Genomic DNA, 92,185 nt, shown 5'->3' on the forward strand with positions numbered 1-92,185 from the left:
CGATCCATCGTGCCCGCTCCGCAGGACTCATTCCCCAAGCTTTTTTTGAGCCAATCCACCTGCATCTTCAGCTTGCCGATCTCGCTGTACAGCTTGTCCTCGGGGCTGCTTTCGTCCACCGGCTTCGGCCCGCGCTTGACGTCGAACAGCGCGTCGGCGTTCTCCAGGATCTCCTTCTTCCACTGGCCAACCAGCACCGGATGCACGCCGTATTCCTGTGCGATCTCCGTCACCGTCTTCACCCCGCGCACCGCTTCCAGCCCGACCTTGGCCTTGAATTCGGCGCTGTGCACCCTGCGTTTTTTACCTTCACTCATTCGCTGTCATCCTTTCGCGGACCACAGCTTAAACCACCGTCTCAAACTTGGGGTCCACTATAGTCGCGCTTCATCTGCCTTATCCACGCCTCGGCCCATTCGTAGTTCAGCATGTTGGTCGAGACCGTGGCAACGCTGGGTAGCAGCGTGTCGAGCAGCTTCTGGTCGGACAGTGGTACCGAGTTGTGACGGCGGTACTCGGCCACGCAGCGATGTACCGTCCAGATCTCGCCCTTCGAGCTTTTCTTCTCCAGCAACGATGCAGGGACAACCCCTTGGGCCAGCAAGCTCTCTAGCTGCCGTCCGTACTGCTCGGCAGCCTCGTAGTCATCGAAGGTTATCCAGAGCCGCTTTGGAAGGAGCTTATGGGTAACACACAATTGATACCCGTAGGGGCGCTTGATGATGTTCGCCATGATGCCTAGATCATAGGACCCTTAGGCGAAAAGTAAACGGCCACACGACGGCCATTTGGCCGTTATCAGGTGCGGTGCACCGCTCAAAACGAACGGTGTTGAACCCAATGCAAACGAGCCCCAACGGGGCCCGTACTATGAGGTTCTGGAGGCGAGGACGGGAGTCGAACCCGTCTAGACGGCTTTGCAGGCCGCTGCATAACCGCTTTGCTACCTCGCCAGAGGTGATCTTGCTAGCTGAAGCGGCGGGTTACGCGCCGCTTCAACCGAGAAGGCTGGCTTCCCTGAATTTGGAGCGGGAGAAGAGTCTCGAACTCTCGACCTCAACCTTGGCAAGGTTGCGCTCTACCAACTGAGCTACTCCCGCTGAGGAGTACAACGTGTCGTAAAACCTTGGAGCGGGAGAAGAGTCTCGAACTCTCGACCTCAACCTTGGCAAGGTTGCGCTCTACCAACTGAGCTACTCCCGCTGAGGAGTACAACGTGTCGTAAAACCTTGGAGCGGGAGAAGAGTCTCGAACTCTCGACCTCAACCTTGGCAAGGTTGCGCTCTACCAACTGAGCTACTCCCGCATGGAGTCTTACTAACTATAGCGCGCCAGCTCGTCCTGGACAAACTGGAGCGGGAGAAGAGTCTCGAACTCTCGACCTCAACCTTGGCAAGGTTGCGCTCTACCAACTGAGCTACTCCCGCTTTGTCTTTCATCTGCTGCGTTGTTGTCGCAACAGGCAGGCATTATAGAGATTCTATTCCGTACGTCAAGGATGGTTCGGAACATTTCTTACGAGCTCCCCGCCTTCTCCTTGATGAGCGGCCAGGCGCGGCGCAAGTAGTAGAACATCGACCACACCGTCAGCAGGCCGGCCACCCACAGGAAGTACTCGCCCCAGTAGTGCGTGTCGACCCCGTACAGCACATCGTGGAACAGCAGCAGCGGAATGGCCGTCATCTGGGCCGCGGTCTTGATCTTGCCGAGCGAGCTGACCGCCACCGACTTGGTGGCGCCGAGCTGGGCCATCCATTCGCGCAGGGCGGAAATGGTGATTTCGCGGCCGATGATGATGAAGGCGATGATGGCGTTCACACGGTCCAGCTGCACCAGCACCAGCAGCGCCCCCGCCACCATCAGCTTGTCGGCCACCGGGTCGAGGAAGGCGCCGAAGGCCGAGGTCTGGTTCCAGCGGCGCGCCAGGAAGCCGTCGAACCAGTCGGTGATGGCAGCGACCACGAACACCAAGGTGGCCGCCAGATTGCGGTCGGCCAGCGGGAGCCAGGGGGTCGGGAGATAGAAGACGCCTACGACAAGGGGAATCAGCGCTACGCGTAACCAGGTCAGGAGAATCGGGATGTTGAAAGGCATAGGGAAAGCACTGGTTTGCGGGAATGAAAGATTGCGCCGCTAGTCTACATTGGTATTGCTTTTTGGACTAGGTGGGGCGTCTGTATGTGTTTGGGGTGGAAGGAGGCGGCGGTGGGTGCGCGACGAACTTGGGTTCCGGCCTTCGCCGGAACGACGGTTTCCAGGGTGGTAGTGCAAATGACTTTCCGGCCTGCGCCCCTTGCACGTCGTTCCGGCGCAGGCCGGAACCTAATTTGACCTTGCCCTTCCCAAAAACAAACCGGGGCATCGCCCCGGTCCGTTAGTGCAGCTGCCGATAAATCTCCTCCGCCAGCGTACTCGAAATCCCCTCCACCGACATCAGGTCTTCCACGCTCGCATCGATCACCCCGCGCAGGCCGCCGAAGCGCGCCAGCAGGCGCTGGCGGCGTTTGGCGCCGATGCCTTCGATTTCTTCCAGGCGCGAGGCTTGCCTGGCCTTGGCGCGCTTGGCGCGCATGCCGGTGATGGCGAAGCGGTGGGCCTCGTCGCGGATCATGGCCACCAGCATCAGCGCGGCCGACTCCTTGCCCAGTTCCTGCGGCGTGCGGCCGTCGGCGAAGATCAGGGTTTCCAGGCCGACGCGGCGCGCCTCCCCTTTCGCCACGCCGACGATCATCGACAAATTCAGGCCCAGTTCCTCGAACACCTGGCGCGCCATCTCGACCTGGCCCTTGCCGCCGTCGACCAGCACGATGTCGGGCATGATGCCCTCGCCATTGGCCACTTTCTCGTAGCGGCGCATCAGGACCTGGCGCATGGCGGCGTAATCGTCGCCCGGGGTGATGCCGTTGATGTTGAAGCGGCGGTACTCGCCGTTCTGCATCTGGTGGTGGTGGAACACCACGCACGAGGCTTGCGTCGCCTCGCCCGCCGTGTGGCTGATGTCGAAGCATTCGATGCGCAGTTCGTCCAGCCCTTCGTGGTCGATCGCCAGGGCGTCGGCCAGCGCGCGGGTGCGGGCCTGCTGCGAGCCCTGCTCGGACAGCAGCCGCGCCAGCGCGATCTCGCCGCCCTTGCAGGCCATCTCCAGCCACTGGCGGCGCTGGCCCTGGGGCTGGAAGATCAGGTTGATGCGGTGGCCGCATTGTTCGCTCAGCGCGAGGATCAGTTCCGGCTGGTCGAACTCGATGTTGAGGATCAGGGTGCCCGGGATGAACTGGCCCGCGTAGTGCTGGGCCAGGAAGGCGCACAGCACCTCGATCTCGATCGGGCACTCACCCAGCGACTCGCCGACGTGCGCCGGGAAGTAGGCGCGGTCGCCCAGGTGGCGCCCGCCGCGCACCATGGCCAAATTGACGCAGGCGCGCCCGCCCTGCACCACCACGGCGATCACGTCGACGTCGGCGTCGCCCACGGTTTCCATGCTCTGTGCGTGCAGCACCTTGGACAGCGCCTGGATCTGGTTGCGCACGCTGGCGGCCTGCTCGAACTTGAGCTCCATCGCATACGACTGCATCTTTTGCTCGAGGTCGGCCAGCACCTCGGTCTGGCGCCCGCGCAGGAAGCGCGCGGCGTTGTCGACGTCGAGCCGGTACTGCTCGGGCTCGACCAGCTTGACGCAAGGCGCGCTGCAGCGGCCGATCTGGTGCAGCAGGCAGGGACGGGTGCGGTTGGCGTACACGCTGTCCTCGCAGGTGCGCAGCATGAAGACCTTCTGCAGCAGCTGGATCGATTCCTTGGCCGCCCAGGCACTCGGGAAAGGACCGAAATACTGGTTCTTCTTGTCCAGCGCGCCGCGGTAATAGCCCAGGCGCGGGGCTTCGCCGCCGGAGATCTTGATGTAGGGGTAGCTCTTGTCGTCGCGGAACAGGATGTTGTAGCGCGGCTTGAGCGACTTGATCAGGTTGTTTTCCAGGATCAGCGCTTCGGCCTCGCTGCTGGTCACCGTCGTTTCCAGGTGGGCGATCTGCGAGACCATCATCGCGGTGCGCGGGCTGGCCAGGTTCTTCAGGAAGTAGCTCGACACGCGCTTCTTGAGGTTGCGCGCCTTGCCGACGTAGAGCACGTTCTGGTTGGCGTCGAAATAGCGGTAGACGCCCGGCAGGTCCGGCAGCTTGGCGACGGTGGCGAGCACGCGCTCGCGCGCCGATTCGTCCGGCTTGACCGGGTCCGCTGCGTCTTCCTTCAATGTCGCTTTCAATTCTTCTTTCATGGCCTGCCAACTGTCCGGCCGCGCGCGCTGCGCGGGCACGGCCTTGACTTTCATCCTGGTGGATCGGGGGCGCGGCGGCTTCTGCGCCGGCGCAATGACTTGAACTTCGCTCACCACGTTGTTGCTTCGCCTGCCTTATTGCTGTCCCAGGTCCTGGGTAACGATCACGAAGGCGACGCCATATTCGGCCTCGTCGCTGACGCTCACCTGGGCGCTGAGGCCGTAGTCTTGCATGAATCGTTCGAGCGCACCGCTGCAGACGATCATCGGCTTGCCACCGGGTGCGTTGAGTACTTGAGCCGAGCGCCAGGTCATGGGCATGCGCATGCCCAGCCCGATCGCCTTCGAGAACGCTTCCTTGGCCGAGAAGCGCGTAGCCAGGAAACGCAGCCCGCGGGTCGCATTCTTGGCGCTCCGGGCGTGGTACTTGGCCAACTCCTCGGGCCCGAGGATTTTTTCCGCAAAGCGCGGGCCGCTGCGTGCGAGGGCGGCCTCGACACGCGAAATCTGGACGATGTCAGTGCCGATGCCGTAGATCATGCGATTCCCCCGCTGTGTTAATTTTTGTACGACACGCCAAGGCGCGCCGCGACCATGATGGCCTTCATCTCGCGCACCGCATTCTCCCAGCCCGCGAACAGGGCGTGGGCGACGATCGCATGGCCGATATTGAGCTCATGGATGTCGCTGATCGCCGCGATCGGCTGTACATTGGTGTAGTGCAGGCCGTGGCCGGCATTCACGCGCAGGCCGCGCGAAGCGCCCGCATGCACGCCCACCTTGATGCGCTCGATCTCGCGCAGGGCTTCCTCGCCTTCGGCCTCGGCATAGCGCCCGGTGTGCAGCTCGATCACGGTCGCGCCCACCGCGCCGGCGGCCTCGATCTGGCGCTCGTCCGCATCGATGAACAGCGACACCCGGATGCCCTCGGCCTTGAGCTGCCGCACCGCCGCTTCCACTTCCTTGTAGTAGCGGATGACGTCCAGCCCGCCTTCGGTGGTGACCTCTTCGCGCCGTTCCGGCACCAGGCACACATCCTGCGGCTTGACCTGGCAGGCGAAATCGATCATCTCGCGGGTCACGGCCGCTTCCAGGTTCATGCGGGTGGCCAGCAGCGGGCGCAGGGCCAGCACGTCGGCGTCCTTGATGTGGCGGCGGTCTTCGCGCAGGTGCAGCGTGATCAGGTCGGCGCCGGCCTGCTCGGCCAGCAGCGCGGCGCGCAGCGGGTCCGGATACACGGTGCCGCGCGCATTGCGTACGGTGGCGATGTGGTCGATGTTCACGCCCAGGTCGATGACGGGGCCGGCGGGTTGCAGGAAGCTCATGTGGTGTGAAGTCTCAATTTATAACTGCATCAGGTCGATCAAAATCTGGCGGGTATTGAGCGGCGCGCCGCCCAGGTGGTGGGCCAGCAGGAAGCGCATCAGCTGCTTGCTCTGGGCCTGCGTGGCCGGGTCGGCATAGTCCTCGCGCTCCATGTCGAGCAGGGTCTTGCCCGTCACCACAGGCCAGCTGTCGGCCGGGGTGGACGGGCGCGCGCCGCGTTCCGGGTCCACCACGTAGTCGCCGGCCGGGTCGACCCGGGCGCGGGTCGCCGTGCAACGGCTGAGGTCGGCGGCGACGCCGGTTTCCTTCAGCAGGGCCCGCTCGAACTTGCGCAGCACGATCGGCACCGGTTCGCCGTGGGCCAGCTGGTTCAGCGTGGAGACGTAGTGGTCGAACAGGGCCGGATGCTTGTCGTCGCGGGCGATCAGCTTGACCAGCAGCTCGTTCAAGTAAAAGCCGCACAGGAGCGCGGTCTTTTCCAGCGGCAGCATGCCGCCGACCCACTCGGCATCGATCAGGGTGCGCAGTTCGGACTTGCCGCTGAAGGACACCGACAGCGGCTGGAAGGTCTGCAGCACCCCGCGCAGCTTGGACAGCGGGCGCTTGGCGCCTTTCGCCACCACGCCCACGCGGCCGAAGTCGCGCGTGAACATGTCCACGATGAGGCTGGTTTCCTTGTAGGGATAGCTGTGCAGCACGAAGCCGGGCTGGCCGCTGACACGGGTGTCGCGCAGCGGCGGGCGGCTGCGCTTGGCCGCGGCTGGCGCAGCCGGGGTGGAGGGCGCAAGCTGCTGCGCCTCCGGTGTGTCTACGGTGTCGTCTTGAGTGGGCATGCGTGGGGGGCTATCCTCCGTTGCCTGGGGCCTGGGAAAAGCGCTTACTCGTAGCCGTAGGCGCGCAGGCCCGCTTCGTTGTCGGCCCAGCCCGATTTCACCTTGACCCAGATCTCCAGGTACACGGTGCCGCCGAACAGCTTTTCCATGTCCAGGCGCGACTGGGTCGAAATCTCTTTCAGGCGCGCGCCCTTGTTACCGATAATCATCGACTTGTGGGTGTCGCGCTCGACCAGGATGGCGCAGAAGATGCGGCGCAGGTCGCCCTCCTGCTCGAACTGCTCGATGATCACGGTGCTGGTGTACGGCAACTCGTCGCCGAGCAGGCGGAAGACTTTCTCGCGCACGATCTCGGTGGCGAGGAATTTCTCGCTGCGGTCGGTGATGTCGTCCGGCCCGAAGACCGGGGCGTTTTCCGGCAGGTGGCGCTTGATCTCGGTTTCCAGCGCATCGACCTGGAAACGCATCTTGGCCGAGACCGGCACGATGGCGCTGAAGTCGCGCAGCGCGGCGATCTTCTGGGCGAAGGGCATCAGCACCGCCTTGTCCTTGACGCGGTCCGATTTATTGATGACCAGCACCACCGGGACATTGGTCGGCAGCAGGTCGAGCACCTGCTGGTCGGCCGGGCCGAAGGTGCCGGCTTCGACCAGGAACAGGATCACGTCCGAGGACGTGAGGGTGTTCGACACGGTCTTGTTCAGCGTCTTGTTGAGCGCGTTCGCATGGCGGGTCTGGAAGCCCGGCGTGTCGACGTAGATGAACTGGGCGTCGTCGCGGGTCTGGATGCCGGTGATGCGGTGGCGCGTGGTCTGGGCCTTGCGCGAGGTGATCGACACCTTGGCGCCGATCAGCACGTTCATCAGGGTCGACTTGCCGACATTCGGGCGGCCGACGATGGCGATGTAGCCGCAGCGGAAATGTTCCGGGGTGGTAGGGGTACTCATACTGGGGTAGTTCCTGGTTGTTCCGGCGCACCCGCGTTCTGGGCTGTACCTTCGGATTGGACCGTGGCGATGCCCAGCTTGAGCTGGGCGGTGCGCGGCTTGGCCTTGCGGCCGGAAGACGGCCTGGTCATGGCTGCCTGGGCGGTTTCGAGCGCGAGGCGGGCGGCGGCCTGCTCGCCGGCGCGGCGGCTGCCGCCACGGCCGAAGACCTGCACGCCCAGTTTCGGCACCAGGCATTCGACTTCGAATTCCTGGCTGTGGGCCGCGCCGTGGGTGGCCACGACATTATAGGTCGGCAGCGGGATCTTTTTACTCTGCAGGAATTCCTGCAGCAGGGTCTTGGCATCCTTGCCCAGGGTGGCCGGATCGACCGTGTCGAGCAGCGGGATATAAAAGGCGCGGATCACGCTGCGCGCGGCTTCGAAACCGGTGTCGAGGAAGATCGCGCCCAGCAGGGCCTCGAGCGTATCGGCCAGGATCGACGGGCGGCGGAAACCGCCGGACTTCAGCTCGCCCTCCCCCAGGCGCAGGAATTGCGACAGCTCCAGCTTCTGGGCGATCTCGAACAGCGACTGCTGCTTGACCAGGTTGGCGCGCAGGCGCGACAGGTCGCCCTCGTCGAGCGATGCGTAGCGTTCGTACAGGATGGAGGCCACGACGCAGTTCAGGATCGAGTCGCCGAGGAATTCCAGGCGTTCGTTATGCAGCGCGCTATGGCTACGGTGGGTCAGGGCTTGCTGGAGCAGGCCGGTGTCCCGAAACGTATAGGCCAAGCGTGTTTGCAATAACTGTAGATTCATTGTGCTGTCGTAGTTTCGTCCGGCGCCGGGGTGCCGGATGCCTGTTGCGTATTACTGGGTGGGCGCGTCGGCACTGGCCGCCACCACGCCGCTCGGGTCGGTTGTGCCCGCGTAGTCGATCACGAGGCTGACATTGGCTGCCAGCGGCACCCGCTTCTCGTAGGCGAAGCTGACCTGCACTTCGCCATCGTCGCGGGTAATGGTCAGGTCGCGGCCCTTGATCGCGGTGACATTATTCATGCCCGCATTCTTGTCGAAGGCTACCTGCATTTCCCGCACCGTGCCGCCAGTTTCCTTGGCGCGCACGATGGCATCCTTGATCGCGCTGTACTCAGTATAGGTCGGCAGCAGCTTGAGCGCGAATACGGCGGCGACGCCGAGCACGGCCAGCACGAGGATGAGGCCGGTCAGCGAGACGCCGGCTTCGCGGGTAAAGGATTGCTTCTGACGCATGGTGGATCTCCCGTGTTACTGGATGCCGCCAATCCGTTTCGGATTGCCGAAGTTCATCCAGACGACGATCGCCTTGCCAACAATGTTCTTGTCCGGCACGAAGCCCCAGTAGCGGCTATCGGCACTGTTGTCGCGGTTATCGCCCATCATGAAATAGTTGCCTGGAGGTACGATACAGGTAAACTTGTCGTACGAATAGTCACAGGCTTTGCGAAGGGGGAAATCCTCGACGGAACCAAGGTCGAACACCCGCTTGCCATCGGTATTCAGGATCCGGTGCGGCACGTTGGCCAGGTTCTCGGTGAACTGCTTGTGGTAGACCGGGTGCTGGTCGTCCAGGTAGTCGTCCATCGGGGTGTAGCTGACGGCCTTGCCGTTCACGGTCAGGCGTTTGTTCTCGTAGGTAATGGTATCACCGGGCACGCCAATGACGCGCTTGATGTAGTCCTGGCTCATGTCCTTCGGATACTTGAACACCATCACGTCGCCGCGCTGCGGGTCGGCGTTCTCGATGATCTTCTTGTTGATGATCGGCAGCCGGATTCCATAGGCGTACTTGTTCACCAGGATGAAGTCGCCCACCAGCAGGGTCGGCACCATCGAGGACGACGGGATCTTGAACGGCTCCCACAGGAAGGAGCGCAGCACGAACACCAGCGCGATCACCGGGAAGAAGCTGCCCGAATACTCGATCCAGGTCGGCTGGCGCAGGTTGGCCGTTTCGATCGCAGCACGCTTGTTGCTGTCGACCTTGATCCCTTCGGCCAGCAGCTTGTTGGTGCGGGCGTCGTACTCCGCCAGCGCGGCGTCGGCCGCACGGCGGCGCTGCTTGGCGAAGACGAACACATCCAGGCACCAGATAATGCCCGTGATAATCATCAAGACGAACAGGATCAGGGCGAAATTGCCCAGAATGGGTTGCAGATTCATTATTTGTCGTCCACCTGGAGGATGGCCAGGAAGGCTTCCTGTGGAATTTCCACCGAGCCGACCTGCTTCATGCGCTTCTTGCCGGCCTTTTGCTTTTCCAGCAGCTTCTTTTTACGCGAGATGTCGCCGCCGTAGCACTTGGCCAGCACGTTCTTGCGCAGCGCCTTGACGTTTTCGCGCGAGATGATGGTCGCGCCGATCGCGGCCTGGATCGCCACGTCGAACATCTGGCGCGGGATCAGCTCGCGCATCTTGGCAGCCACCTGGCGGCCGCGGTACGGGGCGTTGGCGCGGTGGACGATGATCGCCAGCGCATCGACCTTCTCGCTGTTGATCAGCATGTCAACCTTCACCACGTCGGCGGCGCGGTTCTCCTTGAACTCGTAGTCCATCGAGGCATAGCCGCGCGAGGTCGACTTGAGGCGGTCGAAGAAGTCGAGCACGATTTCCGCCATCGGGATCTCGTAGTGCAGCTTGACCTGGCGGCCGTGGTAGGCCATGTCCATCTGCACGCCGCGCTTGCCGTTACACAGGGTCATGACGGCGCCGACATACTCTTGCGGCATGTACAGGTTGACGTCGACGATCGGCTCGCGCACTTCGTTGATGCGCGACGGTTCCGGCATCTTCGAGGGGTTGTCGACGCGGATCATGGAGCCGTCGCGCATCTCGACTTCGTAGACCACGGTCGGCGCGGTGGTGATCAGGTCCATGTCGAACTCGCGCTCGAGGCGTTCCTGCACGATTTCCATGTGCAGCAGGCCCAGGAAGCCGCAGCGGAAGCCGAAGCCCAGCGCCTGCGACACTTCCGGCTCGTACATCAGGGCGGCGTCGTTGAGCTTGAGCTTTTCGAGCGAATCGCGCAGTGCGTCGTACTGGTTCGATTCAACCGGGAACAGGCCGGCGAAGACCTGCGGCTGGACTTCCTTGAAGCCCGGCAGCGGGCTCGGGGCCGGTTTGCTGGCCGAGGTGACGGTGTCGCCCACCTTGGCGGCGGTCAGTTCCTTGATGCCGGCGATGATGAAGCCCACCTGCCCGGCCGACAGTTCCGGCAGCGAGACCGAACGCGGGGTGAACACGCCGACGCTCTCGACCAGGTTCACGGAACCGGTGGCCATCAGCAGGATCTTTTCTTTCGGGCGCAGGGTGCCATTGATCACGCGCACCAGCATCACGACACCCACATACGGGTCGTACCAGGAGTCGACGATCAGGGCTTGCAGCGGCGCTTCCTTGTCGCCCTTCGGCGGCGGCACGCGGGCGATCAGGGTTTCCAGCACGTCTTCCACGCCCAGGCCGGTCTTGGCCGAGCACACGGTGGCGTCGGAGGCGTCGATGCCGATCACGTCCTCGATTTCCTTCTTGGCGTTTTCAGGGTCGGCGTGCGGCAGGTCGATCTTGTTCAGGATCGGCACCACTTCCACGCCCAGGTCGAGCGCGGTGTAGCAGTTGGCGACCGTTTGTGCTTCCACGCCCTGCGACGCGTCGACCACCAGCAGCGCGCCCTCGCAGGCCGACAGCGAACGCGAGACTTCATAGCTGAAGTCGACGTGGCCCGGGGTGTCGATCAGGTTCAGGTTATACACCTGGCCATCGCGCGCCTTGTACTGCAGCGCCGCGGTCTGGGCCTTGATGGTGATGCCGCGCTCGCGCTCCAGGTCCATCGAATCGAGCACCTGGGCGTCCATCTCGCGATCCGACAGGCCGCCGCACAGCTGGATGATCCGGTCGGCCAGGGTCGATTTACCGTGGTCGATGTGGGCGATGATGGAGAAGTTACGTATGTTATTCATTAGCAAAGCTCAAAACCAAAAAGGCCGCGGCCAGCGCGGCGAGGTAAATCAATAGTACGGCGCATACAAAAAAGCGCTCCGTTGGGGAGGCATGCCGGTCCCCGGCCGAAGCGCAAGATGAAGCGAGAGAAGCAGGTGTGCGAGGTGCAGACGCTTTTCCGACCCCGGCATTTTACCGGATTCCGCGAGGGAAAGCCCGTTTTGGGCATCAGTGCCGCAGAAAGGCCGGTTTTCGGCCCATCCGTGCACGAATATGCGGGATTTTTGGGTGGATTCAAGCGCGGCGCGCAGGTCGCCGGGGCGCCCTGCCCCCCGGCTTTACGCGGCAGCGGCCATGCAGCGCTCGGCCCAGCCGCGCGCGGCCGCCGGGTCGAGGAAGTAATGGCACAGTTCCGGGCCGGCCGGGTCGCCGAACAGCACCGGCACCAGTTCGTCGAAGCGCTCGACCAGCGCCGGGTCGGCGTCGACGTCGATGACGGCGACGTCGAAGCGCTCACCGGGCTGCTGCAAGGCCAGCAGGGCCTGCAGCAGGTCGTCGCACAGGTGGCAGTAGCTGCGCGAGTACAGGGTAAAAGGGACGGTGCGCGTCACTGGCGCGGCTTCACGACGACGTACTGGGTGACGTTTTCACGCCGCACCAGCAGGGCCACCGGTTTCTTCGGATCGAGCTTGCCGACCAGCGCGTTGAACTGCGCCGCGCCCGTCACCGGCGTGTTGCCGACCTGCGAGATCACGTCGCCCACCTGGATGCCGGCGGTGGCGGCGATGCCGTCCACGTTCTCCACCAGCACGCCGCCATCGACGCCAAGCTCGCCGCGCTGGGCGGCCGGGATGTCGGCGACGGCCAGGCCGAGCGCATTCGGCGCCGCGCCCGGCGCCGGTTTCTTCGGCGTCGGGCGTGCGGCCGGGGTTTTCTCGTCCTGCAGCTCGACGATGGTGACCGGGACGTCGAGCTGGGCGCCGCGGCGCCACACGGTGACGGAAGCGCGCGTACCGACCTTGGTCGCGCCGACCAGGCGCGGCAAGTCGCGCGTGGTGTCGATTGGCTGGCCGTTGAACTTGAGGATGATGTCGCCGACCTTGATGCCGCCCTTCTCCGCCGGGCCGCCCGCCTCCACCATGGACACTTCGGCGCCGCGCGCCTTGCCCAAACCCAGCGATTCGGCGACGTCGCGCGTGACTTCGCTGATCTGCACGCCCAGGCGGCCACGCGTGACCTTACCGGTGGTTTTCAGCTGGTCGGACACGCGGATGACTTCGTCGATCGGCACGGCGAACGAAATCCCGTTATAGGCGCCGGACAGGGTGGCGATCTGCGAATTGATGCCGATGACTTCGCCGCGCATATTGATCAGGGGGCCGCCCGAGTTGCCCGGATTGACCGCGACGTCGGACTGGATCAGCGGCAGGTATTCGCCAGTGTCGCGCGATTTGGCCGAGATGATGCCGGCGGTGACGGTGTTGTCGAGGTTGAAGGGCGAGCCGATCGCCACCACCCACTCGCCGACCCGGATCTTGCTCGAGTCGCCGGTGCGCAGGTAGGGCAGGTTGTTGGCCGAGAGCTTGAGCAGGGCCACGTCGGAGCGGCGGTCGGCGCCCAGCACCTTGGCCTTGAACTCGCGGCGGTCGGTGAGCGTGACGGTGACCTCGTCGGCGCCTTCGACCACGTGGGCGTTGGTCAGCACATAGCCGTCGTTGGAAATGATGAAGCCGGAACCGACGCCGCGCGTGACCTGTTCTTCGGGGCTGGCGCCGCCCTGCCCGCCCTGTCCGGGCACGCCGCGGCGTCCGCGCGGAATCTGGCCGCCGAAGAAGCGGCGCAGGAATTCCTGCATCTCTTCCTCGCCCGGCGCACCCTGGCCGCGGGTGACGCGCTCGGTGGTGCGGATGTTGACGACGGCGGGACCGACCTTGTCGATCAGGTCGGTGAAATCGGGCAGGCCGGTGACGACCGGGGTCTGGACCGGGGCCGCTGCGGTGGCGGAGGCGGCCGGGAACAGGCTGGCGGCGGACAGCAGCAAGGTCGACAGGATGAGTGAGGCGGGACGACGGGTGAATTCGCGGGTCATGGGGTCGCATTAAAAGGCTGAGATTGACTTTATGGTAAGCCAAAACACGCGCTTTGTCTCGCGGCGGCCTGCCGTGCCACGCCCCCATGCCGTGTGGAAGGTCGGGTCGGAAGCGGGGCGTTTGATTGATACGCCGGGCGAATCACTGCGGGCGGGTGATATGCCTGGCATATCGTGGGGTGGCCCGATTTTCCCGGCCGCGCGTTCAGGCAGCGGCTGCACAGCCGCGGGCTTGCCGTAGCGCCGGCGCAGATCGCATGTGGTTTGAACGCGCGGACGGCAGAGCCGTCCACCCTACGACCTCACAGGCGCTTGACCGCCGCGGCGCCCGGCTCCGCCACCGGCCCTTCATGCGGCGCCGCCGGCGCAACCGCCAGCTTGCTGCCATTGGCCGCGTCGGCGCCGGCCGCCACCGCCGGCGCGATCACGGCCAGTGCGTCGGTGCTTGACGCCGGCTTGCCGGCTGCGCGCCGCAGTGGCACGGATTCCGCGTCGAGCTTGCCCGCCAGGCGCGCCGCGAAGCCGGGCGACAGGCTTGACGCCCCGGGTTCGTCGCGCAGCGCGTCGCCGATCCGGTGGTAGAGCTCCCACGCCGCCTGGCCGTCGGGTTCGCGCAGGGCCGCCAGCGCGAGCTCGAGGTCGGCATCCGGCAGCTCGCCGTCGGCAAAGGCCGATATGTATTCGCGCATCTTTTTATTCGTGTCCATCTGGGTGCCCGCCGACGTCGGTGTGTTCAATATGCCCTGCCTCTCTACGATCCTGCTACCTACCGTCGTTTGTCAACCGGGAAATCGAGCAATGGGCGCAATTTCTCGGCGATGACTTCGCGCGCGCGGAAAATCCGGCTGCGCACGGTACCTATGGGACATGCCATCACCTCGGAGATTTCTTCGTAACTCAGCCCTTCTATTTCTCGCAAGACAATTGCCGTTCGCAATTCCAGCGGCAGTGCTTCCATCGCCGCATTCACTGTGTGGGCAATCTGCTTGCTCGCCAATACCGACTCGGGCGTGTTGATGTCACGCAGGCTGTCGGCATCGTCGAACCCTTCGGCCCGTTCGGCATCGGCCTCGGTGGAGGTCGGCGCGCGGCGGCCCTGAGTGACAAGAAAATTCTTCGCTGTATTAATTCCGATGCGATACAGCCAAGTATAAAAGGCGGAATCGCCGCGGAAATGCCGCAACGCGCGATATGCCTTAATGAAGGTCTCTTGCACCACATCTTCAGCTTCGGCCGGATCGTGCACGAGACGGCCAACCAGGCGCATGAGGCGGCGCTGGTATTTCGCCACGAGCAGGTCGAACGCTCCCCGGTCGCCGGCCTGGACGCGCTCTACCAACAGCTGATCTCCCTCGCGTTCTGTCGTCACGGACCACGCCCCGTCGCTGCAGCGGTCCACCCTCCATAAGAGTTGGCACGCTGCAATAAGTTCAAAGTATTTTGTGCTCAGTCGATGACACGCCAGCCTGCCCCGCCCCGGCGCCGAGCGCTACCGCCAGGACACGAAACGCCTCCGGCGCCACGCTGTCGGGCAGGACTGCGACGCTGCGTATGGCGCACCGCCCGCGCAGGCTTGAGGGGGCGCCAAAACGCAGCATCAGCAGCCGCGGCCAGAGCGTGGAACCGGGCAGGATCGCGACCGGCAATGCGTCGCCGGCCTCGATCCGCACACCCTGTTGTACCGTCAGGCGTAGCTGCCCGGGTCCAGAAATATCAATGCGATGCACCGTTGCGCGACGCAGTGCCGCATGCGCCACGCATAGCCCCGCGAACAGCAGCGCGGCCGCGACAAGGGGTCCGCCGGTGAAGCGAAAAGGCAACAACAGGCCCACGGCGCAGGCGGCCGCGCACAGGCTTGCAGCGAAGCCGGCGAGCAGCCAGCGCAGGCGGCGCGACGGTGCAATGACGACGGTCAGTGCGATCGGCATGGGTCAGGCGAGAGGAAGAAGGAGGCGCCGCAGGCCGGGGCCGCGAAGGGGTGGAGCAAGGACAAAGGTGTGCCCCGGGCCGAACGGCCGAGGCTGTCAGGCGCCCATCCAGGTTAGACCCGGATGGGCGGATCTGGTTCAGACTTTTGCGAACACGAGGGTACCGTTGGTACCGCCGAAACCGAATGAGTTCTTGACCGCGTAATCGATCTTCATGTCACGCGCCGTGTTGGCGCAGAAGTCCAGGTCGCATTCCTCGTCCTGGTTGAAGATGTTGATCGTCGGCGGCGAGACCTGATTGTGGATCGCCAGCACGGTGAACACCGATTCCAGGCCGCCGGCGCCGCCCAGCAGGTGGCCGGTCATCGACTTGGTGGAATTGACCACCAGGTTCTTGGCATGGTCGCCGAACACGCGCTTGATGCCGCGCACTTCCGCCACATCGCCCAGCGGCGTCGAGGTGCCGTGCGCATTGACGTAGTGGACTTCGCTGGCGTTCAGGCCGGCGTTGCTCAGTGCCGCCACCATGCAGCGCGCCGCGCCGCTGCCATCCTCGACCGGCGAGGTGATGTGGTTGGCGTCCGCGCTCATGCCGAAGCCAATGACTTCCGCATAGATCTTGGCGCCGCGGGCAACCGCGTGTTCGTACTCTTCGAGCACCATCACGCCGGCGCCTTCGCCGAGCACGAAGCCGTCGCGGTCACGGTCCCACGGACGCGAGGCGGTGGCCGGGTCGTCGTTGCGGGTGGACAGCGCGCGCGCCGAGGCGAAGCCGCCCAGGCCCAGCGGCGAGACGGTGGACTCGGAGCCCCCGGCAACCATCACGTCCGCATCGCCGTACTCGATCAGGCGCGCTGCCGCGCCGATGCAGTGCAGGCCGGTGGTGCAGGCGGTGACGATGGCCAGGTTCGGGCCGCGCAGGCCGAATTTGATCGAGAGATCGCCCGAGATCATGTTGATGATCGAGGCCGGCACGAAGAACGGCGAAATGCGGCGCGGGCCGCGTGCCGTGTACTCTTCCTTGGTCGCTTCGATCATCGGCAGGCCGCCGATACCCGAACCGATGGTCACACCGATGCGGTCGCGGTTTTCGTCGGTGACGACCAGGCCCGAATCCTGCAGGGCCTGGATGCCGGCTGCCATGCCGAAATGGATAAAGCTATCCATGTTGCGGCCTTCCTTGCCCGGCAGGTAGTCTTCCACCTTGAAGTTCTTCACTTCACCAGCGAAATGCGTCGTGAACGGCGTGGCATCGAACTTGGTAATGTTGGCAATGCCCGACTTCCCGGCCAGCGCCGCGTCCCACGCTTCGGCAATCGTGTTGCCGATTGGTGAAATGCAGCCCAGGCCGGTAACGACGACACGGCGGTTGCGTGAACGGCTCAAGCGATTCTCCCAGAAACTTTTAAAGCGACAGCTACTACTTAGGCCTTGACGTGCGCGGTTGCGTAGTCGATAGCTTGCTTGACGGTGGTGATTTTCTCAGCCTGCTCGTCAGGGATTTCCATTTCGAACTCGTCTTCCAGTGCCATCACCAGTTCCACGGTGTCCAGCGAGTCAGCGCCGAGGTCGTCAACGAACGAGGATTCGATTTTGATGTCAGCTTCAGCAACACCCAGCTGCTCAGCGACGATTTTTTTAACGCGTTGTTCGATATCCGACATGTTATGGCTCCATTAGGTATGTGTTGCGGAAAGTGCGCGCATTTTATCAGGTTTGCGCGGTGAAAAACTACTTTCGGCAGTTCCTGCTATTTCCACCGAAATTACAGCTAAAAACAGCGAATGCGCCGGATTTAATTCGCACGCGTGCGAACTCCCGGCCCATTTCGCATTAATTCATGTACATGCCGCCATTCACATGCAGCTCGGTGCCGGTGATATATGCGGCCTGTGGACCGGAAAGGAAGGCCACCGCGTGGGCGATGTCTTCCGGCTGGCCCAGGCGGCCCAGCGGGATCTGGGTGAGCAGCGCCTCGTGCTGGCCTTCGCCCAGGGCCTTGGTCATGTCGGTGTCGATGAAGCCAGGCGCCACGCAGTTGACGGTGATGTTGCGGCTGCCGATCTCGCGCGCCAGCGCGCGCGTCATGCCGGCCACGCCGGCCTTGGCGGCGGCGTAGTTCATCTGGCCGGGGTTGCCCGAGGCGCCCACCACCGAGGTAATGTTGATGATGCGGCCGGCCTTGGCCTTCATCATCCCGCGCAGCACCAGGCGCGACAGGCGGCCGACGGCGCTCAGGTTGGTCAGGATGACGCTGTCCCACTCCTCGTCCTTCATGCGCATGGCCAGGTTGTCCTGGGTAATGCCGGCATTGTTGACCAGGATCGACAGGCTGCCGAAGCTCTTTTGCACGTCGTCCACGACGGCGGCGCAGTTGGCAGCGTCGGTCACGTTCAGCACGGCGCCCTTGCCACCGAATTCGGCCAGGTAGCCAGTGATGGCCTCGGCGCCGGCTGCGCTGGTGGCGGTGCCGACGACCTTCGCGCCCTGGCGCGCCAGTTCCAGCGCGATGGCCTTGCCGATGCCGCGCGATGCGCCGGTCACGAGAGCGACTTGGTTTTGCAGGTTCATGCTATTCCTCTTGTGTTGATGTTTCAGGCGGCCGGCGCTTGCGCCAGCGACGCCAGCACGCGTTCCAGCGACGCCTGGTCGACCAGCGCCTCGCCCACCAGCACCGGGTCGATGCGCTTGGCCATGCCGACCAGGGTCTTGCTCGGGGCGCATTCGATGACCTGGGTGACGCCTTCGGCGGCCATCTTCTGCATGGTCTCGACCCAGCGCACCGGGCCGGCGGCCTGGCGCACCAGCGCATCCTTGATGGCAGCCGGATCGTGCAGGATAGCCACGTCGACGTTGTTGATCAAGTCGATCCGCGGCGCCGAGAACGTCAGCTTTTCCATGTAGTCGCGCAGGCGGCTCGATGCCGGCTGGAGCAGCGACGAGTGGAACGGCGCCGACACCGACAGCTTCATGGCGCGCTTGGCGCCCCGGGCCTTGGCGATCTCGCAGGCACGGTCGATCGCGGCGGCGTGGCCGGCGATGACGATCTGGGTCGGCTCGTTGAAGTTGACGGCTTCGACTACCTCGCCCTGGGCAGCTTCGGCGCAGACGGCGCGCACCTCGTCGGCGGGCAAGCCCAGCACGACGGCCATGCCGCCCTGCCCGACCGGCACCGCTTCCTGCATGGCCTGGGCGCGGAAGCGCACCAGCGGCACCGCGTCCTTGAAGTCGATCACGCCCGCGGCCACCAGGGCCGAGTATTCGCCCAGGCTGTGGCCGGCGACGATGCTTGGCGCCGGGCCGCCGGCGGCGATCCAGGCGCGGTAGACGGCGACCGCGGCGGTCAGCATGACCGGCTGGGTGTTGGTGGTGAGGTCGAGGTCTTCCTTCGGGCCTTCGGCGATCAGGCGCTTCATGTCGAAGCCGAGTGCTTCCGAGGCTTCCGCCACGGTCTGGTCGACAACCGGGTTGCCGGCGAAGCCGTTCAGCATGCCGACGGCTTGTGCGCCCTGGCCGGTGAACAAGAATGCGAATTTGGTCATATTATTTTTCTCTCTGTCCGAATACGTGTGCTTGCCGCGTCCGAATGACGGACGCGGCAAGGCATGCATTGTTGGAACGCGCGGGCGGCCCAGCCGCCCACCCTGGGTCTTACATGCGGGCGAGGATCGCGCCCCAGGTAAAGCCGCCGCCAACACCTTCCATCAGCACATTGTCGCCTTTCTTGACGCGACCATCGCGCACGGCAGCGTCGAGCGCCAGTGGGATCGATGCTGCGGAGGTATTGCCGTGCTGGTCGACGGTGACAACCATCTTCTCCATCGGCAAGCCGAGCTTCTTGGCCGTGCCCTTCATGATGCGCAGATTGGCCTGGTGCGGGATCAGCCAGTCGACGTCCGCCGGCTGCATATTGGCGTGCTCCAGTGCTTCCTTGGCCACTTCTTCCAGCACCGTGACGGCCAGCTTGAACACCGCCGGGCCGTCCATGTACAGGAAGCCGCTGCCGGCGATCGCGCCGCCGGCCAGGTTGCCGGGGATCGACAGGATGCCGGCGTGGCTGCCGTCGGCGTGCAGCTTGGTGGCCAGGATGCCCGGCTCGTCGGACGCTTCCAGCACCACGGCGCCGGCGCCGTCGCCGAACAGCACGCAGGTGGTGCGGTCGGTGAAATCGAGGATGCGTGAAAACACTTCCGAGCCGATGACCAGCACGCGCTTGTAGACGCCGGCGCGGATGAAGGCGTCGGCGGTGGACACCGCGTACACGAAGCCGCTGCACACGGCCTGCACGTCGAAGGCGGCGCTGTTGTTGGCCAGGCCGAGCTTCTGCTGCACGATGCAGGCGGTGCTCGGGAAGCTGCCGTGGAAATCGGGGGTGGAACTGGCGACGATCACCAGTTCGATGTCGGCGGCTTGCAGGCCGGCCGCCTCGATCGCCTTGCGCGCGGCATGCACGGCCAGGTCGGACGAATTCTCGTCGGCAGCAGCGTAATGACGACAGGAAATGCCGCTGCGCGACACGATCCAGTCGTCGGAAGTCTCCACGCCCTGCTCGGCCAGCTGGGCCGCCAGTTGATCGTTGGTGACACGGTTGGCCGGCAAGTAGCTGCCGGTGCCGGTGATCTTGCTGTAAACAGTCATCTCTTCACCATCCTGCTTGGTTGTTTACGCCTGCTGCTGCGCATCGGGCGTGGTTGGCATCAGTTCGGCGATCAGGGCCGACAGGTGCTCTTGTACATCGTATTTGGCGGCATCGTAGGCGCGCTTGATCGCCCATTCGAAGGCGAAGGCGCTGGCGCCGCCGTGGCTCTTGAAGACCAGGCCCTTCAGGCCGAGCAGGCCGGCGCCGTTGTAGCGCTCCGGGTTGAGCTTCTTGAGCGATTTACGGGCAAGCAAGGCGCCGGCCATCGAGAAGATATTCTCGGTGAACACCGACTTGACGAAGCGCGACAGGCCTTCGACGGCCTTGAGCGTGACGTTGCCGACGAAACCGTCGCACACCACCACGTCGACCGTGCCCTTGAAAATGTCGTTGCCTTCCACGTTGCCGTGGAAATTGAGCTTGCCGCGCTCATGGTCGGCGCGCAGCAGCACGCCAGTGGCCTTGACCACATCGTTGCCCTTGATTTCTTCGGTGCCGACATTGAGCAGGCCGATGGTGGGGCGCTCGATGTTTTCCATGGCGGCGCACAGCACCGAGCCCATGATGGCGAACTGGTGCAGGTGGTGCGGCTCGCAGTCGACGTTGGCGCCGAGGTCGAGCATATAGGTCGGGCCACCCTTCTGGTTCGGCATGATCGAGCAGATCGCCGGACGGTCGACGCCGGCCATGGTCTTGAGCACATAGCGCGACACCGCCATCAGGGCGCCGGTATTGCCGGCCGAGACGCTGGCGTTGGCGCTGCCGTCCTTGACCAGCTCGACCGCCACCCGCATCGACGAATCCTTCTTCTTGCGCAGGGCGATTTCGAGCGGGTCGTCCATGGTGACGACTTCGGTGGCGTTTTTTACCGTGATGCGCGGGTGCGCTTCGGCGTGGTGTTTCTTGAGTTCGGCGCGCAGCACATCTTCGAGGCCCACCAGGATCAGGTGGACGTCGGACTGCTTCTTGAGGAACGAGATGGCGGCCGGAATGGTAACCGAGGGGCCGTGATCGCCGCCCATGCAGTCAATGGAAATTGTGATTGTCATTTGTCGTGATATGCCGGCTCACGCAGGGCGGAGGGCAAGAGTGGATCGGGGCGTGGCAAACCGCCAGCCGCTGTCCGCGCAATTCAAAATGACGGAGTGCAAGCTTGTTGCAGCCGCGTGAAACAGAAAAGCGAAAGAAAAAGCGGCGCCACGCAGAAAAATACGTTGCACCGCTTTCATGGTACTAAAGGACAAGACGTCGATTACTCGTCGTTCTTGGTCTTCAGGACTTTGCGACCACGGTAGAAACCGTTCGGGCTGATGTGGTGACGCAGGTGGGTTTCGCCGGTGGTCGGCTCGACTGCCAGGTTTGGTGCGGTCAGGAAATCGTGCGAACGGTGCATGCCGCGCTTCGACGGGGACTTCTTATTCTGCTGAACTGCCATGATGACTCCTAATACATAAGTTCTAAAATTCTAACACATTCGACTTGCAAATACATGCAGATCGAGTATCCCAGCGGTAACTTCTTATCTTTCGATCTTTCCACTACCGACATGTTTTAACGCTATTACATCAACTACCTAATGCCATACTCGATTGCTGCACGCGTTTGACACGTTCTTGCTTCGTACTACAGGACTACTGGTACTGCGGCACTACTTATTCTGGTTTGAGCGTCTTCAAGCCGGCGAAGGGCGAGACTTTATCGGTCTTCAGGACGTCCAGGAGCTTGGTGTCCGGACAGACCTCATGTTTCGGTGCCTGCGGCAGGGCCAGCAGGGCTTCGTCTTCCAGCAACTGGCGGATGTCGCAGGCGTGGCTGCCGACAATCACGTCGATGCTGTCGTCGTCCAGGACTTCTTCCATCCCGTCGGCTTCTTCGTCATCCTTGCCCAGCACCAGCATGGTGGACGAATCGATCTCGTATTCCATCGGCTGCAGGCAACGCTGGCAGGCCAGCTTCACCGGGCCGGCGACCGACAGGGTAAGCGACGGGTAGCCCTCGCGGGTCTGACCGCCCTGCATGGCCCAGCGAATCTCGCCCGAGTTATCGACGCAATCGGCTGCCAGGCGGGTCATCTCGGACACTGGCGTTACGCCCTCGCGGTGTCCTTCATTCCGGCAAAACTCGAAGGCGTCTATGACAAAAGCGCTCATTTGGAAAACTTCCCCGGAAAACCTGCGATAATAACAGGCTTCTCCCCGCAGAGTCAAAGACTTACGTCGTTTTTACCCTGCGCGCGTTGCACCGGCCACGCATCTGGAAGGTTTGCTTGCCGGACATGCATCGCTGACCAGCTCGACTGATATGCCGTTTTATTCGATAGCCCGCAATGATACCAAGTTCCGTTCCACCGCGCCTCATTCTTGCATCGGGGTCCGCGTACCGGCGCGAATTGCTGTCGCGCCTGCAGCTGCCTTTCGAGGCGATCTCGCCCGATATCGACGAAACGCCGCAGGCCGGCGAGGCGCCGCAGGAGACCGCCCTGCGCCTGGCGCGCGCCAAGGCCGCGGCGGTCGCCAGCAAGGCGCCGGGCGCCCTCGTCATCGGCTCCGATCAGGTGGCGACCCTGGACGGCCTGCAGATCGGCAAGCCGGGCAACCATGCGCGTGCACTGGAACAACTGCAGCTGATGCGGGGACGGCGCGTGGTGTTTCATACGGCCCTGTGCCTGTGGGACAGCCGCGTGGCCGATCCGGCGCACGCCGCGCAAGTGGACAACATCCAGGTCTTCGTCGACTTCCGCGATCTGCCCGATGCCGAGCTGGACGCCTACCTGCGCATCGAACAACCGTATGACTGCGCCGGCAGCGCCAAGAACGAAGGGCTGGGCATCGCCCTGCTCGACAATATCGCATCGACCGACCCCACCGCCCTCACCGGCCTGCCCCTGATCTCCCTCACCGGCATGCTGCGCCGCGCCGGCGTGGCCTTCTTCGGCACCTGACTCCTTACCCTATAGATCAACAATGCCCGGCACCCTGTACCTTATTCCGAATACCCTTGGCCCTGTCGACGCCGCTCCCGGCGCCCTGTCCGCCCTGCTCCCGACCCAGGTGCAGGCGCTGACATCCAGGCTTGACTACTTCGTCGCCGAAAACGCCAAGACCGCGCGCGCCTTTTTGAAACTGATTGCAATCGACCACCCGCTGGCGAAACCGCTGCAGGAAATCGAGATCGCGGAACTGAACGTCAACACGCCGCCAGCCGCATTGAACCAGCTGCTGGCGCCCCTGCTGGCCGGGCGCGATGCCGGGCTGGTGTCGGAAGCGGGCGTACCGGCCGTGGCCGATCCCGGCGCAGACCTGGTGCGCCTGGCGCACCAGCACGGCATCGCCGTGCGGCCGCTGGTGGGGCCGTCGTCGCTGCTGCTGGCCGTGATGGCCAGCGGTTTGAACGGACAGAGCTTTGCGTTCAACGGCTACCTGCCGACCGACGCGGCGCAGCGTACCAAGCGCATCCAGCAACTGGAACAGCGCTCGCGCGCGGAGAAGCAGACGCAGCTGCTGATCGAGACGCCGTACCGCAATGGCCAGATGCTGGAGGCGCTGGCGGCCGGGTGCCAGCCGGGGACGCTCATTTGCGTGGCGACGGATTTGTCGCTGGCGAGCGAATCGGTGCGGACGCTGACGGCAGCAAAGTGGAAAGCGGAACTGGCGGCTGGAAAGGCGCCGGAGTTTCACAAGAAGCCGACGGTGTTTTTGTTTTTGGCGCAGTAGCGTTAGTAGGTGGGCTGGTAGGCAGGCACGCAGGCCGATAAACGGCCCGCGCCCTGCAATCAAAGCACCTCGTGCGTCAACTCCCTGACCCAGTCGAACGCCTCCAGCTCCATCTCCCTGATCTGCGCTACCGTCAAGCCCAGCCTGCGCAGCGCGTTATACAGCTTGCACCCGCCTTCAGCCGCTTCGAGCAGCTCGGCCACCTTCAGCATGCTGCCGAAATCTCCCGCCCGGTCCAGCAGCGCGGCGCGCACGTCACCGGCCACTTCGACATTTTCGAGGATCTCGTGCATCGGGATCGAGAACAGCGCGTCGGCCAGCGACATGATGCCCACCGTGAAGGCGCGGTCGGCGCTGGAGGGATCGTGCGGGCGTAGCGCCAGGGTCATCAGCTCGAGCAGCTTGCCGCGCGTGGTGGCCAGTTGCAGCAGCGGCGAGGCCAGTTCCACCACCCCGCCCACCGTCGAGTACAGCAGGATTTGCAGCCAGCGCTGCAGCTGGCGCCGGCCGAGCTGGTTCAGGGCCTGCGACAGCGATTCGATCTGCGGCCCCGGCGCCGCCCGGCTGTTAACCAGGCGCAGCAGGTTCAGGCTGATCAAGGCATCGCGCTTGACGGCCGTTTCGATGACCTGGGCGTCGGCATTCGAGCTCACCAGTTCCAGCAGGTGCAGGAGCGCCATCTCGGACGGGGTGATCTTCTTGCCCGACAAAATGACCGGACGCGCGAAATAATAGCCCTGGAAGTACTCGAAGCCGAGGTCCATGCACAGCTTGAATTCATCGAGCGTCTCGACCTTTTCGGCGAGCAGCTTCTTGCCGGTGGACTTGAGCGACGCGGTGAGGCGCTCCAGCTCGTCGCGGGGCATGCCCTTGACGTCGACTTTGATCACATCGACCAGCCCGACCAGCCGGTCGAGCTCGGGCGAATGCTCGACCACGTCGTCGACGGCGAACTTGAAACCGAGTTCTTTCAGTTCGAGGATACGCGCCAGCAGCTGCTGGGTCGGCTTGACGGTCTCCAGGATTTCGAGGATAACCTTATGGGGCGGCAGGAAACGGACAAAGTCGCTCATCAGCACCACCTCGTCGACGTTGACGAAGGCGAGCTGTTCGCCAACCACGTGCTCCATGCCCAATTGGGACGCGTGTGAAATGACGGCCGCCGTGGCCGCCGCGTTGTCGGTCAGCTTCGCATCGTCGTCCTCGCCTGCGGCCCGGAACAGCAACTCGAATGCCACGAGGTGCTGGTCACGGCCGAGGATAGGCTGGCGTGCGAGGAAAAAATCGTTGGACGGCACGGATGCCGCTGCCAATGCTTCGGCATGCATCGGGAACTCCTGGAAACTGTGACGGCGGCATGGACGGGCCTGCCGGGCAGGCGCGCGAACGCCTGCCTTGGAGACTATACTACAAATCTGTCATTCTTAGCATTTTTACATCAAATCGGGTGCTCAGCGCTTGCCACCCTTGTTGCCACCCGGGCGTGGGGTGCCCGCGCCGTCCTTGCGCGGAGCGGCCGGACGCGCGCCTGTGGCAGGGCGCGCCTGCGCTCCCGCTGGTGCGGTCGGGCGATCGCTGGCGCTGCGGGCGTTGCCCTGGGCGGGCGCCTGGGGCTTGGCCGCGGCCGTGCCGTCCGGGCGCCACACGCGGCGCGCACCGGTCGGGCGTGGCGCGGCAGGCGCAGCAGCCGCGCCGACGGCGCGCGGGTCTTCCTCGCCTTCGCGCGGCATGCTCTGGCCCGGCAGGCGCAGGCTGCCCTTGCCCGACAGCGGGCTGGCGCGGCGCGCGTTGCCCACCGGCGTGCGTGGGCCGTCGGCCGCCATGCGCGCCGCCGCGCCGGTGAGCTGGGTGCCGGTTTCGATGGTGAAGCGCGCGCCGGCATCCTTGCCCAGCACCTGCACCAGGTAAGGCAGGGTCTGGCGCAGCAGCGGTTCCAGCGTGTAGGGCGGATTCAGGATAAACATGCCGCTGCTGTGCAGGCCGAAGCCGTCCGGGCCGGGCGTGGACACGGTGAGGGTCACGTTCAGCCATTCCTTGGCCGGCAGGCGCTTGAGGCGGTCGGCGAACTGGCGCGACTCCATGCGCTGCAGCACCGGATACCAGATGGCATACATGCCGCTCGGGAAGCGGCCGAGCGCGTCGTCCAGCGCGTCGCGCACCTTGCGGTAGTCGTCCTTGATTTCATACGGCGGGTCGATCAGCACCAGCGCGCGGCGCGACAGCGGCGGCAGCAGCTTCTTCAGGCTCTCGAAGCCGTCGCCATGCTCGATCAGGACGCGGCGGCCACGGGCACGCTCGCCCTGCTCGGCCTTGTGCGCCTCGACCTTGCGGAAATTCTCGGCCAGGATGCGCACGTCCGCCGGATGCAGCTCGAACAGGCGCAGGCGGTCTTCGGCGCGCGCCAGCTGCTCCGCCACATAGGGCGAGCCCGGGTAGTAGCGCATCTTGCCGCTCGGGTTCATGGCCTTGACCAGGTCGAGGTAGGGCTTGAGCGCCTCCGGCACGTTGGTGGCGCTCCACAGCGGGCCGATACCAGTCTCGAATTCCGATTTCTTGGTCGACTGGAAGCTGTCGAGCGCGTACACACCCGCACCCGAGTGGGTGTCGATATAGGTGTACGGCACGTCCTTCTGGTTCATGTACAGGTGCAACTGGACCTGAACAAAGTGTTTAAGGACATCGGCGTGGTTACCCGCGTGGAAGGCGTGGCGGTAGCTCAACATAAGCTGGAATTCCTGAAAAAGAGTCGATGCCGTGTTCTACAACGGCGTAATTGTCGCCATTATCCACTACATCGCCGCCCGGCCGTTAATTGCGCGCCCATATTATAAAAATGCTGCAGGTCCGTGCGGGCACTGCGGCCGGGCATGGCGCCGGGCTTTCCTGCGCCGCGCCTACGCGACCTTCTGCTCGTCGAAAACTGCTCGTCTTCGGTCGAACCGTGCAGCGCAGTCGTCGAACTCTGGTTCTGCTCAATGGCTTGGGTCCAGCCCTTCCAGCCCCGGCGCCTGTCGTGCCTACGCCACCACTGGCCGACGCGGGCCTCATCCCAGTAGTGGGCATCGGTGGCGATATCGGCGGCGGCCTGGGAAATGGCAGCGGCAATCCCGGGACCGTGCTGCCGGTCGCCGGTCCGGATGTCGGCGCGCCGGCGGATGTGCCTGAACCGCAATCGATCGCGATCATGGCGGCGGGTATTGCCGTGATGGGCGTGGCGCGTCGGAGGAAGCGTCGTTTGCCTGGCTGATCGATGTAGCCAGGATGTTGAAAAACGGCGCACTCTCTTGGGGTGCGCCGTTTTTTTGCCGTGGGGCTGTGCAACGGAATCGGGTTCCGGCCTTCGCCGGAACGACGTTCATCTGCTAACGCACGCCAATGCGCTGGCTCGTTTCAGCCAACTACTTCGCCAGCTCCACCCCTTCCCCAAACACCAGCTGCCCCCCACGCACCCGCACCGGGATCGTATCCTTCGGCCCGAACTTGCCTGACAGGATGGCCTTCGACAGCGGATTCTCGATCTGCTGCTGGATCGCGCGCTTGAGCGGGCGGGCGCCGTAGACCGGGTCGTAGCCTGCTTCGGCGATCTTCTGCAGGGCTTCCTCGCTCATGTCGAGCGTCATTTCCATCTTGGCCAGGCGCTCTTCCAGGTGGTGCAGCTGGATCTTGGCGATGGCGCCGATGTTCTTCTCGTCCAGCGCGTGGAACACCACGATCTCGTCGATGCGGTTGATGAACTCGGGGCGGAAGTGCCCGCGCACCTCGGCCATCACGGCCATCTTCACCACCTCCGGCTCGTCGGTGTCCATCGACTGGATCTTGTGCGAACCCAGGTTCGAGGTCATGACGATAACGGTGTTCTTGAAGTCCACGGTGCGGCCCTGGCCGTCGGTCATGCGGCCGTCGTCCAGCGCCTGCAGCAGCACGTTGAATACGTCCGGGTGGGCCTTTTCGATCTCGTCGAGCAGGATCACGCTGTAGGGTTTGCGGCGCACCGCTTCGGTGAGGTAGCCGCCCTCCTCGTAGCCCACGTAGCCGGGCGGCGCGCCGATCAGCCGCGCCACCGAATGCTTCTCCATGAACTCGCTCATGTCGATGCGGATCATCGATTCCTCGGTATCGAACAGGAAGGACGCCAGCGCCTTGCACAGCTCGGTCTTGCCGACCCCGGTCGGGCCCAGGAACATGAAGGAACCATAGGGCTTGTTCGGGTCCGACAGGCCGGCCCGCGAGCGGCGGATGGCGTCGGACACGGCCTCGATCGCCTCGTCCTGGCCGACCACGCGTTCATGCAGCTTTTCCTCGATGTGGAGCAGCTTGTCGCGCTCGCCCTGCATCATGCGCGACACCGGGATGCCGGTCGAGCGCGACACCACCTCCGCGATTTCCTCGGCGCCGACCTGGGTGCGCAGCAGCTTGGGCTTGCCCGACGCGCCTTCGGCGCTGTCGGCTGCTTCCTCAGCGGTCTTCAGCTGCGCTTCGAGTTCCGGCAGGCGGCCGTACTGCAGCTCGGAGACCTGCTGCCAGTTGCTCTGGCGCTTGGCTTCTTCCATCTGGTGGCGCACGCGCTCGATTTCTTCCTTGATGTGGGTGGTGCCCTGCACCGCCGCCTTCTCGGCCTTGAGGATTTCTTCGAAGTCGTTGTACTCGCGCTCCAGGCGCGCGATCTCCTCGCCGATCAACTCGAGGCGGCGCAGCGAGGCTTCGTCGGTTTCCTTGCGTACGGCTTCGCGCTCGATCTTCAGCTGGATCAGGCGGCGTTCCAGCTTGTCCATCACTTCCGGCTTGGAGTCGATCTCGATCTTGATCTTGGCGGCCGCTTCGTCGATCAGGTCGATCGCCTTGTCCGGCAGGAAGCGGTCGCTGATATAGCGGTGCGACAATTCGGCCGCGGCAATGATGGCGGCGTCGGTGATCTCGACCTTGTGGTGCAGCTCATATTTCTCCTGCAGGCCGCGCAGGATGGCGATGGTCGCCTCCACGCTCGGTTCGTCGACGATGATCTTCTGGAAGCGGCGCTCCAGCGCGGCGTCCTTCTCGACGTACTTGCGGTACTCGTCGAGCGTGGTCGCGCCCACGCAGTGCAGCTCGCCGCGCGCCAGCGCGGGTTTCAGCATATTGCCGGCGTCCATCGCGCCTTCGGCCTTGCCGGCGCCGACCATCGTGTGCAGCTCGTCGATGAAGACGATGGTCATGCCTTCGTCCTGCGCCAGTTCCTTCAGCACGCTCTTGAGGCGTTCCTCGAACTCGCCGCGGTACTTGGCGCCTGCCAGCAGGGCCGCCATGTCGAGCGAGAGCACGCGCTTGCCCTTGAGCGAATCGGGTACCTCGCCATTGACGATGCGCTGGGCCAGGCCCTCGACGATGGCGGTCTTGCCCACGCCCGGTTCGCCGATCAGCACCGGATTGTTCTTGCTGCGCCGCTGCAGCACCTGGATCGCGCGGCGGATCTCGTCGTCGCGGCCGATCACGGGATCGAGCTTGCCCATGCGGGCGCGCTCGGTCAGGTCCATCGTATATTTTTTCAGGGCTTCGCGCTGGCCTTCGGCGTCCTGCGAATTGACGCCGTCGCTGCCGCGCACGGCGGCAATCGCCGACTCCAGCGACTTCTTGGCCAGGCCATGTTCGCGGGCCAGGCGGCCGGCATCGGACTTGTCTTCGAGCAGGGCCAACAGGATCATTTCCGACGACAGGAACTGGTCGCCGCGCTTTTGCGACTCGCGGTCCGCCAGGTTCAGCAGCGACACGAGTTCGCGGCTCACCTGCACGTCGCCGCCCGTGCCCGAGACTTTCGACAGGCGCTCGAGCGCCGATTTCAGCGCGGTCGCCAGGGCCCCGACGTTCACGCCGGCGCGCTGCAGCAGCGAGCGGGCGCCCCCGTCGTCCTGGTTCAGCAGGGCGAGCAGCAGGTGCACCGGATCGATGTACTGGTTATCGTTGCCGACCGCCAGGCTCTGGGCATCCGCCAGCGCTTCCTGGAGCTTGGTCGTGAGTTTGTCTTGCCGCATGGTATTGCTCCCTAGAGTTGTTCTTAACTGAGGAGCAAAGTTGGGATGGCTGCACGCTTTTCAAGATGTGCAATGCTCTTCCAGTCACGCGGCGCCCTGCCTCACTCCATCATGGCCTTCGGACCGGTGTCGGGCACAGTGCCCAGGTCGCGCACATTTTTCTGGACCGCCACCACGGCGAACAGGCTGAGCACGAAGGACATGGCGAAGAAGCCCTTCTCGCTCGGCGACATGGTGGCGTTCCACAGTCCTACCGCCAGCAGCAGGATCGCGGCCAGCAAGGAGACCCAGCACAGTCCGGCGTATATATTGGTGACGGCCACGCCTTCGGAGCGGTCGCGGACCGTCTTTTGCAGCGAGACGGCCGCGAACAGGCCGTACAACAGCAAGGTCAGGTAATAGCCTTTTTCGTTCAACTGCATGTGGGCAAGCCACAGTCCTGACAGGTAGGCAACCGCACCGCACAGCAGGGCGCTCCAGGAAGCACCGACGAAGGCGGCGGTCGGGCGTTGTTGTGTTTGCATGACTGGTCCCCAAATCAATTGTCCAGCCGCAAAATTATCAAAGCCCTTCGCGCACGCTCTTGAGATAAGCAGGGGTATCGGGGGACGATACCCTTAGCCGCGCAGGGCGCGCCATGTGGCGAAGCCGGCGACGCAGAACAGGAGCGAACCGAGCAGGTGCAGCACCGTGTGCGCCAGCGCCCAGCCATATTCGCCGCGCTGGAGCAGCACCACCGATTCGCCCGAGAAGCTGGAGAAGGTGGTGAGTCCGCCGAGGAAGCCGGTGATGGCGAACAGGCGCCATTCGGGTGACAGTTGCGGGTTGGCGGTGAAGAAGCCCAGCGCCAGGCCCACCAGGTAGCCGCCCACCAGGTTGGCCGCCAGCGTACCGAGCTGCACATAGGCGTGCAGGCTGCCGAGCCAGATGCCCAGCCCCCAGCGCAGCCAGGCGCCGATGGCCGCGCCGGTCCCCACCGCCAGCCAGCTCAAGCCCTGGCCCACTTCATCTTGGCGGAATCGTCGCTTGCCCGCGCATCGACCCAGCGCGCGCCTTCCGGCGTTTGTTCCTTCTTCCAGAACGGCGCGTCGGTTTTCAGATAGTCCATGATGAACTCGCAGGCGGCGAAGGCTTCGCCGCGGTGCGCCGAGGTGCAGGCGACCAGCACGATCTGGTCGAGCGGCTGCAGCGGGCCGATACGGTGGATGACCAGCACGCCGAACAGCGGCCAGCGCGCGCGGGCCTGAGACACGATGTCTTCCAGCGCGCGTTCTGTCATGCCGGGATAGTGCTCCAGCTCCATTTCCGAGACTGCCGCACCGTCGTTCAGGTCGCGCACCGTCCCGACAAAACTGACCACGGCGCCGACCCGGCCGTCGCCTTCGCGCAGGCGCGCAAGTTCCTGCGACAGGTCGAAATCCCCTGCCTGCACGCGCACTTGCGTCGGGCCGGCGCTCATCGGCCGTCTTTCGCGTGGCGGGTCAGCAGCTGTTCGATGCGGGTTTCTGTGCGCGCGTCGGCCAGGGCCGGCAGCGCCAGCAGCTCGCGCAGGCCGGTGGCCTGGGCGCCGGGCTTCTGGCCCGACTTGAGCGAGCTTTGCAGCACTTCGACCTGCAGCTTGAGGCGTTCGCGCGCAAATTCGGCGCCGCTGTCGATGCCGGCCGCGATTTCCAGGCGCAGCAAGTCGTGCAGCAGGCGCTCCCCATTGGCTTGCAGCTGGCGCGCGTAGCTGTCGCGCTCGCCTTCCAGTGCGGCCAGGGCGGCATCGAAACGCGCGCGCAGAACCGGTTCATACCCGCCTTCGAGCACCAGCATGGCGTCCCAGCGGCCATGCCAGTCGGCCGGGTTGGTGTGGGCGTCGGGGTTGACGACGGCCGCCTCCAGCGCCTGGATCAGGCGCAGCTTGTCGCGCACGGCGCCGGCCAGCGCCAGCCCGGCGGCGCGGCGCGCCACGTCGGCATGGTGCTGCACCGCCGCCACGGCCGCGTGGTAGCGCTTGTCGACGCGCGCTTCATGCGCGCGCGGCACCGGGCCGATGGATTGCCATTCATGCGCAGCCTCGCGCAGCAGCTTGCCGGCACTGGCCGGCGTGACATCGGGCGCGGCCGCTTCGAGGCGCGCACACAGCGCTTCCTTCGCGGCTTCGTGGGCGCGGCGCTCGGTGTCCGCCGCGTGCGCGTGTTCCTTGCGCTGGGCAAACAGCGCGTCGCAGGCGGCGCGGAAGCGCTGCCACAGGGCTTGCTCGGCCTTGCGTTCGAGCGGCAGCGCGCGGGCGTGCTCCTGCCAGCGGTGCTGCAGGTCGCGCAGCACGTCCAGCGCGTGGCGGTCGTGCGGGTCGAGGCCTTGCGCCGCCTCGATCAGCGCCTCGCGCACCGACATCTCGCCCTTGCGCTGCTCTTCCAGCGGACGCTGCAGGGTATTGAGCGCATCGGTAAACAGCTGGTCGAGGCGCTTCTTGTCCTTGCGGTCGATGGCGCCCAGGTGGCTCCAGGCGGTGCGCAGGCGCTGCACGGTGCCGGAGACATGTTTCCAGTCGGCTTCACCCGAGCCCAGCCGTGCGATCTCGGCCTGGGCTTCGTCGACCAGCGCCTGGCCGCGCGCGGCGTTGGCGTGGCGCTCGTCGGCCAGGTGCTTGAAGTGGGCGGCGGCCGGCGCGTAGGCCGTGGTGCAGGCGGCGTCGAAACGCTCCCACAGCGAGCGCGGCGCCGGGCCGGACAGGCTGTCGAGCGCCTTCCAGCGTTCGCGCATGCTGCCGACTTTCTTGGCCAGTTCGGCCATCGCCAGGCTTTGCGTGGCCAGGGTTTCCACCGCCTTGATCAACTCTTCGCGCGAGACATTGCCGCCCCAGCGCGCCCAGTCCGACAGGCGCTTGAGCTCGGCGCGCACATGGGCCAGCCGGTCGGCCTGCGCCGGGGTGAGGCGCATGCCCTTGTCCTTGCTGTCCTTCAGCGACTTGTCGAGTTCGGCCGCGCTGCCGAGCGAACCCTGCTGCAAGGCCGCTTCCATGGCGTCGAGCTGGTCGAGGAAATGCTGGTCGGCGCCCCTGTGCTGGGGCTTTGCCGCTCTTGCCGCGTCGGGCGCGGGGGCCGTGGCGGCACGGGTTTCCTGCTTCGGCTTGCGCGCTTCCTGCGGGATGCTGGCCAGCAGCGCATCGAAACGGCCCTGCAGCTCGGCGCCGGCGCCGTTCGACGGCAAGACCGGGAGGCGTTGCCACTCCTTGCGCAGCGTGTCGGGCCTGAGTTCCGCTACCGGCTGGGCTTGCCACCGGGCCAGCGCGGACTCGCGCGCCGCGATGGCGGCCTGGTCCTGCTCCAGCGTGGCCAGGCCCGCCCCGAGGCGCGCCTGCTCGCTGGCGAATTCGGCCACCAATGCGCGCGGCAGCGAGGCATGGCCCTGGGCCACCAGGGCGGCGGCCTGCTCGCGCGCCAGGGCGTCGAGGCGCTCGGTGAAGGCGGCGGCGTCGAGCCCGGCGGCATCGAGCCGGCGCAGTGCGGTGAGGCGGTCGATCATGGCGCGCTGCAGCTGCACCTGGTCTTCCAGGCGCTTGCCGAGTTCGGCGCGGATGGTGTCGAACTGGGGCGCCAGTTCAGGGGCGCTGGTGAGCGCCCATTCGCGGTCGAGTTCGGCGACGTGGTTGGGAGTCAGCAGCGTGTCGGCCAGCAGCGCGCGCGCATGGACCAGCGCTTCCTCGCCACGGCGCAGTTCGGATTCATGGTGGCGGATCGCGTCCAGCCGCGACTGCATCAGCTTGGCGACGCGGCGATCGAGGTTGCGCACGGCGCCGTGCACGCGTTCGAGCTGCGGGCGGCTGTGGACCAGCTCGGCGGCGGCCAGGCGCAGTTCGGAGAATTCGGAGGCAAGGATGAAGGCGACGGCAGCGTCTTCGTCGCCGTTCAGGTGCTTGAGCTGTTCGGCCTGCTGCTCGCGCGGCGTGGGCCCACCGGCGTCCCGGCCGCCTGCCTGGCCGCCCGGCGCGGACCGGGCGGGCCCGTCCAGCTGGCCGGATGCCCGCCCGCCAGGCTGTTCAGCCGGCGCGCCGGCCGGCTTGTCGCCACCCTGCCGCTTGAATAGGAATTCGAACATGATGAAATCGCACTTCCAAAACCCCCATCATAGCAAAGAACCAAGGTGGCGCCCGCCCGGTGCGCTCGGGCAAGACACGCGCCCTCGCGCTCAATGCGTGGCGTAGTGCGGGACGGCTAGGGGCGGGCTTTGCCTGGCCGAACTCCGGGACAGTGCGCCTGGGATCTGGCTGGCAGGATAGCTGCGGTTTTCCACTTGCCAGGCGTCGTTCGCCATCATCTGGTTGGCGATCGCGAACCAGGCCTCGCTCGGCACATAGGTACGCGCCAGCGGGAACAGCTCGCGCTCTTCGCGTTCCAGGCGTTCGAGCAGCAGGTTGCAGCAACGCTCCAGCGCTTCGCCAAAGCCGTGATCGTGCACCGCGGCGGCCGCGTGGGCATCGGCGCGCGCTTCGATCGCCGCCAGCGTGAGGGCGTCGAGCTCGGCGAGCAAGTCCTGGGCGGCGCCCGCACGGCGCAGCGCCGGGACCACGAATTTATCCAGCTTGCGCCAGTAGCAGTTGTCGAAGGCCATGCGCAGGGCATCGCAGGCCAGTTCGAACTGGCGCGGCGTGGGAGCCGCGTGGCGCCAGGCAGCCGGATGCCAGCGCTCGATCAATGACTGCAAGCCCATCCGTGCGCTGGCCTGTTCGATGGACAATGCAACCAGCGTGTACGTTGATGTCAGCACGTGTGTCTCCTCTCAGGATGGCTCCGCCAGCACGTGGCCCGGCTGCTGCCGCGATGCGTTGGCTGGGGAAGCTTTTGTTGGGATCTGGCGGGCTGGTTGTTTTGTTATTGCCGGCCTTGGGAACTCGTAGTGTAGAGACATGCCCCGTATCGGGTTTGAGATGGCGCAAACCCGGGCCGGTGGACATTGGAGACATTTACGGGGCCGGAATGTCCAAATATGAATGGCTCAAGCGAGGGTATCCGATGGGCTCGCTAACGCCTCTGCCAGCTTCGCGCTGAAGGTTTCCGCTGAAGCATTGGCCACGCGCACTTGCGGGCAGCCATGCCAGCGGGCACAGCGCTGAACGGCCCCCGCCACGTCGCGCACCAGCCGCTCGCTCATCCTGGCGCCAGGTTCCAGGTGCAGGCTGCGCAACTCGAATTCGCCGGTCTTGCGATGCGCCTTGGCGTCCACGCGGCCCACCAGCGCGCCGCGGCGCAGGATCGGCAGCGTGAAGTAGCCGTACTTGCGCTTGTCGGCCGGCGTATAGCATTCGAGGCGGTAGTCGAAACCGAACAGGTCGAGGGCGCGCCGCCGGTCCCACACGATGGGGTCGAAGGGCGAAAGCAGGGTCGTCAGGCTCGGGGCCAGCGCGCCTTCCATGGCCTGGCGTGCGAGCGCTTCATGTCCGGGGTGAATGTAGACCGGGTCGCTCCAGCCGTCGACCCTTGCGCGCAGCAGCAGTCCTTCTTCCGCCAGTCCAGCCGGGTCTGGGTGCGGTCGCCGGGTGCGGTGGTAATCGGGAATCCACGCGGCTCTTGCCACGCCCATGGCGCGCACCGCCTCCAGCACGAAGCTCCGGCGCGCTTCACTCAGTGCCGGCATGCGGCTGTCGTGCCATTCCGGATGCACGCGCTCGGCCAGGTCGTAGATGCGCTGGAAGTTGTGGCGCCGCGCAATCATCAGCTGGCCCGCCGTGAACAGCACCTCCAGCGTGCGCTTCTCGGGCTTCCATTCCCACCAGCCGCCGCCCTTGCCATCGCTGCGCTCGAAGTCGGACGAGCGCACCGGCCCGGTGGCCCGTACATGGGCCAGCAGCCTGGCCACTTCGTCGCTGCGCTCGCGCATCCAGGTGGCGGAATACTTCCAGCCCATGGCCTCCGGGTCGAGCATGCGGTGGCGATACAGGCCGTAGTCTTCGATCGGGAGGAAGCAGGCTTCGTGCGCCCAGTATTCGAACAGGCTGCCCTCGGCCAGCAGTTCGTCCAGCCAGGCCGGCTCGTAGTCGCCCAGCCGGCTCCACAACACCAGGTAGGGACTGCGCGCGACCACGCTGATGGTGTCGATCTGCAGCATGCCCATGCGCCGGATCGCGGCCAGCACATCGGCTTTGGCGGCCCGGCGGCGGCGCGGCGCCAGCATGTCCTGGGCGGCCAGGTGGAGGGCGCGCGCGGCGCCGAGGGTCAGCTTGATTTCGCTCATGTCGCCATTCTAATAACAATTCAATACTACTGTAAAAAAACACAGTCTTTTCTTGGGCCACACGACAACTCTGCGCTATAGTAAGCGCCGACCGGAACTTTCCATTTCAACCATGCGGCTGCTCCATACCTCCGACTGGCACCTCGGCCAGACCCTGCACAATTATGACCGCACCTACGAGCACGGCTGCTTCCTGGCATGGCTGGTGGATACCCTCGTGGAGCAAGATATCGACGTGCTGCTGATCGCCGGCGACATCTTCGACAACGCCAATCCCTCGGCCGCCGCCCACCGCCAGCTCTACCGTTTCCTGCAGCAGGCGCGCAGCCGGGTGCCGCATTTGCAAGTGGTCGTCATTGCCGGCAACCACGATTCGCCGGGCCGGCTGGAAGCACCCACGCCGCTGCTGGAAGCCCATGGCACGGTCGTGGTGGGCAATGTCGGCCGCACGCCTGATGGCGAAGTCGACCTCGAGCGCCTGCTGGTGCCGCTGCGTGACCGCGCCGGCGCCGTGCGCGCCTGGTGCCTGGCGATTCCCTTCCTGCGCCCGGGCGACGTCCCTCGCGTGGTGAGCGACAACAATGAACTTGCCCTGGACCCGTATTTGCATGGCACGGCCCTGCTCTACCAGCAGGCGTTCGCGCTGGCGCAGTCGCGCTGCACGGGCGGCGAAGCCATCATCGCCATGGGCCACTGCCACATGGTCGACGGCAAGTCTTCGCAGGATTCCGAACGCCGCATCGTCATCGGCGGCACCGAAGCCCTGCCCACCACCATGTTCGACCCGTCGGTGGCCTACGTGGCGCTGGGCCACCTGCACCTGGCCCAGCGCGTCGGCGGCCACGAGCACCGCCGCTACTGCGGCAGCCCGCTGCCGCTGTCGTTCTCCGAAGTAGGCTACCAGCACCAGGTGCTGCGCATCGACCTCGACGGCCCGGCCGCCACCTCGGTCACGCCGCTGCCCGTGCCGCGCGCGGTGCAGCTGCTGCGCGTGCCGGCCCAGCCGGCGCCGCTCGAAGAAGCGCTGGCCGCCCTCGAAGCGCTCGATCTGCCGGAGGCGCCGCTGCACACCCAGCCCTTCCTCGAGGTGCGGGTGCTGCTCGACGGGCCCGAGCCCGGGCTGCGCGCCCGCATCGAAGCAGCGCTGGCCGGTAAGCCGGTGCGGCTCGCAAAAATCGAGCCCACCCGCCGCCAGGCCACGCCAGACGGCGCCGCTCACGTGCTCACGCTGGATCAACTGGCCCAGCTCCAGCCGGACGACATTTTCCGCCGCCTGTGGGCCCAGCGCTACGGCGACGAAGCCCCGCCCGACCAGCTGGCTGCGTTCGCCGAACTTACCCACGCCCTCGTTGGAGACGCGGCATGAGGATCCTGCGCATCAGCGGCAAGAACCTGGCTTCGCTGGCCGGCGAATTCCAGGTCGATTTCGAATCCGAACCACTGGCATCAAGCGGCCTGTTCGCCATCAGCGGCCCCACCGGCGCCGGCAAGAGCACGCTGCTCGACGCCCTCTGCCTGGCCCTGTACGACGCCACGCCGCGCCTGCTCAAGCGCGCCGGCAGCCAGCTGCCCGACGTTGGCGGCGACACCGTGTCGGCGCTCGATCCGCGCACCCTGCTGCGGCGCGGCGCGGCCGAAGCCTGGTCCGAAGTCGACTTCGCCGGCAACGACGACATCCGCTACCGCGCGCGCTGGAGCGTGCGCCGCTCCTACGGCAAGCCGGGCGGCGCACTGCAGCCGTCGAAAATGACGCTGCACCGCCTGCCCGAGCTCGCTCCCCTCGGCGGCACCAAGACCGAAGTCGCCGCCGAAATCGTGCAGCGCATCGGCCTGTCGTTCGAGCAATTTACGCGCGCGGTCCTGCTGGCGCAGAACGAGTTTTCGGCTTTCCTCAAGACCGACGAAAACGAGCGCGGCGAACTGCTGGAAACCCTCACCGGCACCACCGTCTACAGCGAAATCTCGCGCCGCGCCTTCGAACGCTACCGCGCCGAGCAGGAACGCACCCGGCTGCTGGCCTCGCAACTGGCCAACCAGGCCCCCATGCCGCCCGAAGAGCGCGAACAACTCGACGCCGACCGCGTCAACGCCGACCTGGCACTGCAGGCGCTCGAGACCCGCCGCGCCGCCATGGAATCCGAGCTGCGCTGGCACCAGGATTCGGCCAAGCTCGAACGCAGCGAAGCGCAGGCCGGCGAAGCACTGGCTGTGGCCCAGGCCGCGCAGCACGAGGCCGCCGGCCGGCGCCAGCGCCTGGCCACCCTCGACGCGGTGCAGCCGGCGCGCCCCCTCGCTACCGAAGTGGTACGCCTGCAGGACGAACGCAATCTGGCAGTGGAGTCGCTCGGCAAGCTCGAGAGCACGCTCACCACGGCGCTCGATGCGCGCCGCCGGGCCGTGCTCGACGTGGACGCCGCGCTGGCCGCGGTCGATGCCGCCGACGGCGCGCTGCGCTCCGCCGCGCCCCAGCTCGACCAGGCCAAGGCCCTCGACGCGGCCCTGCTCGCACTGGGGCCTTCGCATGCCCAGGCGTCAATCGCGCTGGAAGCGGCGCGCAACGAGGCGCGCCAGGCCCGTGCGGTCCACCAGGTCAAGGCCAGCGAGCACGACACCGCAAAGGCCCAGCGCGACCGCGCCACCGCCTGGCTGTCCGCCAACGCAAGGCTCGAACCCATGGCGGGGCAGTGGCCGCGCTGGGACAAGCTGCTGGCCCAGGCCGCACAGTTGGTCGCCAGCGATGCCGCCGCCGCATCGGCGCTGGCTGCGGCCAGCCGCCAGGCCCAGGAAGCCGCCCAGCATGAACAGGCGGCCCTACTTGCGCTGGCCGACGCCACCGGACGCCTCGATACGCTCGACGCCGCGCGGCGCGATGCGATGGCGGCCCTGGAATCGAGCGATCCGCAGGCACTGGACACCGAGCGCCAGGCTCTCGACGCGCGCCGCGACCTGCTGGCCGCCGCCGACAAGGCCTGGACAGCGCTGGTCACGACGCGCCAGGAGCACGCCGATACCGCCGGCGAACTCGACCGCGTGGACACGGCGCGCGCAGCCGCCAGCCGCCTGCTGGACGAAGCCCGCGTCGCCGCGCCCGCACTCGCTGGCGCCATGCGGCAGGCCGAGAAATCGCTGGCGGCCGCCGAACTGGCCTGCGCCGCCAGCGTCGAAGAACTGCGCGCCACCCTCAGCGACGAAACGCCCTGCCCGGTCTGCGGTTCGCACCAGCACCCATATCGCGACGATGGACGCGAAGACCTGCTGCGCAGCATGCTGGCAAACCTGCGCGGCGAAGTCGCCGATTGCCGGGCCCGCGTGCGCGACAACGAAGCCGTGCAGGCCAGCCAGGCCGCCACCCTCGCCGCCGCCAGTGAGCGGCTGGCGGCCCTGGAGCGCGAGCGCACCAGCCTGCGCAAGCTGGTCGACGAACTGGAAGCCGAGTGGAGCGCGCAAGCCTTGGCCGCCGATGCTCCCGACGACGCGCTGCGCGCCGCCTGGTTTGCCGAAGCACGCGACAGCCTGCGCGCTGCCGTGGCCGCGCTGGACGCCCGCGCCACTATCCTGCGCCGCGCCGCACAGGCGCGCGATGCCGCCCAGGCCGCCTACGACAAGGCCCAGCTCGAGCATGCACGCCTGCGCCAGGCCGCGGACAGCGCCCGCGAGACCGGCGGCCGCCTCCAGGCCGAACTGCGCGCCATGTCGGTGCAGCAGCAAGCCATCGCCACCCAGCTGGCGGCCGTGCTTGCCGAACTCGACCCTGTCTTGTGTGAATCCTGCGGCGACGGCTGGCAGGACGCCTGGCGGCGCAGCCCGGCCGCATGGCGCGACGGCCGTGCCCAGGAAGCCGTGCAATGGCAGGAACACAGCGCGCTGCACACCCGCAGCGCCGCAGCCGCCGCCACGCTGGACGCCGAAGTGGCGGGCGCGCAGGACCGCATCGCCCAGGCCGATCGCCATGGCGCCCAGGTGGCCGCCGAGTTCAACCGCACCGATACGGAGCTGAAGGACAAGCGCGCCCAGCGCGGCGCCCTGTGGGAGGGCCGCGCCATCGCCGAGGTGGAGCAGGCATTGCAGGCCAGTCTGGCTTCCGCGCGCAACCACTTCGCCGCCCGCCAGGCAGTCGCTGCGGAAACCGCACAGCGCGAGGCCAGCGCCCGCGCCGCACTGGCGCAATTGGCTGAGCACATCGCCGGTCTCGAGGGCGCCGGCGCCAGGGCCGCTGCGGCCCTGGCCGACTGGCTGGAAGAGTACCGTCACGGCGGTGCAGGCCTCGACCCGGTCGAGGACACGGCCGAACTCGGCCGGCTGCTGGCCGTGGGCAGCACCTGGCTGGCACAGGAACGCGCGGCCCTCGGCGCCCTGGATGCCCAGGTTGCCGGCGCCACCGCCGTGCTGGCCGAACGCCGCGCCCAGCGCAGCCTGCACCGCGAGGGCACACCCGAGAGCGGCCTCGGCGCCGACACGGTCGCTGCCGCCGTCGAGGTGCTCACCGCCCAGCGGCGCAGCGCCCACGACCTGGCCACCGAATTGCGCATGCGGGCCGGACAGGACGACACCCGCCGCGTGCAGGCCCAGGCGGTGCTGGCCGAGGTCGAACGCCAGCAGGCCCAGGAACAGCGCTGGGGCAAGCTGTCCGAACTGATCGGCTCCAGCGACGGCAAGAAGTTCCGCAACTACGCCCAGCAGTTCACGCTCGACGTGCTGCTCGGCTACGCCAATGCCCACCTGGGGCAACTGGCGCGGCGCTACCGCCTGGAACGCGTCACCCACAACGGCGCGCCGTCATTGGCCCTGATGGTGCGCGACCAGGACATGGGCGGCGAGGTCCGCTCGGTCAATTCGCTCTCCGGCGGCGAGTCCTTCCTGGTCTCGCTCGCGCTGGCGCTGGGCCTGGCCTCGCTGTCGTCGAACCGGGTGCGGGTCGAGTCGCTGTTCATCGACGAAGGTTTCGGCAGCCTCGATACCGAAACCCTCGGCGTGGCCATGGACGCGCTCGACGCGCTGCAGTCGATGGGCCGCAAGGTCGGCGTCATCTCGCACGTGCAGGAAATGACCGAGCGCATCGCCACCAAGGTGCTGGTGCGGCCGGCAGGTGGCGGAAGCAGTGCGGTCGTGGTCGAATAAGCGCAGGGGGCCGTGCAAGCTCGCCCCTTGTTAACTGTCAGCCGCGCAGCGCGGAGCCACGGCCGTAATCCGCTCCGGTACAATGCGCCCTTTCCCCAAACCCGCTCAACCACGATGAAACCCGCCCGCATCCTCACCTTCAAATGCACCAAGTGCGCCAAACCGGTCAAGGTCTTCCTGCAGAAGGTCTCGGCCTGCTCGCACATCCAGCCTTACCTTGGCGTGTGCGCCTGCGGCGAACCAAAGCGCCACGCCACGGGCAACCCTGACGCGGTCAAGTCCTATCTGGAATCCGCCGACGGTACCTGGCAGCACCACCACTAAATGAGCGAACTCACCTGGCTTGAAGATGGCGCCGAGCGCTGCGCGCAGTGGCGCTCCGAAAGTGGCTGGCCGGCGCCGAAGAAAGTGGTCGTCGCCGACGACACCATGAACGCCGACACCGCCTACCGGCTGGCACTGGACGGCACCGCCCTGCTGTGGCGCGGCGACTTCCAGAATGCGCGCCAGCTGCTGAACGCCCTGGTGCGCCGGGTCGACGGCAAGAGCGACCGCGCGCGCCGCGCCAAGCCGGGCAAGACGCTGCCCACGCCCACTGAACTGTTCCACCGCCATCGCCTGCAGCAGCTGCAGCGCGCACGCACCCTGGCCATGCTGCTGATCCCGTTCGAGGCCGGGCACAGCATTCCGCTGCGCCGCGCGCCCGACGTGCTTGACGCCTGCAGCGAAGCCTATGGCGCAGCAAGCCAGCCCTACGTCGCCTCGCTGCGCGAACTGCTGGGCGTGATCGGCGCCCACGAATGGCGCCGCAAGGGCGTGCGCATCCCAGCGCTCGACGCCACGATCCACCCGTGGTACGGCGTGTTCTCGCCGGTGCGTGGCGAATACGTCGAGCTGGTCGCGCAGGCGCCGCTGCCGCGCGCGACGAAACTGGCGTTCGACATCGGCGCCGGCACCGGCGTGCTGTCGGCCGTGCTGGCCCGGCGCGGCATCGAACGCGTGGTCGCCACCGACTTGGACAGCCGCGCGCTCGGCTGCGCGCGCGACAATATCGCCCGCCTCGGCCTGGGCGCGCAGGTCGAGCTCATCGAGGCCGACCTCTTCCCCGAAGGGCGCGCGCCGCTGGTGGTCTGCAACCCGCCCTGGCTGCCGGGCAAGCCCAGCTCGGCCATCGAGTATGCGATCTACGATCCGGACAGCCGCATGCTCAAGGGTTTCCTGGGCGGTCTCGCGGCCCACCTGGAGCCGGGCGGCGAAGGCTGGCTGGTCCTGTCGGACCTGGCCGAGCACCTGGGCCTGCGTCCGCGCGAACAGCTGCTTGGATGGATAGCGGACGCCGGGCTGGAAGTCGTGGCGCGCCACGACGTGCGCCCGACCCACGGCAAGGCCAGCGACCAGGACGACCCGCTGCACGCGGCCCGTTCGCGTGAAGTGACCTCGCTGTGGCGCCTGCGCGCCGCCGGATAAGACGGGCAAGGGGCGGCATTGAGCGGTCCTTGCACGTTTGAAAAATGCTCCATTGCGCCGCTGCACGAACCGCGCTATAATCTTTGCGCGGGGTGGAGCAGTCTGGCAGCTCGTCGGGCTCATAACCCGAAGGTCACAGGTTCAAATCCTGTCCCCGCAACCAAATACAGTACAAAAGCCCGACTCTTGCAGCCGGGCTTTTGTTTTCTGCGGTAGCAAAGACAGCGCAACAATAGCTGATGAGAGACAAGAAAGACAACGCGACGATCGACCTGCCGGGATTTGAACCGGTGGAAACGCCGGCACCGGTTGTCGAACAGAGGCGTGCCGCATCCCGGCCGCGCCGTGTCTCCCTCAGGCAAGAACAGCTGGACCTGTTGGGCCGGCTGGAAGAAACCGATACGTCCGGCCTGCCCGCATGGCGCCGCGACGACAACCTTGACCTGACCGGCCTGCCGGTCTGGGCCCCGGCCTCAGCCTAGTCCGCTCCCAGGCCAAACCTCTGGCTGGACACGCATGAACACCCAACCCTTTACTTCGCTGCCGCTCGCGCCGCGCTTCCTCGCCAACCTCGCCGCGCTTGGCTACAACGCCATGACGCCGATCCAGGCCGAATCGCTGCCGACGGTGCTCGAAGGACGCGACCTGATCGCCCAGGCCAAGACCGGCAGCGGCAAGACCGCCGCCTTCGGCATCGGCATCCTGAATAAACTCAATCCGGCGTGGTTCGCGGTGCAGGGCCTGGTGATGTGCCCGACCCGCGAGCTGGCCGACCAGGTGGCCGGCGAGCTGCGCCGCCTGGCGCGCGGCGTGGGCAACGTCAAGATCCTCACGCTCACCGGCGGCGTCGCGATGCGCCCGCAGATCGCCTCGCTTGAGCACGGCGCCCACATCGTGGTCGGCACCCCGGGCCGCATCCGCGACCACCTGGGCCGCCATACGCTCGACCTGTCGAACGTGCAGACCCTGGTGCTGGACGAAGCCGACCGCATGACCGACATGGGTTTCTATGACGAGATTGCCGGCATCGTCAGCGCCTGCCCGGCGCACCGCCAGACCCTGCTGTTTTCGGCCACCTATCCGGACGACATCCGCTTCGCCACCGCCGGCTTCCTGCGCGAGCCGCTCGAAGTGGCGGTCGAGAGCCAGCACAGCGCGGCCCAGATCGAGCAGCGCTTCTACGAGATCGGCTTCGAAGGCCGCGACGAGGCGGTGGCCCAGTTGCTCAAGCATTACCAGCCGGTGTCCACCCTCGCCTTCTGCAATACCAAGGCGCACTGCCGCGAACTGGCCGATACGCTGCGCGCGCAGGGCTTCTCGGCGCTCGCGCTGTACGGCGAGCTGGAGCAGCAGGAACGCGACGAGATCCTGATCCTGTTCGCCAACCGCAGCTGCTCGGTGCTGGTGGCCACCGACGTCGCCGCACGCGGCCTCGACATCGCCAACCTCGATACCGTGATCAACGCCGACGTGTCGAAGGACCCGGAAGTGCACGTCCACCGCATCGGCCGCACCGGCCGCGGCGCCGAGACCGGCCTGGCGCTGACCCTGTGCGCGCCGAACGAAAAGAAATGGGTGCGCCTGGTGGAGGAATACCAGAACACCCAGGCCCAGTGGCACAAGCTCGACGAGCTCGGCGAGCACCTGGAAGCCGGCGCGCCGGCGCCGATGGTGACGCTGTACATCGCCGGCGGCAAGAAGGCCAAGCTGCGCCCGGGCGACATCCTCGGTGCGCTGACCGGCGACGCCGGCCTGGCCAAGGAACAGGTCGGCAAGATCAACGTCACCGAGTTCGCCAGCTATGTGGCGCTCGACCGCCATATTGCCCATGCCATCATTGGCAAGCTCAACGACAAGCAGGCGCCGGGCCCGGATTTCGGCGCCATCAAGGGCCGCTACTTCAAGATGCGCTTCCTCGAGGCGTAAGTCGTTGCACCGTGCGATCGCTGTTTGTAACCGAGTTGTAACAGCGGCGCACGCTTGACCCGGCAGCGCCACGGGCGCGGCAATTCTGGCATGATTTGTCAAAATACAAATGCTGAGCCGGGACACAGAATTGTTTGGCGTCACGGCGCGGCCCCATGCCATGATGACCAGCACACCCGTGACCCAGCAACAGCAGACCGACGGCAGGACCGTGCGCGAAGTCGTCGAGTTCAACCACGAACTCGTGGGCGAAGTCTGGTGCCGGCGGATCTTCCGCCAGTTATTGCAGTCGCTCGAAATGCAGTACGCGATGCAGATGCCGCATCGCCCCATCACTCCCGAAACCGTGCTGGTCCTGGATTCAGGCGACCCGATGCTGCTGCCCACGACCAGCATCGGCGACGCCTGGTCGGAAGCGGGTGACATGCATGACCTCGCTGCCGTCGTCCACTACGCGATCACGCGCGAATTTCCGCCCGCGGCGCCGCTGCAGGGGCGCGCGTCGGTCCCGGCGAACGAATACAGCGACAGCTTCGTCACCGCCGTCGACCGTTGCCTGGCCGCCGACCCCCAGCAGCGCCCCAAGAACATCGAACAACTGCGCAACCTGCTCGGCATCGTCCCGCTTGGGTCTGCCGTGCCGCTCCAGGCCGTGCCGGCCTCGCCGCCGCCTGCCGCTACCATCCTCGACGACCCGGCGCCGCCACCGGAAAAGGGCCGCAGGCAGCGCTGGCTCCTGCTGGTCGCGGCCGCCACAGTGCTGCTGGGAGCGCTGGGCGCCCTGTTCGCCCTGCTGCACCAGGCCGATTCGCGCGACACGGTCGCGCTGGCCCTGCCGGTCGACGAGCCCGAGGCCGTGCCAACGCCGCCCGCGACTGTCGAACCGGCGCCTGCGCCGCCCGCCGCGCCCGACGCCGGGCCGCCACAGCTGGCGGCGCCAGCGGCCACGGCCCCGGACAAGCTGCGCGCGGCGCCCATCCGCCAGCTTCCGGCCGGGGCAGGCGCAAGCTACAAGCTGCTCATCAAGCCTTGGGGCATGATCCAGGTCAATGGCGTCGACCAGGGCGTGAGCCCGCCGCTCAAGCGCTTGACCTTGCCGCCGGGCCAGCACAGCATCCGGATCGTCAACCCGAGCTTCCCCGAGCACACCGTGCTGGTCAATGCCACCAAAGGCGGCTCGGCGGTGATCGAACTCGATTTCAGCGAGGAGACCCCGTGAACCCGCAGCTCTTGACGCGCGCCTGCGCCCTCGCCGCCCTGCTTCTGCTCGGCGGCTGCGCCCAGCTGGGCACGCAAATCGATTCGATCATGGGCAAGCGCGAACCGGCGCGCGCCCAGCAGCGCGCCGAGGAGCGACCGCGTGCACGCGCCGAGCGTCCCGCCGCGCGCTCCGAACGCCCCGACCCGGACCGCGACGACAACGCCCTGCGTGAAGGCATCGCCCTGTACGACAACGGCGACTACAACGCCGCCATCAAGCGGCTGGGGTCGAACGACATGAACGGCGGGTCCGTGCGCAACCGGGTCAGCGCGCTGAAGTACACGGCCTTCAGCTATTGCGTGACCAACCGGCCGGCGCCCTGCCGCCAGGCCTTCGAACGCGCCCTCAAGCTCGACCCGTCCTTCGACCTCGCGCCGGGCGAACAGGGACACCCGCTATGGGGCCCCGTGTTCGCCAAGGTAAAACAGGGTGGACGCGAAGCCTCGCGGTAGGGTGGTCGGCTTCGCCGACCACGCGTCCAGCTCCGGCATGCGTGACGGCGACGCCGGCTTTAGTCGAACGCGCGGTCGGCAGAGCCGGCCACCCTACCTGGGATTGATGCTGGCCGGGTAAGTCGGGGCCCGGCGGCGCCTCGAGGCCTGCTCGTAGGCGTAGGCCATGCCGATCAGCGCGCCTTCGGTCCAGGCGGTGCCGACAAACGAGATCCCCACCGGCAGGCCGCGCGTGTAGCCGGCCGGCACGGTGATGTGCGGATAGCCCGCCACCGCCGCCGGCGTCGAGAAGCTGCCGCCGTAGTGGTCGCCGTTGATGTAGTCGGTCAGCCAGGCCGGGCCGCCGGTGGGCGCCACCAGCGCGTCGAGCCGGTGCTCCCTGAGGACCTGGTCGATGCCTTCCTCGCGCGCATAGCGCAGGTCGTTGGCCAGCGCCTCCCGGTATTCGCGCGCATCCAGCCCCGGCTTGGACTGGGCCGCAATCAGATGCTCTTGCTTGAAATGCGGCATTTCACGCGCGGCGTTCTTGTCGTTGAAGGCGATCACGCCGGCCATGTCCTTGACCGGCGCGTGCGGCGCGTAGTCCTTCAGCCAGGCCGCCAGGCCCGGTCCGAATTCGTAGAGCAGCACCTGCAGTTCGCTGTCGCCATACTTGTCGGTGTTCGGCACTTTCACGTCCACCAGTAGCGCGCCCTGGGCTGTCAGGACCGCCAGTTCTTGCTCGATGATCGCGTCCACCGCGTCATTGCTGCCAAAGAAATTGCGGGCCACGCCGATGCGCTTGCCTTTCAAACCGTCAGTGCGCAGGGCGGCTGCGTAGTCGGCGACGTGGCCGCGGCTGTCCTCGGTCGCCTTGTCACTGGCGTCCACGCCGGCCATCGCAGCCAGCATCAGGGCCGCATCGGCCACGCTGCGGGTCATCGGGCCGGCGGTGTCTTGCGAGTGGGCGATCGGGATGATGCCGCTGCGGCTGAGCAGGCCCAGGGTCGGCTTCAGGCCGACGATGCCGCAGGAGGAAGACGGCGACACGATCGAGCCATCGGTTTCGGTGCCGACGGTGAGCGTCGCCAGGCTGGCCGCCGCGGCGGCGCCCGAGCCCGAGCTGGAACCGCTGGTGTTGCGGTCGAGTGCGTACGGATTGCGCGTCTGGCCGCCGCGGCCGCTCCAGCCGCTGACCGACCTGGTCGAGCGCATGTTGGCCCATTCGGACAGGTTGGTCTTGCCGATGATGACGGCGCCGGCCTTGCGCAGCTGGGCCGCGATATGCGCGTCTTTCGTCGCGCGCACGCCGTCGAGGGCAAGCGAGCCGGCGCTGGTGCTCATCCGGTCGCCGGTGGCGATATTGTCCTTCAGGAGCACCGGGATGCCGTGCAGCGGGCCGCGCAGCTTGCCGCTCGCGCGCTCGCGGTCCATCTCGGCGGCGATCTTCAATGCATCGGGATTGGTTTCGATGACCGCGTTCAGGCGCGGCCCGGCCTTGTCGATGGCGGCGATGCGCGCCAGGTAGCGCTTTACCAGGGCGGTCGAGCTGAGCTTGCCGGCGGCCATCGCGGCCTGCTGCTCGCGCACGCCCGCGTCCAGGATGCCGCCCGCGTCCGGCGTTGCCGCCTGTGCACTGCCGGCCGTCCCCGCCAGTGCCCCGGCGGCCGCACCCGCCGTCACGCCCAGCCGTACGAAATCCCTGCGTTCCATCGCATCTCCCGCATTTTATTGAAAGCAATAGAATAGCAGTGCGACAAGATTCCGGGAGCACCGGCGAAAAAAAACGCTGCACCAAGGCAGCGTTCTTTGTAGTCCAGCGCGCGCTTAGTTGCGGACGACGCGCTTGTATTCGTTGGTGCGGGTATCGATCTCGATGATGTCGTCGGTGCTGACGAACAGCGGCACCATCACGATGTGCTGCTTGGACTCGATGGCGTTCTCGATCTTCGCTTCCTTCAAGACGTTGCCCGAAGTGTTGCCCTTGACTGCCGGCTCCGAGTACACAACCTGGCGTGCGATGGTGGTCGGCAGTTCGACCGAGATCGCCTTGCCGTCATAAAACACGGCTTCGCATTCCATGCCGTCTTTCAGGTAGTTCAGCGCGTCGCCCAGGTTCTCTTCTTCGATTTCGAACTGTTCGTAATCGGCGTCCATGAAGACGTACAGCGGGTCGGCGAAGTACGAGTAGGTGACCGGCTTCTTGTCCAGCACGACCACGTCGAACTTGTCGTCGCCGCGGAACACGTTTTCCAGTGGCGCGTTGGTCAGAAGATTCTTCATCTTCCACTTGTAGGTGAATCCCGTGCGGCTCGAACCGTTCACGTCCGAACGCAGCACGATGAAAGGCTTGGCGTCGACCATAATGATGTTGCCAACACGGATTTCTTTTGCGGGTTTCATAGTAGTTTTACGTAAAAAGTAAGTTGCATTACATCAGCGGTGGCCATGAGCGAGGAAGCCTTGAAGCCTACGTTTGATCCTGAATTTCGGTACAGACTAACCGCGCATTATACCGGATTTTCCGCGCCCGACCTCAGGGCGCGGGCAAATTCGAGCAGGTTCGTCGCCAAATCGCCGTGGGCAAGCACCTCCCCCTCCCATTCCCCTGCCCGAATGGCAAGCTGGGGGAGCGCAGCGCGCAAGCCCTGCCAGGCCACCGGCATCGACGCGATCGCGACAGCGCCGTTCCAGCCGAGCGAAAACCCGGCCAGCGCGTCGAGCCCGGCGGCGTAGCGGTCGAGGAAGGCGCGCAGCTTCTTGTGGTGCAGGTTCTCTTCCTGCGGATAGATATGCCACACGAAAGGACGACCGGCCCACTGGGCGCGCACGAAGGAATCTTCCCCGCGCACGAAGTTCATGTCGCAGGCCCACAGCAGGCGGTCGTAGTCCTGCTGGGGCACAAAGGGCAGCACCCGCAGCGTCAGTGCGCCACGGGTGGCGCTGCGGCCGGCCCGCGCCTCGGCGCCCAGGAAGGCGCCCACCGCCTCCTGCGCGACACCCTCCGGCACCAGGCAGGTTACCGGCTCCGGTCCCTCGGCCCAGGCCGCGAGCAGGGCCGCGACCGGCGCATGCGGGTAGCAGAACAGCGAGACCTTCAAGGCGGCCATCTCGTCCGCGGTCACCCCAAGGCCGGACAGGAAAGCGCCGCTTGCGCCGCGGTCGGCCTGGAAGGCGGCGCGCTGCGCGTCGAGCCCGGCTTCGTGCAGCAGGCCGCCGGTCTGCGCCGTAAAACCAGGGAAGAAGAAATGCTTGGTCAATTTCAGGCGCGGATGCATCGAAGGCAGGCGGTGGCAGCCTTCGACCCACGATTCCGCGCTCAAGCCCTCCAGGTTGAACCAGACCGGGCGCGGCGTGCGCGCCGCCATGGCCGCGACATAGCCCGGAGGGATGTCGACGGCGAAGAATTCGATGACGATGTCGGCCACGTCGTCCGGCGTAAAAACGCCGTCCTGCCCGTCCCAGTGCCGCACCAGCACGCCGTCGGCCTGCTGCGCGGCGGCGGCCACGTCGATCTGCGGGGCGATCCGGCGGAAGCTTCCCAGGTCGTCGACCCACAGCGTGACGCGCGCGCCATGTTCGCGCCACAGCTGGCGCGCCAGGCGCCAGCAGATGCCGATGTCGCCGAAATTGTCGACCACCTTGCAGAAGATCGCCAGCATGGGCGGGGTGGCGGGATACACGGAAGGGCTCATGCGATGGAAAAAGGAGGCGCTGGAAGGGCGCTATTCTAACCGAGCCGGTGCAGCTTTTCCTGTGGCATAGAGCGGCCGTATAAATGATCAAGCGCCTGTATGCAAGCGCCAATCCCCACTTGTCTGCGCCATCGCAAGCCACGCCGCGACAAGCGAAAAGCTCCCGGATTCCTCCAAACTTCGCTCCCCTGCCCCAGTCCAAAACCTACCTGCAGGAAGCCCGGCGGTGCACGCCGGCCCCTGCCCTCCATTCGCGCGTCGACCTTACCCCGCGCGCGAATGCCAATGTACGCAGCCGCCCGCGCCAGGCGCGTAAGGGCGCCGGTATCCGGTACGCCACGTACCGGTGCCGAACTGTTGTTGGCGGCGGCAACCACGAAGGAGTCAAGCATGAATGAATACCAGCAATTCGGCATCGGTCAAGCACCCCTGGCGCCCCAGGGTTTCCTGGGCGGGATGTTCGGCGCGCCGGTCGGCGGGCTGATCGGCCGCGGCATCGGCGGCATCTTCGGCAACCCCAACCTGGGCAGCCGCATCGGCCAGTACGCGGGCGGCATCGGCGGCAGCCTGCTGCCGTTCGGCGCCGACCCCACCGGCGCCGCCTATGGCCAGCCGCAGCAACTGGAGCAGCTGCAGCAGCTGCAACAGCTGCAGCAATTGCAACAGCTCCAGCAACAGCAACAGCAACAACAACAGCAGCAGGGCCAGTTCGCACCGCAAGGCTTCGTCGGCAACCTGTTCAGCCAATACGGCAAGCCGGCCGGCGGCCTGCTCGGCAACATCACCGGTAACGCGACGCTGGGCAACATCGTCGGCGCCGGCCTGTCGGGCCTGGGCGGCCTGCTGCCCTTTGGCGCCGATGCCCAGGGCGCTCCGATCCAGCATCCGGTCGTCCAGCAGCTGCAGCAGCTGCAGGTCCAGCAACAGCAGCTGCAGCAGATCCTGCAACAAATCCAGCAACAACAGCTCGTGCTGCAGCAGCAGCTGGCGGCTGAACAGCAACAGGGCCAGGTCGCGCCGCAAGGCTGGCTGGGCAACATGATCAAGCGGGTGGCACAACCCGTCGGCGGCTTCATCGGCGGCCAGTTCGGCAACCAGGGCTTGGGCAACACCATCGGCGGCATCGCGGGCCAGCTCGGCGGCATGCTGCCGTTCTCGGCCGATCCATGGACCACCTACGCCCAGCAGGCCCAGCTCGGGGCGCAGCAAACCCTGCATTGATTCCGCGCCGGCCGTAGCGCCGGGCTCTAGCGCCTCCTGCCTGCGGGAGGCGTTCCATCGAGGAGACTTGCCCATGCCGCAATCCAGCAGCAGACCATTCCAGGGGGGCACACCAGGCCCCGCCGCGCGGCCCGCGCCCGGCCGCTACATCGTGCGCGCCACCGACGACGGCGGCGCCCTCGGCGCCTTCATCGACAGCCTCGGCGCCAATCCCGCCATTCGGCTGGTCGAGACCATCGGGCCGGGCGCCGGGCCACCCCATACCGTCGTGGTCGAAACCGATCCCGACACCGCCGAGCAGCTCCGACGCAACCACAACCAGCTAACGATCGAACCGGACGGGCCGCTGTCGCTGTTCGACTAGCGCAACTCCGCTGAGGTCAGAAAAGGAAACACCATGCCAAAAACTCCCCATGGCGCAGGCGACCAGCCGGGCCAGCCGCCTGACGGCGCCGCCAAGCACCCAGGCGCCGACGAATCCGCCTCCGCGCGTGCGCGCGATGCGACGCGCGACCCCACGCGCGGCCGCGCCGTGGCCGAACGCAAGAAAAAATACCTGGTCGCCCCGCGCGCCCTGCCCGCCGCCGCCGGCTTCCTGGCGCCGCAGGCGCTGCTGCAGCCGCTGTCGCTGTCGTCCGTGCAGCAGGCGTTGCAGGGCCTGGGCGACATCGACATCGTCGATACCGTCGGCGTCCAGTCCGGCCTCGGCGCCTCCAGCATCGGCGGCCAGGCAGAGGGCGTGATCGTCGCGCGCATGACCGACCAGAAGGCCGGCGAACTGCACCAGCGCGGGCAAGGCCGGCTGATCGTCGAACGCGACCAGCACCTGCAGCTGCTCGACCCGATGCTGCGCCGCCCCGACCTGGTTTCCTCGCTCACGCCCTACAGCGGGCCGGTGGTCGAGGTCGCCGTGGCCGTGCTCGGCAAGGACGGCGCGCCCTTGGCCGATGCCGAGGTCTCGCTGTTCGGCGGCCTGCTGCCCAGCACGGGCGTCACCGGCCCCGACGGCGCGGCGCGCCTGCGCCTGTACGGCGACGACACCCACACGATCAGCGGCCTGTACGTCAAGCCGCGCGCCGACTACTGGAGCTACTACCAGCGCGACCCGGAGATCAGCCTGGACGAACCGAACATGGTGATGCTGCGCGCGCTGTCCGACCTGCCCTCGCTGCAAACCCTGCCGCGCCAGGCCACGCTCGGCTGGGGCGCACGCGCCATGCGCCTGGACCAGGTGCCCCAGCCCTTCCGCGGCCAGGGCGTCAAGATCGCCGTCATCGATTCCGGCGTGGCCGTCACGCACGGCAACCTCAACCGTATCCGGGCCGGTTTCGACGTCATCAACAAGGCGGTCGACCGCAACACCTGGAACACCGACACCCTTGGCCATGGCTCGCACTGCGCCGGCGTGATCGCCGCGGCCGACCCGAGCTGGGGCATCCGCGGCTTCGCGCCAGATGCCGAGATCCACGTTTGCAAGCTGTTCCCTGGCGGCCAGATCAGCCAGCTGATCGACGCGCTCGAATACTGCATCGAACACCAGATCGACGTGGTCAACCTGAGCCTGGGCGGCAGCGGTCCGTCGGAAGCGCTGGAGCGCCAGATCCTGCGCGCCAGGCAGGCCGGCGTTGCCTGCATCGCGGCGGCCGGCAATTCCGGCGGCGCGGTGCAGTACCCGGCGGCCTCGCCCCACGTGCTGGCGGTGGCCGCCATCGGCAAGATCGACGAGTTCCCGCCCGACAGCTACCACGCCGAGACCATCGGCGCCGATGTCGACCAGCAGGGTTTCTTCACCGCACGCTTCAGCTGCGCCGGTCCGCAGGTGGACGTGTGCGCGCCGGGCGTGGCCGTCGTCTCGTCGGTGCCGCCAAATAACTTCGCGGCCTGGGACGGCACCTCGATGGCGGCGCCGCACGTCACCGGCCTGGCGGCGCTGGTGCTGGCGCACCGCCCTGAATTCCAGGGCATGCTGGGCGCACGCGCGCCCGAGCGGGTCGAACGCCTGTTCCAGGTGCTGCGCCTCAGTGCGCGGCCGGTGACGCTGGCCGAACCCGCACGCATCGGCTACGGCATGCCGGACGCGCTGGTGGCCCTCGGCCTGTCGATGGTTCCCGGTCAGCAGGCGGGCCAATGGCAGGTGCCGGTTCCCGGCTACGGGCTAGTGCCGGGGATGATTCCGGGAATGACGGGTGGCGCGATCGACAGCGGCATCCGCTACCCCGCCGGCTATGCGGCGCAGCAGGCGGCGGGCATGCCGGGCTTCCCGTTCGGGCTGGGCGTGGCCGGATTGCGTCCGAATGGCTGGTAAGGCGGAAGCGAAGAAGGCGGATGGGTGCAGGCCGCGCCATGGCGGCGCCCGTCCGGCTGTGATCGTGGAGTGGTGACGGTGTCGGGTAGCGGGCGTGTGGCGCTGGAGAGAAAAACCGCGCGCACAAAGAAAAACCGGAGCACCTATACGCGCATGCACGTTGGTCTGCTCCGGTTCTTGCCTGGCGTCCCCACGGGGATTCGAACCCCGGTACTCACCGTGAAAGGGTGATGTCCTAGGCCTCTAGACGATGGGGACCCTGAACCAACAAGATAAGACTGTTGTTTTTCCAACGTGGTGGAGGTAAGCGGGATCGAACCGCTGACCTCTTGCATGCCATGCAAGCGCTCTCCCAGCTGAGCTATACCCCCCTCGGGAAAACAACATTCTAACATACTGCATTTACTTCTACCATCGCGTGCCGCTGGTTGCACGCTGCCAGAAACCTGGCGTCCCCACGGGGATTCGAACCCCGGTACTCACCGTGAAAGGGTGATGTCCTAGGCCTCTAGACGATGGGGACCTTGAACTGTACTGAACCTACTTGTTTGCTACTGATAAAGCTGCCGCTAACGCCAACCGGATCGCGCAATCTGCGGCGACCCTGGCCTGCTGCCAAATTCTTGGCGTCCCCACGGGGATTCGAACCCCGGTACTCACCGTGAAAGGGTGATGTCCTAGGCCTCTAGACGATGGGGACCCTGGACCTGCTAGTTAAGACTGTTGTTTTTCCAACGTGGTGGAGGTAAGCGGGATCGAACCGCTGACCTCTTGCATGCCATGCAAGCGCTCTCCCAGCTGAGCTATACCCCCCTGTGCTGCTGAAGTGCGAGCATTATAGCGGGGGTTCTTGCATTACGCAAATAGCGATTTTCAGATCACAAACCTTTGCCGATCCGGGCCAATACCGTGTCGCGGCCAAACAGCTCCAGCACCGCGTCGATCGCCGGCGTTTGCAGCTGTCCGGTGACGAGCAGGCGCAGCGGCATGGCGATCTGCGGCATCTTGAGGCCGTGCGCGGCCAGCACTTCCTTGAACAGCGCGGCAATGGCTGCCTTGCTCCATTCGACCTCCTTGCAGCGCTCGGCAAAGGCGGCCAGCGCCGGGCGCACCGCATCGGTCAGGTGCTGGGCCAGCAGCGCCGCGTCGGGCTTGGGCGCGCGGTAGAACAGCATGGCGGTGTCGGCCAGTTCGTTGACGGTGTGGGCGCGGTCCTTCACCAGCGCCAGCACGGTCGGCAGCGCCGGGGCGCCATCCAGCACCCCACCCTCGCGCTCGATCACCGGGCGCACCAGGCTGGCCAGGCGCTCGTTGTCGGCCAGCTTGATATAGTGGTTGTTCAGCCATGCCAGCTTTTCCGGGTTGAACTGGGCCGCCGAAGCTGTCAGATGCTCGAGGTTGAACCACTCGGTAAATTGCTCCATCGAGAAGATCTCGTCGTCGCCGTGGCTCCAGCCCAGGCGCGCGAGATAGTTGAGCATCGCTTCCGGCAGATAGCCCTGGGCCGGGTATTCCATCACGCTCACCGCGCCGTGGCGCTTGGACAGCTTGGCGCCGTCGGCGCCCAGGATCATCGGCAGGTGGCCGTACTGCGGCAGCTCGGCGCCCAGCGCATTGAGGATATTGATCTGGCGCGGCGTGTTGTTCACGTGGTCGTCGCCACGCAGCACGTGGGTGATCTTCATGTCCCAGTCGTCGACCGACACGCAGAAGTTATAGGTCGGGGTGCCGTCCGGGCGCGCGATGATCAGATCATCGAGCTCCTTGTTGGCGATGGTGATCGGGCCCTTGACCACGTCGACCCAGGTAACTTCGCCATCCAACGGATTCTTGAAGCGCACCACCGGCTTGACGCCTTCCGGCACCGGCGGCAGTTCCTTGCCCGGCTCCGGGCGCCAGGTGCCGTCGTAGCGCGGCTTGTCGCCCGCAGCGCGCATGCGCTCGCGCATCGCCTCGACCTCGTCCGGCGAGCAGTAACACAGGTAGGCCGTGCCCTGCTCCAGCATCGATGCCACCACCTCGCGGTAGCGGTCCATGCGCTGCATCTGGTAGAACGGGCCTTCATCGTGCGACAGGCCGAGCCACTGCATGCCGTCCAGGATGGCCTGCACGGCTTCCGGGGTCGAGCGTTCGAGGTCGGTGTCTTCGATGCGCAGGACGAAGGTGCCGCCGAAGTGGCGGGCAAAGGCCCAGGAATACAGCGCGGTGCGGGCGCCGCCTAAGTGGAGGAAGCCGGTCGGGCTGGGGGCGAAGCGGGTGCGGACGGTCATGGCGGGATGCATAAAAGGTAAAGAAGCTATTTTACCTTGCCGCCAACGGCGCGCGCACCGCGCGCCGCGCCGTCCCGCCCGCGCTCAGCCCTGCCCTGCGGGGCGCGGCACCGCCCGCGGCGCCGTCGACGCCCGCCGCACGGCCGAAGCCAGCAGCCGCGCGCCCTGTCGCACCTGGGCCGGGCTGTGCCGGGCCATCAGCTGCAGGCGCAGGCGCGCGGCGCCCAGCGGCACGCCGGGAAATTCCATCGGGTTGACGAACACCTGCGCGCGCGCCAGCAGCATGCCGGCGATGCGCGTGGCCGCTTCGCTGCCGGTCCACAGCGGCACGATCGGCGATGGCGCGCCGATGCAGTGCATTCCCTCCTCCAGCAGCAGCGCGCGCAGCTCGACCGCATTGCGCATCAGGTCCGCGCGCAGCCGCTCCCCTTCGCTGCCAGTCGCGATGCGCAGGCATTCGAGCACCGTGGCCGCCTGCACCGGCGAGAGCGCATTCGAAAACATGTGCGGCCCGGCGAACAGCTGCAGCTGGCGCCGCGCGCTGCGCTGCGAACAGGCCACGAAGCCGCCGTTCGAGGCGAAGGTCTTGGAGAACGCGCCCATCACGATATCGATCTTGCCCAGCATGCCTTGAGCCCCGATCGCGCCCGTGCCGCCCGGGCCCATCGCCCCGAGGTCGTGGGCCACGTCCACCAGCAGCGTGGCGCCGTACTCGCGGCACAGGTATTGCAGCAGCGGCAGGTCGGGACTGTCGGCGTCCATGCTGAACAGCCCTTCCGTGATCACCAGGATCGCACCGCTGCCGTCGATCGCGCGGATCCCGGCCAGCAGCTCGCGCACATGGTCGCAATCGAGGTGCCGGTAGGCCGCCACATTGCGTGTCGCCGCGGCCGCGCCCTGGCGCAGCGAAGCATGCGCGAGCTGGTCGATCAGCACATGGTCGGCGCCGTGCACCAGCGCGGTCACGGCGCCGAAAGCCGCGCCCCAGCCGGTCGGGAACAGCACCACCTGCTGGCAGCGCAGCAACTCGCCGAGGGCGCGTTCCAGCGCATTCGAATGGCGGCTGTTGCCGAGCAGGACAGCGGAACCGGCGCTGTGCGGGCCGCATTCGGCCAGGGCCCGCATGGCCGCGTCGATCACGGCTGGGTGCGAGGCCAGCGACAGGTAGTCCTGCGAGGCGAAGTTGATGCCCTGGGCCGCCGCCAGGCCATCGCCCTCGACGGTGGCCAGCGGCGCCGGGGGGCCGTCGAGCGTGCGGCCGTAGGGCCAAACCCCGTTGCGCACCCGCAGCGCGCACCACTCCTCGAGCGGGGCCGAGCGGCGCAACAGGTCCTGGCCGCGCGGCTGCTTGAACAGTGCGACGTTGCCCCCCAGCGCGCCGGAGGCGGCCAGCGCGTCCAGGTCGTGGGAGGGATCAAAGGGAATCGGTTCGTTCAGCACGGTATCCTCCGGGGAGTCAAATGAGCGTCAAGGCGAATCGGTCAAGCGGGAACCAGCGGCGCCGCCTCGACCTGGCGCGCCAGCATGGCCGCCACCTCGCCAGGCGGCAGCGGCCGGGCGAACAGGTAGCCCTGGGCCGCGTCGCAGCCCATCGCGCACAGGTCGGCCAGCTGCTCGGGGGTCTCGACCGCCTCGGCGATCACCTCCAGGCCCAGCCGGTGCGCCATCGCGACGATCGCCTCGGCGATCGCATACGAACGGCCGCGCCCACCGGCCGCGCCAAGCCGGCGCACGAACAGGCCGTCCATCTTGAGGATGTCCACCGGCAGCTCGGACAGGTAGTTCAGGCTCGAATAGCCGGTGCCGAAATCGTCGATCGACACCAGCACGCCGGCCTGGCGCAGCCCGCTCATCAGCGCGCAATTGCCGGCCAGATCTTCGATCAGCATGCCCTCGGTGATTTCCAGGTCGAGGCAGCGCGCCGGCATGCCGGTTTCCGCCAGGATCGCCATTACCCGCGCCGGCAAGCCCGGCTCCTTGAGCTGGCGCGCCGACAAATTGACCGCGGTCTTGATCTCGGGGAGCCCGGCTTCGCACCAGGCGCGGTTCTGCGCGCAGGCGGTGCGCAGCGCCCAGTCGCCGATCGGGACGATCATCCCGGTCTCCTCGGCCAGCGGGATGAAGCGGCTAGGTGCGATGCGGCCGTACACCGGATGCTGCCAGCGCAGCAGCGCCTCGACCCCGACGACGCGCCGCCTGTCCAGGTCGAGCTGGGGCTGGTATTCGAGGAACAGCTGGCCCTGCGCCAGCGCGTCGCGCAAGCCGTTCTTGAGGGCCAGGCGCTCGCTCTGCGGCTGCACGGTGTCGCCCGAATACACCTGCACGCAGTTCTCGCCCCAGCGCTTGGCGCCGCGCATGGCGATGTCGGCGCGCTTGAGCAGCGCATCGAGGTCGCAGTCGGCCGCCGGATACAGGGCCACGCCCACCGCCAGCGTGACGAAGCACTCGCGCCCGGCCACCGTGAGCGGCAGCCCGAAGCGGTCGAGCACCTTCTCGGCCACCACCTGGGCGTCGGATGTATAGCCCAGGTCTTCCAGCAGGGCGATGAATTCGTCGCCGCCCCAGCGCGCCACGGTGTCGGAATCGCGCAGGCAGCGCCGGATCGCGGCGCCGGCCTGGCTCAGCAGGGTGTCGCCCGCCTCGTAGCCGAGTTCGTCGTTGATCTCCTTGAAGCCATTGATATTGAGCAGCAGCAGCGCCACCAGGCGGCGGTTGCGGTTGGCCCGGTCCATCGCATGGCGCAGGCGGTCGCGCAGCAGGTTGCGGTTGAGCAGGCCGGTAAGCTGGTCGCACTGCCCGCTTTCCTTCGCCGGGGTGACGCTGGCCGGCGCGGGCGCCGGGGCCAGCGGGCCGCGCTGGTCGTCGTCGTGGCACTGGACCCGGTTGCGCCCGAGCGACTTGGCCGCATACAGCGCCTCGTCGGCGCGCCCGATGGCCTGCGCCACCTCTTCGCCCAGCCGGTACTCGGCCACGCCCACCGACACCGTCAGCGTGATCTCGCTGCCGGCATCCATGCAGCGCAGGCCGGCGATCACACGCCGCACGCGCTCGGCCAGCACCACCGCGTCCAGCGCGGGCGTCTCGGGCAGCATCAGCAGGAACTCTTCGCCGCCGTAGCGCCCGAAGGCGTCGGTGGCGCGGATCTGGCCCTGCACGGCCTGCGCGAAGCTGCGCAGCACCGCGTCGCCGGCCGCGTGGCCATAGGTGTCGTTGATGCGCTTGAAGAAATCGATGTCGAACAGGCACAGGCAGAAGGCCCGGCCGTTGCGGTCGCTGCGCTCCTTCTCCCGGTCGATCAGGCCGAGCAGGAAGCGGCGGTTGTGGCTGCCGGTGAGCTCGTCGCGGATCGCCAGCTCGTTGATGGTCGAGAGCGCGCGCTGCAGCTTGATGAAGCCTTCGGTCTTGGTCAGCTCGAACAGCAGCACGAACACCAGCAGCACCACGTACAGGCCCAGGTTGCAGATCAGGTGCAGCAGCGGCATGTCCAGCTGCGGCGCGGGCGGCGTGGCCATGCCGAAGGCGGGCAGGCCCCAGATGGTGGTGGCGGCGGCGCAGCTCATCACCAGCCAGAACACGCCGCTGGCCACGCCGCCCAGGAACATCGCCACCACCGGCGCCGTGATCAGCCAGCTGGCGGTGGGCGCGTGGATGCCGCCCAGGTGCCAGGTCAGCCAGGTGAAATTGAAGAACAGCGCGCACAGGAACAGTTCGCGCGCCGCGGCGATGCTGCCGCTGACGCGCAGCACCGGCGGCGCCATCAGCATGAACAGGCAGCAGGCCAGGATCTCGAAGGCCGCCAGCTTCAGGCCCAGCAGCCAATAGGCCAGCGCATACAGCGGCCCGGCGGTGGCGGCCATCAGCGCCGCATTGACGACGTTCTCGGCCCGCGCCTGCACGGCGGCGTCCAGCCGAAGCTGGACCGGCACGAACAGGTGGGCGGCGTCCAGGTAACGCCCGCGCCACCGCTGTCTGCTGTTGTCGCTCATCGGATTCCCATGGGCCACGCTCTAAATTCTGAGTGTGGCAGGAAAATTCCGGTCGACTTTATTTTCAAACAGAAAGATGCAGGATGAATCCTGCATCCCTGCTTCGCCCGGCTCAGTCGTTCTTGACGACGATGCTCGGGAACTTGCTGGTCATGTCCTTTGCCTTCTCGGCCACTTTCACCGCGACCTTGCGTGCGATCTCTTTATAGATCGCCGCCACCGGGCCGTCCGGATCGGCCACCACGGTCGGGCGGCCGGAATCGGTCTGCTCGCGGATCGACAGGGTCAGCGGCAGCGCGCCGAGGAATTCCACGCCGAAGTCGCGGCACATCTTCTCGCCGCCGCCCTGGCCGAAGATCGCTTCGGTGTGGCCGCAGTTGGAGCAGATGTGGGTACTCATGTTCTCCACCACGCCGATGATCGGGATGCCGACCTTCTCGAACATCTTGAGGCCCTTGCGGGCGTCGAGTAGCGCGATGTCCTGGGGCGTGGTGACGATCACGGCGCCGGTGACCGGCACCTTTTGCGACAGCGTCAGCTGGATGTCGCCGGTGCCTGGCGGCATGTCGACGATCAGGTAGTCGAGGTCGCGCCAGTTGGTCTGCTCGAGCAGCTGCTGCAGCGCGCCGGTGACCATCGGGCCGCGCCAGACCATCGGCTCGTCCGGGTCGATCATGAAGCCGATCGAGGACACCTGCACGCCGTGGTTTTCCAGCGGCTCCATGGTCTTGCCATCAGTGCTTTCCGGGCGTCCGCTGATGCCGAGCATCATCGGCTGCGAAGGGCCGTAGATGTCGGCGTCGAGGATGCCGACGCTGGCGCCTTCGGCGGCCAGCGCCAGGGCCAGGTTGACGGCCGTGGTCGATTTGCCCACGCCGCCCTTGCCGGACGCCACCGCGATGATGTTCTTCACGTTCGGCATGACTTTCAGGCCGCGCTGGACCGCGTGCGACAGGATCTTGCTGTAGACCTTGACCGCCACGCCGCCCACGCCCGGCAGCCCCTTCAGTGCCGCGGTGACGCTGTCGCGCACGGGGGCGAACTGGCTGGCCGCCGGATAGCCCAGCTCGACGTCGAGGGCCACGTCGGCGCCGCTGAGGGTGATGTTCTTGATCGACTTGGAAGAAACATAATCCTTGCCGGTGTTAGGATCGATAACCGTCGACAAAATTGCCTTGACGTCGTTCTCAGTAATGCTCATGTATTTCTCCCGTGTGATGGGCCGAAGTGTAGCGCAAAATGCACGCCACCCTCTTGTCGTAATGGCAAATTCGACCAATGGCCCCTGCGCGACAAGGGCTATCCGCTGTTAAAATGCTTGTTTCCTAAAACCTAAAGCGCTTCGACTACCATGACCCGCAAGCTGTTCGTCACCACCGCCCTGCCCTACGCCAACGCTGCCTTCCATATCGGCCACATGATGGAATACATCCAGGCCGACATCTGGGTCCGGTTCCAGCGAATGCAGCGCGACAACGGCAGCCAGCGCGAAGTGCATTTCGTCTGCGCCGACGATACCCACGGCACCCCGATCATGATCGCGGCCGAAAAAGAAGGCATCACGCCCCAGGAATTCGTGGCCAAGATCGCCGCCGGGCGCCCGCAATACCTGGACGGCTTCCACATCGCCTTCGACAACTGGTATTCGACCGATTCGCCGGAAAACGTCGAACTCTCGCAGGGCATCTACCGCAAGCTGCGCGATGCCGGCCTGATCGTCACCAAGACCGTCGACCGCTTCTATGACCCGGTCAAGGGCATGTTCCTGGCCGACCGCAATATCAAGGGCGAATGCCCGGTGTGCCATGCCAAGGACCAGTACGGCGACAACTGCGAAGTCTGCGGCGCCGCCTACCAGCCCACCGAGCTGGTCAACCCGTTCTCGGTATTTACCGGCTCGACCCCGGTCCTCAAGCCTTCGGAACAGTATTTCTTCAAGCTGTCCGACCCGCGCTGCTTCGCGTTTCTCAAGGAATGGCTGAACACCCCGGGCCGCCTGCAGCCGGAAATGGTCAACAAGGTGTCGGAGTGGCTGGGCGAAGCCGGCGAAAAGCTGGCCGACTGGGACATTTCCCGCGACGCGCCCTATTTCGGCATCCCGATTCCTGATGCGCCGGGCAAGTTCTTCTACGTGTGGCTGGATGCGCCAGTGGGCTACCTGGCTTCGCTGAAGAATTATTTCGACAAGAAGGGCCTCGATGTCGACGCCTTCCTGCATGCGCCAGGCGCCGAACAGGTTCACTTCATCGGCAAGGACATCGTGTCCTTCCACCTGCTGTTCTGGCCGGCGATGCTCAATTTCTCGGGCCACCCGATCATCGACGGCCTGAAAGTGGCCGTGCATGGCCACCTGACCGTCAACAACGAAAAGATGTCGAAGTCGCGCGGCACCGGCATTTCGCCGCTGCGCTACCTCGAACTGGGCATGAACCCGGAATGGCTGCGCTACTACCTGGCCTTCAAGCTGAACTCGAAGGTGGAAGACCTCGACTTCAACGGCGAAGACTTCGTGGCCCGCGTGAACAGCGACCTGATCGGTAAATACGTCAACATCGCCAGCCGCTGCGCCGGCTTCATTGCCAAGAAATTCGACGGCAAGCTGGCCGACAGCCTGTCCGCCACCGCCAAGGGCTGGATCTGCAAGGCCCTGATGAACGACGGCGCCGAGCGCCAGGCCAGCATCGCCGCCAGTTTCGAAGCGCGCGACTACGGCCGCGCGATGCGCGAGATCATGGAGATCACCGACGTCGTCAACCAGTACGTGGACGAGAACAAGCCCTGGCTGCTGGCCAAGGACGAGTCGAAACTGGCCGAACTGCACGACGTCTGCACCACCGCGCTGATCCTGTTCCGCCAGCTGACCATCATGCTCTCGCCGGTGCTGCCGCAGGTCGCCGCCCGCGTGGGCGAGTTCCTCGGCGACGGCGAACTGAGCTGGCTTGACACCCACGGCGCGGCCGTCTACGACACCATGCTGGGCCGCTCGATCGGCGCCTACAACCACCTGATGCAGCGCGTGGATGCGAAGATGGTCGAGAATTTGTTCGACAAGCCGGCGGCGGTGGCAACGCCTGCAGTGGCTCCCGCGGCCGAACTTGCTGCTGACGCGACTCCTGCCGGCGACATCGAAGAACTGGCCCCGGAAATCTCGATCGACGATTTCACCAGGATCGACCTGCGCGTGGCCCGCATCGTCAACTGCGAACACGTCGAAGGCGCCGGCAAGCTGCTGCGCCTGACCCTCGACGTGGGCGAAGGCCGCCACCGCAACGTGTTCTCGGGCATCAAGTCGGCCTACAAGCCGGAAGATCTGGTCGGCAAGCTGACCGTCATGGTCGCCAACCTGGCGCCGCGCAAGATGAAGTTCGGCGTGTCGGAAGGCATGGTGCTGTGCGCGTCGGCGGCGGATGAAAAGACCAATCCGGGGCTGTATTTGCTCGATCCGATGGCGGGGGCGACGCCGGGGATGCGGATTCGCTAACTGGTTTCACAGTAAATTGGGTTCCGGCCTGCGCCGGAACCCAAGTTCGCCGCATCCCCAAACCACCCCCCAAAATCCCGCCCACGCCCCTCCCCAGCGTTATAATGGCGTGTTTTTTCTGAAACCCGCACCGGTGCCCATCCGCCGGTCAGCCCTCTTCAGACCATACAAGATAGGTAGATAATAAGATGACCGAATTGACTCCTCTCCGCCACATCCCGCAAGCCAACGTGTTCCGCAAAGGCGATGTGTTCGTCCTGTTCGGCGAACTGTTCGGCCGCGGCTACGTGAACGGTCTGATCGACGAGGCACGCGCAGCCGGCATGAGCATTGTCGGCATCACCGTCGGCCGCCGCGATGAGACCGGCGCCCTGCGCGCGCTGGACGCGGCCGAGCTGGCCGAGGCGGAAGAGAAGCTCGGTGGCCGCATCATCAATGTGCCGCTGATGGCCGGCTTCGACATGGACGCACCGGAAGGCGAGCAGAACCCGACCGAAATGCTGGCCAACGTCAAGCTCAAGACCTGGCAGGACGACAAGCTGGACTGGGAAAAGATCGAGCGCTGCCGCGAAGCCGGCGTGCGCCGCTTCACCACCGGCGCGGCCCAGGCAATGGCTGAGATCGACAAGCTCATCCCGGAAGGCGCCAATGTCTTCTTCGCCCACACCATGGCCGGCGGCATCCCGAAGATCAAGGCCTTCCTGGCCATCGCCAACCGCATCTACAAGGGCCGCGGCGAGCGCTTCGAGTCCTCGCGCGCCCTGCTCGACAGCGACCTGGGCAAGCTGATCCTGATGAACTTCGACGAAGTCACGGCCAACACCCTCAAGTACCTGATCGACGCCTCAGCCCCGATCCGCGAGCGCGTGACGAAAGCGGGCGGCGAAGTGCGCTACACCGCCTACGGCTACCACGGCACCGAGATCCTGATCGGCGGCCAGTACCAGTGGCAGACCTACACCAACTACACCCAGGGCTACGCCAAGATGCGCCTGGAGTCGATCGCGCAGGCGGCCTGGAACCAGGGCATCTACGCGACCGTGTTCAACTGCCCTGAAATCCGCACCAACTCGTCCGACATTTTTGTCGGGGTCGAGCTGTCGCTGTTCCCGCTGCTTACCGCCCTCAAGAAGGAAGGCGGCGGCGCCTGGGCTGACGAACAATGGAAGATTTGCCAGGAACTGCTGGGCGAAGGCACGTCGCTGGAATCGCTGCTGGCGACCATCGAGCGCTACAACAACGACGCCACCAGCGCCCACTTCCGCAACTTCGAAGCCTGGCCGATGGATAATACCCCCGAGCTGGCCGAGGTGATGATCGGCACCTCGGAAGACATCACCGCCCTGCACAAGGACCGCAAGGCCCTGATCACGGACCACCTGTCCAGCCTGGTGCTGGAAGGCGCCGGCCCGCTGATGTTCCATGGCGCGTCGGAAAAGATCGCTCCGGTGCTGTGGCTCGGCCACGACATCATCGCCCGCCAGCTGAACGCGCTGCACAAGTAAACTTGACGCGGGCACGCCGGGGGCCAAGAATCTCCCCCGGCCTTCCCCACATTCACTCCAGGTACCATGATCTTCTCGAAAAAACACTCGCTCTACGAATCCGAGCACACCCGGTTCATCAAGGAACTGAAAGCACAAACCCCGGGCATGGAAGCGCGCCAGCTCGAAGGCCGTTCGCTGCTGTGGGACAAGGCCCCGCTGTCGCTGGACGAGCAGGAGCGCGAGAAGCAGTCGCGCCTGCGCCAGAACGCCTACCCGTACCAGAACAAGGTCTGAGGCCAGGGAAGCGCCCCCATGCTGCCAGAGCAGGCCGGGCACGACGTGCCGGCCGAGCCCCGGCCCGACGGGGCCTTCCCGCCACCTGACGATCCGACGGCCGCCGCCGCCCCGGCCGACAGCGCCATCGCGCGCCTCTACGGCGAGCCGCTCACGCGCATGCCGAACGACCTGTACATCCCGCCGGATGCGCTGGAGGTCTTCCTCGACGCCTTCGAAGGTCCGCTCGACCTGCTGCTGTACCTGATCCGCAAGCAGAACTTCAATATCCTCGACATCCCGATGGCGCAGGTCACCCTGCAATACCTGAAGTACGTCGAGCAGATCCGCCAGCGCAACCTCGAGCTGGCCGCCGAATACCTCTTGATGGCGGCGATGCTGATCGAGATCAAGTCGCGCATGCTGCTGCCCAAGCGCCACGACGACCTGGTCGAGGACGTGGGCGACCCACGCGCGGAACTGGTGCGCCGCCTGCTGGAGTACGAGCAGATCAAGGTGGCCGCGGCGGGCATCGGCGCCCTGCCCCAGGAAGGCCGCGATTTCGTGCGTCCCCAGCTGTTCGTGGAACAGGGCCTGGCGCCCGCCCTCCCCGACGTCGACCCGTGGGACCTGCAGCGCGCGTGGCTGGACGTCATCCGCCGCGCCAAGCTGACCCAGCACCACCGGATCGGCCGCCAGGAACTGTCGGTGCGCGAGCACATGACGGCCATCCTGCGCACCCTGCAGTCGCAGCGCTTCATCGAGTTTTCCGAATTGTTCGCCGGCCAGCACACGGTTCCGATTGTGGTTGTACACTTTGTCGCCATGCTTGAACTCGCAAAAGAAACCTTGATCGAGATCACACAGGCCGAACCCTTCGCGCCGATCTACGTGCGGCTGGCCTATTCCCCGGCGTGAAAAATCGCTTACCTTATTTCATCCTTGCATTAAAAATTCATGAAAATTATTTCCTCCATCGACGAATTGCGCGACCAGTTGCGCGGCCAGCTGCGCACTGCCTTCGTGCCGACGATGGGCAACCTGCATGAGGGTCACCTTTCGCTGATGCGCCTGGCGCGCCGGCACGGCGACCCGGTGGTGGCCTCCATCTTCGTCAACCGCCTGCAGTTCGGCCCGAACGAGGATTTCGACAAGTACCCGCGCACCTTCCACGACGACGTCGCCAAGCTGGAAAAGGAAGGCGTCTACGTGCTGTTCGCGCCGACCGAGAAGGACATGTACCCGGAGCCGCAGGAGTACCGCGTGCGCCCGCCTGACGGCCTGGGCAATACGCTGGAAGGCGAGTTCCGTCCCGGCTTCTTCGACGGCGTCTGCACCGTGGTGACCAAGCTGTTTTCCTGCGTGCAGCCGCGCGTGGCCGTGTTCGGCAAGAAGGATTACCAGCAGCTGATGATCGTGCGTAACATGGCGCGCCAATTTGCCCTGCCGACCGAGATCATCGGCGCCGAGACCTTCCGCGCCGACGACGGCCTGGCGCTGTCCTCGCGCAACGGCTACCTGAGCAGCGAAGAGCGGCAGGAAGCCCCGGTGCTGTACCAGCAACTGAACGCCGTCGCCACCGCCATGCGCAGCGGGAACCGCGACCCGCAGGCGGTCGAGCGCGCCGCGATGGAACACCTGGCCGCGCGCGGCTGGCAGCCCGACTACGTCTCGATCCGCAAGCAGATGGACTTGAAGGCCCCGAGCGCGGCCGACCTGGACGCCGGCAGCCCGCTGGTGGTGCTCGCCGCGGCGAAGCTCGGCAAGACGCGCCTGATCGACAACCTGGAAATCTAGGGCTTCACAAAAAAGTAACTTTGCTTACGAAATTGCAATATCAGGGAGACTGGCTTTATACTTGAACGCGCGCGGATGTCGCTTGTATAGACAGCCCGCCTAACCAAGGAATTCTCGCCGTGAACACGCCTGCCAAGCCCGTCATCCGCAAGGGTCCCCCGAAGTCCTCGGACGCGCTCAACCGCATCGGCGGCAACGCCGAACCGCACGAGATGCGCGACCCCTTCGACATCGGCGAGGCCTTGAGCGCCCTGTCGCTGTCGGGCGACCCGGTAACCGTGTTCCCGGCCGGCTGGATCGAACCGCTGCTGGCGCGCATCGAGTCGGTCGACCCGGAACTGCCGCATTTCGTCATCGATTTCTCCGGCGCCGAGCGCCCGCCCGCGGGCAAGGCGATCCTGGTGGCTTCGTTGGGCGGCAACGCCAAGCTGCAGTTCGAGCTCGACCAGTCCTGGAAGCCGGTGCCGGCGAACGCGCTGCACGTGGCGGCCGAGTTCCCGGCGTCCTGCCTGGTGCTCAACCGCCGCGCCGCGCGGCGCGTGGAAACCCCGGTGGGAGTGAACTACACGGCCAGCTTCCGCATCAAGGGGACCCAGTTCGACCTGCCGCTGTATGATTTTTCGCAAGGAGGCGTGGGCCTGCGGGCGACGCCAGAGCAGTGTTTCGGCCTGCACGTGGGGAAGAAGCTGGAAGGCGTGCGGCTGGAACTGGGGCCGAACCTGGTGCTGATGGCAGATCTCGAAGTGCGGCTGCTCAGGCCCTTCCGCACCTTCCTGCTGGGCGAGCAGGTGCAGATCGGCTGCAGTTTTGCGGCGATTTCGATGCAGATGCAGCAGACGCTGGAGCGGTTTGTGACGAGTGGGGCGGTGGAGAGAAGGGTCGCTGCGCGGTGAGGGTGGTGATGGGTCACTAAAATTGCGTTCCCGCCTGCGCGGGAACCCAAGTGGACCTTGACGTTTACCCCGCCACCGACTGCGCCCACGCCAGCGCCGACAAATGCGCCCGGTTCACATCCAGCGGGCTGATATCCAGCGACGCCGCCAGTGAGGCCACCAGGTTGGAATTGAGCTCGCAGGCCTCCGCCAGCGCCAGGTAGGGACCGTACCGGCCTTCGCGCCCGATCAGCGCCCTGACCACTTCTTCCGGCAGCGGCACCGTTTCCAGCACCTCCGCCATCGGCAGTCCCAGCAGGCGGTCGAGCAGCGAGAACATGCCGCATACGAACAGGTTCTCCCCCTCCCCCCGCAGCGCGCTCGCGCCCAGCAGTTCGGCCAGGCGGCCGCGCACGACGGCGGTTTCCATCAGCACGGGCGAATAACCGCTCGCGCTGGCGGTGGCCAGCAGCAGCACCAGCCAGCGGTACAGCGGCGCGTAGCCCATCAGGGCGATGGCCTGGCGCAGCGACTGCACTTCGCGTGCGGCGCCGAAGCCGGCGGAATTGATGAAGCGCAGCAGCTTGTAGGTCAGTGCCGGATCGCGCTTGAGGACGTTTTCGATCTTGGGCACGTCCTCGTTGTTCTGCACCATCTGCATCAGCTGCAGGATCACGGCCTGGGTCGGGTTCATGCCCTTGACCGGGTTGCCCGGGCGCGGCGTCAGGTGCAGCTTGCCGACGAAGGCGTCCAGGCCGAGCGCGGCGCAGGCGTCGAAATCGGCCCAGGTCGCGACCGGCCGGCCGACCATGCGCATCGCCGCATGCTTGGCGGCGGCATAGGTGCGCGCCTGGGTGGCGACGTCGGCGCCGGCAAACTGCACCTCGACGTAGGAAGCATAGGGCGACAGGTTGCGGCCCAGCAGGTTGATGTCGGCGCCGCGGATCGAGATGCCGACACCGCCCACGCGCACAGCCTGCACGGCCGAGCGCACGTTGGGGTCGGTCAGGCGGCGGATATTCAGGGTGAGCACCGTGCGTTCCGGAGGCAGCGCGTGCAGCGCATCGGTCGAGAGCATTTCGGGAACGGCTTCGAGGAACAGCATCTTGTCGCGCAGCAGCCAGCCGTGTTCGGCATGGACGACGTGCTCGGCGACAAAACCGATCAGGTCTTCCAGCTCCTCGGTGGTAACGAGCTTGCTGTCGTGGCGCTGCCACGACAGTTCGTAGCCGATAACCCGCTGCTTGGGGTCAAGCAGCGGTTCACGAACAATGAAGTTTGTTTGATGCATGTGGGCGCGGTAGTGGTACTGGTACGGGGCGCGCTACCGGACGCGCGTCAGAAGCCGAGGCTGTCGAGCAGGTCGTCGACCTGGCCCTGGTCGGCAACGACTTCGTTCTTGCCTTCCGGGTTGATCTGCGGGCCGTTGAGCAAGCCATTGTCGATCTCGCGCTTGATCTCGCTCGGCGCGAAGTCGACCAGCACCTGCACCAGCTGCTTTTCGAGGTTCTGGGCGATCCCCGTGATGCGGCCGATCACCTGGCCGGTCAGGTCCTGGAAGTCCTGGGCCATCATGATGTTCATCAGCTGGGTACGGGTGGCCGCGGCGCCGATACGCGACTCGTCCAGGCCGGCGATGGTGCGCCGGGCCAGCGCGCGCCAGTCGGCGTCCGACGCGCCATTGTCCAGCAGATCCTGCCACGAACCCGACAGCTCGCTCGACCGGGTTTCGATCGCGTCCTGCACCGGGCCCGCCGCGTCGGTCGCGTCCAGCACTTTCTTGGCCGCCTGTTCCGACAGGCGCGCCACGTAGTCGAGGCGGTCGCGCGCATCGGGAATGTCGCTTGCCGCTTTCTCGATCAGCTTGTCCAGGCCAAGGCCGCGCAGGCTCTCGTGAAGCGCGCGCGTCATGTGGCCGATGCGGCTCAGGACCTCCTCGTTGGAGCCCTGCTCGGCAATCTGCTCAGGCATCTCAGGCTCCAGCCTTGTCCATCTTTTCGAAGATCTTGTTCAGCTTCTCGTCCAGCGTGGCGGCCGTGAACGGCTTGACCACGTAGCCGCTGGCGCCGGCCTGGGCAGCCGCGATGATGTTTTCCTTCTTGGCTTCGGCGGTCACCATCAGCACCGGCAGCTTGGCCAGTGCCGGATCGGCACGAATATTCTGCAGCATGGTCAGGCCGTCCATGTTTGGCATGTTCCAGTCGGACACCACGAAGTCGAACTGCTCGCTGCGCAGCTTGGCCAGCGCCATGACGCCGTCTTCCGCTTCGTCGACGTTGGCATAACCCAGTTCTTTCAACAGATTCCGCACGATGCGGCGCATCGTCGAGAAATCGTCAACAACCAAGAAACGCATCTTTGGATCAGCCATGAATTACTCCGTTTTGAATCTCTACTTTGGTTTAATGGGTGAGCGCTGTATAAAACAACGTCGAGCACGCAGGCTCGATCAATCAGCCTCAAGAATAGCATTTTTGTTGCCCTACGGCGATAAAATGGCATCAATACAACTGCATCCGGATCAAACGCGCAACGCTCTGCTCCCTTGGGAGGCCAGATGCTCGAGAACCATGCCCGGCAAAGCCTGCAAAGGACCCACTTCGTGGGCCGCGCCGAGCGCGATCGCTTCACGCGGCATGCCGAACACGACACAGCTTGCCTCGTCCTGCGCGAAATTGTGTGCCCCGGCATGGCGCATGTCCAGCATGCCCGCCGCGCCGTCCTTGCCCATGCCGGTCAGGATAACACCAACGGCATTTTTGCCCGCCGCTTCGGCGGCGCTGCGGAACAGTACGTCGACCGAGGGCCGGTGCCGGTTGACCGGCGGGCTCTGTTCGATTTTGGTCATGTAGTTGGCGCCGGAACGGGTCAGCAGCAGGTGCGAATGGCCGGGTGCGATATAGGCGTGGCCCGGCAGCACCCGCTCGTTGCCCTGTGACTCGACCACGCTGATCTTGCACAGGGTATCGAGGCGCTTGGCGAAGGAAGACGTAAACCCTTCCGGCATGTGCTGGGCGATCAGGATGCCCGGGCAGTCCGACGGCATCTGCATCAGGAATTCGCGGATCGCCTCGGTGCCGCCGGTGGAGGCGCCGATGATGATCAGCTTTTCCGAAGAAATGAGCGGGCTGCGCAGCGCCGACAGCTGGGGCATGGGGGCGCCGGCCTGCACGGTGCGGGCGCGGATCCGGGCCCGGCTCGCCGCGCGGATCTTGTCTGCGATCAGTTCGGTGTATTCGCGCATGCCGGTCTGGATCGAGATCTTCGGCTTGGTGACGAAGTCAACCGCCCCCAGTTCCAGCGCGCGCATCGTGATTTCCGAGCCGCGCTCGGTCAGCGAGGACACCATCAGCACCGGCATCGGGCGCAGGCGCATCAGCTTTTCCAGGAAATCGAGACCGTCCATTTTCGGCATCTCGACGTCGAGGGTGAGCACGTCGGGGTTGTGGCGCTTGATGAGCTCGCGCGCGACAAGGGGATCGGGGGCCGTGGCCACCACTTCCATGTCGGGCTGGGAGTTGACGATTTCGCTCATCACGCTGCGGATGAGCGCAGAGTCGTCGACGATCAGCACTTTGATGGTCATGAGTCGTCCCTTTCACATTAGAACAGGTCGATCGCGCCGCCCACCGGCTCGACCTTGAGCCGCTTGGCGTAGTCGAGTTCTCGCTTGGCCAGCGTATCGTTCTGGGTTTGCATCAGTTTTTTTACCAGCACCTTGCCGGTCTTCGGGAAGAAGTACACCTTGCGCGGGTAAATGTCGTTCAGGTCTTCGGCCAGCACCGGGATGCGTTCGGTTTTCAGGAAGTTCATCACGAAGGCCGCGTTGCGCTCGCCCACGTTCATCGCCGTGAAACCGCGCAGCACCGCGCCGCCACCGAACACCTTCGCTTCCAGGTGTTCGCGCCGCGCGCCGGCCTTGAGCAGGTCGTTGATCAGGATCTCCATCGCGAACGTGCCGTAGCGCATCGAGGCCGACACCGGGCTGTTGGCGTCGCCGCCGTCGGGCAGCATGAAGTGGTTCATGCCGCCCAGGCCCGTGATGCGGTCGCGGATGCAGGCCGAGACGCAGGACCCGAGCACGGTCACGATCAGCATGTTCTTGCCGGTGTAGTAGTACTCGCCCGGCAGGATCTTGGCGGCGTCGCAGTCGAAGGTGCGGTCGTAGTAGACGTTGGTGGCAAACTGGTTGTTCATGGCGAATCCGGATCTGGTGCAAAGGGTCTTGCCCGCTACATTAGCGGCGCGCGGCCTGGTCTAGCTCGTACACCGTCTTGCCGCGCAGGCGCAGTGAATCCGATACGTACAGGAAATTTTCAGAATGCCCGGCGAACAGCAGGGCGTGCGGCTTCATCAGGGGCACGAAGCGCGTCAGGATCTTGCGCTGGGTGTCCTTGTCGAAGTAGATCATCACGTTGCGGCAGAAGATCGCATCGAACTGCCCGTCCAGCGGCCAGCCGTCGGCCAGCAGGTTCAGCTGGCGGAAGCTGACCAGCTGGCGCAGTTCCGGGCGCACCCGCACCATGCCCTCGTTGCCGCCCTTGCCGCGCTGGAAAAAGCGCTTCAGGCGTTCGGGGCTGAGCTTGTCCACCCGTTCCATCGGGTACATCCCGTTGGCGCCGGTGGCCAGCACATTGGTGTCGATGTCGGTCGCCACGATCTCCACCTTCGGGGTCAGCGTGTTGAAGGCCTCGCAGGCCGTCATCGCGATCGAGTACGGCTCCTCGCCGGTGGACGCGGCCGAGCACCAGATCCGGATCGGCTGGCCATCGCGCCGCTGCAGACCCTGGAGCTGTTCTGCCAGCAGCGGGAAATGGTGCGACTCGCGGAAGAACGAGGTCAGGTTGGTGGTGAGCGCATTGGTAAACGCTTCCCACTCGGCGCCCATGCGGCCGGCTTCCAGTTCGTCGAGGTAGCGCGTGAACGACTGGATGCCGGTGGCGCGCAGGCGGCGCGCCAGGCGGCTGTAGACCATTTCCTGCTTGCTCTCGGCCAGCGAGATGCCGGCGCGCTGGTAGATCAGCGCGCGCACCCGCTCGAAATCACTGCGCGTGAAATCGAATTCCTTGACCGTATCGGTTCTTTGCTGCGGCACGTGTTTGCCTCTTCGTTGCTGTTCGTTGTAGTGCTCGTGCAAAACCGTCGCCGGCCAGCTTGCGGTCGTTTATGCCGCCAGTTTGTCCATCAGGCCCATCTCGCCCGAGGACATCAGCTTGTCGATGTCCACCAGGATCAGCATGCGCTCGTCCACCGTGCCCAGGCCGATCATGTAGTCGGAATTGAAGGCGCTGCCCATCTCCGGGGCCGGCTTGATCTGGTCCGGGGTCAGGGTGGTGACGTCCGAGACGCTGTCGACGACCATGCCCATGATACGGCCGGCAATGTTCAGGATGATCACGACGGTGAACTGGTCGTACACCGGGGTGCCGAGCTGGAACTTGATGCGCATGTCGACCACCGGGATGATGATGCCGCGCAGGTTGATCACGCCCTTGATGAATTCCGGCGCATTGGCGATGCGGGTCACCGCTTCGTAGCCGCGGATTTCCTGCACTTTCAGGATGTCGATGCCGTATTCCTCGGAGCCGAGGGTAAAGGCCAGGAATTCGCTGCCCGCGCCGTCGTGGGCGGTGCCGCCTGCCGGCTTGGTGGTCTGGTCGTTAGACATGTTCACGTCCTCTTGGATAAATAAGATGAAAAAAGCGGCTTACGACAGGATGGCGTCGCCCAGTAGCTGGCGCGACGAGCGCACCAGTGCGGCCACATCCAGGATCAGGGCGACGCCGCCGTCGCCCAGGATGGTGGCGCCCGAAATGCCGGCCACCTTGCGGTAGTTCGCTTCCAGGTTCTTGACCACCACCTGCTGCTGGCCCACCAGCTCGTCGACGAACAGCGCGGCCTTCTTGCCCTCGGTCTCGAGGATCACCACGATGCCCTCGGACGGGTCGGTGATGCGCGGGTCGATGTCGAACATCTGGTACAGCGGGATCAGGGGCAGGTACTCGCCACGCACCTTGAGCACGCGGCCGCGGCCGGCGATCTCGCGGATGTCTTCGGGCGCCGGCTGCAGCGACTCCACCACGAACGACAGCGGCAGGATGTAGACCTCGTCGCCGCTCCTGATCGACATGCCGTCCAGGATCGCCAGCGTCAGCGGCAGCGAGATCGAGATGGTGGTGCCGAAGCCGCGCGCCGAACGGATGTCGACGCTGCCGCCCATGGCCGTGATGTTGCGCTTGACGACATCCATGCCGACGCCGCGGCCCGACACGTCGGTCACCTGCTCGGCGGTCGAGAAGCCGGGCGCGAAGATCAGCTGCCAGACATCCGAGTCGCTCATGTTGTCGGTGACCGGCAGCCCGTTCTGGGCGGCCTTGGCCAGGATCCGTTCGCGGTTCAGGCCACCGCCGTCGTCGGCCACTTCGATGACGATGTTGCCGCCCTGGTGGCCGGCCGACAGGAACAGGCGCCCTGCTTCCGACTTGCCGGCCGCCGCCCGCACCGCCGGCATCTCGATGCCGTGGTCGATGCTGTTGCGCACCAGGTGGGTCAGCGGGTCGACGATGCGCTCGATCAGGCCCTTGTCCAGTTCCGTGGCGGCGCCGTTGGTGATGAAGTCGACCTTCTTGCCGAGCTTACCGGCCAGGTCGCGCACCATGCGCGGGAAGCGCGAGAACACGAAGTCCATCGGCATCATGCGGATCGACATCACGGCTTCCTGCAGCTCGCGCGTGTTGCGGCCCAGCTGGCTGATGGAGTTGAGCAGGCGTTCGTGCCCCATCGGGTCGAGGTTGCTGCTGCGCTGCTCCAGCATCGCATTGGTGATCACCAGTTCGCCGATCAGGTTGATCAGCTGGTCGACCTTTTCCACCGACACGCGGATCGACGAGGATTCGGCGCCCGGGTCCTTGCGGGCGGCCTTCTTCTCGGCGGCCAGCTCGGTGGCCAGCTCCGAGACCTCGATCGGGTCGGGGCGCTGTACGGCGGCGGGCCGTGCTTCCGGCTCGTTGCCGATGCCGGCCAGCGCGCGGATCTGTTCGATCGGCTGGAAGAAGCCGTAGCCGCGTTCGTCGTCGGACAGGTCGTCGTCGGCCTTGGCGGCGGCGTCGGCGTCGTCGTCGAAGTCGAAGAAGCCGTAGCCCTGGTCGTTCTCGATGCGCTTGCGCTCGGCCGCTTCGATCGCGCGCTGCTCGGGCGTGAGCGCCGGGGCTTCGAAGATCTTCAGGTCGTCCGGGTCGAGCACGAAGGAGCAGATGGCGATGATGTCATCCAGGCTCTCGTGGGTGGTGATGATGAGGGCGCTGCGGCCGCCGTCCAGCGGCGTGACCTTCACGCGGCCCATCAAGCCCAGTTCATCGACCAGCGCGCTGATGTCGCGCGGCTCGACCACGGGCAGTTCGATCTTGTAGCGGTGCGCCCCTTCGGTCGGGTGGTGGAGCTTGGGCTCGAGCGTCAGGTAGGACGGCGCCACCACGGGCGCCTGCGGCACCAGGCCCTCGGCCAGGTCGTGCAGCACCATGCGCACGTTGGCGACGGCTTCCTGGTCGACCGCCGCGCCGTGGCGGTGGCCGTCGAGCTGCATCTTGAGGCTGTCCTTGGCGGCCAGGAAGGCGTCCACGTGGTTGCTGGTGAGCGCCATCTCGCCCTTGCGGATGCGGTCCAGCAGCGACTCGAGCACGTGCGTGACGTCGCTCATGTCGGTCAGGCCGAAGGTCGAGGCCCCGCCCTTGACCGAGTGGGCGGTGCGGAAGATCGCGTTCAGGTCCTCGGCGTCGGGCGCAGCCACGTCGACGCCCAGCAGCAGCCGCTCCATCTCGGCGAGCAGCTCTTCTGCCTCGTCGAAAAAGACCTGGTAAAACTGGCTGATGTCGATCGTCATGGTGCTAGTCCCTGGAATGCCCGGTGCTTCATCGGCTTAGCCGATGACCTTTTTCACGACTTCGATGAGGCGCTGCGGGTCGAACGGCTTGACCAGCCAGCCGTTGGCGCCGGCGGCGCGGCCCTTGGCCTTCATTTCGTCGGACGACTCGGTGGTGAGCATCAGGATCGGGGTCTTGGCGTAGGCCGGCAGCGTGCGCAGGGTCTTGATCAGGGCCAGGCCGTCCATGCGCGGCATGTTCTGGTCGGTCAGGACCAGGTCCACGCTCTGCAGCTTTGCCTTGTCGAGGCCATCCTGGCCGTCGACCGCTTCCACCACGTGGTAGCCAGCCGCCTTCAGGCTGAAGGCCACCATCTGGCGCAGCGAACTGGAATCGTCGACCGCGAGAATCGTTTTTGCCATGTTTTGCTCCTGCTGTTTTAAGTCCGGTATGTTCCGGTTTGATGTTGAGTGGCGAAATAGTACGTGATGTGCGCGGCACCGGGCTCAGAAAAGCTCGATATCCCCGCTTTCGAGGTGCTGCTGTTCGACCGATTTGCGCAGCATGCTGCGCAGCTCGAGCGACTGGATCGCCAGCGCCATGCTGACCTTGCCCAGGCGCTCGACGATTTCGTCGCTGTCGGTTTCCGGCGCGATGTCGGCGCCATGCTCGCTGAGCGTGCCGAGGAACTCGCGCAGCCCGGCCACGCGGCGCAGCGTGCGGTCGATCAGCTGGCTGGTCATGTCCTGGAACTGCATGCTGGTGATCGCCGTGTTCACATGCTGGCCGATCTCGCCCGACATGTCGGAGAGGTGGGCGCTGTCTTCCGGCGTCGGCGTCTCGCCGGCCAGCAGGCGGTTGATCGCTTCCTGGCGCGTGCCGACCGCCGTGTGGATCGCCATGAAGCTGCTGGTGAGCTTGTCGATGGCTTCTTCCAGCAGCAGCTCGGTCTGCAGGAGGTCGGTCTCGACCTCGTTCAGGTGGCGGCGGCCGTGGATGGCCACGCCCGAGAGCAGGCGCTTGACGTGGGATCCGAGTATCTTTTTTCTTGTCATGTCATGTTCCAGTCCAGGCCGGGCTACTGCTGTGCCGTCGGGGCGGCGGCGGCGATGGTCGCCGCTGCTGCCGCTTCGGGTTGCTGCGCCGGCACGTCGAGCGTGGCGGCGTCGCGCTGGACGGCCTCCTCGGTCTTCTTGTTCATCACGATGATGCTGATGCGCCGGTTGATCGGGTTGAACGGGTCTTTCTTGTCGAGGTGGGCGGCCGCGGCCAGGCCCACCACGCGCAGCACTTTATCGTCCGACAAGCCGCCGCGCACCAGTTCGCGGCGCGAGGCGTTGGCGCGGTCCGCCGACAATTCCCAGTTGCTGTAGCCGGCGTCGCTGAAATACGGGGTCGAATCGGTATGGCCCGACAGGCCGATCTTGTTCGGCACTTCGTTGAGCACCAGCCCGATCACGTTCAGGATCTCGCGGGTGTAGGGCTGCACCTCGGCCTTGGCCAGCGCGAACATCGGGCGGTTCTGCTCGTCCACGATCTGGATCCGCAGGCCTTCGCTGGTGATATCGAGCAGCATCTGGTTCTTGTACTTCTTGAGCAGCGGGTTGACTTCGATGACCTGTTCGATCTTGGCCTTGAGCGACTGCAGGCGCTCGGCCTCGGCCCGGGCCACCTGGGCCTTGGCCGCTTCCAGGTTATAGGTCTTCGAGCTCGGGTCGATGTCGCCCTTTTTCACCTGGCCGTTGCGGCGGGTCAGGTCGGTGCCGCCGCCCTTGATCACCGACGAGGAGTCGCCCGCGCCCGAGCCGCCCGCCATCGCCACCTTGAGCGGGGTGCTGAAATATTCGGAGATGCCTTCCAGGTCGCCCTTGGCGGTCGAGCCAAGCAGCCACATGAGCAGGAAGAATGCCATCATCGCCGTCACGAAGTCGGCGTAGGCGATCTTCCAGGCGCCACCGTGGTGGCCGCCGGCCACCTTCTTGATGCGCTTGATGACGATGGGGCGCATGCCTTCATCGGCCATGCTTGCTCCAGGTAGTCAGGTGGTCGGGATGGCGGGTCATGGCCTGCTTATTTCTTCTTCTTGATGTGCTCTTCGAGCTCGGCGAAGGTCGGGCGCTCGGTCGAGTACAGCACCTTGCGGCCGAATTCGACGGCCAGCGCCGGCGCGTAGCCGTTCAGGCTCGCCAGCAGCGTCACCTTCACGCACTGGAACATCTTGGTCGATTCTTCCAGCTTCTGCTCCAGGATGTTCCCGAGCGGGCTGACAAACGCATAGGCCAGCAGGATGCCGAGGAAGGTGCCGACCAGCGCTTTCGCGATCAGGATCCCCAGCTCGGCCGGCGGCAGGCCCACCGATTCCATCGTGTGGACCACGCCCATGACGGCGGCCACGATACCGAAGGCCGGCAGGCCGTCGCCGACCTTGGCGATCACGTGGGCCGGGATGGCGCCCTCGTGGTGGTGGGTCTCGATCTCGTTGTCCATCAGGTTTTCGATCTGCAGCGCATCCATGTTCCCCGACACCATCAGGCGCAGGTAATCGGTCATGAACTCGATGATGTGGTGGTCGGCCAGCACCGCCGGATACTTGGAGAACAGGGGCGAGGCTTCCGGCGCCTCGATGTCGGCTTCGATCGACATCAGGCCTTCCTTGCGCACTTTCGACAGCACGTCGAATTGCAGCGCCATCAGCTCCATGTACATGTCGCGCGTGTACTGCGAACCCTTGAAGATGCTCGGAAAGGCCTTGGCGGTCGCCTTCACGTTCTTCATCGTGTTACCGACGAAGAAGGCGCCGACGGCGGCGCCACCGATCATCAAGAGCTCGATCGGCTGCCACAGCGACGCCAGGTGGCCGCCGGCCAGGGCAAAGCCGCCGAAGACGCAGGCGCAGACGATGAGGTAACCGATAATGACTAACAAGGGAATTCGCTCCAGAGAAGCCGGGCTGCTCGATCCGGCTGGCACATATAAAAAATGATTTCGGGCAAAGTTGACGCAGGGAACCACTCTAGCGGGAGAATGACCTCCGGGCAAGCAAAAAGCCCCGTTTTGTGGCCTAAAAGTGCCATATATGGAGGGCTGGACCACCCTCTGTGGGATAGACGGTACGGTTCGGCAAGCGATCGTCGATGACGAATTCGTAACTGAGCAACATCGACCCGGGACGCATTTCACAGATGGCCTTGCGCCATAGCGCATCCATCGCGGCCGGCGACAGGTAGGCGAAGATCACATCGAACTGTTCAAAATCCAGTTTCTCGTAGTCGCCGCGAATGAAACGGGCGCCGCTGCCGGCCAGCCTCGCGCGCAGCGCGCTTACCAGCCAGGGCAGCGGCGCCAGCTCGATGCCGGTCGCCTCGATGCCGGGCCGGCGCCGCGCCAGGTCCAGCACCAGGCCGCCCAGGCCGCTGCCGATGTCGATCACGCGCACCCTGCCCGCCGGCGGCAGCAGCCTGGCCACCGCATCCCAGACGCGCCGGCTGGATGGGTAGTACGGCACTTGCGTGCGGTAGGTGGACCAGTAGAGCAGCAGCAGGAACAGGAACAGGACGAGGAAGACGGACGGCGGAATCGCCAGCCGGGTGGCGCCGAGCAGGGCCAGGGGAAACAGCAGCTCGATGGCGATCCACCAGCTGGCCAGGCCGCGCCACCAGGCCAGGCCGGCGGCGATGGCGCCCTGGAGCAGGGCAACGGCGAGATAGGACATCGGCAGACCGGCGCTGGCCAGCAGCCAGGTGGTGGCCAGCGCCAGGGGGAATGCGGCGGCCTGCAGCAGCAGCGCCGCACAAGCGGGCTTCACTCGGCGGGCTGGTTTGCTGCGGCGTCGCGCACGTCCTGGGCGTCTTTGGCCTCGCGCGCGTCTTTCGCGTCCTTGGCCTTGCGGGTCTTGCCGGCGCGCGAAGGCATGTGGCACAGGCCGCACAGGTAGTCGGCGTTCAGGTCGAGGGCGTTGACGATGAACTTGCCCTGGCACTTGCCGCAGGGCGCCAGCACCAGCATGCCGCTCTGGAAGAAGCGCACCAGGGTCCAGGCGCGGGTGAGCGAGAGCAGCGGCTCTTCGCCCGGCTCGGGCGGCATTTGTTCGAGGTAGAGCTTGTATGCCTTCATCACCGCCTCGATACCGGTAGCGCCGGCATGTTCGACCAGGAAGTGATGAATATTGATGAACAGCGAGGAGTGGATATTCGGCTGCCACGTCAGGAACCAGTCGGTCGAGAACGGGAGCATGCCCTTGGGCGGGGAGACGCCCTTGAGTTCCTTGTACAGCTTGAGCAGGCGCTCGCGCGAGAGGGAGACTTCGGTTTCGAGCAGCTGGAGGCGGGCCCCCAGGTTGATCAGTTCGATCGCAAGGCCGATTTCCTGCGCTTCCGAAACGACGCTTTTCTTGCTCATGTGCTGCTCCCGCCCTGGTGTTCTTGTTCAGCGATCCCGGCGGGACCGCTTCAGGGGGATTTTATACGATCTCTTCAACAGGCTGGCCGGCCATCAGGATGGCGGCATGCGACTGGGCCAGGCTGCGCTCCTTGGTGTGGCTGGTCAGCATCGACAGGATGGCGGTGTCGTCGAAGCGGAAGCGGGCCAGCATCATGTTGCCGCTGGCAAGCTTCAGGATCTGGGCGTTGCTCATGCCTTCGATCAGGTCGGCGATGTCGGCCGAGACGCCGAGACGGAAGATGGCGGTGACCTTGTCGGCGCGAATCATCTGCTGGGCCAGCATCAGGTAGCTCAGGTTTGCATCGCGGATTTCAGCCATCATGTCGTTCATCGTCATTTTCTATCTCCGTATCCGTTGGTTCAGCGACTTGCGTGTTGCCGATGAGATAGATTCTGACTGTAGGGAAACTTTTGGGCTATTGGACGAAGTCTGTATTTTGCGTCCGCGAATGACGGACAGGACCCGTAGGAGTTTGTCTGACAAACCCTGCTGGATCGCTCTGGCGCCCCTATGAAAAAGGGGCCTGGGGAGGCGCCGGGAACCGGCCGAATTGTGTGCGCTCGAAACTGCTTCTGTCGTGCGCTTGCTACGATTTACGTCAAGCTTCCGGAGAACTTGAGGGTTTTCGCAAAATATTTTTTGCCACCCTGGCTACGGTTTCCGCCGCCTGCTCATCCATTAACGGAGCGCCGGGAAAGAACTTGAGGGTTTTTTGAAAATAATTTTCCGGACCCACTCCTGCGCTTCTGATACCGGTAACGGCAGCGCTTTCGGGAACTTGAGGGTTTTTCGAAAAAAATTTGAAAATATTCTTGAAGGCGGCAAAGCATTGCCGTATCGGCAACAATTTGGGACGGCGGGCGCCGGATCTTGCTACACTGCGGGCCTGACCAATGCTTCAAGCCTCAAGCACCCTATGACCGAACTTCTTACCCGCGACGCCTGCCTGGCGCGCGACGCCGACGACCCGCTGCGCGCCCTGCGTGAGCGCTTCGCCCTGCCCCCGGGTGTCGTCTACCTGGACGGCAATTCGCTGGGCGCCCGTCCTAAAGCCTCCCTGGCGCGGGCCCAGGACGTCATCGCCCGCGAATGGGGCAATGACCTGATCAAGAGCTGGAACACGGCCGGCTGGTTCGAGCTGCCCAAGCGCCTCGGCAACCGCCTGGCCCCGCTGATCGGCGCGCACGAGGGCGAAGTGGTGGTCACCGATACCACCTCGCTCAATCTGTTCAAGGCGCTGGCCGCCGCGCTGCATTTGCAGGCAAATGGCCCCGGCGCCGGCCGCCGTACCATCGTCACCGAACGCAGCAACTTCCCGACCGATATCTATATGGCCGAAGGCCTGGCCCAGTGGCTCGACCGCGGCTACCGGGTGCGCCTGGTCGATTCGGTGGAAGAACTGCCGGACGCGGTCGACGCCGACTGCGCGGTGCTGATGCTCACCCACGTCAACTACCGCACCGGCTACCAGCACGACATGGCCGCCCTCACCGGCCACGCCCACGCCCAGGGCGCGCTGGCGCTGTGGGACCTGGCCCACTCGGCCGGCGCGGTGCCGGTCGACCTGCACGCGGCGCAGGCCGACTTCGCAGTCGGCTGCACCTATAAATACCTGAACGGCGGCCCCGGCGCCCCGGCCTTCATCTGGGTGCCCAAGCGCCACCAGGCCGCGTTTGCCCACCCGCTTACCGGCTGGTGGAGCCACGCCAAACCGTTCGCGATGGCGCACGGCTTCGCCGCCTGCGAGGGCATCGGCCGCGCGCTGTGCGGCACCCAGCCGGTGCTGTCGCTGGCGCTGGTCGAGTGCGGGCTGGAGGTGTTCGAAGAGACGAACATGGAGGCGATCCGCGCCAAGTCGCTGGCCCTGACCGACCTGTTCATCGCGCTGGTGGAATCGCGCTGCGCCGGCCACCCGCTCGGCCTCGTGACCCCGCGCGAGCATGCGCGCCGCGGCAGCCAGGCCAGCTTCACCCATCCGCACGGTTACGCCGTGATGGCGGCGCTGATCGAGCGCGGCGTGATCGGCGACTACCGCGAACCGGAAATCATGCGCTTCGGCTTCACCCCGCTCTACACCAGCTTTGCCGACGTCTGGGACGCGGTGGAGATCCTGAAAGATATCCTGGACCGCGGCGCCTTCGACGCCGCGCTCGAACGCGGCGCAGTGACCTGAGGAGATGGCCATGAACGACAAGCCAAGCGGCTGCCCCATGGGTGCGGGCGCCAAGGCCGGCGCCGAATGGCACGGCGCCCAGCTGGACTTCAAGGAGTCGATGAGCTACGGCGACTACCTGGGCCTGGACCGGATCCTGTCGGCCCAGCATCCGCTCTCGCCCAACCACAACGAGATGCTGTTCATCATCCAGCACCAGACCAGCGAGCTGTGGATCAAGCTGATGCTGCACGAACTGCAGGCGGTGCGCCAGAACATCCGCGGCAACAACCTGCCGCCGGCCTTCAAGATGCTGGCGCGGGTGGCGCGCATCATGGACCAGCTGGTGCACGCCTGGGACGTGCTGGCGACCATGACCCCACCCGAGTACACCGCGATCCGGCCCTACCTCGGCGCCTCGTCGGGCTTCCAGTCCTTCCAGTACCGCCAGCTCGAGTTCATCCTGGGGAACAAGAACCCGAACCTGCTCAAGGTGCACGAGAAGTCGCCTGAATCGCATGCCATCCTGGAACGCGAGCTGCACGCCCCGTCGGTGTACGACGAAGCCGTGATGCTGCTGGCGCGCAGTGGCTTCCCGGTGGCGCCGCAGCGCCTGGCGCCCGGCCGCACCGGGCCTACCGTGCTCGATGACAGCGTGAAGGCGGCCTGGCTGGGCGTCTACCAGGACACCGAACACCACTGGGCGCTGTACGAACTGGCTGAAAAGCTGGTGGACCTGGAGACGGCCTTCCGTTTCTGGCGTTTCCGCCACGTGAGCACGGTCGAACGCATCATCGGCTTCAAGACCGGGACCGGCGGCACCGAGGGCGCCAGCTACCTGCGCAAGATGCTCGACGTGGTGTTGTTTCCGGAGCTGTTCGCGCTGCGCACCGAACTCTGAAACGGCAAGGGCGCGGCTTCCAAAGTACAATCGCCCTTGATCTTTTCCCAACGGCGGAGGCAAGATGAAGTGCGACGTACTGATCCTGGCAGGCCTGTGGAATTCCGGCCCCGAACACTGGCAAAGCCAGTGGCAGGGGCGCTACCCGCAATGGACCAAGGCCGAGCACCGCGACTGGAATTGCCCCGAGCGCGACGAGTGGGTGGCCGAGCTCGACGCCGCCATCGGGGCTTGCAAGGGCGCCCCGATCCTGGTCGCGCACAGCCTGGGCTGCATGCTGGTCGCGCACTGGGCCAGGAGCGCGTCGCCGCTGAAGGTGGCGGGCGCCTTCCTGGTGGCCCCGAGCGACGTCGAGGCGGCATCCTATCCGGTGCCGGTCAACGGCTTCGCCCCGATCCCGCTCGATCCCCTGCCCTTCCCCAGCGTGGTGCTGGCCAGCGGCGACGATCCCTTTGTCGCTCCCGCGCGCGCCGCCAGCTTTGCTTCAAGCTGGGGCAGCCGACTGGTCCACATCGGCGACGCCGGCCACGTGAATGCGGACTCCGGCCACGGCGCCTGGCTTGAAGGCGAACGCCTGCTGCAGGCATTCTGCGACGAGATCGGGCACCGCACGCAATGAAGACCTACCGCGGCAGCTGCCACTGCGCGAGCGTGCAGTTCGAGGCCGATATCGACCTGGGTCGCGGGACCATCAAGTGCAACTGCACGGTCTGCACCAAGATGCGCTTCTGGGCGGCGCAGGTGCCGTCAAGCGCGTTTCGCCTGCGGCGCGGGCAGGAGATGCTGCGCGAATACCGCTACCACACGCGGCGCGATGCGCACTACTTCTGCGCGAACTGCGGGATCAATGTGTTTTCGACGGGCGATTCGCCGTCATTGGGGGCGTTCCATGCGGTGGTGCTGGTGTGCCTGGATGATGTGCCGGTGGAGGAACTGCTGGCGGCGCCGGTGCGCTACCTGGATGGGCGCAATGACAATTGGATGGCGCCGCCTGCAGAAAGCCGCCACCTGTAAAACAGGGGCACATGGCCCCTGTCTCGTGCGCTGCCAACAACGCTTACTTCGCCGCCGTCTCCAGCAACATGTCGTTCAAGCGCTTCACGAACGACGCCGGGTCGCTCAGGCTGCCGCCTTCGGCCAGCATGGCCTGGTCGAACAGGATGTGCGACCAGTCGCCGAAGCGGGCGCCGTTCGCGTCTTCGTACTTCAGGCGCGTCACCAGCGGGTGGTTCGGGTTGATCTCGAGGATGGGCTTGGATTCCGGTGCGTCCTGGCCAGCCGCCTTGAGCATGCGCAGCAGGTTGCCCGACAGCTCGTTGTCGTCCGCCACCAGGCAGGCCGGCGAGTCGGTAAGGCGGAAGGTGACGCGCACGTCCTTGGCTTTCTCGCCCAGCGCGCCCTTCATCTTCTCGACCAGCTCCTTGTAGCCCTGCTCGACTTCCTCGTGTTCCTTCTTCTCGGCCTCGTCTTCCAGCGCGCCCAGGTCCAGGCCGCCCTTGGCCACCGACACCAGTTCCTTGCCTTCGAATTCGCTCAGGAAGGACAGCATCCACTCGTCGACGCGGTCGGTCATGAGCAGCACTTCGACGCCCTTCTTGCGGAAGATTTCCAGGTGCGGGCTGTTCTTCGCGGCGTTGTAATTGTCGGCGGTGACGTAGTAGATCTTGTCCTGGCCTTCCTTCACGCGCCCCAGGTAGTCGGCGAACGACACGGTCTGGGCATCGGATTCGCCGGCGGTGGAAGCGAAGCGCAGCAGCTTGGCGATACGGTCCTTGTTGGTGCTGTCTTCGCCGATGCCTTCCTTGAGCACCTGGCCGAATTCCTTCCAGAAGGTGGCGTACTTGTCGCGGCCTTCCTGCTCTTCGGCGTTGGCCATCTCTTCCAGCATGCCCAGCACGCGCTTGGTCGAGCCTTCGCGGATTACCTTCACGTCGCGCGACTCCTGCAGGATCTCGCGCGAGACGTTCAGCGGCAGGTCGCTTGAATCGATCACGCCCTTGATAAAGCGCAGGTAGGTCGGCATCAGCTGCTCGGCGTCGTCCATGATGAACACGCGTTTCACGTACAGCTTGATGCCGGCGCGCTTGTTGCGGTCCCACAGGTCGAAGGGCGCGTGGGCCGGCACGAACAGCAGCTGGGTGTATTCGCTGCGGCCTTCCACCCGGTTGTGGGTATAGGCGAGCGGTTCCTGGAAGTCGTGCGAGACGTGCTTGTAGAACTCGTTGTACTGCTCGTCGGTGATGTCCGATTTACTGCGTGCCCACAGCGCGCTGGCCTGGTTCACGGTCTCGAATTCGTCCTTCAGCACCGTCTGCTTCTTCTCTTCGTCCCACTCTTCCTTCTGCATCACGATCGGCAGCGAGATGTGGTCCGAGTACTTGCGGATGATGGACTTGAGCTTCCATGACGACAGCAGCTCTTCTTCGCCGGCGCGCAGGTGCAGGATCACGTCGGTGCCGCGGCCGGTCTTTTCGATCGGCTCGATGCTGTAGTCGCCTTCGCCGGTCGATTCCCAGCGCACGCCTTCGGAGGCGAAGGCGCCGGCGCGGCGGGTATTGACGATGACTTTTTCGGCCACGATGAAGGCCGAGTAGAAGCCGACGCCGAACTGGCCGATCAGGGCCGCGTCCTGCTGCTGGTCGCCGGAGAGCTTGCTGAAGAATTCCTTGGTGCCCGACTTGGCGATGGTGCCCAGGTGCGAGATGACTTCGTCGCGGCTCATGCCGATGCCGTTGTCGGAAATGGTCAGGGTGCGGGCGTCCTTGTCGAAGGACACACGGATCTTCAGTTCATGGTCGTTGCCGTACAGCGCGTCGTTGTTGATCGCTTCGAAGCGCAGCTTGTCGGCCGCGTCGGAGGCGTTCGAGATCAGTTCGCGCAGGAAAATCTCCTTGTTCGAATACAAGGAGTGAATCATCAGTTGCAGCAGCTGTTTTACTTCTGATTGGAAGCCAAGGGTTTCTTTTTCGGCGACAGCCATCTTGTTCCTCGTGGGTGGTTCAGGTTAAGGGATTACGGTGATGCGGGTTGCAGCCATATAGGGATGGCAATAACGATTTCAAGGCCTGCCATGCCGGCATTGAGAATGTTGCAATTATTTTAACCGATGAGGGCGCGTTCGAGGAAGCCGCTGGTGGCCGGGTCCTGCAGCGCCGCCACATTGAGCCGCATGCGGGTCGACGGCAGCTGGTTCGGCGAGAACAGGCTGCCGGGCGCGAGCAGCAGGTCTTCCCGCATCGCGCGCGCCGCCAGCTCGTTGGTGTCGCGGCCGGCGTCGACCCAGATGAACATGCCGGCCGACGGCGCCGGGTCGGCGCGCAGGCCGAGCAGCTCGAGCTGGCGCAGCGCGCCCGGCCGCACCGCATCGAGGCGGCTGCGCACGCGGTCGAGGTGCTTGCGGTAGTGGCCCTCCGACAGGATCTTGTACACGACGCGCTCGCCGATGTCGCTGGTGGTGAGGGTGGCCAGCATCTTGCGGTCGGCCAGGCGCCGGGCGCGTTCGCCGGATGCCGCGATGAAGCCCACCCGCAGGTTGGGCGCCATCGATTTCGAGAAGCCGCCGAGGTAGATCACCTGGCGCAGGCCGTCGAGCGCGGCCAGGCGGGTGGCGCTGCCCGGGTGCAGGTCGGCGTAGATGTCGTCTTCCACCACCGTGAAACCGAACTGTTCGGCCAGGCGCAGTACCTGGAAAGCCTTGGGCGCCGAGATCGAGGTGGAGGTGGGGTTGTGCAGCACCGAATTGATCACGTACAGGCAGGGGCGGTGCAGCGCCGCCAGCTCGGCCAGCTGCTCCAGGTCGGGGCCGTCGGCCAGGCGCCGCACCCCCACCACGTTCAGGCCCATCGCCGCGAAGGAGCCGAACATCAGGAACCAGGCCGGATCGTCGACCAGCACGGTGTCGCCCGGGCGGCAGAATTCGCGCGCCACCAGGTCCAGCGCCTGGGTCACGCCCAGGGTCATGACGATGTGCTCGGGCGGCGCCTCGATTTCCAGTTCGGCCAGCTTGCGCTGGAGTTGCTGGCGCAAGGGCAGGAAGCCGTGCGGCGCGCCGTAGCCGAGCAAGCCGGCGCTGTTCTGGCGGCTCAGGCTCTTGAGCGCGTTGGCCACCGCCGGGCCGTCCATCCAGTCGGCCGGCAGCACGCCGGCCCCGGGCGAGAGCTGCAGCGGCGACTGGCGGAACATGTTCCGGATCAGCCAGGCGACATCGAGCGTGCTGGCGCCGGCCGGCGCCGCCGTGGCGGGCCGCTCGGCCGGCTGGGCCCGTTCGCGCACGAAGAAGCCGGCGCCGCGGCGCGAATCGAGGTAGCCCTGGGCCACCAGCCGGTCATAGCTGGCCACCACCGTGAACGGCGAAACGCCATGGGTGGCGGCGAACTGGCGGATCGAGGGCATGCGCGCGCCGGGGCGCAGCAGGCGCTCGTCGATGCGGGCGGCCACCGAGCGGACGATCTGGTCGGCCAGCGCTTCGCTGGAATCGCGCGACAGGGCAAAAGCAGGCGTATTGGTCATATCAGCAGCACAGTGAAGGAATTAAGTGCAAAAGTGTACTGGGACTGTATTGGTATTTATCGCTAGCATAGGACCGTGCTCCCCACTGTGCAAGCACATTGAAAGGAAACGCATGAACGCCGCCTGCCCCACCCTCACCGCTGCACCCTGCGCGCTCGACGAAAGCCGTGGCATGCTGCTCGGCCTGCTCGGCGTGGCGATGTTCAGCCTGACCATGCCGTTTACCCGCATGGCGGTGGCCGAGCTCGATCCGGTATTCGTGGCGCTTGGGCGCGCACTCGGCGCGGCGCTGCTGGCGGCCGGCTGGCTGGCGTGCAAACGCGCGCCGCTGCCGCCGCGCAGCGCCCTGCTGCCCCTGGCCCTGGTGGCGGCAGGCTGCATCGTCGGCTTCCCGCTGCTCACTTCCATCGCCCTGCGCACCGTGCCGGCCGCGCACGGCGCGCTGCTGGTGGGCGTGCTGCCGCTGGCCACCGCCCTGTACGCGGCGCTGCGCGGTTTCGAGCGTCCCTCGCGCGGCTTCTGGGGCATGGCCCTGCTCGGCTCGGCGCTGGTGGCGGCGTTCGCGCTGGCCCAGGGCGGCGGCGCGCTCCATGTCGCCGACCTGCTGGTGTTCGGCGCCGTGGCCGCGGCGGCGGTCGGCTATGCCGAAGGCGGCCGGCTGTCGCGCAGCCTGGGCGGGCCGGAAACGATCTGCTGGGCGCTGGTGCTGGCCGCGCCGGTCCTGCTGCCGGTACTGCTGTGGCACGGCGTGCCGCCGCTGGGCGAGGTGGGCGCCGGGGCCTGGTTCGCGTTCGGCTATGTCACCGCCATCTCGATGTTTGTCGGCTTTTTCTTCTGGTACCGCGGGCTGGCGCTGGGCGGGGTGTCCAGGGTAGGCCAGGTGCAGCTGCTGCAGCCCTTCCTGAGCCTGATTGGCGCCGCCCTGCTGCTGGGCGAAGCGCTGACCCTGCCCAACTGCGCGTTCGCGCTGGCCGTGGCCGCTGTCGTGTTCGGGGGACGGCGGATGGGCGTACGCCAGCAGTAAACCGCATACCGGAGCCCGGCTGGACGTACAATATCGGCTTCATTCACCGCAACGTTGGAAAACCATGTCCGTCTACGACAAACTCAAAGAACTGAACATCACCCTCGCCGCGCCGGCCACCCCGGCCGCCGCTTACGTCATGTACGTTCAGACCGGCAATCTCGTGTTCATCTCGGGCCACATCGCGAAAAACGCGGACGGCTCGCCGAACACCGGCATCCTGGGCAAGGACAAGACCACCGCGGATGGCCAGGCAGCCGCCCGTTCGGTCGCGATCGACCTGGTCGGCACCCTGCAGGAAGCCGTCGGCGGCGACCTGACCCGCGTCAAGCGCATCGTCAAGCTGATGAGCCTGGTCGCTTCGACCCCGGACTACAACGAACAGCACCTGGTCACCAACGGTTGCTCCGAACTGATCGGCGAGCTGTTCGGCGACGCCGGCAAGCACGCCCGTTCGGCCTTCGGCGTCGCCTCGCTGCCGCGCGGCACCTGCGTCGAAATCGAAATGATCGTCGAAGTCGCTTAAACAATTGTTTAATACACAATTGCATTTGTTTAGATAAACCGTTTCGCGGGCTGGGCCTACCCGGCCCGGTCCATCCCCGAAGCCGCTACCCGCGTGCTTTATAATGGCCCGGCACACCCGTTCGGACCCTTCCTGTGTGACATGTGAGAAAAGCATGAAAATCGAGAATCCAAATCCTATCCAGTGGCAGTTTTCAGAGCGCGCGCAGCAGCTGCAAAGCTCGTTCATCCGCGAAATCCTGAAGATCACCCAGCGCCCGGAGATCATCTCCTTCGCCGGCGGCCTGCCTTCCCCTGCCACCTTCCCGGTCGAGCGCATGAAAGCCGCGTACGACAAGGTGCTGAGCGAGGCCGGCAAGGTGGCCCTGCAATACGGCCCGACCGACGGCTACGGCCCGCTGCGCGAATGGATCGCCAACTCGCTGTCCACCGAAGGCTCCCGCATCCTGCCTGAACAGATCCTGATGACCTCCGGCTCGCAGCAGGCACTCGACCTGCTGGGCAAGGTCCTGGTCGACGAAGGCAGCCGCGTGCTGGTCGAGACCCCGAGCTACCTCGGCGCCCTGCAGGCCTTCTCGGTCTACCGCCCCGAATTCAAATCCGTCGACACCGACGAGCACGGCCTGGTGCCGTCCTCGATCGCGGCCGTGGCCGAAGGCGCGCGCATGCTGTACTCGCTGCCGAACTTCCAGAACCCGACCGGCCGTTCGCTGTCGCTGGAACGCCGCCAGGAACTGGTGGAGACCTGCGCCCGCTTCGGCATCCCGCTGATCGAAGACGATCCGTACGGCGCGCTGAGCTACAAAGGCGAGCCGATGCCGAAGATGGTCGCGATGAACCCGGACGGCGTCATCTACATGGGTTCGTTCTCGAAGGTGCTGACCCCGGGCATCCGCCTGGGTTACGTGTGCGCCCCGCTGCCGCTGGTGCGCCGCCTCGAGCTGGCCAAGCAGGCCGCCGACCTGCACACCGCGCAACTGACGCAAATGGTGGTGCACGAGGTGGTCAAGGACGGTTTCCTGGACCAGCACATCCCGACCATCCGCAAGCTGTATGGCGACCAGTGCCAGTGCATGCTCGACGCGATGACCGAGCACTTCCCGGCCAGCGTGACCTGGACCAAGCCGGAGGGCGGCATGTTCATCTGGGTGACCCTGCCCAAGAGCATCGACGCCATGAAACTGCTGGACCAGTCGCTGGCCGCACGCGTGGCCTTCGTGCCGGGCGCGCCCTTCTACGCCAACGAAGCGGCCAGCAACACCCTGCGCCTGTCCTTCGTGACCGTGCCGCCGGAACGCATCCGCGAAGGCATCGCCGTCCTTGGCAAGCTGATCAAGGACATGCTGTAAACGCGGGCGGCCACGGCCGCCTGGCTTGACCGCCGGTTCCCGCCGGCGGCCAACCTGTAGTTGTAGTGATGCAACATTTATATGGTGTGCGGAAACAATAGTTGCCGCAAGAGTTAGCGAACAGAGTATCATTTTTCGCAGTCACACTCCGCCCCCCCAGCGACCGTATGAACCACCCTGCCTTCGCGACTCCGGCGCCCCAGCGCCAGGCCGCGATCCTGATTGTCGACGACGCGCCCGCCAGCCTCGGGCTGCTGCAGGACATCCTGCGCAACCAGGGATACCGCACCTTCGTCGCCACCTCCGGCGAGCGCGCCCTCGACCTGGCCCAGCGCCTCCAGCCCGACCTGATCCTGCTCGACGTGATGCTGCCCGGCCTCGATGGCCTGGAAACCTGCAGCCGCCTCAAGACCCTGCCGCGCACCGCCGACATCCCGGTGATCTTCGTCAGCGCCTGCTCCGACACCGACGACATCGTGGCCGGCTTCGACCGCGGCGCGGCCGACTACATCGCCAAGCCGCTGCGCCTGCCGGAAGTGTGCGCGCGCGTGCGCGCCCAACTCCAGATGCGCGCCGCCAGCCGCTCCAACACCCAGCAGGTGGAACGCCTGCGCATGATCGTCGACGGCATGGACGAAGGCCTGATGCTGCTTGGCCAGGACGGGCGTATCCAGTACGCCAATCCGGCCAGCCAGCGCTGCCTCGGCACCGACGCGCGCGACCTGGCCGGCCGCGGGCTGGCCGAACTGCTGGCCGAGCCGTCCGCGCAAGAGATCGAGAGCTGGTTCGACACGCGCGATACCGGCGCGCCGGGGCAGGCGCGCAGCGCGCGCGAAGTGCTGGTGCGCCACCCCGACGGCAGCCTGCGCCCGATGGACCTGAGCCTGTCGCCGATGGCCTCGAGCGAACAGCTGTGGGTCGCCCTGCTGCACGACATCAGCCACCACAAGCAGTCCGAAAACGCGCTGCAGCGCGCGGCCCTGGCCGACCCGCTCACCGGCATCGCCAACCGCCGCCACTTCGACGCCTGCCTCGAACGCGAATGGCAGCGCGCGATCCGGGTCGCCAAGCCGATCTCGCTGCTGGTGCTCGACGTCGACCACTTCAAGCTCTACAACGACCTGTTCGGCCACGCCGCCGGCGACCAGTGCCTGCAGGCCGTGGCCAGCACCCTGCAGTCGCACGCCCTGCGCGCCACCGACCTCGCCGCGCGCTACGGCGGCGAGGAATTCGTGCTGCTGCTGCCCGACACCTCGCACGGCGGCGCGGCCAAGCTGGCCGAATCGATCCGGCATGAGGTCGAACGCCTGCGGGTGCCGAACCCGCGCTCGACCACGTCCGGCTTCGTCACCGTGAGCGTGGGGGCGGCAACCTTCGTGCCCTCGCAGTTCGACGATATCCGCTCGCTGTTCCTGGCGGCGGACCGGGCGATGTACGACGCCAAGGCGGCGGGCAGGAATTCCACGAAGGCGGTGGAAGGCGGGTTTGCGTGGGAGGCGATGCAGCAGGCGCTGGCGCGATAAGCCCGACGCGGCCCGCGCCAGCCGCACGTCGTTCCGGCGAAGGCCCACTGCTGTCCGGAATAATTTGCTTGACTTAGCAAGGAGGGGTTGCAGGCATTGGTTTACGAGGGTTAACCTCGGTTTGCCGACTTAAAAACCAAACCTGCAACCATGTACAGCATAACGACATTTCAAGAATTAATGAAGGGGCTGCCCCGCGCTGCCTTCGATCAGGCAGTCGCCCGCCACAATGCCGCCAAATATACCAAGCACTTCAAGCCTTGGAATCACATGACGGCGATGGTGTATGCGCAGGCCAGCGGAGCGCCGAGTTTGCGCGCCCTCGAAACTGGCTTCAATGCGCACGCATCGCATCACTACCATCTCGGCGCCTCAATGCTCAAGCGTTCGACG

General features: G+C 65.8%; 87 protein-coding genes and 11 tRNA genes. 30 read left to right on the plus strand and 68 right to left on the minus strand.

The annotated features are described in order from the left end of the window. The 30 genes from BM031_RS18270 to BM031_RS18415 form a co-directional block, all read right to left on the minus strand. The coding region (locus tag BM031_RS18270; protein ID WP_143084637.1) for a transposase at positions 1-317 on the minus strand (317 nt) is incomplete at its 3' end. A gap of 41 nt (positions 318-358) precedes the next feature. Next, positions 359-733 carry a hypothetical protein gene (locus tag BM031_RS18275; protein ID WP_091876003.1) on the minus strand — a complete coding sequence of 125 codons (375 nt, stop codon included), beginning with the start codon at positions 731-733 and terminating at the stop codon, positions 359-361. Between the two features lie 146 nt (positions 734-879). Beyond that, positions 880-953: transfer RNA gene (locus BM031_RS18280), tRNA-Cys, on the minus strand. Between the two features lie 71 nt (positions 954-1,024). Next, positions 1,025-1,100 (minus strand) — tRNA-Gly (locus BM031_RS18285). Between the two features lie 27 nt (positions 1,101-1,127). Further along, positions 1,128-1,203, minus strand: a tRNA-Gly gene (locus BM031_RS18290). Between the two features lie 27 nt (positions 1,204-1,230). Next, a tRNA-Gly gene (locus tag BM031_RS18295) sits at positions 1,231-1,306 on the minus strand. A 45-nt stretch (positions 1,307-1,351) separates the two neighbouring features. Further along, positions 1,352-1,427 (minus strand) — tRNA-Gly (locus BM031_RS18300). A gap of 88 nt (positions 1,428-1,515) precedes the next feature. After that, positions 1,516-2,094, minus strand: coding sequence for a CDP-diacylglycerol--glycerol-3-phosphate 3-phosphatidyltransferase (pgsA, locus tag BM031_RS18305; RefSeq protein ID WP_091876004.1), 579 nt, complete (start codon positions 2,092-2,094; stop codon positions 1,516-1,518). Between the two features lie 280 nt (positions 2,095-2,374). Continuing rightward, a complete protein-coding gene (gene uvrC / locus BM031_RS18310; RefSeq protein WP_370660061.1) occupies positions 2,375-4,321 on the minus strand; it encodes an excinuclease ABC subunit UvrC in 1,947 nt (648 codons plus the stop codon). Between the two features lie 81 nt (positions 4,322-4,402). Further along, complete coding sequence (gene acpS / locus BM031_RS18315) at positions 4,403-4,807, minus strand: holo-ACP synthase (RefSeq protein ID WP_091876005.1); 405 nt, start codon at positions 4,805-4,807, stop codon at positions 4,403-4,405. A 17-nt stretch (positions 4,808-4,824) separates the two neighbouring features. Next, a complete protein-coding gene (gene pdxJ, locus BM031_RS18320; protein WP_091876006.1) occupies positions 4,825-5,592 on the minus strand; it encodes a pyridoxine 5'-phosphate synthase in 768 nt (255 codons plus the stop codon). 18 nt (positions 5,593-5,610) lie between these two features. Continuing rightward, a complete protein-coding gene (gene recO / locus BM031_RS18325; protein WP_091876007.1) occupies positions 5,611-6,426 on the minus strand; it encodes a DNA repair protein RecO in 816 nt (271 codons plus the stop codon). 44 nt (positions 6,427-6,470) lie between these two features. Beyond that, a complete protein-coding gene (gene era / locus BM031_RS18330) occupies positions 6,471-7,373 on the minus strand; it encodes a GTPase Era (protein WP_091876008.1) in 903 nt (300 codons plus the stop codon). Beyond that, positions 7,370-8,146 carry a ribonuclease III gene (gene rnc, locus BM031_RS18335; RefSeq protein ID WP_229409021.1) on the minus strand — a complete coding sequence of 259 codons (777 nt, stop codon included), beginning with the start codon at positions 8,144-8,146 and terminating at the stop codon, positions 7,370-7,372. The genes era and rnc overlap by 4 nt, the downstream gene beginning before the upstream one ends. A gap of 78 nt (positions 8,147-8,224) precedes the next feature. After that, positions 8,225-8,626, minus strand: a complete 402-nt coding sequence (locus BM031_RS18340; protein WP_091876010.1) for a DUF4845 domain-containing protein — start codon at positions 8,624-8,626, stop codon at positions 8,225-8,227. A 15-nt stretch (positions 8,627-8,641) separates the two neighbouring features. Next, positions 8,642-9,556, minus strand: coding sequence for a signal peptidase I (gene lepB / locus BM031_RS18345; RefSeq protein ID WP_091876011.1), 915 nt, complete (start codon positions 9,554-9,556; stop codon positions 8,642-8,644). Further along, positions 9,556-11,349 (minus strand): translation elongation factor 4, encoded by a 1,794-nt coding sequence (gene lepA / locus BM031_RS18350; RefSeq protein ID WP_091876012.1) that lies wholly within the window; start codon positions 11,347-11,349, stop codon positions 9,556-9,558. The genes lepB and lepA overlap by 1 nt, the downstream gene beginning before the upstream one ends. Before the next feature lie 318 nt (positions 11,350-11,667). After that, positions 11,668-11,940, minus strand: a complete 273-nt coding sequence (locus BM031_RS18355; RefSeq protein WP_091876013.1) for a glutaredoxin family protein — start codon at positions 11,938-11,940, stop codon at positions 11,668-11,670. After that, the gene (locus BM031_RS18360; RefSeq protein WP_091876014.1) at positions 11,937-13,418 is read right to left on the minus strand and encodes a DegQ family serine endoprotease; all 1,482 of its coding nucleotides are present in this window, start codon (positions 13,416-13,418) and stop codon (positions 11,937-11,939) included. Before BM031_RS18360 ends, BM031_RS18355 begins: the two co-directional genes overlap by 4 nt. A 302-nt stretch (positions 13,419-13,720) precedes the next feature. Then, the gene (locus BM031_RS18365) at positions 13,721-14,125 is read right to left on the minus strand and encodes a sigma-E factor negative regulatory protein (protein WP_091876015.1); all 405 of its coding nucleotides are present in this window, start codon (positions 14,123-14,125) and stop codon (positions 13,721-13,723) included. A gap of 59 nt (positions 14,126-14,184) precedes the next feature. Next, positions 14,185-14,787, minus strand: coding sequence for an RNA polymerase sigma factor RpoE (rpoE, locus tag BM031_RS18370; RefSeq protein WP_091876081.1), 603 nt, complete (start codon positions 14,785-14,787; stop codon positions 14,185-14,187). A 61-nt stretch (positions 14,788-14,848) separates the two neighbouring features. Then, the gene (locus tag BM031_RS18375) at positions 14,849-15,346 is read right to left on the minus strand and encodes a hypothetical protein (RefSeq protein WP_091876016.1); all 498 of its coding nucleotides are present in this window, start codon (positions 15,344-15,346) and stop codon (positions 14,849-14,851) included. Positions 15,347-15,484: 138 nt separating this feature from the next. Beyond that, a complete protein-coding gene (gene fabF / locus BM031_RS18380; protein WP_091876017.1) occupies positions 15,485-16,732 on the minus strand; it encodes a beta-ketoacyl-ACP synthase II in 1,248 nt (415 codons plus the stop codon). A 38-nt stretch (positions 16,733-16,770) separates the two neighbouring features. Beyond that, on the minus strand, positions 16,771-17,010 hold the full coding sequence (gene acpP, locus BM031_RS18385) for an acyl carrier protein (RefSeq protein ID WP_020653257.1): 240 nt from the start codon (positions 17,008-17,010) through the stop codon (positions 16,771-16,773). A gap of 169 nt (positions 17,011-17,179) precedes the next feature. Then, positions 17,180-17,917 carry a 3-oxoacyl-ACP reductase FabG gene (gene fabG, locus BM031_RS18390; RefSeq protein WP_091876018.1) on the minus strand — a complete coding sequence of 246 codons (738 nt, stop codon included), beginning with the start codon at positions 17,915-17,917 and terminating at the stop codon, positions 17,180-17,182. A gap of 23 nt (positions 17,918-17,940) precedes the next feature. Then, a complete protein-coding gene (fabD, locus tag BM031_RS18395; RefSeq protein ID WP_091876019.1) occupies positions 17,941-18,888 on the minus strand; it encodes an ACP S-malonyltransferase in 948 nt (315 codons plus the stop codon). Positions 18,889-18,997: 109 nt separating this feature from the next. Beyond that, positions 18,998-19,984, minus strand: coding sequence for a beta-ketoacyl-ACP synthase III (locus BM031_RS18400; RefSeq protein ID WP_091876020.1), 987 nt, complete (start codon positions 19,982-19,984; stop codon positions 18,998-19,000). 24 nt (positions 19,985-20,008) lie between these two features. Further along, positions 20,009-21,034 carry a phosphate acyltransferase PlsX gene (gene plsX / locus BM031_RS18405; protein ID WP_091876021.1) on the minus strand — a complete coding sequence of 342 codons (1,026 nt, stop codon included), beginning with the start codon at positions 21,032-21,034 and terminating at the stop codon, positions 20,009-20,011. Positions 21,035-21,237: 203 nt separating this feature from the next. Then, complete coding sequence (gene rpmF / locus BM031_RS18410) at positions 21,238-21,420, minus strand: 50S ribosomal protein L32 (RefSeq protein ID WP_005666806.1); 183 nt, start codon at positions 21,418-21,420, stop codon at positions 21,238-21,240. A 217-nt stretch (positions 21,421-21,637) separates the two neighbouring features. Then, positions 21,638-22,135 (minus strand): YceD family protein, encoded by a 498-nt coding sequence (locus BM031_RS18415; RefSeq protein WP_091876022.1) that lies wholly within the window; start codon positions 22,133-22,135, stop codon positions 21,638-21,640. Between the two features lie 176 nt (positions 22,136-22,311). On the opposite strand from BM031_RS18415, the gene BM031_RS18420 reads away from it, so the two are divergent. Both BM031_RS18420 and BM031_RS18425 read left to right on the plus strand, forming a co-directional pair. Beyond that, positions 22,312-22,926 carry a Maf family nucleotide pyrophosphatase gene (locus tag BM031_RS18420; RefSeq protein ID WP_091876023.1) on the plus strand — a complete coding sequence of 205 codons (615 nt, stop codon included), beginning with the start codon at positions 22,312-22,314 and terminating at the stop codon, positions 22,924-22,926. 22 nt (positions 22,927-22,948) lie between these two features. Next, complete coding sequence (locus BM031_RS18425) at positions 22,949-23,698, plus strand: SAM-dependent methyltransferase (protein ID WP_091876024.1); 750 nt, start codon at positions 22,949-22,951, stop codon at positions 23,696-23,698. A gap of 59 nt (positions 23,699-23,757) precedes the next feature. Here BM031_RS18425 and BM031_RS18430 read toward each other — a convergent pair whose 3' ends face one another. Next, entirely contained in the window at positions 23,758-25,026 is a 1,269-nt protein-coding gene (locus BM031_RS18430) for an EAL and HDOD domain-containing protein (protein WP_091876025.1), read from the minus strand. Between the two features lie 123 nt (positions 25,027-25,149). Next, complete coding sequence (locus BM031_RS18435; RefSeq protein ID WP_091876026.1) at positions 25,150-26,421, minus strand: 23S rRNA (adenine(2030)-N(6))-methyltransferase RlmJ; 1,272 nt, start codon at positions 26,419-26,421, stop codon at positions 25,150-25,152. Between the two features lie 290 nt (positions 26,422-26,711). Here BM031_RS18435 and BM031_RS25615 point away from each other — a divergent pair, with 290 nt between their 5' ends. Then, on the plus strand, positions 26,712-26,945 hold the full coding sequence (locus BM031_RS25615) for a PEP-CTERM sorting domain-containing protein (protein ID WP_177207814.1): 234 nt from the start codon (positions 26,712-26,714) through the stop codon (positions 26,943-26,945). A 151-nt stretch (positions 26,946-27,096) separates the two neighbouring features. Here the strand turns inward: BM031_RS25615 and clpB are convergent, their stop codons facing one another. The 7 genes from clpB to BM031_RS18475 form a co-directional block, all read right to left on the minus strand. After that, entirely contained in the window at positions 27,097-29,703 is a 2,607-nt protein-coding gene (gene clpB, locus BM031_RS18445; RefSeq protein WP_091876028.1) for an ATP-dependent chaperone ClpB, read from the minus strand. Positions 29,704-29,804: 101 nt separating this feature from the next. Beyond that, complete coding sequence (yiaA, locus tag BM031_RS18450; protein ID WP_091876029.1) at positions 29,805-30,227, minus strand: inner membrane protein YiaA; 423 nt, start codon at positions 30,225-30,227, stop codon at positions 29,805-29,807. A 93-nt stretch (positions 30,228-30,320) separates the two neighbouring features. Beyond that, the gene (crcB, locus tag BM031_RS18455; RefSeq protein ID WP_229409022.1) at positions 30,321-30,707 is read right to left on the minus strand and encodes a fluoride efflux transporter CrcB; all 387 of its coding nucleotides are present in this window, start codon (positions 30,705-30,707) and stop codon (positions 30,321-30,323) included. Next, positions 30,692-31,162 carry a molybdopterin synthase catalytic subunit MoaE gene (gene moaE, locus BM031_RS18460; RefSeq protein WP_091876030.1) on the minus strand — a complete coding sequence of 157 codons (471 nt, stop codon included), beginning with the start codon at positions 31,160-31,162 and terminating at the stop codon, positions 30,692-30,694. The genes crcB and moaE overlap by 16 nt, the downstream gene beginning before the upstream one ends. Continuing rightward, entirely contained in the window at positions 31,159-33,786 is a 2,628-nt protein-coding gene (locus tag BM031_RS18465) for a DUF349 domain-containing protein (protein ID WP_091876031.1), read from the minus strand. The genes moaE and BM031_RS18465 overlap by 4 nt, the downstream gene beginning before the upstream one ends. Positions 33,787-33,876: 90 nt before the next feature. Beyond that, positions 33,877-34,455, minus strand: coding sequence for a hypothetical protein (locus BM031_RS18470; protein ID WP_143084639.1), 579 nt, complete (start codon positions 34,453-34,455; stop codon positions 33,877-33,879). Positions 34,456-34,683: 228 nt separating this feature from the next. Then, positions 34,684-35,919: a winged helix-turn-helix domain-containing protein gene (locus BM031_RS18475; RefSeq protein WP_091876033.1), complete on the minus strand. Its 1,236-nt coding sequence runs from the start codon at positions 35,917-35,919 to the stop codon at positions 34,684-34,686. Between the two features lie 112 nt (positions 35,920-36,031). Here BM031_RS18475 and BM031_RS18480 point away from each other — a divergent pair, with 112 nt between their 5' ends. The 9 genes from BM031_RS18480 to BM031_RS18520 all read left to right on the plus strand — a co-directional run bounded on the left by BM031_RS18480 (position 36,032) and on the right by BM031_RS18520 (position 46,143). Then, complete coding sequence (locus BM031_RS18480; RefSeq protein ID WP_091876034.1) at positions 36,032-37,285, plus strand: exonuclease SbcCD subunit D C-terminal domain-containing protein; 1,254 nt, start codon at positions 36,032-36,034, stop codon at positions 37,283-37,285. Next, a complete protein-coding gene (locus tag BM031_RS18485) occupies positions 37,282-41,037 on the plus strand; it encodes an AAA family ATPase (protein WP_091876035.1) in 3,756 nt (1,251 codons plus the stop codon). Before BM031_RS18480 ends, BM031_RS18485 begins: the two co-directional genes overlap by 4 nt. A 114-nt stretch (positions 41,038-41,151) precedes the next feature. Then, entirely contained in the window at positions 41,152-41,361 is a 210-nt protein-coding gene (locus BM031_RS18490; protein ID WP_091876036.1) for a hypothetical protein, read from the plus strand. After that, entirely contained in the window at positions 41,362-42,504 is a 1,143-nt protein-coding gene (locus BM031_RS18495) for a methyltransferase (RefSeq protein WP_091876037.1), read from the plus strand. Between the two features lie 86 nt (positions 42,505-42,590). After that, positions 42,591-42,667, plus strand: a tRNA-Met gene (locus BM031_RS18500). Positions 42,668-42,743: 76 nt separating this feature from the next. Beyond that, positions 42,744-42,986, plus strand: a complete 243-nt coding sequence (locus BM031_RS18505; protein ID WP_091876038.1) for a hypothetical protein — start codon at positions 42,744-42,746, stop codon at positions 42,984-42,986. 34 nt (positions 42,987-43,020) lie between these two features. Beyond that, positions 43,021-44,430: an ATP-dependent RNA helicase DbpA gene (dbpA, locus tag BM031_RS18510; RefSeq protein WP_091876039.1), complete on the plus strand. Its 1,410-nt coding sequence runs from the start codon at positions 43,021-43,023 to the stop codon at positions 44,428-44,430. A gap of 160 nt (positions 44,431-44,590) precedes the next feature. Beyond that, a complete protein-coding gene (locus BM031_RS18515) occupies positions 44,591-45,649 on the plus strand; it encodes a serine/threonine-protein kinase (RefSeq protein ID WP_091876040.1) in 1,059 nt (352 codons plus the stop codon). Next, positions 45,646-46,143, plus strand: coding sequence for a TssQ family T6SS-associated lipoprotein (locus tag BM031_RS18520; protein ID WP_091876041.1), 498 nt, complete (start codon positions 45,646-45,648; stop codon positions 46,141-46,143). The genes BM031_RS18515 and BM031_RS18520 overlap by 4 nt, the downstream gene beginning before the upstream one ends. Before the next feature lie 93 nt (positions 46,144-46,236). On the opposite strand, the gene BM031_RS18525 is transcribed toward BM031_RS18520, so the two are convergent. From BM031_RS18525 to earP, 3 genes are all read right to left on the minus strand, one after another. Then, a complete protein-coding gene (locus tag BM031_RS18525) occupies positions 46,237-47,835 on the minus strand; it encodes an amidase (protein WP_091876042.1) in 1,599 nt (532 codons plus the stop codon). Positions 47,836-47,949: 114 nt separating this feature from the next. After that, on the minus strand, positions 47,950-48,525 hold the full coding sequence (locus tag BM031_RS18530; protein ID WP_091876043.1) for an elongation factor P: 576 nt from the start codon (positions 48,523-48,525) through the stop codon (positions 47,950-47,952). A 107-nt stretch (positions 48,526-48,632) separates the two neighbouring features. Further along, entirely contained in the window at positions 48,633-49,817 is a 1,185-nt protein-coding gene (gene earP / locus BM031_RS18535) for an elongation factor P maturation arginine rhamnosyltransferase EarP (RefSeq protein WP_091876044.1), read from the minus strand. A gap of 390 nt (positions 49,818-50,207) precedes the next feature. Here earP and BM031_RS18540 point away from each other — a divergent pair, with 390 nt between their 5' ends. From BM031_RS18540 to BM031_RS18550, 3 genes are all read left to right on the plus strand, one after another. Next, positions 50,208-51,038 carry a hypothetical protein gene (locus BM031_RS18540; RefSeq protein ID WP_091876045.1) on the plus strand — a complete coding sequence of 277 codons (831 nt, stop codon included), beginning with the start codon at positions 50,208-50,210 and terminating at the stop codon, positions 51,036-51,038. Between the two features lie 73 nt (positions 51,039-51,111). After that, positions 51,112-51,402: a hypothetical protein gene (locus BM031_RS18545; RefSeq protein WP_091876046.1), complete on the plus strand. Its 291-nt coding sequence runs from the start codon at positions 51,112-51,114 to the stop codon at positions 51,400-51,402. 33 nt (positions 51,403-51,435) lie between these two features. Continuing rightward, entirely contained in the window at positions 51,436-53,343 is a 1,908-nt protein-coding gene (locus BM031_RS18550; RefSeq protein WP_091876047.1) for a S8 family serine peptidase, read from the plus strand. 182 nt (positions 53,344-53,525) lie between these two features. On the opposite strand, the gene BM031_RS18555 is transcribed toward BM031_RS18550, so the two are convergent. The 9 genes from BM031_RS18555 to apbC form a co-directional block, all read right to left on the minus strand. Then, a tRNA-Glu gene (locus BM031_RS18555) sits at positions 53,526-53,601 on the minus strand. Between the two features lie 37 nt (positions 53,602-53,638). Next, positions 53,639-53,714, minus strand: a tRNA-Ala gene (locus tag BM031_RS18560). A 76-nt stretch (positions 53,715-53,790) separates the two neighbouring features. Beyond that, positions 53,791-53,866, minus strand: a tRNA-Glu gene (locus BM031_RS18565). 101 nt (positions 53,867-53,967) lie between these two features. Then, positions 53,968-54,043, minus strand: a tRNA-Glu gene (locus BM031_RS18570). 37 nt (positions 54,044-54,080) lie between these two features. Further along, a tRNA-Ala gene (locus BM031_RS18575) sits at positions 54,081-54,156 on the minus strand. 65 nt (positions 54,157-54,221) lie between these two features. Beyond that, complete coding sequence (gene gltX / locus BM031_RS18580) at positions 54,222-55,613, minus strand: glutamate--tRNA ligase (protein WP_091876048.1); 1,392 nt, start codon at positions 55,611-55,613, stop codon at positions 54,222-54,224. An 84-nt stretch (positions 55,614-55,697) separates the two neighbouring features. After that, a complete protein-coding gene (locus BM031_RS18585) occupies positions 55,698-57,053 on the minus strand; it encodes an aminotransferase class I/II-fold pyridoxal phosphate-dependent enzyme (RefSeq protein ID WP_091876049.1) in 1,356 nt (451 codons plus the stop codon). A gap of 41 nt (positions 57,054-57,094) precedes the next feature. After that, positions 57,095-59,599, minus strand: coding sequence for a bifunctional diguanylate cyclase/phosphodiesterase (locus BM031_RS18590; RefSeq protein ID WP_091876050.1), 2,505 nt, complete (start codon positions 59,597-59,599; stop codon positions 57,095-57,097). Positions 59,600-59,711: 112 nt separating this feature from the next. Beyond that, positions 59,712-60,800: an iron-sulfur cluster carrier protein ApbC gene (gene apbC / locus BM031_RS18595; protein ID WP_091876051.1), complete on the minus strand. Its 1,089-nt coding sequence runs from the start codon at positions 60,798-60,800 to the stop codon at positions 59,712-59,714. A gap of 150 nt (positions 60,801-60,950) precedes the next feature. Between apbC and metG the strand changes: the two genes are divergently transcribed. The 6 genes from metG (at position 60,951) to BM031_RS18625 (ending at position 67,530) form a co-directional block, all read left to right on the plus strand. Further along, a complete protein-coding gene (metG, locus tag BM031_RS18600; protein WP_091876052.1) occupies positions 60,951-63,080 on the plus strand; it encodes a methionine--tRNA ligase in 2,130 nt (709 codons plus the stop codon). A 188-nt stretch (positions 63,081-63,268) separates the two neighbouring features. Continuing rightward, positions 63,269-64,585, plus strand: a complete 1,317-nt coding sequence (locus BM031_RS18605) for an enoyl ACP reductase FabMG family protein (RefSeq protein WP_091876053.1) — start codon at positions 63,269-63,271, stop codon at positions 64,583-64,585. A 66-nt stretch (positions 64,586-64,651) separates the two neighbouring features. Next, on the plus strand, positions 64,652-64,861 hold the full coding sequence (locus tag BM031_RS18610) for a DUF3460 family protein (protein WP_091876054.1): 210 nt from the start codon (positions 64,652-64,654) through the stop codon (positions 64,859-64,861). 18 nt (positions 64,862-64,879) lie between these two features. Continuing rightward, a complete protein-coding gene (locus BM031_RS18615) occupies positions 64,880-65,758 on the plus strand; it encodes a segregation and condensation protein A (protein WP_091876055.1) in 879 nt (292 codons plus the stop codon). 39 nt (positions 65,759-65,797) lie between these two features. Beyond that, complete coding sequence (gene panC / locus BM031_RS18620) at positions 65,798-66,637, plus strand: pantoate--beta-alanine ligase (protein WP_091876056.1); 840 nt, start codon at positions 65,798-65,800, stop codon at positions 66,635-66,637. Positions 66,638-66,756: 119 nt separating this feature from the next. Next, positions 66,757-67,530, plus strand: coding sequence for a flagellar brake protein (locus BM031_RS18625; RefSeq protein ID WP_091876057.1), 774 nt, complete (start codon positions 66,757-66,759; stop codon positions 67,528-67,530). A 64-nt stretch (positions 67,531-67,594) separates the two neighbouring features. Here the strand turns inward: BM031_RS18625 and BM031_RS18630 are convergent, their stop codons facing one another. The 15 genes from BM031_RS18630 to flhD form a co-directional block, all read right to left on the minus strand. Next, on the minus strand, positions 67,595-68,800 hold the full coding sequence (locus tag BM031_RS18630) for an EAL and HDOD domain-containing protein (protein ID WP_091876058.1): 1,206 nt from the start codon (positions 68,798-68,800) through the stop codon (positions 67,595-67,597). Between the two features lie 47 nt (positions 68,801-68,847). After that, the gene (gene cheZ / locus BM031_RS18635) at positions 68,848-69,480 is read right to left on the minus strand and encodes a protein phosphatase CheZ (RefSeq protein ID WP_091876059.1); all 633 of its coding nucleotides are present in this window, start codon (positions 69,478-69,480) and stop codon (positions 68,848-68,850) included. Position 69,481: 1 nt separating this feature from the next. After that, positions 69,482-69,880 (minus strand): chemotaxis response regulator CheY, encoded by a 399-nt coding sequence (gene cheY, locus BM031_RS18640; RefSeq protein ID WP_091876060.1) that lies wholly within the window; start codon positions 69,878-69,880, stop codon positions 69,482-69,484. 150 nt (positions 69,881-70,030) lie between these two features. Next, entirely contained in the window at positions 70,031-71,095 is a 1,065-nt protein-coding gene (locus BM031_RS18645) for a protein-glutamate methylesterase/protein-glutamine glutaminase (RefSeq protein WP_091876061.1), read from the minus strand. 17 nt (positions 71,096-71,112) lie between these two features. Further along, entirely contained in the window at positions 71,113-71,706 is a 594-nt protein-coding gene (gene cheD / locus BM031_RS18650; RefSeq protein ID WP_091876062.1) for a chemoreceptor glutamine deamidase CheD, read from the minus strand. Between the two features lie 40 nt (positions 71,707-71,746). After that, entirely contained in the window at positions 71,747-72,604 is an 858-nt protein-coding gene (locus tag BM031_RS18655) for a CheR family methyltransferase (RefSeq protein ID WP_091876063.1), read from the minus strand. A gap of 69 nt (positions 72,605-72,673) precedes the next feature. Continuing rightward, entirely contained in the window at positions 72,674-73,177 is a 504-nt protein-coding gene (locus BM031_RS18660; protein WP_091876064.1) for a chemotaxis protein CheW, read from the minus strand. A gap of 39 nt (positions 73,178-73,216) precedes the next feature. Continuing rightward, positions 73,217-75,388 (minus strand): chemotaxis protein CheA, encoded by a 2,172-nt coding sequence (cheA, locus tag BM031_RS18665; protein ID WP_091876065.1) that lies wholly within the window; start codon positions 75,386-75,388, stop codon positions 73,217-73,219. Between the two features lie 36 nt (positions 75,389-75,424). Then, positions 75,425-75,790, minus strand: coding sequence for a response regulator (locus BM031_RS18670; RefSeq protein WP_091876066.1), 366 nt, complete (start codon positions 75,788-75,790; stop codon positions 75,425-75,427). Between the two features lie 84 nt (positions 75,791-75,874). Further along, positions 75,875-76,423: a chemotaxis protein gene (locus BM031_RS18675; protein ID WP_091876067.1), complete on the minus strand. Its 549-nt coding sequence runs from the start codon at positions 76,421-76,423 to the stop codon at positions 75,875-75,877. Between the two features lie 23 nt (positions 76,424-76,446). Next, a complete protein-coding gene (gene motB, locus BM031_RS18680) occupies positions 76,447-77,391 on the minus strand; it encodes a flagellar motor protein MotB (RefSeq protein ID WP_091876068.1) in 945 nt (314 codons plus the stop codon). Between the two features lie 47 nt (positions 77,392-77,438). Continuing rightward, complete coding sequence (gene motA / locus BM031_RS18685; RefSeq protein WP_091876069.1) at positions 77,439-78,293, minus strand: flagellar motor stator protein MotA; 855 nt, start codon at positions 78,291-78,293, stop codon at positions 77,439-77,441. 136 nt (positions 78,294-78,429) lie between these two features. Continuing rightward, entirely contained in the window at positions 78,430-79,173 is a 744-nt protein-coding gene (locus BM031_RS18690) for a class I SAM-dependent methyltransferase (protein WP_229409023.1), read from the minus strand. Then, positions 79,170-79,766 carry a flagellar transcriptional regulator FlhC gene (gene flhC / locus BM031_RS18695; protein WP_091876070.1) on the minus strand — a complete coding sequence of 199 codons (597 nt, stop codon included), beginning with the start codon at positions 79,764-79,766 and terminating at the stop codon, positions 79,170-79,172. The genes BM031_RS18690 and flhC overlap by 4 nt, the downstream gene beginning before the upstream one ends. A 61-nt stretch (positions 79,767-79,827) precedes the next feature. Beyond that, complete coding sequence (gene flhD, locus BM031_RS18700) at positions 79,828-80,145, minus strand: flagellar transcriptional regulator FlhD (RefSeq protein WP_036248842.1); 318 nt, start codon at positions 80,143-80,145, stop codon at positions 79,828-79,830. Between the two features lie 580 nt (positions 80,146-80,725). On the opposite strand from flhD, the gene kynU reads away from it, so the two are divergent. The 4 genes from kynU to BM031_RS18720 all read left to right on the plus strand — a co-directional run bounded on the left by kynU (position 80,726) and on the right by BM031_RS18720 (position 83,876). After that, positions 80,726-81,982, plus strand: a complete 1,257-nt coding sequence (gene kynU, locus BM031_RS18705; RefSeq protein WP_091876071.1) for a kynureninase — start codon at positions 80,726-80,728, stop codon at positions 81,980-81,982. 10 nt (positions 81,983-81,992) lie between these two features. Further along, positions 81,993-82,862 (plus strand): tryptophan 2,3-dioxygenase, encoded by an 870-nt coding sequence (kynA, locus tag BM031_RS18710; RefSeq protein ID WP_091876084.1) that lies wholly within the window; start codon positions 81,993-81,995, stop codon positions 82,860-82,862. 64 nt (positions 82,863-82,926) lie between these two features. Continuing rightward, a complete protein-coding gene (locus tag BM031_RS18715; RefSeq protein WP_091876072.1) occupies positions 82,927-83,481 on the plus strand; it encodes an RBBP9/YdeN family alpha/beta hydrolase in 555 nt (184 codons plus the stop codon). Beyond that, the gene (locus BM031_RS18720; RefSeq protein ID WP_091876073.1) at positions 83,478-83,876 is read left to right on the plus strand and encodes a GFA family protein; all 399 of its coding nucleotides are present in this window, start codon (positions 83,478-83,480) and stop codon (positions 83,874-83,876) included. Before BM031_RS18715 ends, BM031_RS18720 begins: the two co-directional genes overlap by 4 nt. A gap of 43 nt (positions 83,877-83,919) precedes the next feature. Here the strand turns inward: BM031_RS18720 and htpG are convergent, their stop codons facing one another. Together htpG and BM031_RS18730 are read right to left on the minus strand one after the other, a co-directional pair. Continuing rightward, positions 83,920-85,842 (minus strand): molecular chaperone HtpG, encoded by a 1,923-nt coding sequence (htpG, locus tag BM031_RS18725; protein ID WP_091876074.1) that lies wholly within the window; start codon positions 85,840-85,842, stop codon positions 83,920-83,922. A gap of 119 nt (positions 85,843-85,961) precedes the next feature. After that, positions 85,962-87,371, minus strand: a complete 1,410-nt coding sequence (locus BM031_RS18730) for an aminotransferase-like domain-containing protein (RefSeq protein ID WP_091876075.1) — start codon at positions 87,369-87,371, stop codon at positions 85,962-85,964. A 112-nt stretch (positions 87,372-87,483) separates the two neighbouring features. Here BM031_RS18730 and BM031_RS18735 point away from each other — a divergent pair, with 112 nt between their 5' ends. The 5 genes from BM031_RS18735 to BM031_RS18755 form a co-directional block, all read left to right on the plus strand. Beyond that, positions 87,484-88,395: a DMT family transporter gene (locus BM031_RS18735; RefSeq protein ID WP_091876076.1), complete on the plus strand. Its 912-nt coding sequence runs from the start codon at positions 87,484-87,486 to the stop codon at positions 88,393-88,395. Between the two features lie 64 nt (positions 88,396-88,459). Then, positions 88,460-88,921, plus strand: a complete 462-nt coding sequence (locus BM031_RS18740; RefSeq protein ID WP_091876077.1) for a RidA family protein — start codon at positions 88,460-88,462, stop codon at positions 88,919-88,921. Positions 88,922-89,075: 154 nt separating this feature from the next. After that, on the plus strand, positions 89,076-90,269 hold the full coding sequence (locus BM031_RS18745; RefSeq protein WP_091876078.1) for an aminotransferase-like domain-containing protein: 1,194 nt from the start codon (positions 89,076-89,078) through the stop codon (positions 90,267-90,269). Positions 90,270-90,436: 167 nt separating this feature from the next. Further along, entirely contained in the window at positions 90,437-91,792 is a 1,356-nt protein-coding gene (locus BM031_RS18750) for a diguanylate cyclase (protein ID WP_091876079.1), read from the plus strand. Positions 91,793-91,942: 150 nt separating this feature from the next. Beyond that, positions 91,943-92,185: DUF4372 domain-containing protein (locus BM031_RS18755; protein WP_143084589.1), on the plus strand; the 243-nt coding region annotated here is incomplete at its 3' end.

Source organism: Massilia yuzhufengensis (genome assembly GCF_900112225.1).
Taxonomy (GTDB): Bacteria; Pseudomonadota; Gammaproteobacteria; order Burkholderiales; family Burkholderiaceae_D; genus Telluria; species Telluria yuzhufengensis.

Coding starts and splice junctions, on each gene's coding strand:
- flhC (WP_091876070.1), bottom strand. CDS start 79,766: ATGAGCAAGAAAAGCGTCGTTTCGGAAGCGCAGGAAATCGGCCTTGCG.
- BM031_RS18435 (WP_091876026.1), bottom strand. CDS start 26,421: ATGTTGAGCTACCGCCACGCCTTCCACGCGGGTAACCACGCCGATGTC.
- rpmF (WP_005666806.1), bottom strand. CDS start 21,420: ATGGCAGTTCAGCAGAATAAGAAGTCCCCGTCGAAGCGCGGCATGCAC.
- htpG (WP_091876074.1), bottom strand. CDS start 85,842: ATGGCTGTCGCCGAAAAAGAAACCCTTGGCTTCCAATCAGAAGTAAAA.
- flhD (WP_036248842.1), bottom strand. CDS start 80,145: ATGACGATGAACGACATGATGGCTGAAATCCGCGATGCAAACCTGAGC.
- uvrC (WP_370660061.1), bottom strand. CDS start 4,321: ATGAAAGTCAAGGCCGTGCCCGCGCAGCGCGCGCGGCCGGACAGTTGG.
- kynU (WP_091876071.1), top strand. CDS start 80,726: ATGACCGAACTTCTTACCCGCGACGCCTGCCTGGCGCGCGACGCCGAC.
- acpP (WP_020653257.1), bottom strand. CDS start 17,010: ATGTCGGATATCGAACAACGCGTTAAAAAAATCGTCGCTGAGCAGCTG.
- gltX (WP_091876048.1), bottom strand. CDS start 55,613: ATGACCGTCCGCACCCGCTTCGCCCCCAGCCCGACCGGCTTCCTCCAC.
- BM031_RS18660 (WP_091876064.1), bottom strand. CDS start 73,177: ATGTCTAACGACCAGACCACCAAGCCGGCAGGCGGCACCGCCCACGAC.
- yiaA (WP_091876029.1), bottom strand. CDS start 30,227: ATGCAAACACAACAACGCCCGACCGCCGCCTTCGTCGGTGCTTCCTGG.
- apbC (WP_091876051.1), bottom strand. CDS start 60,800: ATGAGCATTACTGAGAACGACGTCAAGGCAATTTTGTCGACGGTTATC.
- moaE (WP_091876030.1), bottom strand. CDS start 31,162: ATGAGCGCCGGCCCGACGCAAGTGCGCGTGCAGGCAGGGGATTTCGAC.
- plsX (WP_091876021.1), bottom strand. CDS start 21,034: ATGACAATCACAATTTCCATTGACTGCATGGGCGGCGATCACGGCCCC.
- metG (WP_091876052.1), top strand. CDS start 60,951: ATGACCCGCAAGCTGTTCGTCACCACCGCCCTGCCCTACGCCAACGCT.
- BM031_RS18545 (WP_091876046.1), top strand. CDS start 51,112: ATGCCGCAATCCAGCAGCAGACCATTCCAGGGGGGCACACCAGGCCCC.
- cheD (WP_091876062.1), bottom strand. CDS start 71,706: ATGAACAACCAGTTTGCCACCAACGTCTACTACGACCGCACCTTCGAC.
- BM031_RS18605 (WP_091876053.1), top strand. CDS start 63,269: ATGACCGAATTGACTCCTCTCCGCCACATCCCGCAAGCCAACGTGTTC.
- BM031_RS18740 (WP_091876077.1), top strand. CDS start 88,460: ATGTCCGTCTACGACAAACTCAAAGAACTGAACATCACCCTCGCCGCG.
- BM031_RS18430 (WP_091876025.1), bottom strand. CDS start 25,026: ATGCATGCCGAAGCATTGGCAGCGGCATCCGTGCCGTCCAACGATTTT.
- BM031_RS18715 (WP_091876072.1), top strand. CDS start 82,927: ATGAAGTGCGACGTACTGATCCTGGCAGGCCTGTGGAATTCCGGCCCC.
- BM031_RS18375 (WP_091876016.1), bottom strand. CDS start 15,346: ATGCCGATCGCACTGACCGTCGTCATTGCACCGTCGCGCCGCCTGCGC.
- cheA (WP_091876065.1), bottom strand. CDS start 75,388: ATGACGATCGACATCAGCCAGTTTTACCAGGTCTTTTTCGACGAGGCA.
- BM031_RS18525 (WP_091876042.1), bottom strand. CDS start 47,835: ATGGAACGCAGGGATTTCGTACGGCTGGGCGTGACGGCGGGTGCGGCC.
- BM031_RS18485 (WP_091876035.1), top strand. CDS start 37,282: ATGAGGATCCTGCGCATCAGCGGCAAGAACCTGGCTTCGCTGGCCGGC.
- BM031_RS18360 (WP_091876014.1), bottom strand. CDS start 13,418: ATGACCCGCGAATTCACCCGTCGTCCCGCCTCACTCATCCTGTCGACC.
- BM031_RS18675 (WP_091876067.1), bottom strand. CDS start 76,423: ATGACAAGAAAAAAGATACTCGGATCCCACGTCAAGCGCCTGCTCTCG.
- lepA (WP_091876012.1), bottom strand. CDS start 11,349: ATGAATAACATACGTAACTTCTCCATCATCGCCCACATCGACCACGGT.
- panC (WP_091876056.1), top strand. CDS start 65,798: ATGAAAATTATTTCCTCCATCGACGAATTGCGCGACCAGTTGCGCGGC.
- acpS (WP_091876005.1), bottom strand. CDS start 4,807: ATGATCTACGGCATCGGCACTGACATCGTCCAGATTTCGCGTGTCGAG.
- cheZ (WP_091876059.1), bottom strand. CDS start 69,480: ATGCCTGAGCAGATTGCCGAGCAGGGCTCCAACGAGGAGGTCCTGAGC.
- BM031_RS18465 (WP_091876031.1), bottom strand. CDS start 33,786: ATGTTCGAATTCCTATTCAAGCGGCAGGGTGGCGACAAGCCGGCCGGC.
- BM031_RS18720 (WP_091876073.1), top strand. CDS start 83,478: ATGAAGACCTACCGCGGCAGCTGCCACTGCGCGAGCGTGCAGTTCGAG.
- BM031_RS18750 (WP_091876079.1), top strand. CDS start 90,437: ATGAACCACCCTGCCTTCGCGACTCCGGCGCCCCAGCGCCAGGCCGCG.
- BM031_RS18400 (WP_091876020.1), bottom strand. CDS start 19,984: ATGACTGTTTACAGCAAGATCACCGGCACCGGCAGCTACTTGCCGGCC.
- BM031_RS18590 (WP_091876050.1), bottom strand. CDS start 59,599: ATGAGCGACAACAGCAGACAGCGGTGGCGCGGGCGTTACCTGGACGCC.
- BM031_RS18495 (WP_091876037.1), top strand. CDS start 41,362: ATGAGCGAACTCACCTGGCTTGAAGATGGCGCCGAGCGCTGCGCGCAG.
- BM031_RS18530 (WP_091876043.1), bottom strand. CDS start 48,525: ATGAAACCCGCAAAAGAAATCCGTGTTGGCAACATCATTATGGTCGAC.
- cheY (WP_091876060.1), bottom strand. CDS start 69,880: ATGGCTGATCCAAAGATGCGTTTCTTGGTTGTTGACGATTTCTCGACG.
- BM031_RS18275 (WP_091876003.1), bottom strand. CDS start 733: ATGGCGAACATCATCAAGCGCCCCTACGGGTATCAATTGTGTGTTACC.
- earP (WP_091876044.1), bottom strand. CDS start 49,817: ATGAGCCCTTCCGTGTATCCCGCCACCCCGCCCATGCTGGCGATCTTC.
- BM031_RS18745 (WP_091876078.1), top strand. CDS start 89,076: ATGAAAATCGAGAATCCAAATCCTATCCAGTGGCAGTTTTCAGAGCGC.
- BM031_RS18490 (WP_091876036.1), top strand. CDS start 41,152: ATGAAACCCGCCCGCATCCTCACCTTCAAATGCACCAAGTGCGCCAAA.
- BM031_RS18475 (WP_091876033.1), bottom strand. CDS start 35,919: ATGAGCGAAATCAAGCTGACCCTCGGCGCCGCGCGCGCCCTCCACCTG.
- BM031_RS18365 (WP_091876015.1), bottom strand. CDS start 14,125: ATGGACACGAATAAAAAGATGCGCGAATACATATCGGCCTTTGCCGAC.
- fabG (WP_091876018.1), bottom strand. CDS start 17,917: ATGAACCTGCAAAACCAAGTCGCTCTCGTGACCGGCGCATCGCGCGGC.
- BM031_RS18670 (WP_091876066.1), bottom strand. CDS start 75,790: ATGGCAAAAACGATTCTCGCGGTCGACGATTCCAGTTCGCTGCGCCAG.
- BM031_RS18540 (WP_091876045.1), top strand. CDS start 50,208: ATGAATGAATACCAGCAATTCGGCATCGGTCAAGCACCCCTGGCGCCC.
- lepB (WP_091876011.1), bottom strand. CDS start 9,556: ATGAATCTGCAACCCATTCTGGGCAATTTCGCCCTGATCCTGTTCGTC.
- fabD (WP_091876019.1), bottom strand. CDS start 18,888: ATGACCAAATTCGCATTCTTGTTCACCGGCCAGGGCGCACAAGCCGTC.
- BM031_RS18645 (WP_091876061.1), bottom strand. CDS start 71,095: ATGACCATCAAAGTGCTGATCGTCGACGACTCTGCGCTCATCCGCAGC.
- BM031_RS18730 (WP_091876075.1), bottom strand. CDS start 87,371: ATGACCAATACGCCTGCTTTTGCCCTGTCGCGCGATTCCAGCGAAGCG.
- BM031_RS18630 (WP_091876058.1), bottom strand. CDS start 68,800: ATGCATCAAACAAACTTCATTGTTCGTGAACCGCTGCTTGACCCCAAG.
- BM031_RS18735 (WP_091876076.1), top strand. CDS start 87,484: ATGAACGCCGCCTGCCCCACCCTCACCGCTGCACCCTGCGCGCTCGAC.
- dbpA (WP_091876039.1), top strand. CDS start 43,021: ATGAACACCCAACCCTTTACTTCGCTGCCGCTCGCGCCGCGCTTCCTC.
- BM031_RS18550 (WP_091876047.1), top strand. CDS start 51,436: ATGCCAAAAACTCCCCATGGCGCAGGCGACCAGCCGGGCCAGCCGCCT.
- motB (WP_091876068.1), bottom strand. CDS start 77,391: ATGGCCGATGAAGGCATGCGCCCCATCGTCATCAAGCGCATCAAGAAG.
- BM031_RS18610 (WP_091876054.1), top strand. CDS start 64,652: ATGATCTTCTCGAAAAAACACTCGCTCTACGAATCCGAGCACACCCGG.
- kynA (WP_091876084.1), top strand. CDS start 81,993: ATGAACGACAAGCCAAGCGGCTGCCCCATGGGTGCGGGCGCCAAGGCC.
- recO (WP_091876007.1), bottom strand. CDS start 6,426: ATGCCCACTCAAGACGACACCGTAGACACACCGGAGGCGCAGCAGCTT.
- era (WP_091876008.1), bottom strand. CDS start 7,373: ATGAGTACCCCTACCACCCCGGAACATTTCCGCTGCGGCTACATCGCC.
- BM031_RS18425 (WP_091876024.1), top strand. CDS start 22,949: ATGCCCGGCACCCTGTACCTTATTCCGAATACCCTTGGCCCTGTCGAC.
- BM031_RS18340 (WP_091876010.1), bottom strand. CDS start 8,626: ATGCGTCAGAAGCAATCCTTTACCCGCGAAGCCGGCGTCTCGCTGACC.
- clpB (WP_091876028.1), bottom strand. CDS start 29,703: ATGCGGCAAGACAAACTCACGACCAAGCTCCAGGAAGCGCTGGCGGAT.
- BM031_RS18505 (WP_091876038.1), top strand. CDS start 42,744: ATGAGAGACAAGAAAGACAACGCGACGATCGACCTGCCGGGATTTGAA.
- BM031_RS18420 (WP_091876023.1), top strand. CDS start 22,312: ATGATACCAAGTTCCGTTCCACCGCGCCTCATTCTTGCATCGGGGTCC.
- pgsA (WP_091876004.1), bottom strand. CDS start 2,094: ATGCCTTTCAACATCCCGATTCTCCTGACCTGGTTACGCGTAGCGCTG.
- BM031_RS18415 (WP_091876022.1), bottom strand. CDS start 22,135: ATGAGCGCTTTTGTCATAGACGCCTTCGAGTTTTGCCGGAATGAAGGA.
- BM031_RS18480 (WP_091876034.1), top strand. CDS start 36,032: ATGCGGCTGCTCCATACCTCCGACTGGCACCTCGGCCAGACCCTGCAC.
- BM031_RS18615 (WP_091876055.1), top strand. CDS start 64,880: ATGCTGCCAGAGCAGGCCGGGCACGACGTGCCGGCCGAGCCCCGGCCC.
- BM031_RS18515 (WP_091876040.1), top strand. CDS start 44,591: ATGATGACCAGCACACCCGTGACCCAGCAACAGCAGACCGACGGCAGG.
- pdxJ (WP_091876006.1), bottom strand. CDS start 5,592: ATGAGCTTCCTGCAACCCGCCGGCCCCGTCATCGACCTGGGCGTGAAC.